General features: G+C 69.9%; 105 protein-coding genes, 3 tRNA genes and 1 pseudogene (1 of these 109 running past the window's edge). 44 read left to right on the top strand and 65 right to left on the bottom strand.

Features of this window, described 5'->3' with window-relative positions:
* The 4 genes from ACFOD4_RS09520 to cuyA form a co-directional block, all read right to left on the bottom strand.
* On the bottom strand, window positions 1–1483 hold the 5' portion of the coding sequence (locus ACFOD4_RS09520) for a chloride channel protein (RefSeq protein ID WP_379595898.1). 359 nt of this gene lie to the left of the window's left edge; the window shows 1483 of its 1842 coding nt (coding positions 1–1483); it begins with the start codon at window positions 1481–1483; its stop codon lies off the left edge, out of view.
* On the bottom strand, window positions 1483–2241 hold the full coding sequence (locus ACFOD4_RS09525; RefSeq protein ID WP_379595900.1) for an RluA family pseudouridine synthase: 759 nt from the start codon (window positions 2239–2241) through the stop codon (window positions 1483–1485). The genes ACFOD4_RS09520 and ACFOD4_RS09525 overlap by 1 nt, the downstream gene beginning before the upstream one ends.
* 31 nt (window positions 2242–2272) lie before the next feature.
* The gene (locus ACFOD4_RS09530; RefSeq protein WP_379595902.1) at window positions 2273–3145 is read right to left on the bottom strand and encodes a branched-chain amino acid aminotransferase; all 873 of its coding nucleotides are present in this window, start codon (window positions 3143–3145) and stop codon (window positions 2273–2275) included.
* Window positions 3146–3230: 85 nt separating this feature from the next.
* Window positions 3231–4235: a D-cysteate sulfo-lyase gene (gene cuyA / locus ACFOD4_RS09535; RefSeq protein ID WP_379595904.1), complete on the bottom strand. Its 1005-nt coding sequence runs from the start codon at window positions 4233–4235 to the stop codon at window positions 3231–3233.
* A 165-nt stretch (window positions 4236–4400) separates the two neighbouring features.
* Between cuyA and ACFOD4_RS09540 the strand changes: the two genes are divergently transcribed.
* From ACFOD4_RS09540 to ACFOD4_RS09570, 7 genes are all read left to right on the top strand, one after another.
* A complete protein-coding gene (locus tag ACFOD4_RS09540; RefSeq protein WP_379595906.1) occupies window positions 4401–5222 on the top strand; it encodes a TrmH family RNA methyltransferase in 822 nt (273 codons plus the stop codon).
* 80 nt (window positions 5223–5302) lie between these two features.
* Window positions 5303–6307, top strand: a complete 1005-nt coding sequence (locus ACFOD4_RS09545) for a Bug family tripartite tricarboxylate transporter substrate binding protein (protein WP_379595908.1) — start codon at window positions 5303–5305, stop codon at window positions 6305–6307.
* Window positions 6308–6424: 117 nt separating this feature from the next.
* Window positions 6425–7357 carry a 2-keto-4-pentenoate hydratase gene (locus ACFOD4_RS09550; protein ID WP_379595910.1) on the top strand — a complete coding sequence of 311 codons (933 nt, stop codon included), beginning with the start codon at window positions 6425–6427 and terminating at the stop codon, window positions 7355–7357.
* Between the two features lie 94 nt (window positions 7358–7451).
* The gene (gene hisF / locus ACFOD4_RS09555) at window positions 7452–8228 is read left to right on the top strand and encodes an imidazole glycerol phosphate synthase subunit HisF (RefSeq protein WP_379595912.1); all 777 of its coding nucleotides are present in this window, start codon (window positions 7452–7454) and stop codon (window positions 8226–8228) included.
* A gap of 4 nt (window positions 8229–8232) precedes the next feature.
* Window positions 8233–8772: a phosphoribosyl-ATP diphosphatase gene (locus tag ACFOD4_RS09560; protein ID WP_379595914.1), complete on the top strand. Its 540-nt coding sequence runs from the start codon at window positions 8233–8235 to the stop codon at window positions 8770–8772.
* Window positions 8773–8799: 27 nt separating this feature from the next.
* Window positions 8800–9180 carry a histidine triad nucleotide-binding protein gene (locus tag ACFOD4_RS09565; protein WP_379595916.1) on the top strand — a complete coding sequence of 127 codons (381 nt, stop codon included), beginning with the start codon at window positions 8800–8802 and terminating at the stop codon, window positions 9178–9180.
* A 67-nt stretch (window positions 9181–9247) separates the two neighbouring features.
* Complete coding sequence (locus ACFOD4_RS09570) at window positions 9248–10105, top strand: SirB1 family protein (RefSeq protein ID WP_379595918.1); 858 nt, start codon at window positions 9248–9250, stop codon at window positions 10103–10105.
* 31 nt (window positions 10106–10136) lie between these two features.
* On the opposite strand, the gene ACFOD4_RS09575 is transcribed toward ACFOD4_RS09570, so the two are convergent.
* The 5 genes from ACFOD4_RS09575 to coaBC form a co-directional block, all read right to left on the bottom strand.
* A complete protein-coding gene (locus ACFOD4_RS09575) occupies window positions 10137–11174 on the bottom strand; it encodes an SH3 domain-containing protein (protein WP_379595920.1) in 1038 nt (345 codons plus the stop codon).
* 69 nt (window positions 11175–11243) lie between these two features.
* The gene (locus ACFOD4_RS09580) at window positions 11244–11627 is read right to left on the bottom strand and encodes a DsrE family protein (RefSeq protein ID WP_379595922.1); all 384 of its coding nucleotides are present in this window, start codon (window positions 11625–11627) and stop codon (window positions 11244–11246) included.
* Window positions 11624–12451 (bottom strand): HesA/MoeB/ThiF family protein, encoded by an 828-nt coding sequence (locus ACFOD4_RS09585; RefSeq protein ID WP_379595924.1) that lies wholly within the window; start codon window positions 12449–12451, stop codon window positions 11624–11626. Before ACFOD4_RS09585 ends, ACFOD4_RS09580 begins: the two co-directional genes overlap by 4 nt.
* A 213-nt stretch (window positions 12452–12664) precedes the next feature.
* Complete coding sequence (dut, locus tag ACFOD4_RS09590) at window positions 12665–13114, bottom strand: dUTP diphosphatase (protein ID WP_379595925.1); 450 nt, start codon at window positions 13112–13114, stop codon at window positions 12665–12667.
* Window positions 13111–14331: a bifunctional phosphopantothenoylcysteine decarboxylase/phosphopantothenate--cysteine ligase CoaBC gene (coaBC, locus tag ACFOD4_RS09595; RefSeq protein ID WP_379595927.1), complete on the bottom strand. Its 1221-nt coding sequence runs from the start codon at window positions 14329–14331 to the stop codon at window positions 13111–13113. Before coaBC ends, dut begins: the two co-directional genes overlap by 4 nt.
* Window positions 14332–14632: 301 nt before the next feature.
* Here coaBC and ACFOD4_RS09600 point away from each other — a divergent pair, with 301 nt between their 5' ends.
* Window positions 14633–16096 carry an HAD family hydrolase gene (locus ACFOD4_RS09600; RefSeq protein ID WP_379595929.1) on the top strand — a complete coding sequence of 488 codons (1464 nt, stop codon included), beginning with the start codon at window positions 14633–14635 and terminating at the stop codon, window positions 16094–16096.
* Between the two features lie 205 nt (window positions 16097–16301).
* Window positions 16302–16598, top strand: a complete 297-nt coding sequence (locus tag ACFOD4_RS09605; RefSeq protein WP_379595931.1) for a hypothetical protein — start codon at window positions 16302–16304, stop codon at window positions 16596–16598.
* A gap of 22 nt (window positions 16599–16620) precedes the next feature.
* Here the strand turns inward: ACFOD4_RS09605 and ACFOD4_RS09610 are convergent, their stop codons facing one another.
* From ACFOD4_RS09610 to secB, 3 genes are read right to left on the bottom strand one after another with little or no spacing between them, the layout of a single operon-like run.
* On the bottom strand, window positions 16621–17358 hold the full coding sequence (locus ACFOD4_RS09610; protein WP_379595933.1) for a class I SAM-dependent methyltransferase: 738 nt from the start codon (window positions 17356–17358) through the stop codon (window positions 16621–16623).
* Between the two features lie 59 nt (window positions 17359–17417).
* Window positions 17418–18941 carry a murein biosynthesis integral membrane protein MurJ gene (murJ, locus tag ACFOD4_RS09615; protein ID WP_379595935.1) on the bottom strand — a complete coding sequence of 508 codons (1524 nt, stop codon included), beginning with the start codon at window positions 18939–18941 and terminating at the stop codon, window positions 17418–17420.
* Between the two features lie 30 nt (window positions 18942–18971).
* Window positions 18972–19493: a protein-export chaperone SecB gene (gene secB, locus ACFOD4_RS09620; RefSeq protein WP_379595937.1), complete on the bottom strand. Its 522-nt coding sequence runs from the start codon at window positions 19491–19493 to the stop codon at window positions 18972–18974.
* A gap of 330 nt (window positions 19494–19823) precedes the next feature.
* On the opposite strand from secB, the gene ACFOD4_RS09625 reads away from it, so the two are divergent.
* Window positions 19824–19964 carry a hypothetical protein gene (locus ACFOD4_RS09625; RefSeq protein WP_379595938.1) on the top strand — a complete coding sequence of 47 codons (141 nt, stop codon included), beginning with the start codon at window positions 19824–19826 and terminating at the stop codon, window positions 19962–19964.
* A gap of 145 nt (window positions 19965–20109) precedes the next feature.
* On the opposite strand, the gene ACFOD4_RS09630 is transcribed toward ACFOD4_RS09625, so the two are convergent.
* The gene (locus tag ACFOD4_RS09630; protein ID WP_379595940.1) at window positions 20110–20667 is read right to left on the bottom strand and encodes a histidine phosphatase family protein; all 558 of its coding nucleotides are present in this window, start codon (window positions 20665–20667) and stop codon (window positions 20110–20112) included.
* A 176-nt stretch (window positions 20668–20843) separates the two neighbouring features.
* Between ACFOD4_RS09630 and ACFOD4_RS09635 the strand changes: the two genes are divergently transcribed.
* The gene (locus ACFOD4_RS09635) at window positions 20844–21512 is read left to right on the top strand and encodes a Tim44/TimA family putative adaptor protein (RefSeq protein ID WP_379595941.1); all 669 of its coding nucleotides are present in this window, start codon (window positions 20844–20846) and stop codon (window positions 21510–21512) included.
* A gap of 11 nt (window positions 21513–21523) precedes the next feature.
* Window positions 21524–22582 carry a murein transglycosylase A gene (mltA, locus tag ACFOD4_RS09640; protein ID WP_379595942.1) on the top strand — a complete coding sequence of 353 codons (1059 nt, stop codon included), beginning with the start codon at window positions 21524–21526 and terminating at the stop codon, window positions 22580–22582.
* Here the strand turns inward: mltA and ACFOD4_RS09645 are convergent.
* From ACFOD4_RS09645 to mutS, 6 genes are all read right to left on the bottom strand, one after another.
* Window positions 22552–22926, bottom strand: coding sequence for a helix-turn-helix domain-containing protein (locus ACFOD4_RS09645; RefSeq protein WP_379595944.1), 375 nt, complete (start codon window positions 22924–22926; stop codon window positions 22552–22554). The two genes, mltA and ACFOD4_RS09645, sit on opposite strands and share 31 nt — an antisense overlap.
* Window positions 22923–23453 carry a Smr/MutS family protein gene (locus ACFOD4_RS09650; protein WP_379595945.1) on the bottom strand — a complete coding sequence of 177 codons (531 nt, stop codon included), beginning with the start codon at window positions 23451–23453 and terminating at the stop codon, window positions 22923–22925. The genes ACFOD4_RS09645 and ACFOD4_RS09650 overlap by 4 nt, the downstream gene beginning before the upstream one ends.
* 100 nt (window positions 23454–23553) lie before the next feature.
* Window positions 23554–23868, bottom strand: a complete 315-nt coding sequence (locus ACFOD4_RS09655; RefSeq protein ID WP_379595946.1) for a hypothetical protein — start codon at window positions 23866–23868, stop codon at window positions 23554–23556.
* A gap of 107 nt (window positions 23869–23975) precedes the next feature.
* Window positions 23976–24326 (bottom strand): hypothetical protein, encoded by a 351-nt coding sequence (locus ACFOD4_RS09660; protein WP_379595947.1) that lies wholly within the window; start codon window positions 24324–24326, stop codon window positions 23976–23978.
* Between the two features lie 115 nt (window positions 24327–24441).
* Window positions 24442–27258: a [protein-PII] uridylyltransferase gene (locus ACFOD4_RS09665; RefSeq protein ID WP_379595948.1), complete on the bottom strand. Its 2817-nt coding sequence runs from the start codon at window positions 27256–27258 to the stop codon at window positions 24442–24444.
* Complete coding sequence (gene mutS, locus ACFOD4_RS09670) at window positions 27255–29999, bottom strand: DNA mismatch repair protein MutS (RefSeq protein ID WP_379596074.1); 2745 nt, start codon at window positions 29997–29999, stop codon at window positions 27255–27257. The genes ACFOD4_RS09665 and mutS overlap by 4 nt, the downstream gene beginning before the upstream one ends.
* A 118-nt stretch (window positions 30000–30117) precedes the next feature.
* On the opposite strand from mutS, the gene panC reads away from it, so the two are divergent.
* The 4 genes from panC (at window position 30118) to ACFOD4_RS09690 (ending at window position 36934) form a co-directional block, all read left to right on the top strand.
* Window positions 30118–30966: a pantoate--beta-alanine ligase gene (gene panC, locus ACFOD4_RS09675; protein ID WP_379595949.1), complete on the top strand. Its 849-nt coding sequence runs from the start codon at window positions 30118–30120 to the stop codon at window positions 30964–30966.
* 121 nt (window positions 30967–31087) lie between these two features.
* A complete protein-coding gene (locus ACFOD4_RS09680; RefSeq protein WP_379595950.1) occupies window positions 31088–32695 on the top strand; it encodes an ABC transporter substrate-binding protein in 1608 nt (535 codons plus the stop codon).
* A 138-nt stretch (window positions 32696–32833) separates the two neighbouring features.
* The gene (locus ACFOD4_RS09685) at window positions 32834–34435 is read left to right on the top strand and encodes an ABC transporter substrate-binding protein (protein ID WP_379595951.1); all 1602 of its coding nucleotides are present in this window, start codon (window positions 32834–32836) and stop codon (window positions 34433–34435) included.
* A 201-nt stretch (window positions 34436–34636) separates the two neighbouring features.
* A complete protein-coding gene (locus ACFOD4_RS09690; protein WP_379595952.1) occupies window positions 34637–36934 on the top strand; it encodes an NADP-dependent malic enzyme in 2298 nt (765 codons plus the stop codon).
* Between the two features lie 46 nt (window positions 36935–36980).
* Here the strand turns inward: ACFOD4_RS09690 and ACFOD4_RS09695 are convergent, their stop codons facing one another.
* From ACFOD4_RS09695 to ACFOD4_RS09720, 6 genes are all read right to left on the bottom strand, one after another.
* Window positions 36981–38222, bottom strand: a complete 1242-nt coding sequence (locus ACFOD4_RS09695; protein WP_379595953.1) for an HlyD family secretion protein — start codon at window positions 38220–38222, stop codon at window positions 36981–36983.
* Window positions 38223–38225: 3 nt separating this feature from the next.
* Window positions 38226–38705: a hypothetical protein gene (locus tag ACFOD4_RS09700; RefSeq protein WP_379595954.1), complete on the bottom strand. Its 480-nt coding sequence runs from the start codon at window positions 38703–38705 to the stop codon at window positions 38226–38228.
* A 366-nt stretch (window positions 38706–39071) separates the two neighbouring features.
* On the bottom strand, window positions 39072–39896 hold the full coding sequence (locus ACFOD4_RS09705) for a sugar phosphate isomerase/epimerase family protein (protein WP_379595955.1): 825 nt from the start codon (window positions 39894–39896) through the stop codon (window positions 39072–39074).
* Window positions 39897–40005: 109 nt separating this feature from the next.
* Window positions 40006–40863, bottom strand: coding sequence for a bifunctional methylenetetrahydrofolate dehydrogenase/methenyltetrahydrofolate cyclohydrolase FolD (folD, locus tag ACFOD4_RS09710; protein WP_379595956.1), 858 nt, complete (start codon window positions 40861–40863; stop codon window positions 40006–40008).
* Window positions 40860–41195 carry a DUF167 domain-containing protein gene (locus ACFOD4_RS09715; protein WP_379595957.1) on the bottom strand — a complete coding sequence of 112 codons (336 nt, stop codon included), beginning with the start codon at window positions 41193–41195 and terminating at the stop codon, window positions 40860–40862. The genes folD and ACFOD4_RS09715 overlap by 4 nt, the downstream gene beginning before the upstream one ends.
* Window positions 41174–41467: a YggT family protein gene (locus ACFOD4_RS09720; RefSeq protein ID WP_379595958.1), complete on the bottom strand. Its 294-nt coding sequence runs from the start codon at window positions 41465–41467 to the stop codon at window positions 41174–41176. The genes ACFOD4_RS09715 and ACFOD4_RS09720 overlap by 22 nt, the downstream gene beginning before the upstream one ends.
* A 107-nt stretch (window positions 41468–41574) precedes the next feature.
* Here ACFOD4_RS09720 and ACFOD4_RS09725 point away from each other — a divergent pair.
* A tRNA-Ala gene (locus ACFOD4_RS09725) sits at window positions 41575–41650 on the top strand.
* Here ACFOD4_RS09725 and ACFOD4_RS09730 read toward each other — a convergent pair.
* Window positions 41639–41785: a hypothetical protein gene (locus ACFOD4_RS09730; protein WP_379595959.1), complete on the bottom strand. Its 147-nt coding sequence runs from the start codon at window positions 41783–41785 to the stop codon at window positions 41639–41641. The genes ACFOD4_RS09725 and ACFOD4_RS09730 overlap by 12 nt on opposite strands.
* A 368-nt stretch (window positions 41786–42153) precedes the next feature.
* Here ACFOD4_RS09730 and ACFOD4_RS09735 point away from each other — a divergent pair, with 368 nt between their 5' ends.
* The 3 genes from ACFOD4_RS09735 to ACFOD4_RS09745 all read left to right on the top strand — a co-directional run bounded on the left by ACFOD4_RS09735 (window position 42154) and on the right by ACFOD4_RS09745 (window position 45155).
* Window positions 42154–43833, top strand: coding sequence for a methyl-accepting chemotaxis protein (locus ACFOD4_RS09735; protein WP_379595961.1), 1680 nt, complete (start codon window positions 42154–42156; stop codon window positions 43831–43833).
* 88 nt (window positions 43834–43921) lie between these two features.
* Window positions 43922–44329 carry a hypothetical protein gene (locus ACFOD4_RS09740; RefSeq protein WP_379595962.1) on the top strand — a complete coding sequence of 136 codons (408 nt, stop codon included), beginning with the start codon at window positions 43922–43924 and terminating at the stop codon, window positions 44327–44329.
* A gap of 286 nt (window positions 44330–44615) precedes the next feature.
* On the top strand, window positions 44616–45155 hold the full coding sequence (locus tag ACFOD4_RS09745) for a glyoxalase superfamily protein (RefSeq protein WP_379596075.1): 540 nt from the start codon (window positions 44616–44618) through the stop codon (window positions 45153–45155).
* Between the two features lie 94 nt (window positions 45156–45249).
* Here the strand turns inward: ACFOD4_RS09745 and ACFOD4_RS09750 are convergent, their stop codons facing one another.
* The 7 genes from ACFOD4_RS09750 to rpsT form a co-directional block, all read right to left on the bottom strand.
* Window positions 45250–46290 (bottom strand): hypothetical protein, encoded by a 1041-nt coding sequence (locus ACFOD4_RS09750; RefSeq protein ID WP_379595964.1) that lies wholly within the window; start codon window positions 46288–46290, stop codon window positions 45250–45252.
* Window positions 46283–46540 (bottom strand): acyl carrier protein, encoded by a 258-nt coding sequence (locus tag ACFOD4_RS09755; RefSeq protein WP_379595965.1) that lies wholly within the window; start codon window positions 46538–46540, stop codon window positions 46283–46285. Before ACFOD4_RS09755 ends, ACFOD4_RS09750 begins: the two co-directional genes overlap by 8 nt.
* Window positions 46537–48447 carry an HAD-IIIC family phosphatase gene (locus ACFOD4_RS09760; RefSeq protein ID WP_379595967.1) on the bottom strand — a complete coding sequence of 637 codons (1911 nt, stop codon included), beginning with the start codon at window positions 48445–48447 and terminating at the stop codon, window positions 46537–46539. The genes ACFOD4_RS09755 and ACFOD4_RS09760 overlap by 4 nt, the downstream gene beginning before the upstream one ends.
* 10 nt (window positions 48448–48457) lie before the next feature.
* Window positions 48458–50071, bottom strand: coding sequence for an MBOAT family O-acyltransferase (locus tag ACFOD4_RS09765; protein WP_379595968.1), 1614 nt, complete (start codon window positions 50069–50071; stop codon window positions 48458–48460).
* Between the two features lie 244 nt (window positions 50072–50315).
* Window positions 50316–51263, bottom strand: coding sequence for a type I pantothenate kinase (gene coaA, locus ACFOD4_RS09770; RefSeq protein ID WP_379595969.1), 948 nt, complete (start codon window positions 51261–51263; stop codon window positions 50316–50318).
* Window positions 51264–51757: 494 nt separating this feature from the next.
* The gene (dnaA, locus tag ACFOD4_RS09775; RefSeq protein ID WP_379595971.1) at window positions 51758–53257 is read right to left on the bottom strand and encodes a chromosomal replication initiator protein DnaA; all 1500 of its coding nucleotides are present in this window, start codon (window positions 53255–53257) and stop codon (window positions 51758–51760) included.
* Window positions 53258–53611: 354 nt separating this feature from the next.
* Complete coding sequence (gene rpsT / locus ACFOD4_RS09780) at window positions 53612–53887, bottom strand: 30S ribosomal protein S20 (protein WP_379595972.1); 276 nt, start codon at window positions 53885–53887, stop codon at window positions 53612–53614.
* 269 nt (window positions 53888–54156) lie between these two features.
* Between rpsT and ACFOD4_RS09785 the strand changes: the two genes are divergently transcribed.
* Window positions 54157–54510 (top strand): RidA family protein, encoded by a 354-nt coding sequence (locus tag ACFOD4_RS09785; protein WP_379595974.1) that lies wholly within the window; start codon window positions 54157–54159, stop codon window positions 54508–54510.
* Between the two features lie 113 nt (window positions 54511–54623).
* Here the strand turns inward: ACFOD4_RS09785 and ACFOD4_RS09790 are convergent, their stop codons facing one another.
* The 4 genes from ACFOD4_RS09790 to ACFOD4_RS09805 all read right to left on the bottom strand — a co-directional run bounded on the left by ACFOD4_RS09790 (window position 54624) and on the right by ACFOD4_RS09805 (window position 58117).
* On the bottom strand, window positions 54624–55400 hold the full coding sequence (locus ACFOD4_RS09790) for an enoyl-CoA hydratase (RefSeq protein WP_379595975.1): 777 nt from the start codon (window positions 55398–55400) through the stop codon (window positions 54624–54626).
* Window positions 55401–55410: 10 nt separating this feature from the next.
* On the bottom strand, window positions 55411–56253 hold the full coding sequence (gene mutM, locus ACFOD4_RS09795; RefSeq protein ID WP_379595976.1) for a bifunctional DNA-formamidopyrimidine glycosylase/DNA-(apurinic or apyrimidinic site) lyase: 843 nt from the start codon (window positions 56251–56253) through the stop codon (window positions 55411–55413).
* 149 nt (window positions 56254–56402) lie between these two features.
* Window positions 56403–56897, bottom strand: a complete 495-nt coding sequence (locus ACFOD4_RS09800) for a L,D-transpeptidase family protein (protein ID WP_379595977.1) — start codon at window positions 56895–56897, stop codon at window positions 56403–56405.
* Entirely contained in the window at window positions 56897–58117 is a 1221-nt protein-coding gene (locus tag ACFOD4_RS09805; protein WP_379595978.1) for a GTP cyclohydrolase II, read from the bottom strand. Before ACFOD4_RS09805 ends, ACFOD4_RS09800 begins: the two co-directional genes overlap by 1 nt.
* Before the next feature lie 340 nt (window positions 58118–58457).
* Here ACFOD4_RS09805 and ACFOD4_RS09810 point away from each other — a divergent pair, with 340 nt between their 5' ends.
* The 3 genes from ACFOD4_RS09810 to ACFOD4_RS09820 all read left to right on the top strand — a co-directional run bounded on the left by ACFOD4_RS09810 (window position 58458) and on the right by ACFOD4_RS09820 (window position 60769).
* Window positions 58458–59177 (top strand): response regulator transcription factor, encoded by a 720-nt coding sequence (locus ACFOD4_RS09810; RefSeq protein ID WP_379595979.1) that lies wholly within the window; start codon window positions 58458–58460, stop codon window positions 59175–59177.
* Window positions 59178–59387: 210 nt separating this feature from the next.
* A complete protein-coding gene (locus ACFOD4_RS09815; RefSeq protein ID WP_379595980.1) occupies window positions 59388–60353 on the top strand; it encodes an SPFH domain-containing protein in 966 nt (321 codons plus the stop codon).
* Window positions 60353–60769, top strand: coding sequence for an NfeD family protein (locus tag ACFOD4_RS09820; protein ID WP_379595981.1), 417 nt, complete (start codon window positions 60353–60355; stop codon window positions 60767–60769). Before ACFOD4_RS09815 ends, ACFOD4_RS09820 begins: the two co-directional genes overlap by 1 nt.
* A gap of 9 nt (window positions 60770–60778) precedes the next feature.
* Here the strand turns inward: ACFOD4_RS09820 and ACFOD4_RS09825 are convergent, their stop codons facing one another.
* Window positions 60779–61687: a heme-dependent oxidative N-demethylase family protein gene (locus ACFOD4_RS09825; RefSeq protein WP_379595982.1), complete on the bottom strand. Its 909-nt coding sequence runs from the start codon at window positions 61685–61687 to the stop codon at window positions 60779–60781.
* Between the two features lie 215 nt (window positions 61688–61902).
* Here ACFOD4_RS09825 and ACFOD4_RS09830 point away from each other — a divergent pair, with 215 nt between their 5' ends.
* The 4 genes from ACFOD4_RS09830 (at window position 61903) to ACFOD4_RS09845 (ending at window position 65111) form a co-directional block, all read left to right on the top strand.
* On the top strand, window positions 61903–62715 hold the full coding sequence (locus ACFOD4_RS09830) for a hypothetical protein (protein ID WP_379595984.1): 813 nt from the start codon (window positions 61903–61905) through the stop codon (window positions 62713–62715).
* 91 nt (window positions 62716–62806) lie between these two features.
* Window positions 62807–63373 (top strand): transposase, encoded by a 567-nt coding sequence (locus ACFOD4_RS09835; protein ID WP_379595985.1) that lies wholly within the window; start codon window positions 62807–62809, stop codon window positions 63371–63373.
* A gap of 71 nt (window positions 63374–63444) precedes the next feature.
* On the top strand, window positions 63445–64680 hold the full coding sequence (locus ACFOD4_RS09840) for an argininosuccinate synthase (RefSeq protein WP_379595987.1): 1236 nt from the start codon (window positions 63445–63447) through the stop codon (window positions 64678–64680).
* A 101-nt stretch (window positions 64681–64781) separates the two neighbouring features.
* Entirely contained in the window at window positions 64782–65111 is a 330-nt protein-coding gene (locus ACFOD4_RS09845) for a hypothetical protein (protein WP_379595988.1), read from the top strand.
* A 62-nt stretch (window positions 65112–65173) separates the two neighbouring features.
* On the opposite strand, the gene ACFOD4_RS09850 is transcribed toward ACFOD4_RS09845, so the two are convergent.
* Window positions 65174–65605: a DoxX family protein gene (locus ACFOD4_RS09850; RefSeq protein WP_456316882.1), complete on the bottom strand. Its 432-nt coding sequence runs from the start codon at window positions 65603–65605 to the stop codon at window positions 65174–65176.
* A gap of 114 nt (window positions 65606–65719) precedes the next feature.
* Between ACFOD4_RS09850 and ACFOD4_RS09855 the strand changes: the two genes are divergently transcribed.
* Window positions 65720–66694 carry a LysR family transcriptional regulator gene (locus ACFOD4_RS09855; protein WP_379595989.1) on the top strand — a complete coding sequence of 325 codons (975 nt, stop codon included), beginning with the start codon at window positions 65720–65722 and terminating at the stop codon, window positions 66692–66694.
* Window positions 66695–66708: 14 nt separating this feature from the next.
* On the opposite strand, the gene htpX is transcribed toward ACFOD4_RS09855, so the two are convergent.
* Window positions 66709–67668 (bottom strand): zinc metalloprotease HtpX, encoded by a 960-nt coding sequence (gene htpX / locus ACFOD4_RS09860; protein ID WP_379595991.1) that lies wholly within the window; start codon window positions 67666–67668, stop codon window positions 66709–66711.
* A gap of 49 nt (window positions 67669–67717) precedes the next feature.
* Here htpX and ACFOD4_RS09865 point away from each other — a divergent pair, with 49 nt between their 5' ends.
* On the top strand, window positions 67718–67918 hold the full coding sequence (locus tag ACFOD4_RS09865) for a succinate dehydrogenase assembly factor 4 (RefSeq protein WP_379595993.1): 201 nt from the start codon (window positions 67718–67720) through the stop codon (window positions 67916–67918).
* A gap of 254 nt (window positions 67919–68172) precedes the next feature.
* On the opposite strand, the gene ACFOD4_RS09870 is transcribed toward ACFOD4_RS09865, so the two are convergent.
* From ACFOD4_RS09870 to pdxR, 3 genes are read right to left on the bottom strand one after another with little or no spacing between them, the layout of a single operon-like run.
* On the bottom strand, window positions 68173–69363 hold the full coding sequence (locus ACFOD4_RS09870) for an MFS transporter (RefSeq protein ID WP_379595995.1): 1191 nt from the start codon (window positions 69361–69363) through the stop codon (window positions 68173–68175).
* Window positions 69364–69401: 38 nt separating this feature from the next.
* The gene (locus tag ACFOD4_RS09875; RefSeq protein WP_379595997.1) at window positions 69402–69851 is read right to left on the bottom strand and encodes a nucleoside deaminase; all 450 of its coding nucleotides are present in this window, start codon (window positions 69849–69851) and stop codon (window positions 69402–69404) included.
* Between the two features lie 58 nt (window positions 69852–69909).
* Window positions 69910–71358 (bottom strand): MocR-like pyridoxine biosynthesis transcription factor PdxR, encoded by a 1449-nt coding sequence (pdxR, locus tag ACFOD4_RS09880; protein ID WP_379595998.1) that lies wholly within the window; start codon window positions 71356–71358, stop codon window positions 69910–69912.
* A 109-nt stretch (window positions 71359–71467) separates the two neighbouring features.
* On the opposite strand from pdxR, the gene ACFOD4_RS09885 reads away from it, so the two are divergent.
* Together ACFOD4_RS09885 and ACFOD4_RS09890 are read left to right on the top strand one after the other, a co-directional pair.
* On the top strand, window positions 71468–72091 hold the full coding sequence (locus ACFOD4_RS09885; protein WP_379596000.1) for an FMN-binding negative transcriptional regulator: 624 nt from the start codon (window positions 71468–71470) through the stop codon (window positions 72089–72091).
* A 71-nt stretch (window positions 72092–72162) separates the two neighbouring features.
* Window positions 72163–72813, top strand: a complete 651-nt coding sequence (locus ACFOD4_RS09890) for a LysE family translocator (protein WP_379596002.1) — start codon at window positions 72163–72165, stop codon at window positions 72811–72813.
* A gap of 153 nt (window positions 72814–72966) precedes the next feature.
* Here ACFOD4_RS09890 and ACFOD4_RS09895 read toward each other — a convergent pair whose 3' ends face one another.
* The gene (locus ACFOD4_RS09895) at window positions 72967–73749 is read right to left on the bottom strand and encodes an SDR family NAD(P)-dependent oxidoreductase (RefSeq protein WP_379596004.1); all 783 of its coding nucleotides are present in this window, start codon (window positions 73747–73749) and stop codon (window positions 72967–72969) included.
* A gap of 52 nt (window positions 73750–73801) precedes the next feature.
* Here ACFOD4_RS09895 and ACFOD4_RS09900 point away from each other — a divergent pair, with 52 nt between their 5' ends.
* From ACFOD4_RS09900 to rsmD, 3 genes and pseudogenes are all read left to right on the top strand, one after another.
* Window positions 73802–74518 (top strand): gamma-glutamyl-gamma-aminobutyrate hydrolase family protein, encoded by a 717-nt coding sequence (locus ACFOD4_RS09900; protein ID WP_379596005.1) that lies wholly within the window; start codon window positions 73802–73804, stop codon window positions 74516–74518.
* A pseudogene (locus ACFOD4_RS09905) lies at window positions 74511–75239 on the top strand (pseudouridine synthase); the annotation flags it as partial. The gene ACFOD4_RS09900 and the pseudogene ACFOD4_RS09905, both read left to right, overlap by 8 nt.
* 310 nt (window positions 75240–75549) lie before the next feature.
* Window positions 75550–76113, top strand: coding sequence for a 16S rRNA (guanine(966)-N(2))-methyltransferase RsmD (gene rsmD, locus ACFOD4_RS09910; RefSeq protein ID WP_379596077.1), 564 nt, complete (start codon window positions 75550–75552; stop codon window positions 76111–76113).
* 54 nt (window positions 76114–76167) lie between these two features.
* Here the strand turns inward: rsmD and ACFOD4_RS09915 are convergent, their stop codons facing one another.
* From ACFOD4_RS09915 to ACFOD4_RS09925, 3 genes are all read right to left on the bottom strand, one after another.
* Window positions 76168–77628, bottom strand: a complete 1461-nt coding sequence (locus tag ACFOD4_RS09915; protein WP_379596007.1) for a phospholipase D-like domain-containing protein — start codon at window positions 77626–77628, stop codon at window positions 76168–76170.
* Window positions 77629–77692: 64 nt separating this feature from the next.
* Window positions 77693–77833 (bottom strand): hypothetical protein, encoded by a 141-nt coding sequence (locus ACFOD4_RS09920; protein ID WP_379596008.1) that lies wholly within the window; start codon window positions 77831–77833, stop codon window positions 77693–77695.
* Between the two features lie 14 nt (window positions 77834–77847).
* A complete protein-coding gene (locus tag ACFOD4_RS09925) occupies window positions 77848–79218 on the bottom strand; it encodes a glycosyltransferase family 4 protein (RefSeq protein ID WP_379596009.1) in 1371 nt (456 codons plus the stop codon).
* A 109-nt stretch (window positions 79219–79327) separates the two neighbouring features.
* Here ACFOD4_RS09925 and ACFOD4_RS09930 point away from each other — a divergent pair, with 109 nt between their 5' ends.
* Window positions 79328–81475, top strand: a complete 2148-nt coding sequence (locus tag ACFOD4_RS09930; protein ID WP_379596011.1) for a glycosyltransferase — start codon at window positions 79328–79330, stop codon at window positions 81473–81475.
* 334 nt (window positions 81476–81809) lie between these two features.
* On the top strand, window positions 81810–82058 hold the full coding sequence (locus ACFOD4_RS09935) for a hypothetical protein (protein WP_379596012.1): 249 nt from the start codon (window positions 81810–81812) through the stop codon (window positions 82056–82058).
* A 41-nt stretch (window positions 82059–82099) separates the two neighbouring features.
* Here ACFOD4_RS09935 and ACFOD4_RS09940 read toward each other — a convergent pair whose 3' ends face one another.
* The 6 genes from ACFOD4_RS09940 to ACFOD4_RS09965 form a co-directional block, all read right to left on the bottom strand.
* Window positions 82100–83452 (bottom strand): amidohydrolase family protein, encoded by a 1353-nt coding sequence (locus tag ACFOD4_RS09940; protein WP_379596014.1) that lies wholly within the window; start codon window positions 83450–83452, stop codon window positions 82100–82102.
* A 96-nt stretch (window positions 83453–83548) separates the two neighbouring features.
* Window positions 83549–85354, bottom strand: a complete 1806-nt coding sequence (locus tag ACFOD4_RS09945; RefSeq protein WP_379596016.1) for a polysaccharide biosynthesis/export family protein — start codon at window positions 85352–85354, stop codon at window positions 83549–83551.
* Complete coding sequence (locus ACFOD4_RS09950) at window positions 85344–86531, bottom strand: capsule biosynthesis protein (protein ID WP_379596018.1); 1188 nt, start codon at window positions 86529–86531, stop codon at window positions 85344–85346. Before ACFOD4_RS09950 ends, ACFOD4_RS09945 begins: the two co-directional genes overlap by 11 nt.
* Complete coding sequence (locus ACFOD4_RS09955) at window positions 86500–87156, bottom strand: ABC transporter ATP-binding protein (protein ID WP_379596020.1); 657 nt, start codon at window positions 87154–87156, stop codon at window positions 86500–86502. The genes ACFOD4_RS09950 and ACFOD4_RS09955 overlap by 32 nt, the downstream gene beginning before the upstream one ends.
* 17 nt (window positions 87157–87173) lie before the next feature.
* Window positions 87174–87974: an ABC transporter permease gene (locus ACFOD4_RS09960; RefSeq protein WP_379596022.1), complete on the bottom strand. Its 801-nt coding sequence runs from the start codon at window positions 87972–87974 to the stop codon at window positions 87174–87176.
* Window positions 87971–88261: a DVU3141 family protein gene (locus ACFOD4_RS09965; RefSeq protein ID WP_379596024.1), complete on the bottom strand. Its 291-nt coding sequence runs from the start codon at window positions 88259–88261 to the stop codon at window positions 87971–87973. The genes ACFOD4_RS09960 and ACFOD4_RS09965 overlap by 4 nt, the downstream gene beginning before the upstream one ends.
* Window positions 88262–88712: 451 nt before the next feature.
* Here ACFOD4_RS09965 and ACFOD4_RS09970 point away from each other — a divergent pair, with 451 nt between their 5' ends.
* Together ACFOD4_RS09970 and ACFOD4_RS09975 are read left to right on the top strand one after the other, a co-directional pair.
* Entirely contained in the window at window positions 88713–90389 is a 1677-nt protein-coding gene (locus ACFOD4_RS09970) for a capsular polysaccharide export protein, LipB/KpsS family (protein ID WP_379596026.1), read from the top strand.
* Window positions 90386–91162, top strand: coding sequence for an SDR family NAD(P)-dependent oxidoreductase (locus ACFOD4_RS09975; protein ID WP_379596027.1), 777 nt, complete (start codon window positions 90386–90388; stop codon window positions 91160–91162). Before ACFOD4_RS09970 ends, ACFOD4_RS09975 begins: the two co-directional genes overlap by 4 nt.
* A 45-nt stretch (window positions 91163–91207) precedes the next feature.
* On the opposite strand, the gene ACFOD4_RS09980 is transcribed toward ACFOD4_RS09975, so the two are convergent.
* The 10 genes from ACFOD4_RS09980 to ACFOD4_RS10025 form a co-directional block, all read right to left on the bottom strand.
* Window positions 91208–92224 carry a hypothetical protein gene (locus tag ACFOD4_RS09980; protein WP_379596029.1) on the bottom strand — a complete coding sequence of 339 codons (1017 nt, stop codon included), beginning with the start codon at window positions 92222–92224 and terminating at the stop codon, window positions 91208–91210.
* Between the two features lie 290 nt (window positions 92225–92514).
* A complete protein-coding gene (locus ACFOD4_RS09985) occupies window positions 92515–94110 on the bottom strand; it encodes an ABC transporter substrate-binding protein (protein ID WP_379596031.1) in 1596 nt (531 codons plus the stop codon).
* Complete coding sequence (locus tag ACFOD4_RS09990; protein ID WP_379596033.1) at window positions 94107–95675, bottom strand: serine hydrolase domain-containing protein; 1569 nt, start codon at window positions 95673–95675, stop codon at window positions 94107–94109. Before ACFOD4_RS09990 ends, ACFOD4_RS09985 begins: the two co-directional genes overlap by 4 nt.
* Entirely contained in the window at window positions 95638–96177 is a 540-nt protein-coding gene (locus tag ACFOD4_RS09995) for a methylated-DNA--[protein]-cysteine S-methyltransferase (protein ID WP_379596034.1), read from the bottom strand. The genes ACFOD4_RS09990 and ACFOD4_RS09995 overlap by 38 nt, the downstream gene beginning before the upstream one ends.
* Before the next feature lie 185 nt (window positions 96178–96362).
* Entirely contained in the window at window positions 96363–97547 is a 1185-nt protein-coding gene (locus ACFOD4_RS10000; RefSeq protein ID WP_379596036.1) for an enolase C-terminal domain-like protein, read from the bottom strand.
* Window positions 97548–97551: 4 nt separating this feature from the next.
* Complete coding sequence (locus ACFOD4_RS10005) at window positions 97552–98724, bottom strand: CaiB/BaiF CoA transferase family protein (protein ID WP_379596038.1); 1173 nt, start codon at window positions 98722–98724, stop codon at window positions 97552–97554.
* Window positions 98725–98822: 98 nt separating this feature from the next.
* Window positions 98823–99353 (bottom strand): hypothetical protein, encoded by a 531-nt coding sequence (locus tag ACFOD4_RS10010; protein ID WP_379596040.1) that lies wholly within the window; start codon window positions 99351–99353, stop codon window positions 98823–98825.
* Between the two features lie 83 nt (window positions 99354–99436).
* Window positions 99437–99643, bottom strand: a complete 207-nt coding sequence (locus ACFOD4_RS10015; RefSeq protein ID WP_379596041.1) for a heavy-metal-associated domain-containing protein — start codon at window positions 99641–99643, stop codon at window positions 99437–99439.
* Window positions 99640–100029 carry a Cu(I)-responsive transcriptional regulator gene (gene cueR / locus ACFOD4_RS10020; protein WP_379596042.1) on the bottom strand — a complete coding sequence of 130 codons (390 nt, stop codon included), beginning with the start codon at window positions 100027–100029 and terminating at the stop codon, window positions 99640–99642. Before cueR ends, ACFOD4_RS10015 begins: the two co-directional genes overlap by 4 nt.
* Window positions 100026–102392, bottom strand: coding sequence for a heavy metal translocating P-type ATPase (locus ACFOD4_RS10025; RefSeq protein ID WP_379596043.1), 2367 nt, complete (start codon window positions 102390–102392; stop codon window positions 100026–100028). Before ACFOD4_RS10025 ends, cueR begins: the two co-directional genes overlap by 4 nt.
* 87 nt (window positions 102393–102479) lie before the next feature.
* Between ACFOD4_RS10025 and ACFOD4_RS10030 the strand changes: the two genes are divergently transcribed.
* Together ACFOD4_RS10030 and ACFOD4_RS10035 are read left to right on the top strand one after the other, a co-directional pair.
* A complete protein-coding gene (locus tag ACFOD4_RS10030) occupies window positions 102480–103538 on the top strand; it encodes a S1C family serine protease (RefSeq protein ID WP_379596045.1) in 1059 nt (352 codons plus the stop codon).
* 10 nt (window positions 103539–103548) lie between these two features.
* Window positions 103549–103800, top strand: coding sequence for a hypothetical protein (locus ACFOD4_RS10035; RefSeq protein WP_379596046.1), 252 nt, complete (start codon window positions 103549–103551; stop codon window positions 103798–103800).
* A 132-nt stretch (window positions 103801–103932) separates the two neighbouring features.
* On the opposite strand, the gene mobA is transcribed toward ACFOD4_RS10035, so the two are convergent.
* Together mobA and rlmB are read right to left on the bottom strand one after the other, a co-directional pair.
* Complete coding sequence (gene mobA, locus ACFOD4_RS10040) at window positions 103933–104541, bottom strand: molybdenum cofactor guanylyltransferase MobA (protein WP_379596047.1); 609 nt, start codon at window positions 104539–104541, stop codon at window positions 103933–103935.
* Between the two features lie 144 nt (window positions 104542–104685).
* Window positions 104686–105705, bottom strand: a complete 1020-nt coding sequence (gene rlmB / locus ACFOD4_RS10045; RefSeq protein ID WP_379596048.1) for a 23S rRNA (guanosine(2251)-2'-O)-methyltransferase RlmB — start codon at window positions 105703–105705, stop codon at window positions 104686–104688.
* Between the two features lie 229 nt (window positions 105706–105934).
* Between rlmB and ACFOD4_RS10050 the strand changes: the two genes are divergently transcribed.
* The 3 genes from ACFOD4_RS10050 to ACFOD4_RS10060 all read left to right on the top strand — a co-directional run.
* Window positions 105935–106017: transfer RNA gene (locus ACFOD4_RS10050), tRNA-Tyr, on the top strand.
* Window positions 106018–106120: 103 nt separating this feature from the next.
* A tRNA-Gly gene (locus tag ACFOD4_RS10055) sits at window positions 106121–106194 on the top strand.
* 76 nt (window positions 106195–106270) lie between these two features.
* Window positions 106271–106374: GTP-binding protein (locus ACFOD4_RS10060; protein WP_146208931.1), on the top strand; the 104-nt coding region annotated here is incomplete at its 3' end.

Consider the following 106374-nt stretch of genomic DNA (forward strand, 5'->3'; position numbering starts at 1 on the left):
TGTCGCTCCGCACCGTGCGCACCTCGCGCCGCATCAGCTTGCCCACGGTCAGGTCGTGCAGCCAGCCGACATCGTGGGCGGAACGGATCGCCTCGCCGCGCAGGTGAAAGCGCCAGGTGGCGAAGGAATAGCCGAACAGCCGCCGCGTAATGGTGGTGGAAACGAGCACCGCTGCCACGGCCACCCCGGCCACGGCGAAGTCGCCGGTTGTTTCCAGCGCGATAAAGGTCATGGCCAGTGGCGCGCCGATCACCGCCGCGCCAAAGGCGCTCATGCCCACGATCGCGGTCAGCAGCGGATCCACCTGGATCCCCAGCATCGCCGCCGGCACCGCCATCACCTTGCCCAGCAGCGCCCCCAGCAGCAGCGAGGCGAAGAACAGCCCGCCCCTGAACCCGGAGCCGATCGAGATGGCCGAGGCCAGCGCCTTCAGCACCAGCAGGATGAACAGCGGAAGGGCGGGCCCCTCGACCATGAAGGTCACGTGCAGCGCGGCATGGCCTGCCGACAGAACAGCCGGCGTCGCTTGCGCCAGCGCACCCACCATCAGCCCGCCCACCGCCGGCCGCAGCCAGCTCCAGGGGATCACCCGGCGCAGCCCGGCCTCGGTGAAGGTGACGCCGCGCATCAGCGCGATGGCGGCCAGCCCGCAGCACAGCCCGACCGCCAGTGCCATCAGCCCGTCATCCCAGTCGGGCGGCGCCACCCCGCCCGAGATCACCGGCGTGGTGCCGCCCAGCACGCGGGACACGATGGTGCCCGTCACCGCCGCCGCCACCACCGGCGCCAGATGCGCGATGGCATAGGCGCCGATCACCAGCTCGAAGGCGTAGAACGCGCCGGTCAGCGGCGCCTGAAACGAGGCCGCGATGGCCCCCGCCGCGCCGCAGCCCACCAGCACCCGCAGGTCGCCGCGCCGCAGCCCGAAGGCGCGCCCCAGCCGCGAGGCGATGCCGCCCCCCGCCTGGGTGTAGGCCGCCTCCAGCCCCACCGAGGCGCCGAAGCCGTTGGACACCAGGTTCTGCGCGCCCACCACCGCCGCATCGCTCAGCGACATGCGCCCGCCATGAAGCGCATTGGCCTCGATCGGATCGATGGGCGAGCGCGGCCAGTAGCGCTGGACGACGAGGCCCAACCCGGCGAGCAGCAACCCGCCCGCCGCAGGCGCCAGCAGCAGCACCAGCGGTTCGACATCGCGAATGGCGCTCAACCCGTGCGCGCTTTCCGGCCCGAACAACAGCCAGTGCACGCCCTTCGCCGCCAGGCCGAGGAGCGAGGCCACCAGCCCCGCCAGCCCACCCGCGGCGATGCCGAGCGCGATGATGCCCAGCTCGCTCTGCCGCACCGCGTCGCGCAGGGTGGAGGAGGTGAAGCGCTCCTGCACCCGGCGGCGCATCAGGGCGGCCTCCCGGCGGAAGCGGCGCCGTGCCCAGCGCACACGGATGGCGGGCCGCGAAGCGGATCGGGTGCCGGCGGCGGACATCAATCGGACTCTTTCCAGCCGCAGGCGGCAAAGGCGGGGCATAGGGCACGGGGCACCGGCGCCACCGCCTCCAGCACCGGATCGAGCGGCAGCCGGATGGCACGGGCCAGCAGGTGCAGCCCTGCATGGAAGCCAGGCGGCACTGCCGTGCCATAGAAGGGATCGCCCAGGATCGCCCAGCCTTCCGTGGCGCAATGCACGCGAAGCTGGTGGGTGCGCCCGGTTTCTGGGCGCAGCTCCAGCCAGGCGAGGCCCTCACCGCGTCCCTTCACCCGCCACCGGGTGAGGGCAGGCTGGCCATCGGGATGCGCCTCCATCCGCCAGCCGGCGGCGGCGCTGCTCACCTTGCGCAGCGGGTGGTCGATGCGGCCCGACTGCGCCGATGGCCCCCCATGCACCACGGCCCAGTAGGTCTTGCGCGCCTGTCCGCCCGCGAACAACGCGCCCAGCTCAGCCAGCGCCGGCTTGGTGCGGCCCAGCACGAGGCAGCCTGCCGTATCGGTGTCCAGCCGGTGCGCCGGTTGCGGCACGCGCCGCCTGCCCACCCCCAGGGAGGGCAGCAGCGCCTCCAGGCTGGGGCCGCCGCGCGGCCCGGCATGCACCGGCAGCCCAGCCGGCTTGTTGATCACCAGCACGGTGTCCGTTTCCGCCAGGATGGCGGGCAGCGGGAAGGTCGGTGGCGTTTCCCGCTTCAGCCCGGTTCCGGCCCCGCCCCCGGCATCGCCGCGCCGCACGCGGTTCGGCGTGGGGCGGGGCATCCGGCCCACAGGCGGAGCGGCCCGCGCCACATCAGGCTGCGGCGGCGGGCAGCATGCGGGACGTGCGCTCAGCCCACTCGAAGTACAGTGCGCGCGCCTTCTGCGCGACCGGCCCGATCGGCAGAGTGCGGCCCTCGAAATTGGTGCAGAACTGCACCTTGCCGAAATTGCCGGTGGCGAAGATCTCGTCCGCCTCGTGCAGCATCTGCTCGGTGACGACGCACTCCCGCGCCTCGATCCCGGCGGCGTTCAGCAGCCCTAGCACGCGGGAGCGGGTGATGCCGGCCAGATAGGTGCCGTTGGAGACCGGCGTCATCACCACCTCGTCCTTCACCAGCATCAGGTTGGAGGTGGCGAACTCGGCGATGTTGCCCTCGTGGTCGCGCATCACGGCATTGTCGAAGCCGCGCTCCCGCGCCGCGCCGGCGGCGCGGGAAGAGTTCGGGTACAGGCAGGACGCCTTGGCGTCGGTCGGCGCCATGTCGGCCGCCGGGCGGCGGAACGGCACCATGCAGGCCGAGAAGCCCTTGGACACGTCCGGCATCGGCGAATCGTAGATCGACAGGATGAACTCGGTGGTGGAGCCATCCGGCTGCGCCGCGCCGATCCCCTTGCGAACAAAGAACATCGGCCGGATGTACAGCTCGGCATCGGCCGGCATCATCGCCACGCCCTCGCGGCACAGCGCCTCGATCTGTTCGGCGCTGTGGGTCGGCTGCATCGCCATGGCATGGGCCGAGCGGATCACCCGCTGGCAATGCAGGTCGAGGTCCGGCACCAGTCCGCGAATGGCGCGCGCCCCGTCGAACAGGATGGAGCCGAGCCAGAAGGCGTGGTCCATGGGTCCGAGCACCTTCGGCTCCTCGGTCAGCCACTTTCCGTCATGCCAGAAGACGCCTGCCATGTTTTCCTCCCTCAGGCTCCGCGATCGGGCGGAACAGTGACATGCCCCGCCCGCGGTTTGAAGGGCGGGCCACCCCGCCCCGGCATCAGTTCGCGCCGAAGATGTCCGGATAGGCGAACAAACCCACCGCGCCGCCGGTGTGGATGAAGACGATGTTCTCGTCCGGGCCGAACTGCCCCTTGCGGATCAGGTCGATCAGCCCGGCCATGCCCTTCCCGGAATACACGGGGTCGAGCAGGATGCCCTCCTTTTCGGCCAGCAGCTTGATCGCCTCCACCATGCCCTCGGTCGGGATGCCGTAGCCCTGCCCGACATAGTCGCAATTGGCCACCACATGCTCAGCCCTCACCGTGCCCTCCGGCAGGCCGAGATGCGCTGCGGTGCGCTGCGCCAGCCCCAGCACGTTGGCTTCCTGCTGCGGGCGCGGGGCGCGCACGCCGATGCCGAGCACCGGGATGCCGGAATTCAGCCCGACCAGCCCGGCCACCAGCCCCGCCTGGGTGCCGGCCGACCCGGTCGCGTGCACCACGCGGTCGATGCGAAGCCCCATCTCGGATGCCTGGTTCACCAGCTCCAGCGCGGCGTTGACGTAGCCCAGCGCACCCACGGGGTTCGAGCCGCCGCCGGGAATGATGTAGGGCTTGCGGCCGGCGTTCTTCAGCTCGGCCGCGCGTGCCTCCATGGCGGCGGCCATGTCGGTGCCGCCGGCAAAGCGGCTGATCTCGGCACCGTGCAGCAGGTCCAGCAGAACGTTACCCCCCTGCGTATAGGCGGTCTCGGTGTTCCCGGTGCGGTCTTCCAGCAGGATATGGCAACCGAGGCCGAGCTTGGCCGCCGCCGCCGCGGTTTGCCGCGCATGGTTCGACTGGGTGGCGCCCTGGGTGATCACGATGTCGGCGCCTTGCTGCAACGCCTCGGCCATCAGGTATTCGAGCTTGCGGGTCTTGTTGCCCCCGGTGGCAAGCCCCGTCGCGTCGTCGCGCTTGATCCAGAGCCGCGGCCCGCCGAGATGCTTGGAAAGGTTGTCCATCGGCTCCAGCGGCGTCGGCATGTGGCCGAGCCGGATGCGCGGAAAGCGGGCGAGGTTCATGGCGGGTCCTCCGAACAGTCTTGTGGTCAAAGCTTTGCCTGGCACGCCGGGTGGCCGCCGGGGGCGCGAAGCCTAGGCCCGCCGCGCCCCGCCGCAAACCCCGGCCCGGACGGGTGGATGAAAGGGGAGGGGCCGCGTCCGCCCGCCCGTGCTAAGCCGCGCCGCATGTCGCAGCCTCCCGTCCTCCGCCGTTCCGCCCCGAAGCCACCGCCGCCTGGCCCGGTGCGGCCGCCCCTGCCGGAACCCGACCGGCTTTGCGGCCTTGCTGCCGTCGCCGGCGCCTTTGCGCACCGGCCCGATTCCATTCTGCGCCTCTTCTACCTGGAGGCCCGCCGCGCCGAGGCCGGCGGCTTCTGTGCCCGGCTGGCGCGGGAAAAGAAGCCCTACCGCGAAGTGCCCGCCGACGAGTTGGCGAAGATCGCCGGCACCGCGCACCACGGGGGCATCGTCGCCATCGCCACGCCGCGCCGCGTGTCCCTGCTGCCCGACCCGCTGCCCGAAATCCTGCCGGAGCCGATGTTCCGCGCCGGGCTGCTGCCGGTGCTGGACGGCATCGGCAACCCGCACAATCTTGGCGCCATCGCCCGCTCGGCGGCGTTTTTCGGCTGCGGCGGGCTGATGCTCTCGGGCGATCCCCGCCAGGCCGGCCTGTCCGACGCCGCCTACCGCACTTCGGAAGGCGGGCTCGAGGCGCTGGGCCTGGTCCGCACGCCGGACCTGCCGGCCGCATTGGCCCGGCTGGCGCCGCACTGCCTCACCGTCGCGGCGGTGGCGCGTGGCGGGCTGGCGCCGGCCGGGATCCGGGCCGCGCTGCCCGCCGGCCGCCCGGTGGCCCTGGTGCTGGGCAATGAGGAGCAGGGTTTGCCGGGTGCCACGGTCGCCGCCTGCGCCGCGCGGGTGACGCTGCCCGGCTCGGGCGCGGTGGAAAGCCTGAACGTGTCCGTGGCCGCGGCGGTTCTGATCCACGCCCTGACCGGGCGGGGGTGACCGGCACGTCATGATTGCTTGAAGCGGAGAACCGGCTGCGTCAGAACCGACCCCCGGATCCCACCGGAGTTCCCAAGACCATGACGATTCGCCGCCGTGCCGTTCTGGGCGCCGCCGCCACCTTGCCCGCGCTTCTCGCGGCTCCCGCCATTTCGCGGGCGCAGGCCAGCTTTCCGTCCCGCCCTCTGCGGCTGATCGTGCCCTTCGCCGCCGGCGGGTCGGTGGACATGACGGGCCGGTTGATGGCCCAGGCGCTGCAGCCGGTGCTGGGCCAGACCGTGGTGGTGGACAACCGCGGCGGCGCCGGCGGCAATCTGGGCGCGGCGGAGGCCGCACGCTCCGAGCCTGACGGCCACACCATGCTGCTGGCTTCCGCCTCCATCCTGGCGGCCAACAAGTTCCTCTACACCAAGTCGATGCCGATCGACCCGATCACCGACCTGGCGCCCGTCACCCGCGTCACCACCGGCACGGTCTACCTCACGGTGAACGGCAACAGCCCCTACAAGAGCTTTGCCGAGGTGATCGCGGCCGCCAAGAAGGATCCGGGCAAGCTCACCATGGGCTCCTCCGGCACGGGCACCGTCAGCCACCTGACCCTGTCGCGGGTCTGCAAGGCGACAGGCGCCGACATCACCCATGTTCCCTACCGCGGCGGCGCCCCGGCGCTGCAGGACTTGCTGGCCGGCAACGTGGACATGATGTTCGACGTCATTCCGCTGTCCATGGTGCATGTGCGCGAAGGCCGCATCCGCGTGCTGGCCGCCGCCTCCGCCGACCGCACCACCTTCGCCCCCGAGCTGAAGGACGTGCCGGGCATGAAGGAACTGCTGCCGGGCACCGGCATCGACATGCAATCCTGGTACGGCATCAACGTTCCCGCCGCCACGCCGGCGGACCGCATCGCCCGCCTGCACCAGGCCATCCTCCAGGTGGTCGACACGGACGAGTTCCGCTCCAAGATGGAGCCCAACGGCTTCACCACGGTGGTGGACCGCAGCCCGGCCGAGTACGGCGCCTACCAGAAGGGCCAGGAGCAGGTCTGGAAGGCGTTGGTCGAGGAATCCGGCGCCAGCCTCGAATAGGTCCGAAAGGGCGGGGCGCCTGGCTTATCGCCGGTATGTCCCGGCAAGGCGTCCTTTCCCCCCGCCCCCAATGGCCCGATGATGCTTCGCCACGACCGAGAAAAGGGCGATTCTCCCATGCGCCGCGATCCGAAGACCCGCCCCTCCTCCACCTCCAGGCCCGCGGCGCTGGCCGCGCCGGCCCTCGCGCTCGGCGCGATGCTGCTGCCCGCCGCGCCAGCCGCCGCTGCGGCTCCGCCGCCGGAGCTGACCTGCCCCGACGATGCGGCAATGCAGGCCATGGCGGCCTCGCTCCTGGCGGGCGCCCCGGTCACGCCCTTCGGCCGCGCGCTGTCGATGCAGGACGCGCTCTGCGCCCAGGGCAAGCTGGTCGCGGCGCTGAAGCCGAAACTGGGCGAGACGGTGGGATGGAAGGTCGGGCTGACCAACGCGGCCGCTCAGAAGCGCTTCGGCACCGAGCATCCGGTGGCGGCGCCGATCTATGCCGAAACGGTGCGGGCGAAGTCCGGCGCCACGCTGCCGGCCAAGTTCGGCGCCAGCCCGGCGATCGAGGCCGACCTGATCGTGCGGATCAAGGACGCCGATATCGCCCAGGCGGGCAAGGACCCGGTGGAGATCCTGAAGCACATCGACCAGGTGATCCCCTTTATCGAGATGCCCGATCTGGCCTTCGACGACCTGTCGAAGATGAACGGGCCGAACCTCGTCGCAATCGGTGTCGGTGCCCGGCTCGGCGTGGTGGGTGAGCCCGTCGCGCCCGAGGCCACGGCCGAGTTTGCCCGGCGCCTTGGCGAGATGACGGTGCGGATGGAGGCGGATGGCAAGGAACTGGCTTCCGCGCCCGGCTCCGCGCTGCTCGGCCATCCGCTGAACGTCATTCCCTGGCTGGTGGGGGAGCTGGCCTCGCGCGGCACGGCCTTGCAGGCGGGCGATCTGGTTTCGCTCGGCGGCTTCTCCCCCGCCTTGCCGGCCGAGGGCGGGCGCCGCTACACCGTTACCTACACCGGGCTCCTGGCCGAGCCGCTGCATGTTTCCGTCGCTTTGCAGTAGGCGGCCGGACGTGACAGGAGTCCATGCTTGACCGGCGCGGCACGACGTTGCATCCGGCAGGCTCTGTTGACCTTGTGGCTGTGAAAGGGTCGCGATGCTGGCCTTGCGCGTGATCCCCTGCCTGGACGTCAAGGATGGCCGCGTGGTGAAGGGCGTCAATTTCGTTGCCCTCCGCGATGCCGGCGACCCGGTGGAGCAGGCCCGCGCCTACGATGCCGAAGGCGCGGACGAGATCACCTTCCTCGACATCGGCGCGACGCATGAGAATCGCGACACCATCTACGACGTGGTGTCGCGCACGGCGGCCGAGGTGTTCATTCCCCTCACCGTCGGCGGCGGCGTCCGCTCGGTGGAGGATGTGCGACGCCTGCTGCTGGCCGGTGCCGACAAAGCCAGCATCAACTCCGCGGCCGTGTCCGACCCCGACCTGGTGCGCCGCGCCGCCGAGGCCTTCGGCAGCCAGGCCATCGTGGTCGCCATCGACGCGCGAACGGTTGCGCCCGGTCGATGGGAGATCTTCACCCATGGCGGCCGGCGCGAAACCGGCATCGACGCCGTGGAATGGGCCGGGCGCATGGAAAGCCTGGGTGCGGGGGAATTGCTGGTGACGTCGATGGACCGCGACGGCACCAAGTCCGGCTTCGACCTGGAGTTGCTGCGGGCGCTGCGAGGGCGGGTGCGCCTGCCGCTGGTCGCCTCCGGCGGCGTGGGTGAGGCGCGGCACTTCGTGGAAGGCGCGGAGGCCGGGGCCACCGGCCTGCTCGCCGCGAGTGTGTTTCATTACGGGGAAATGCGGATCGGCGAGGCCAAGGCGGCCCTTGCCGCCGCCGGGCTGCCGGTGCGGCCCCTTCCGCTTGCGAGGGCTGGCTGATCAAATGGCGAAGGACACCAAGAAGAAGACGGTGAAGAGCAAGGCCGCCGCCGCGCCGCGCACCAAGAAGCGCACGGCCACGGTGCTGCCCATGCCGGACCAGATCCTGGCCGGCGGTGCGCCGCGCAAGGCGGTGCTGCGCGCCGCCGGCAAGCACCTGGCTCCGCTCGACGTGCCGGCGCCGGGCGACATCGAGGTGCTGCAACGGTTGTGGGACACCATCGAATCGCGCCGCACGGCGGGCGAGTCCGCCAACTCCCACTCCGCCCGCCTGATGGCGCGCGGCACCGCCAAGGTGGCGCAGAAGCTGGGCGAGGAAGCGGTGGAATGCGTCATCGAGGCGACGCAGGGCAACCGGCCGGAGCTGATCCTGGAAAGCGCCGACCTGCTCTACCACCTGATGGTGGTCTGGGTGGATGCCGGCATCCGCCCAGAGGAGGTGTGGTCCGAGCTGACGCGGCGGGAAGGGATCTCGGGCATTGCCGAGAAGGCCGCCCGTCCCAAGGGCATCCTGCGCGCCGCCGACACCACCAAGCTGCCCTGAAGCCAGCCGCCAAGAAGGAAGCCGCCCATGCCCGTCTCCGGATTGCCGCCCTATGACGAGGGCAACATCTTCGCCCGCATCCTGCGCGGCGAGATCCCGTCGCGGAAAGTGCATGAGGACGAGTACGCGCTGGCCTTCCACGATATCGCCCCGCAGGCGCCGGTGCATGTGCTGGTGATTCCCAAGGGCCGCTACGTCTCGGCCGCCGATTTCACTGCGCAGGCGGGGCCGGAGGAGATGGCCGGCTTCTGGCGCGCTGTGGGCCAGGTGGCGCGGCAACTCGGGCTGGAAGGGCAGGGCTACCGCATCCTGACCAACATGGGCGCCGATGCCGGGCAGGAAGTGCCGCATTTCCACGTGCACATCTTCGGCGGCAAGCCGCTGGGTCCGATGCTGGTGCGCGGCTGAGCCCGCCGCCGCCCTGACGCTTCCGCCCCTTGATCCAGGGCGCCGGCACAGCAACATGACGATGGTCATGGCCGACATCACCGCCGAAGCAGAGGCGCGCCACGCGCTCGACGCCGCAGGCCAGCTCCCGGATGAGGAGCTGGACCTCGCCAACATTGCCCTGCAGCTGGCGCGGATCGATGCGCCGGACGCGGATGCCGCCGCCGCCGCCGCGCACCTGTCCGAGGTGGCCCGCGCCGCGGTGGACGCCGCCACCGCCAACAAGGCGGCCGATGAAGGCGATGCCGAGCGGCGAGCCGCCGTGCTGCGCGCAGTGCTGGAGCAGCGCTTCTCCTACCGTGGCGACACCGAAACCTATGACGCGCCGGAAAACGCCAACCTGATCCGCGTCACCGAGCGCCGGCGCGGCCTGCCCGTGGCGCTGGGGCTGATCTGGCTGCACGCGGCCGAAGCCGCTGGGTGGAACGCGTGGGGCCTCGATTTCCCCGGCCACTTCCTGATCGCGCTGGAAGGGCATGACGGGCCCTGCATCGTTGATCCCTACCAGCCCGCGCAGCCGCTCGCCGCCCCTGCCCTGCGCGCCATCCTGAAGCGCATGCAGGGCCCGCAGGCCGAGCTGCGGCCGGAACAAACCGCCCCGGTGCCGCGCCGCGCCGTGCTGCTGCGGTTGCAGAACAATCTCAAGCTGCGGCGCCTGCAGGCGGGCGATGTGCGGGGAGCGCTCACGGCAACGGAGGACATGCTGCGCTTCGCCCCCGCCGCCGCTGCGTTGTGGCGCGAAGCCACGTTGATGAACCAGCGGCTCGACCGCATCGGCGCGGCGTTGACCTGCATCGACCGCTACCTGGCGCTGATCCCGGCCGAGGGCGAGGCCGCCCGGCGCGCCCGTGCCATGGCCGCCGAGTTGCGCCAAAGGCTGAACTGAAGCACCGTCGGAACGAAGGGGTGGCGCGCTGCTACTCCACCGCCTCGTCCGGCAGCAGCCCCCACAGATCGGCGCGGCGCAGGAAACCCTCGTGCCCGCTGACCTGAACCTGGCACCAAGTGCTGCCGGTCCGGCAAGCGCGTAGCCGCCCGACCACCCCCGGCTCCAGCTTGGCCACCACGGCACCGCTCTCCGCTTCCGCGCCGCGCAGGATCAGCTCGTGCTTGGCCGTCACCAGAAAGGTGCGGCGGCCGGCCAGGGTCGATTGATGCACCCAGCCCTCCGTTCCGTCCATGTCGCGGATGCGGCGCCACTGGTTGTATTCGCGGATGATGAGCACCGGCAGGTCGCGGCGCTGGTAGCTCCACTCGATCGGGAAGCGCGTGTCGGGACCGATGCGCAGATTCACGTCGCTGCTACGCAAGGACACGAAACGCGGCACGGGTAACCCGGTGGCGGTGCCGACGCCCGGCTGGTCCAGCTCCTGCCGGCTTGGCGCGGGTGAGGCTGGAACCTCGGCCGCTGCGCCCGCCGCCGCACCTGCGGCCGCTCCGGCCGCCGCCCCCGCCGCTGCCCCTGGCCGCTTCACCGGTGTGCGGGGCGATGCCTCGGTCGGCGTCGGCCGGGATTGGGATGCCGGCCGCTGCGTGGCATTGCGCGCAGGCGCATCGCCGCGGGGCGTCGCCGGCGCGGACCTCTGGCTTCCCTGCGCCGGCTGGGCCTGATTGCCTTGGGCCTGGCTGGCCGGGGCCTGGGGGCGGTTGCCCGGGCTGGGCGCCGTTTGGCTTCGGGCCTGCCCCTCCTGTGTCCGCGTGGCGGAAGGCTGCGCTGGCGCCGACGGGCGCTGCGGCACCGCGCCCGGCGGTGGCCGCAGCACCTGCGAGGGCTGCGGCGCCGGCGGCGCCGTGCCGCGCGGAACGGGCTGCGGCACGCCCGGCTGCGGGGCACCCAAGCTGGAGCCCCCCAGATTGGAGCCTCCAAGGCTGGATTGCGCCACCGCCGGCCAGGCCAGCAGCAGCGCCAGAACGGGGGAGATCAGAACAGGGGAGGTGAAACGAAGCCAAGCCATGGCGGGGATCATGGCGCGCAAGGCAAGGTTGCGGTCAAGCGGACAAACGCAACGAATCGACGACTTTCCTCACAGCGACAGCATTTGTCCCGCACCTGTCGCCGAAAGGAAGCTCACCACTCCCGCCAGCTCCACCCCGGGCACCAGAGCGGCAGGATCGATCCCCTCGGCGCGCAGCCCCGCCTCGCAGGCCATCATGCGGATGCCCAGTTCCTCAGCGGCTTCCCACAGCGTGCCGATGCCAGCCACGCCCCGCCCGGCCAGCAGCGCCTCGCGCGGGTCGGCGGCCAATGGCAGGCCCCGCAGCATCAGCCGGCACCCCCCATTGGTGCTGAACAGCACAACCGGTCGCCCCACCGCCGCCGCGCCCGTGGCCAGAACCAGTGCGTAGTGCGCCGCCTCATGCCCGCCCGAGCGCAACAGGATGCCCAGCGGAAGCGATTGGGCGCTCACCGCGCGGCGCAGGCCGGGCGGGAGGCTCCGCCATGCGCTTCCATCCCGTGGATGGTCGGCGCATCTCCGCACAGCGCGCAGGCCGGGTCGCGCGGCAGCCGGATGGTGCGGAACCGCGCCTCCAGCGCGTTCCAGATCAGCAGCCGCCCCGCCAGGCTTTCCCCGATGCCAAGGATCTCCTTCAGCACCTCGGTGACCTGCAGCGTGCCCATTACCCCCGTCACGGCGCCGAACACGCCTGCCTCAGAACAGCTCGGCACCAGCCCCGCGGGCGGTGGCTCCGGGTGGAGGCACCGCTGGCACGGATAGTTCCGCCCCAGATGGGATTTGTAGACCGAAAGCTGCCCCTCGAAGCGCAGCACCGCCGCCGAAACCAGGGTGCGCCCCAGCAGGTGGCAGGCATCGCCGAGCAGGAAGCGCGTGGCGAAATTATCCGTGCCGTCACACACCAGATCGTAGCGCGGGATCAGCTCTTCCGCGGCGGACGCGTCCAGCCGGCGTGGATGCACCTCCACCGCAACCTCGGGATTCAGGCGGAGGATCGTCTCGGCCGCGCTGTCGGCCTTGTTGCGGCCGATGCGCGGCGTGTCGTGCACCACCTGCCGCTGCAGGTTGGACAATTCCAGCCGGTCATCATCCACCAGCCCGATCGTGCCGATTCCCGCCCCTGCCAGGTACAGCGCCAGCGGCGATCCCAGCCCGCCCGCGCCCACCACCAGCACCCGCGCGGCCCGCAGCCGCGCCTGCCCTACGGCCCCCACCTCCTGCAGCAGGATGTGCCGGGAATACCGGTGCAGCTCGGCTTCGGTGAAATCGAGATCCATGCAGGCGACGATAAGGGCGGCGGCACGCCCAGCGCCAGGGGGCGCTCCCCTTCCGCACGTCTTCCATTGCCCGTGGGAGCGGGAATTCGCCTGAGCGGCCGGGAACCGGGCCAGCCGGGGACGGCGCCTTCCTTGGCCAAGGCCATGGCGTGGCGGTGCGCACCGTCGGTGTTCAGCAGGGCCGGGATGGTGGAACCGCCGCCCGGCCGTTCCTCAATGCCCCGTGCTGCCGAAGCCTCCGGCGCCGCGCGCTGTATCCGGCAGGAACTCCACCTCCGCCCAGTCGGCACGGGTCACGGGCGCCAGCACCCCCTGGGCGATGCGCATGCCGCGCTCGATGGTGAAGGCCGTGTCGCCGGCATTCATCACGATCACCTGCACCTCGCCGCGATAATCCTCGTCGATGGTGCCGGGGCTGTTGGGCAGCACGATGCCGTGCTTCAGCGCCAGGCCGGAGCGCGGGCGCAACTGCAGCTCATGCCCGGTCGGCAGGGCGACGCAGAGCCCGGTGGGCACCAGCGCGCGCGCCCCGGGGTTCAGGGTCAACGGCTCGGCCACCGCCGCCAGCAAATCGAAGCCGGCGGCGCCGGCGGTGGCGTAGGAGGGCAGCGGCAGCCCTTCGGCATGCGGCAGACGGCGAACGGCCACCGTGGCGCGGCTCATGCCTCGGCTCCGCCGGCCAGGGTTTCGGCCACGCGCGCCGCAAGCTTCGCCGCCACTTCCTCCTTGGGCAGGTCCGGCCAATCCTCCACCCCGCCCGCCGTCACCAGATGCACCGCGTTGCGGCTGCCCCCGAACACATCGCCCGACACGTCGTTCGCCACGATCCAGTCACATCCCTTGCGCTGCCGCTTCGCCACGGCATTGGCCACCACATTCTCGGTTTCCGCGGCAAAGCCGACCACAAGGCGTGGCCGCCGCGGATGGGCCGAGAGCGTCGCCAGGATATCCGGGTTCAGTGCCAGCTCCAGGGGCGGAAGCGGCTGCCCCGGCACCTTCTTCAGCTTCTGCGGGGCCATCCCGGCGCTGCGCCAGTCGGCCACGGCGGCCGCGCAAACGGCCGCGTCGGCGGGCAGCGCGGCCTCGCAGGCCGCCAGCATTTCCCTTGCCGTCCCGATCCGCGCCATGCCCACGCCCGGCGGGTCGGGCAGCGCAACGGGGCCGGAAACCAGGGTGACGCGCGCGCCCAGCGCGGCCAGGGCGGCGGCGATGGCATGTCCCTGCCGGCCGCTGCTGCGGTTGGTGATGTAGCGCACGGGGTCGATCGGCTCCTGTGTCGGGCCGGAGGTCACCAGCACATGCCGTCCCGCCAACGGAGCGGGAAGGGCAGGCGGCGCGGCACCCAGCAGGCGGGCAACGGCCTCCAGCATCTCCGCCGGCTCGGCCAGGCGCCCGGGGCCGCTTTCCGCCTCGGCCATGGCACCAGTGTTCGGGCCGATCACCCGAACCCCCCGGGCTTCCAGTGCCGCCATGTTGGCCCGCGTGGCCGGATGCGCCCACATCGCCCAGTTCATCGCAGGCGCCACCAGCACCGGCCGGTCGGTCGCCAGCAGCAGGGTGGTGGCCAGGTCGTCGGCCAGTCCATGCGCCATCCGCGCCAGCAGATCGGCCGAGGCCGGCGCCACCACCACCAGGTCCGGCAGCCGGGCCAGCCGGATATGGCCGATCTCGGCCTCGGCGGCGAGCGACCACAGATCCTGGTGCACCGCTTCCCCGGCAATGGCCTGGAGCGCGTGCGGAGTGACGAAGTGGGCCCCGCCCTGCGTCAGCACCGGCGTGACGGAGGCTCCTGCCTTGCGCAGCAGCCGCGTCAGTTCCAACGCCTTGTAGGCGGAAATACTGCCCGAAACGATGAGGAGGATGCGTTTTCCATCGAGCATTGCAGAAAGCTAAACCGGAGGGAGCCATGCGGGAAGCGGTTAGCTCGTGCTGAAACTTGGCTGCAGAGCCGCTAAATCCGCTTCCGCAAAGAGCTGATGTCGTCCAGGGCGAGAGGCTGCGAAGTAGCATCTCACCGAGAGGTTGAAGCAGCACAGAAATAGCGGAGTATTATTGGGACGCAGATCGAAAATGAGATTTCTTTTTAATACGGAATGACCTGGACGGCAGATGTTTGTCTTGCGCAGTGCACACGACTTCCTCATCCTGTAGGCCGATCTGCAGAATGTAAGGATAGCCGGGATGTCGGAGACCCGTGATCGCCTGGCAAGGCGTGACCTGGAAAGCGCTCTGTGCGAACGGGCCAGCACGGACCAGGGCAGGGTCTTCGTTGACTTCGACCACACGGTCTTTTCCTGCAACAGCACCGAGCTCTTCATCGCCTCCTGCAAGCCTGCCTTCATGGCGGCGGCGATCGACTTCATCGTGCGCGACTGCGTTCCCTGGCGGCTGACGGGCCTCCCGCGCTGGTTCCGCCTGCGCGATTATGTTTGCGTCGCCCTGATCGTGCTGCTGATGCCCTGGACGCTGCTGGCCTGGCGCCGCAATGCCCCGGCCCTGTTCGCCCGGCATGAGAGCCGCGTGGTGCTGGACGGGCTGTCCCGCCTTCCGGCGGACCGCATCGTGCTGGTGACCTTCGGCATGGAGTTCATCGTTCGAGACTTGTTGCGAGGAAGCCGGTGGGAAGCCGTGCCAAGGGTGGCCACGCCATGGCTGCCCGGCCTCGGCCATTTCCGCCAGGGCAAGCTCGGCCTGCTGACAACCCTGTTCGGACGCGAGGAGGTCGCCGCCTCCACGGCCATCTCCGACTCCCTGGATGACCGGGACCTGCTCTCGGCAGCGCGCCACGGCATCCTGATCGAGCCTCAGGGCGAAGAGTTCCGCGCCTCGGAGCGTCTGTACTTCCCCCTGCGCTACACGATCCGCGCCAAGTACAACCTGTCCTACGCGATCGACCAGATCCTGCTGGTGGATGTCCTGCTGCTGGTGCTGGCCGTGTCCACCTCGCTGCACGAAGTCGCCTGGGCATTGCTGATCATGCCCTTCTTCGTGATCTCGCTGATGGCCGTCTACGAGATGGGCTATTTCGAGAACGACATGGTGGCCTCCCGGTCCGAGGCCAAGCCGACGCTGAGCCCGGAGATGGAGCGGTTCCGCGACTACCCGATCTTTCCCTCCGCCTGGTTCTGGGCAGCCGGGCTCGGGGCGGCGGGCTGCGCCCTCGCCTCCTTCGCCGACCTCCTGCCCAGCCTGGACATGTTCGCCGCCATGGCCTCCTGGGCCATCTCGCTGCTGCTGCTCCGGGTCTTGTTCTTCATCTACAACAGGCAGGACGTGCAGAGCCGGGTCTTCATCTACCCGGTGCTTCAGCTGATGAAGTATCTGCCGGTCTTCTTTCTGCTGCGCCCGACCGAGGTGGGCGTGGTGCTGGCCCTGGCACAGGTCACCACCATGTGGGCCATCTACACGACCTACCGCCTGGGCGGCAGGCACAAGACCCTGAAGAAGGAGGCTTTCCGCACGACGCTCTGGGGTGTCGGCCTCTGCCTGCTGGCGACGACCGGTGTGTTCTCCTTCTCCGAGAACCTGCTGCCCGTGGGCCTCATGCTGGTCTGGTGCCTGGCACGTCTCAGTAAGTCGCGGGTGCTGGACATGGCGCGCCGCTATCGGCAGCGGGACCTGGGCTCGGCCGCCAGCTCGGCCTGAGGCCCCGTCCCGTTCTGTCGATCAAGACCCCGGCTCCCAGCGGAACCGGGGTTTTTTCGTGCTGAGGCGCCTGCCGTCATGGCCCTGTCATCAGGGGCGGCAATGCCCGCTATCACGGGGAAGGATTGGCGGCAGCCGCCTGGCGGGGGCATTTCCTGCGAACTCACCGGCCGCTGAGGCCGTGATCGCAAGGAAAAAAAGAACCATGAAGCTTCGTAATGCCATGCTCCCCGCCCTGCTCCTCATCGGCCTGGCAGGCGGCGCCGCCGCGGCGGAATCCGGCATCGAGGTGGTGCGGATGGGCGAGAACTTCGCTGTCGACTATTCCAATGACGGCGGCAATATCCTGGGCGGCGGCCCGGTCCAGGTGATCGGCCGGGGTGAGAACGCCCGCTATCTCTACGCCCCCGGCACCCCGGCGCAGCATGACGCGGTGGCCAGCTTCGCCGGCCAGGGCGAGAATGGCGACATCGTCTACACCCCGGTCCAGCCGCGCGGCTGAACCGGCGGAGGGTGAAGGCGGTCTACAGCTTCCAGCCCGTGTGGATGGCGCAGATCCCGCCCGACAGGTTGCTCCAGGATACGCGCTCGAACCCCGCCTTCTCCATCATCCCGGCCAGCGTCGGCTGGTCGGGAAACATGCGGATGCTTTCCGCCAGGTACTGGTAGCTCTCGGCGTCATTGGCGATGCGCCCGCCGATCGCGGGCAGCGCCTTGAACGACCAAGCATCGTAGAGCGGCCGAAGGGCCGCCACCTCCAGCCTGGAAAATTCCAGCACGCACATCCGCCCGCCGGGCCGCAACATGCGGAAGCCCTCCCGCAGCACCGCATCCTTGTCGGTGCAGTTGCGCAGGCCGAAGGCCATGGACACACGCTCCACGCTGGCCGACGGCAGGGCGATCCTCTCCGCATCGCAGCAAACGAAGCTGAGGCCGGTGGCCAGCCCCTTGTCCAGCGCGCGGCCCTGCGCCACGCCCAGCATGGCGGCGTTGATGTCGGCCAGGATCACCTTGCCCGCGCCACGGCGCTTGGCCAGGAAGGCCACGTCCCCGGTTCCGGAAGCGAGGTCCAGCAGCGTGTCGCGCGGCCCGGCGCCAATGGCGGCGACAAAGGCCTGCTTCCAGGCCCGGTGCAGGCCCAGCGACATCAGGTCGTTCATGATGTCGTATTTCGGCGCGACGCTGTCGAACACCTCGCGCACCATGGAGGCCTTGGCCTCACGGGGTACCTCGCGGAATCCGAAATCGGTGGTCTGGGTCATGCCGCGCAGGATAGCGCCTGCGGACGCGGCGGGAAGCCCCCGCTATTCCGTCCGCCTGTTCACCGCCGTCGGCGCAGGTCCTGCAGCCGCAGCGCGCCCAGCAGCTGAGTCATGCCGAAGTACACGGTCATGCCCAGCCCGACCAGCAGCGCCAGCCCCACCAGCTCCATCAGCCCATTCGCCGGGAACAGCCAGGGCATCACGGCCCACAAGGCCGCCGCCATGGCCCCGGTCGCCAGCATCAGCCGCCACAGGTTCCGCCGCAGCCGGCGGTCGGCATGGAAATGCCGCCGCCGCAGCAGCAGCCCGACCAGCAGCCCGGCATTGGCCCAGGCCGCCAGGGAGGTGGCGAGGGCAATGCCCACATGGCCCAGATACTGCGACAGGGTCAGGCTCAGCCCCAGGTTGACCGCAACCACGACAATGCCGATCTTGACCGGCGTCGCCGTGTCGCCGCGGGCAAAGAAGCCGGGCGCATAGGCCTTGATCAGCACGAAGGCCGGCAGGCCCAGCGCATAGGCCCGCAGCGCGGTGGCCACCAGGTCGGCCTGCTCGGGCCCCAGCGCGCCGCGCTGGAACAGCACGTGCACGATAGGCTGCGCCAGCACGATCAGCCCCGCCGCCGCCGGCAGGGTCAGCGCCAGCGACAGCTCCACCGCGCGGTTCATGGAGCGGTGCGCCGCCAGCGGCTTGCCGCCGCGAAGCTGGCGCGACAGCACCGGCAGCAGCGCGGTGCCCACCGCCGCGCCGACCACGCCGAGCGGCAGCTGCGCCACCCGGTCGGCATAGGTCAGGTAGCTGATGGCCCCCACCGGCAGCAGCGAGGCGATGAAGATGTCGATGGCCAGCGAGAGCTGGGTCACGCTGGCGCCCAGGATGCCGGGCAGCATGCGCCGCACCACCTGCCGCGATTCCGGCGTGATTCGCGGCCAGGAGACGATGGGAAAGCCCATCCCCACCTTGCGCGCCGCCAGCACCACCAGGATCAGCTGCGCCACGCCCGAAGCCATGGTGCCCCAGGCCAGGGCGTGCGCCGGTGTCGCGACGTACGGCGTCAGCGCGAACAGGGAAACAATGGCGAACAGGTTGAACATCAGCGGCGCGCCGGCCGCGAGGGCGAATTTGTCGATGGCGTTCAGCACGCCCGACACCAGCGCGACGAGGCAGATGAACAGCAGGTAGGGAAAGGTGATGCGCGACAGCTCCACCACCAGGCCGAAGCGCAACGCGTCATCCACCAGCCCGGGCGTCAGTACGCTCATGATCTGCGGCATGAAGATCATGCCCAGCACGGTGATGATGCCGAGCCACAGCGTCATCAGCGTGGACATGTGCCCGGCCAGTTCCCGCGCGCGCTTCGGCCCCTCCAGCGTCAGCATGCCGGTGAAGGCCGGCACGAAGGCGGCGTTGAAGGCGCCCTCGCCGAACAGGCGGCGGAACAGGTTGGGCAGGCGCAGCGCGATGAAGAAGGCATCCGCCAGCGGCCCGGCGCCCAGCGTCGCCGCGATCAGCATGTCGCGCGCGAAGCCCAGGATGCGGCTGGCAAACGTCCAGCCGCCGATGGTCAGGATGTTCTTCAGCATCCCGCTGGCGCCGTGCGGCGAGCCGGGGCGTCAGGCGTTGGCGACCGGCGTTCCGTTCTCGGCGGACTGCCCGCGGCGGGACTGCCACAGCGCCACGAAGTCGATGGGCGAGAGCAGCACCGGCGGGAAGCCGCCATCGCGCGTCACATCGGCCAGGATGTTGCGGGCGAAGGGAAACAGCAGGCGCGGGCACTCGACCAGCAGCAGCGGCTCCAGGTGCTCCTGCGGCACGTTCACCGTGAAGATGCCGCAATACACCAGCTCGGCGATGAAGGCGGTCTGGGTCTTGCCCTCGGCCAGCGTCGCCTGGGCGTCGGCGCGGATCTGCAGCGCCACCTCGAACACGTTGCCGCCCTGTTGCAGCGGCCGCGCCTGCACGTCCAGCGCCAGGTCGATGCGCGGCTGCTCGCGCAGCTGGGTGAAGATGTCGGGCGCCCCGGGAACCTCGAAGGACAGGTCCTTGGTGTACTGCAGGTTCAGCAGCAGCGGGCCCTGGGGCGCGGCGCCCTCGGGGATCTGGCCATTGGCGGGCGGGGTCTGCGTGTCGGACATGCTCTGGACCTGGTGCTGTTCCGGTTCAGCGGCGCGGGGTAGCACGCGCCGCGCCCGCTGTCACAGGGCGCCGCCCCGTGCATCGCAAGAATCCCGGTGGCGGTGTTCAGGGGGGAGAAGCTTGCCGCCTCGGATGAGCCATCCCGGAGCCTGCCGCTGCCAGGCAGCGTTGGCTTCCCGGGGATCCGGGCTTTCAAGACTGGCGAGCGGCGGCCCCGGAACTTCGCCAGGCCGGCCGCTCGCGACCCGTGACAGCGATGCGGGGAGGCCACGCAGCCACAAAGCCCGGTTGACGGTGATCGAGCCACGCCATCAGCGTCCGCCGCATGGGTGATCTACACCGCCCTGCCGGCGAGGCTGGCCGGGCCGGTGATCGGGGAATGGGGCCTGGTGGCGCTGCCGAAGCTTGACGTGCTGCCCGCCTCGCTGCCCATGGGTGCCTCAGCCGGGGCGCTGGCGCGCGTCCCGTGAGGCGTGAAGAGCGTCGCCGCCTGCCCGGAAACCACCGGACTGGACGGCGTTCCCGCCCACCCTGAGGCCCTTGGCGGCCCGCGTCGCTCGTCCGGGGCCGGACCGGCCGCAAAACCCGGGCAGGCCCGGCTTTCCCGTGCCAGCCTCAGCGATGGCGCCAATCCACAGAATCCGGCGCCAGCCCCGTCGGATCGCACCGCAGCCACTGCCCGTTCGCCACCGATTCGCCTGTCATGGACAGGATGAATCCCCAGTGCGACACCACCACCGTGCTGTTCCAATCCTCCAGCACCGCCATTTCGTCGCGAAACAGACGGGCGCGCGCCTCCACCTGGTCGGCCGGCTCTTCCACCGCCGGCCACCAGACTTCCTCCAGATGTGCCCAGTCCAACTCTGGCCATTGCAGCGACAACTCGGTGCGCGGCGAGCCGATGTCGCAGGTAAAGGCGTAGCGCTCGCGCACTTGCGGCTGCACCAGCACCGGAAGGTTGAGCAACCGTGCCAGCGGTGCCGCCGTTTGCAGGGCACGGGTATAGGGGCTGGCGATGATGCGCGTGATCCCCTCGGCGGCCAGCGCTTCGGCGGCGCGTTCCGCCTGGTACTGTCCCAGGGGCGTGAGCTTCGGGTCCTTGATGCCCGGATCGCGCCGCGTCGCGGTGAAGTGCAGGTTGAACTCGCTCTGGCCGTGGCGCAGCAGGATCATGGTGGAACTCCGGAATGACGGGGTGAAGGGGAGGCCACGGTGTCAGGGCCACGGTCCGGCGGCAGTATAGGCGTCGCCACGCTCCGGCAAATGGTCGCAACATCCACAATTGCGCCCCCGCCGACCGTTGCGGCCCGCCGCCACGCCCCTTACATGTCGTACATGAGGAGAATGCAATGTCCGGCGGCTTCCCGCTCGATCTGATCCTGTTCGGCATGATCGCCGCCTTTCTGGTGCTGCGGCTGCGCAGCGTGCTGGGCCGGCGTCAGGGCTACGAACGTCCGCCGCAGGAGCAACGTCCCGCCGCGCCCGGCCAGGTTCCGCCGCGCGACGCCGATCCCGCGCCGCCCCCGGCCGCGCTGGGCGGCAGTCGGCAGATCCTGCCTATGGGCAGCTCTCCCGCCGGTCGCGCGCTGGAGGAAATCCGTCGCGCCGACCCGTCCTTTGATCCACGCGGCTTCCTGGGCGGGGCCGAGGGCGCCTTCGGCATGGTGGTGTCCGCCTTCGCCGCCGGCGATCGGGATACCCTGCGCAATCTGCTCTCCGAAGATACCTATGCCGGGTTCGAGCAGGCGATCACCGCGCGCGAAAATGCCGGGGAGCGCCAGCGGACCGAGCTGCGCAGCATCCAGGAAATGGCCATCGAGAACGCGGCGCTGCGCGGCAACATCGCCGAGATCACGGTGCGCATCGTGTCCGACCAGGTGAACGTCACCACCAACGCGCAGGGCGAGGTCACCACCGGCACCGAAGCGGTGACCGAGCTGACCGACCTATGGACCTTCCAGCGCGAGATCGGCAGCGACGACCCGACCTGGAAGCTTGTCGGAACGCAGTCGGCCTGATCCGCCGCCCCGTGCCTGCCCGCTTTCCGGCGCTGCTGCTGGCCGCTCTGCTCGCCGCCTGCTCCGCCGTTCCGCAACGGGTGGCCGAGTTGCCCGGCTGGGGAGAGGACCGCCTTGCCGAGGCGGTGCCGGCTTTCGTGGCCGGCTGCCGCCCGGCTCGGTTCCCCGAGCCACTCTGCGCCGAGGCCGCTGCCCTGCCATCCGGCGACCACGCCGCCGCCCGCGCCTTCTTTGAACGCCGCTTTACCCTTCGCCTCGCGGGCGAAGGGCTGATGACCGGATATTACGAGCCCGAGCTGCGCGGCTCCGCCACTGTCTCCCCCGCCTTTCCCGCCGCCCTGCATGGCCGCCCGACCGATTTGGTGGAGGTGGATCTCGGACGCTTCGCCGACGACCTGAAGGGTCGCCGCATTGCCGGCAGGGTGGAGCAGGGCCGTCTGGCGCCCTACCCCGACCGCGCCGCCATCGAAGCCGGCGCCAGCCCCGCTCCCGTGCTGCTCTGGGTGGACGACCCGGCGGCCAAGTTCTTTCTGCAGATCCAGGGTTCGGGCCGGGTGGTACTGCCCGATGGCTCGATCCGGCGCATGGGCTACGCCGCGCAGAACGGCCACGCCTACGTGCCGATTGGCCGCCTGCTTGCAGACCGCGGCGAAATCCCGCGCGAGCAGGTCTCGATGCAGACCATCCTGGCCTGGCTGGAACGCGCCGGCCCGGACCGTGCCAGGGCGCTGATGGCTGAAAACCCCTCCTACGTCTTTTTCCGCGAGGCCCAGGCCGCACCGGAGCAGGGACCACGCGGCAGCCAGGGCGTGCCGCTGACGCCGCTGCGTTCCATCGCGGTGGATCGCACCCAGATCCCGCTCGGCCATCCGGTCTGGATCGAAACGCAACATCCCCTCACGGGCGCCGCCATCCGGCGGCTGGTGCTGGCGCAGGACACCGGCGGCGCCATCCGTGGCCCTGCGCGCGCCGATCTGTTCTGGGGATGGGGAGCGGACGCCGCCGAGGCCGCCGGCCGGATGAAGGCCCGCGCGACGCTCTACGTGCTGGAACCCGCCGCCGCCGAATAGGTATCGAGCACCCGCCGCAGCTCCGCCACCGCCTCGGGCGGCAGGGTGCGCAGCCGCAGCGCCAGCAGGTTCGCCAGCGCCGTCGCTTCCGGCAACAGCCCCGCGGTGTCCAGCGTCACGCGCGGATGCGACAGCCGCGCCAGCTCAGCCATGTTGTCCGCCTCGTCCCAGATCTCGAACAGATCGTTCACCTGGTGGATCAGCCCGGCGGAAGGCAGTCCACGCCGGCCATGCTCCAGCGCCGAGAGATAGGCCGCCGAGATCTGCAGTTCGGCCGCCATCTCCTTCAGCGTCATGCCGCGCGACGCGCGCAGCGCGCGAAGGCGGGCGCCGAAGGGCGTCATCCGCGCCGCCGCCGCAGCAGCAGGTGCACCACCCCGGAATTGGGCGCCGGATGCGCCGCCCCCAGCACCAGCGGCCGCAGTTCCGGCCCGTTCAGCCAATGCGGCAATTCGCGTCGCAGCACGCCTCCCTCCGGCGCCGGCCCCTTGCCGGTGACAATGGCGACGCAGCGCAACCCGTCCGACTGCGCGGCGATCAGGAAGCCGCGTACCGCCTGCCACGCTTCCTGAGCCCGCCTTCCATGCAGGTCCAGCGTGCGTTCGGGCCGGGTGCGGCCGCGCCGCAGGTCTTTCCAGCGATGGTGGTCCAGCCCGCCAGGCTGATGCCCGATCTGCACTGGCTGCGCTCGGCCGGGCTTGCGGGGCGTGGCAAGAAGCGGAGGTGGCGGCGCGGGGGATGGAACGGGAAGCGGCGCGGGCGCTTCCGGCAGGGGCGGCAATGCGTGCCCCGGCAGAGGCACCACGCCGGTGACCACATGCCGCCAAAGCGCCCGCTCCTGCTCCGTCAGATTTCGGCCACGGCGGGGCATGGGATCGGGCGAGCCTTTACAGGGAAGCAGGTGCGGGGAGGTGCCATCGTCGCACCTCCCTGTCCACTCCCCTCGGCGTCAGCCTTGAGGATGGCGCAACTCAGCGCCGCGGCGGCTGGCTGTCGATACCATCGATCGGATTGATGACGCCGGTGCCCGCCGTCGAAGAACCGCGACCAGGGCGCGGCGGCTGCGAGGACAGGCCTTCATTCGGAACGATCGTGCCGGTGCCGGCCGTCGGCGCACCTTGCCCCGGACGGGGTGGCTGCGAGGACAAGCCCTCATTGGGCACGAGCGTGCCCGTGCCCGCGCCGGGCGCGCCGCTCAGCGGCGGGGTCGGTGTCGGGGTGAATTCCGGGTTATTGCAGGCTGCGAGCAGCAACGCCGCACCGCCCAGAGCAAGAAATGGACGCATCGTTTCTTCTCCCTGTTTCAACGCAAAGCGCGCCAAACACGAAGACGCTAGCCCAGGCCGAGAAAGGTTGCACCACCGTTACGAAGGTGATGCAACCGGTTCAGCTCTCAGCGCGCGCCGGGGCCTTTATCGTCCTGGCCCTGGATCGGCGAGATGGTGCTGCTCTGGGCCGTGGGCGAACCCATGCCCGGGCGCGGCGGCTGCGAATCGTTGCCCTGCAGCGGGTTGATCCGGCCGGTACCGGCCGTGGGAACGCCGCCGGCGGCGCGGCCTGGCAGGTTGTCAGGCGTTGTGGCCCGGTCCTGGTTGCCTTGCAGGTTGCCCGTGCCGGCCGTGTTGCCCTGCGCTGCGCCCGAAGGCGAGACGGAGCCGGGCGGCAACGCCGCTCCGCGAGGGGTGGTGTCGCAGGCGGCGAGCATCAGAGCGAAGCCGCCGAGCAGCATCAAGGAAGGACGCATTGCGGGCATTCTCCATCAGGTTGGCGGAAGGTAAGACCCGGTTGCCCCCGAAGGTTGCGGAAGTTCTTCAGCTCCCGCTCGACCTTGCGTCCGGACGCCGCATCTGCGTTCCGCCCTATGCGCCACCGCCCAGCTCATCCTCCGCCGGCGGCGGCGTCAGCGCCGTCAGCAGCGCCGCGCGAAGCGTCGCGAGCTTGCGCTCATTCTCGATCTTCAGCCCGAACACGTCCTTCACATAGAAGACGTCCACCGCCCGCACGCCATAGGTGGTGATGTGCGCCGAGGCGATCTGCAGCCCCTGCGCCGAGATGGCGCCGGTCACGTCGTGCAGCAGGCCGGGGCGGTCGCGCCCGTTCAACTCGATCACGGTGTGGGTGTTGGAGGCGAAATTGTCGATCACCACGCGGCCCGGCACCTGCACGGCGCGCAACCGGGCGGGCTCGCGCCGAACCTTGGCGATCTCGCCCACCAGGTTCAGCCGCCCGCTCAGCGCCTGCTCGATGAGCACCGACAGCTTGGCCAGCTTGTGCGAGGCATCGAAGACGCCTCCCGCATTCGCCGCCTGGGCGTCCTGCACCCAGAAGGTGTCGAGCGCCATGCCGTTGGTCATGGTGTGGATGCGCGCATCGACGATGGTGGCACCGGCCACCGCGAGCGCCCCGGCGATGCGGGAGAACAGCCCGGGGTGGTCGGAGCAGTACACCGTCACCTCGGTCACCGCCCGCGCCTCCAGCACCCGCGTTGAGACGGAAAGGGGCGCGCCGCGCTCCTCCGCCTCACGGATCATGCCGGCATGGCGGGCATGGCTCTCAGGGTCGAAGGACAGCCAGTAGCCGGGGTAGCCGAGGCCCAGGAAGTGCTCCACCGCCTCCTTGGGCCAGGTGGCCAGCATGTCGGCCGCCGCCTGCTTGGCCCGCGCCACGCGCACGTCGCGCTCCGGCACCGACAGCCCGCCGGCCAGCACCTCTGCCACCCGCCAGTAGAGCTCGCGCAGCAGGGTCGCCTTCCAGCCGTTCCAGACCTTGGGGCCCACCGCGCGCATGTCGGCGACGGTCAGCACCAGCAGCAGGCGCAGCCGCTCGGGCGATTGCACGACCTCGGCGATGTCGAGGATGGTCTTGGGGTCGTCGATGTCGCGCTTGAAGGCGGTCTGGCTGACCAGCAGGTGGTTCAGCACCAGCCAGGACACGGTTTCCGTTTCCTCCGGCGTCAGCCCCAGCCGCGGGCAGATCTCCTGCGCCAGCCCGGCGCCGATCTCGGAATGGTCGCCGCCGCGGCCCTTGGCGATGTCGTGCAGCAGCATCGCGACATAGAGCGCGCGGTGTGAATGGATCTGCCCGATCAGCTCGGACGCCACCGGCACCGCCTCGGCCAGTTCGCCGCGCTGCAGCTGGTTCAGCACCGCGATCGCCTCGATCGTGTGCTCCTCGACCGTGAAGACGTGGTAGGTGTCGAACTGCATCAGCCCGACAATGCGCGCCCAGTCGGGAATAAAGCGGCTCAGAAAGCCGACCTCGTTCAGCACGCGGATCCAGCGGGCTGAATCCTTGCCCTGCAGCAGGTCCAGGAACAGGTCGCTGGCCGCCTTGTCGCCGCGCATGCCCACCGCCAGCGGCGCGTTGCGGATCAGCGCCCGGTGCGCCAGAGGATGCAGCTCCATGTTGCGGTCGCGCGCCGCGCGCACCAGCCGCAGCATCACCGCCGGCTCCTTCTCCACCGCCAGTCCGGGCACGATCAGGAGCTTGCCGTCGGCGATGGCGATGCCGGCCTCGGCCAGCGCCGCGTCGGCGGCGCGCTGCACGGCGGGCGGGCCCAGCGTCGCGCGCTCGATCGCCGGCTCCAGCAGGCGCGACAGCCGCACCACGTCGCGCGCCGTCAGGAACAGGTGCTTCATGAAGCGCTCCACCCCGTCCTGCTTGCCGTGCCGGGTATAGCCCATGCGGGCACCCACCACCGGCTGCAGGTCGAAGGTCAGGCGCTCCTCGGCGCGACCGGTGACGTAGTGGAGGTGGAAGCGCACCGTCCACAGGAAGTCCCAGGCGCGGCGGAAGGCGCGCGCTTCCCGCGCCGTCAGCAGCCCGCCGCCGGGGCTGTCCGGCCCCACCAGCTCCGGCATCTTGCGCACCCCGAAGGCGTAGCGCGCCAGCCAGTACATGGTCTGCACGTCGCGCAGTCCCCCGCGCCCTTCCTTCAGGTGCGGCTCCACCAGATAGGGGCTGTCGCCGTAGCGGCGGTGGCGTGCGGTGCGCTCCGCGCGCTTAGCGAGGAGGAACTGCCCCACGCCCCATTGCTCGCGCGCTTCGGCGAAGGCGTTCTGGAACCGTTCGAACACGGCGACGTCGCCGGCCAGGAACCGGGCATCCAGCAGCGCCGTCTGGATGGTGGCGTCCGCCCGCGCATCCTCCAGGCATTCGTGGATGGAGCGCGTGGCGTGCCCCACCTTCAGTCCCAGATCCCAGAGCAGGTAGAGCATGAACTCCACCGCCCGCCGCCCGCGCGGGCCGAGCGGACGATCGGAGAGGAACAGCAGGTCGATGTCGGAATACGGCCCCAGCACGCCGCGCCCATAGCCGCCGGTCGCCGCCAGCACGAAGGACGGCTCGTCGCCCGCCGCAGACCCCTTGGCCGCCTCGCCCGGCGGCTGCGCCAGGGTGTAGGCGTGGATGGCGAAGATCAGCCCGTCCGTCAGCTCGCCCAGCATCCGCGCGGCAGTCAGGCCGGACAGCGCATGCGCCTCGAAGGCTTCCTGCACGCGGCTCTGGATGCGGCCGAGCTGGCGACGCAGCAGGCCCAGCGCCGCGTCGCGCGCCACCGGCGAATCGGGGGAGGGGATCAGGTCGAGCACGACATCCGGCAGCGGCCGGAGCGGGGCGGGCCGGGCCGTTTCGGCGGCGGGGGCAAGGGCGTCGGGGAGATCGCCGGAGCTACTCATTCCACCGATGTTATCGTGCCGCGCGTCCGGGCAACAGCTTCGTGAGCGCCTTTTTCAAAATCCTTTTCGCGCCGCAGCATTTTGAGATGATACAGTGCCTCCAGCGCCTCGCGCGGGGAGAGTGCATCGGGGTCCAACGCATCCAGCGCCTCCAGGGCGGCGCTTTCTTCCACCGGGGGTTGCGTCATGGCGGATCGCTGCGGAACCGTGCCGCCGAAGAGCGGCATCTCCTCCGCCAGCGGCTCCAGCCCGGCGGCGCGCTCCTCCAACGCCGCCAGCACCGCGCCGGCCCGCGCCACCACGGCGCGCGGCACGCCGCCCAGCCTCGCCACATGCAGCCCCCAGGATTTCTCCGCCGCCCCCGGCGCCACCTGGTGCTGAAACACCACCTCGCCCCGGTGCTCCCGCACCTTCATGTGCGCCAGCTGCAATTCCGGCAGCTTGCCCGATAAGGCCGTCAGCTCGTGGAAATGCGTGGCGAAGACGGCGCGGGCCCGGATGCGGTCATGCAGCGCCTCCAGCACTGCCCAGGCGATGGCCAGCCCGTCCCAGGTGGCGGTGCCGCGCCCGACCTCGTCCAGCACCACGAGGCTGCGCGCCGTCGCCTGGTTCAGGATGGCCGCCGTTTCCGTCATCTCCACCATGAAGGTGGAGCGGCCCCCGGCGATGTCGTCCGCCGCGCCGACGCGGGAAAACAGCCGGTCCACCAGCCCGATCCGCGCCGAGGCCGCGGGCACGAACAGCCCGGCCTGGGCCAGCACCACCACCATGGCGTTCTGCCGCAGAAAGGTGGACTTGCCGGCCATGTTGGGCCCCGTCAGCAGGCACAACCGCTGCCCGGCCGAAAGGTCCGCGTCGTTGGGCACGAAGGCCGGGCCGCGGTTGCGCGCGAGCGCTGCCTCCACCACCGGATGACGCCCCTGGCGTATGGCGAAATCGGTACGGTCAGTGATCTCCGGGCGGCACCAGCCGCCGCCCGCGGCCAGTTCGGCGGCGGCCGCGTGCACGTCGATCTCGGCCATGGCGGCGGCGGCGGCATCGATGGCGCGGCCGGCCTCCAGGCACAGGCCGCGCAGGTGCTGCACGATGGCGGCTTCCCGCTTCTGCGCCTGCTCCCCCGCCGCCGCGAGCCGGCGATCCAGCTCGGCCAGGGCCGGGCAGGTGAAGCGGTGCGCATTGGCCATGGTCTGCCGGTGCATCGGCGCGCGGGGCGTGCCCGCCAGTGCGACGGGCGGCGCGCGCAGCAGCTTTTCCCCGGCGGCGGCGGGCAGCTCGACGAGGTAGCCGAATTGCTGGTGGTGGCGGATCTTGAGGCTGGCCACGCCCCAGTCGCGCGCCAGCTCCATCTGCATGGCCGCGATGGCGCCACGCGCGTCGTCGCGCAGCCGCTTCAGCGCGTCCAGCTCCCCGTCATAGCCGGCGGCGACCAGCCCGCCATCCTCCAGCCGCGCCGGCAATTCGGCGGACAGCGCCCGCAACAGCTCGCCGCGCGGCGAATCGCCGGGGCGCAGCGCCCGGCGCACCGCTTCCAGCCGGGCAGGCAGGGGGCCGGCCTCGGCCAGCGCCGCCTCCATCGCCTCGGCCCGGCCCAGGCTGTCGCGCAGCGCGGCGAAGTCGCGCGGGGCGAAGCGGTCCACCGCCAGCCGCGCCAGCGCCCGTGCCATGTCCGGCGCCGCCTTCAGGCAGCCGCGCAGCGTCGCGCGCAACGACGACGCATCGCGCAGCATCTCCACCGCATCGTGCCGCGCGGCGATCGCCGCCGCATCGGTCAGCGGGGCGCCCAGCCGCGCGGCCAGCTCCCGCGCCCCCGCGGCGGTGAGCGTCCGGTCCACCGCCGCGGCCAGGCAGTTGCGCGTGTCGCCGCGCTCGGAGCGCAGGATCTCCAGGCTGCGCCGCGTCGCCGCATCCATGCGCAGCGTCTCGCGCCCGCCCTGCGGCTCCGGCGGGCGCAGGCGCGGCGCGGCGCCGCTGCCGGCCTCCCAGCCCTGCGTGCGGCGCAGATAATCGGCCACCGCCGCACAGGCCGCCACCTCCGCATCGGCGAAGCTGCCGAAACCGTCCAGCGAGGCCACGCCAAAGAAATCCGCGATCCGCGCTGCCGGCTGGCGGGACGGCTCGGCGGGCGTCAAGCGCTCCGCCACGGGACTCAGCGCTTGATGGCCCAGAAGCTCTTCGGGCACCAGGATCTCGGCCGGGTCCAGCCGCGCGATCAGCGCCGGCAGATCGGCGATCCGCAGCGTCTCGCAGGCAAAGGCGCCGGTGGACAGATCCGCCCAGGCGGCCCCCAGCTCCCCCTCCGCGAAAGCCAGCGCCAGCAGCCAGGGTTGCCGGCCATTCTCCAGCAGCGCCTCTTCCGTCACCGTGCCGGGCGTGACAAGGCGCACGATCTCGCGCCGGATGGTCGGCGCCTTGCGTGCCTTGGCCTGTTCCGGCGTTTCGCGCTGCTCGCAGATGGCGACGCGGTGGCCCTGGCGGATCAGCCGCGCGAGGTAGCCTTCCAGCGCGTGCACCGGCACGCCGGCCATGGGGATGGGCTCGCCCCGGTGTTCGCCGCGATGCGCGACGGCCAGCCCCAGGATCGCGGCCGCTTCCTGCGCGTCCTCGAAGAACAGCTCGTAGAAATCGCCCATGCGGAAGAACACGAAGCCGTCCGGATGCTGCGCCTTGGCGGCGAACCATTGCGCCATGGCGGGGGTCGCGCCCTCGGCGGAGCGCATCGGGCGGGGAACATCGGTCTGCATCACGCCGCCCTTCCTAGAGCAGATCGCCCCGCCGCGCGACGGCATCGGCAGCCTCCGCCTTGCGATCCGCGCCCGGCTCCGCCAAGGCTGGCCCGCTTCGACGAAGGGAGGAACGGCCATGAGGATCATTCGCGACCTGACGGAACTGCGGGACGCGCGCATCGCCCGTCGCGCGGCGGGACGCAGCCTCGGCCTGGTGCCCACCATGGGCGCGCTGCATCGCGGCCACCTGGCGCTGGTGGCGGAAGCGCGCCGCCAGGCCGACGAGGTTGCGGTGTCCATCTTCGTCAACCCGCTGCAATTTGGTCCGAACGAGGACCTGTCCCGCTACCCGCGCGACGAGGCCGGAGATCTGGAGAAGCTGCGCGGTGCCGGATGTGACCTGGTCTGGCTGCCGCCGGTGGAGGCCATGTATCCGCCCGGTGCCGCCACGACGATCGAGGTGGGCGGCCCGTCCGAGGGCTTCGAGGGCGCCGCTCGTCCGGGCCATTTCAGGGGCGTCGCCACCGTCTGCACCAAGCTGTTCCATCAGACCGGCGCCGATCTGGCGGTGTTCGGCGAAAAGGACTGGCAGCAGCTTCAGGTGGTGCGCCGCGCCGTGGCGGATCTGGACATGCCGGTCCGCATTGTCGGCCACCCCACGGTCCGGGAAGAGGATGGGCTCGCCTTTTCGTCGCGCAACGCCCGCCTGTCCCCGCCCGAACGCGCCCTGGCGCCCGTTCTGGCGCAGGAAATGGGCGGCGTGATCGGCCGCATGGCCGAGGGTGCGGCACCCGGCGCCATCCTGGCGGCAACCGGCGCGCGGCTGGCCGCCGCCGGCCTCGTGCCGGACTACCTGGCGCTGGTGGAACCTGACACCATGCGGCCCTGGCCCGAGGGGCGGCGCGGCGAGGCCCGGCTGCTCGCCGCCGCCCGATTGGGCGATGTGCGCCTGCTGGACAACATGGCGGCCCGCCTGCCGGGCTGATGAACCTCCCCGCGGAGGGGGCTGGCCTGCGGGCGCCGGACGTGTCTCCATGGCATCGCCCGGATGCCGTGGTTCCGCCCTGCTCCGTGGTCCCTGTTCCGCCACGGAGGAAGCGCCGCCGATGTTCCGTCAACCCCGTCTCGCCCTGGCCGGCCTTGCCCTGGCCACCGGCATCGCCGCCGCGCCGTGCGCCTGGGCTGCGACCCCGCGCGACCAGCTCGTCGTCGCCTGGAACATCGACGCCATCTCCACCTTCGATCCCGCGCAGATCGCCGAGGTCGTCACCAGCGAAATCTTCGGCAACACCTGCGACAGCCTCGCCGCCTTCGACCCCGCCGACGAGTCCAAGGTCATCCCCGCCCTGGCCGAAAGCTGGGACGTGTCGGAAGACGGGCTACGCATCACCTTTCGCCTGCGCGACAAGCTGCGCTTCGCCGATGGCCGCGCGGCCAGCGCGGCCGACCTTGCCTGGTCCATGCAGCGCGTGGTGAAGCTGAACTTCGGCAACGCCGCGCAGCTCACCGATTACGGGTTCACGCGCGACACGGTGGACAGCCGCATCACCGCACCCGACGACCGCACCCTGGTGCTGGCGCTCGACAAGCCCTACCCGCCGGGCCTGATCCTGCAGGCCGTCGCCGCCAACCGCGTCTCGGCGCTGCTGGACCGCAAGACCCTGTCCGCCAACGAGAACAATGGCGACATGGGCAACCGCTACCTCACCAGCCGCACCGAATGCGTCGGCCCCTACCGGCTGCGCCAGTGGAACTCCGGCGAGGTGGTGGTGCTGGAAGCCAACAAGGACCATTGGGGCGAGGTGCCCAAGCTGCGCCGCATCATCATCCGCCACGTGGCCGAGGCCGGCACCCAGCGCCTGCTGCTCGAGAAGGGCGACATCGACGTGGCGCGCAACCTGACGCCCGAGGATCTGCGGGCGCTGGAAGGCGCGAAGGGCGTGCGGCTGGAGCGCACGCGCAAGCCGACGCTGTTCTACTGGGGCTTCAACAGCGCCGACCCGGTCTTCGCCGAGGAGAAGGTGCGCCTCGCGATGCGCTACCTCGTCGATTACGACGGGCTGGCGAAATCGGTCATGGCCTATGACGGCGTGCCGCGCGCCAGCTTCGTCCCCCTCGGCTCCTTCGGCGCACTGGACGAGAAGGAAGGCCAGCCCTTCAGCCTCGACATTGCCCGCGCCCGCGCGCTGCTGGCCGAGGCCGGGCGGCCGGAAGGGTTCGAGACGGTGATGATCCTGGGCAGCCACCCCTATGCCTCGGCCATCGCGCAGCACATCCAGGCCAACGCGGCGCAGGCCGGCGTGCGCATCCGGCTGGAGCAGATGGCCAACGCCCAGCTTTTCGCCCGCCATCGCGGCCGCGAGTTCCAGAGCGCCATGCTGGGCTGGGGCGCCGGCATGCCGGACGCACACGCCAATGCGTCCCGTCTGATCTTCAACCCCGACAACCGCGTCGAGGCCAAGCTGACCCAGTTCCCGTCCTGGCGCGCCGCTTTCCAGGATGCCGAGGCCAACAAGCAGGTCGAGGCCGCGCTGATGGAGCGTGACGAGGCGAAGCGCGCAGCGATCTACGCCGGGCTGCAGCGCGACATGATGCAGCGTGGCCCGGCGGCCTTTCTGTTCCAGACCGTCTATGTGGCCGGCGTGCGCGACAATGTGCGGAACTGGACCTGGAACGGCTTCGCCACCTATTTCGACCGCATGTCCAAGGAGTAAGGCCCGCGCGGCCTGTTTCGGCGGAGCCGGAGCGGGTCGTTCCGCCCCCGGTTCACGCCTTGCGAGGCGGCGGCAAAACCCTATCGTGCTGGGCTCCGGCCCTCCGGTACAGGCCGGCACGAACAGGGAGACTTCCGCATGACCCGCATCGACCGACGTTCCTTCTTCAAGGCGGCCGCCGGCGCCTCCCTGCTGCCCGCCCTGTCACCCCTGGCCCGTCCGGCCATCGCGCAGGGCGCCGCCGCGAACACGCTGCGCTTCGTTCCGCAGGCCAACCTCACCGCGCTGGACCCGATCTGGACCACCGCCACCGTCACCGGCAATCACGGCTACTACGTCTTCGACACGCTCTACTCGCTCGATGCCCGGGGCCGGCCACAGCCGCAGATGGCCGAGGGGCACGAGGTGTCGGACGATGGCAAGACCTGGCGCATCCGCCTGCGCGACGGCCTGCGCTTCCACGACAACGAGCCGGTGCGTGCCGCCGACTGCATCGCCAGCGTGCGGCGCTGGGCCTCCCGTGATCCCTTCGGCCAGCTTGTCGCGGCCATTGTCGATGAATGGCGCGCAGTCGACGACCGCACTTTCGAGATCCGCCTCAGCCGCCCCTTTCCACTGCTGCTGATGGCGCTCGGAAAGTCCGATTCCTCCATCCCCTTCATCATGCCCGAGCGGCTGGCGCAGACGGATTCCACCAAAGCCATCACCGAGATGGTCGGCTCCGGCCCCTACCGCTTTCTGGCCAGTGAGTTCAACTCCGGCAGCCGCGTGGCGTATGAGAAGTTCGACGGCTACGTGCCGCGGCAGGAACCGCCCGACCACGCCACCGGCGCCAAGGTCGCGCATTTCCGGCGCATCGAATGGAACATCATCACCGACGCGGCCACCGCCGCCGGCGCGCTGATGAATGGTGAGATCGACTGGTGGGAAAGGCCGCAGGTCGATCTTCAGGCCATGCTGGCGCGCAACAAGAACATCCGCCGCGAGGTGATGGACAAGGCCGGCCGCATGGCGCTCGCGCGCCTCAACTGCCTCCAGCCGCCCTTCAACGACGTGAAGATGCGCCGCGCCGTCCTGACCTCCGTGGTCCAGGAAAACTACATGCGCGCGGCGCAGGGCGACGATACCTCCTCCTGGACCGACACGCACTCCATCTGGCCAAAGCACACGCCCTACTACGCCGACAACAAGGACCTGATGCCGGGCGATCTCGACCGTGCCCGCGCCATGCTGAAGGAAGCCGGCTATGCCGGGCAGAAGGTTGCCATCATCAACCCCACCGACTTCCCCGATATTGGCCCGCTCGGGCAGGTGACGGCCGATGCGCTGATGCAGATCGGCGTGAATGTCGACCTGATGGAAAGCGACTGGGGCACGGTGATCCAGCGGCGCAACTCGCGCGAGCCGGTGGAGCGCGGCGGCTGGAGCATTTTCCACACCACCGGCAGCGCCACCAACTACGGCAGCCCGGCGACGTCCCCGCTTTGCCGCGGCCTGGGCGAGAAGGGCTGGTTCGGCTGGTACGGCAGCGAGCGGGCCGAAGCGCTGACGCAGGAATGGCTGTTCGCCCCGGATGAGGCAGGGCAGAAGAAGGCGGCGGCCGAGCTGGGCCGGCTGGCGCTGGAAGAGGTGGCCACCATTCCCCTCGGCCAGTTCACCATCCGGACGGCTTACCGCACCAACCTCACCGGCATGATCGAGGGCAGCGCGCCCTATCCCTGGGGTGTGCGGCGCGCCTAGGCCTTTGCCGCTCCGGCACCGCCGGCTCCCCGGAGCGGCGATGCCCGCCAGGGTGCGGAAGCCCTTTTCCCTCGGCTTCCGGCCGGGCGCCGCCGGCCAACTCCGCGGCGCCTATCTCGCACCCGCGAAGCTGCCGGGTTTCGCCTGCCTCCCGATGCCGACATAAAGGGCATGACGAACGCTCGGGAGCTCCACAGCATCATGGACGACACGAAGAACATGCCGGTGGCTGATACGCGCACCGCGCGCATCACCGCCGAGGAGGCGCTGGCGCTCCATTCCGAGGGCAAGCCGGGCAAGCTCGAGATCCGTCTCACCAAGCCGCTGACCACGGCGCGCGACCTGTCGCTCGCCTACTCCCCCGGCGTGGCCGAGCCCTGCCTGCACATCCACCGCGACAAGTCGCTGGCCTACGACTACACGGCCAAGGGCAACATGGTCGCCGTCATCTCCAACGGCACGGCGGTGCTCGGGCTCGGCAATCTCGGCGCGCTGGCCGGCAAGCCGGTGATGGAAGGCAAGGCCGCGCTGTTCAAGCGCTTCGCCGACGTCGATTCCATCGACCTCTGCATCGACACCGAGGATGTGGACGCCTTCGTCAATTCCGTGCGCTATCTCGGCCCCTCCTTCGGCGGCATCAACCTCGAGGACATCAAGGCCCCGGAATGCTTCGTCATCGAGCAGCGCCTGCGCGAGCTGATGGACATTCCCGTCTTCCATGACGACCAGCACGGCACGGCGATCGTCGCCGCCGCCGGCCTGATCAATGCCTGCCACCTGACGGGGCGCGAGCTGCGCGACACCAAGCTCGTCATCAACGGCGCCGGCTCCGCCGCCATCGCCTGCGCCGAGCTGGTGCGTGCCATGGGCATGCAGCCGCAGAACATCATCATGTGCGACACCAAGGGCGTGCTCTACCAGGGCCGTGCCGAAGGCATGAACCAGTGGAAGTCGGCCTACGCGGTGAAGACCGACCTGCGCACCCTGTCGCAGGCGCTGGAGGGTGCCGACGCCTTCTTCGGCCTTTCGGTGAAGGGCGCGGTCACCGCCGACATGGTCCGCTCCATGGCCGCGAACCCCATCATCTTCGCCATGGCCAACCCCGACCCCGAGATCACGCCGGACGATGCGCGCGCGGTGCGCCCCGACGTCATCATCGCGACGGGCCGCTCGGACTATCCGAACCAGGTCAACAACGTTCTGGGCTTCCCCTTCATCTTCCGCGGCGCGCTCGATGTGCGCGCCTCCACCATCAACGACCCGATGAAGGTGGCGGCGGCCGAGGCGCTGGCCATGCTGGCGCGGGAGGACGTGCCGGAGGAAGTGGCCGGCGCCGGCGGCGGCCTCGGCCTGCGCTTCGGTCCCGAATACATCATCCCGCACGCCTTCGACCCGCGCCTGATCGCCCGCGTTTCCCCCGCCGTGGCCAAGGCCGCGATGGAGAGCGGCGTGGCGCGCAAGCCGATCCCGGACCTCCACCGCTACGCGCGCGAGCTGGCCGGGCGCCTCGACATCGGCATTTCGGCGCTGGAAGCCATCACCGAGCGCCTGAAGGCCAGCCCGCAAAAGGTCGCCTTCGCCGAGGGCGAGGAAGAGAAGGTGATCCGCGCCGCCATCGCCTATGCCCAGGCGGGCTACGGCACGCCGGTGCTGGTGGGACGGGAGGACCGCATCAACGCCACCGTCGCGTCGCTCGGCATCCCGCTGCCCGACGGGATCGAGATCCACAACGCCCGGCTCTCGGACAGCAACCGCCGCTACGCGGACTACCTCTACAGCCGCAAGCAGCGCCAGGGCTTCCTGTTCCGCGACTGCCAGCGGCTGGTGAACCAGGACCGCAACGCCTTCGCCGCCTGCATGGTGGCCGCCGGCGACGCGGATGCCATGGTGTCCGGCGTCACCCGCTCCTCCAACGACACGCTGGAGAATGTGCGCCTCGCCATCGACACCGAGCCGGGCACGGTGATGTTCGGCCTCTCGCTGATGCTGTCGCGCCGCGCCGGCACGGTGCTGGTCGCCGACACCATGATCCATGAGCGCCCCTCGGCCGAGACGCTGGCCGGCATCGCCCGGCAGTCGGCGGCCGAGGCACGCAAGCTGGGCCTGACGCCGCGGGTCGCCTTCCTGTCCTTCTCCACCTTTGGCGATCCGGGCGGCACCATCACCGGTCCTGTGCGCGAAGCGGTGCGCCTGCTCGACGCGCAGGAAACGGATTTCGAGTATGACGGCGAAATGGCCGCGGACGTCGCGCTCAGCCCGCAGCTGCGCGCCCTTTACCCGTTCTGCCGCCTGACGGGGCCGGCGAACATCCTGGTCATGCCGGGCCTGCATGCGGCCCACATCCTGTCGAAGGCGGTGCCCTTCCTGACCGGCGGCACCACGATCGGACCGCTGTTGGTCGGCATGGAGAAGCCGGTGCAGATCGTGAACATGGGCAGCACGGTGAACCAGATCCTGGACATGGCCTGCTTCGCCGCCCACGCCGCCATCCAGCGCTGAACACGGCAGGGGGTTTTTTCCCCCCCCCGATGCTTCGCGACGGGCCTCAGTGCCCGCCGCTGAGCACCAGCGTCTTGAAGGGCAGCAGCAGCGCCTGGATGCGGAGCAGGATGGCGTGCACCAGCCCGACCGCGTCGATCGCGTGCAGCGCGAGCCATTCGCCGGTGCCGATCCCGGGCTCTGCCAGCCGGTCATGGTTGCTGGTGTAGGCGTTGGCGATGCAGCTGCTGCCCGGCATTATCCCGTCCATGCCGCCGGGATAAAGCGGCTCCAGCACCACCAGCACGGTGCCGGGCCGGCTGAATTGCTGCAGGTCCTGCAGCTGGTCCATGCTGCGCAACTGGCCGGAGGCGATGAAACCCTGCACGGTTGTCACCACCATGGGAATGATCGTCCAGGGTTGTGACACGCAACTCGCCTCCGCCAGCATGCCCGGCCGCAGAACCTGCGCCTCGATCTGGCCGAAGCCTGCCGCCAGCCCCGTGCGCCGCGTGCCGCCATGCTCGGGCACCAGCACGCCGGCGGGGCGGAGAAGCGGGTTCACCACATCGCCGACCTGCAGCAGGAACTGCTCCACCCGCCCGGTGACGCCGGCGCGCACCACCGTCTTGCCGAGCTCCACCTCCGCCTGCTCCAGCGCGGCGCGGGCGCTGTCGCGCTGCGCCGGAAGCTGCTGGTTCAGCCTGGCTTCCACCGCCTGACGCGCGGCGCGCGCAGCGTCGACCCCGGCCTCGCGCGTGCGCACATGCACCGCCAGCCGCTCGATCTCGCGCCGCGCGACAACGTCGGGGGCGCGGCGATTGAGCTCTGCGCGGGTGGCGTATTCGTCCCGCGCCTGTTGCAGCGCGCCCTCCGCCTCCAGGATGCGCGCCTCGGACGCCGCGAGGTCGGCCCGTGCCAGGGCGAAGGCGGCATCGACCTCGGCCACCGCCCGGCGCGCCGTTTCGGCCGCGGCGCGCTGCGTGCTGTCATCCAGGCGAAAGAGCGGCTGCCCGGCCTCGACCCGGTCGCTGCCCCGCACATGGATCTCGGCGATGCGGCCGCCGGTTTCCGGCAGGATCGGCACGCTGCGGAACACGGCGGTGACATAGGTGGTGGAAGGATGGAAGTAGAACACCGCCGTGATCAGGGCGACCGTCAGCAGCACGCAGGAAACGATGCCCCAGCGCAGCTCGAACCAGACGGAAAACAGGGTGATATCCCGCCCGATCCGCTTGTTTTGCGCGTAGCGCCGGAACAGGTAGTCGGGGAAGATGGTCAGCAGCGAACAGACGATCAGCTCCAGCATGGCTCAGGCCTCGCGCCCCTTGCGCATCGGTGCCGGCGCGGGGGGCATGTTTTGCGGCGCGGCGGGGGCGTGGCTCCGTGCTTCGGGCGCGGCGTGGGGTGCGGGCCGGATGGCGGGTGCCGTGTCGCCGCCGCCCGGCGGCAGGCCGGCCACCTTTTCGGCCGAGCCGGCGATGCGCCGCATCGGGCCGGTAAGGTCCGGCAGATCCACCAGTGCCAGCAGCAGCCCGGCCACCCAGAAAACATGCATGTGGGTGAACAGCGCCAGCAGCCCCAGCACGGCAACAATCTCGAACTGCAGCTTCTGCCCGCCATGGGCCAGGCGCTCGGGCAGGGTATGCAGCCGCAGAAACAGCAGGCCAAACGCCATCACCGCGACGATCAGGAAAATCCCTGTGCCCACCAGCACCGGGTCGGAGCCGTCAGCGTCCGGCAGGTAGAAGGGCAGGTGGTGCGAGGCGGCGGAATGCGGCGAGACATCCATCGGGAATCCCCTCCTCCAGGCGGCCGCGGCCGCGATGTCAGCTTCTCAAAGCGTGTCCATCAGTTCTGCAGGCAGTATCCTCACGGGGCTCCGCAATGTGTGGCGGGGCGCCGTGCAGCCGCTCGGCGCCAAGCCAAGGCCCGCGCCATTCCGTGAAGGGTCGTGGCGATCTGCCGCCGCGCCGCGCGCAAGGGGCGCCGATCGGATTTCGAAAGACCCTCGGGGCGGAGCCTATCTCCGTGCCGCCGAGGGGGTCAACGAAAAGCCCCTTGGGGACAGACAAGGCCGCAGGCCGGCCGGATCGGCGGGAGAGGGGGCGCGCACGCCGTGCCCCCGGCCCATCCCGGCCCAGTCCCCCGCCCGGCCCTACTCCGCGACGCCGAGCCGCTCCAGATACGCCGCCCCCTCGCGCAGCGTTCCCTTGTCGCGCAGCTCCAGGATCAGCCGGGGATTGGAATGGATCTTCGCCAGCGCGTCGAACAGCGAGGGCCACAGGATGGTGCCGCGCCCCGGCGCCCAGTGCCGGTCGGCATAGCCGTCCACATCCTGCAGGTGGATGTGGTGCAGCGCCTCGCCGGCGGCGCGGACGTGGTAGTCCACTGGCGGCGCGCCGGTGGAGACATGGGCATAGTGGGCATGGCCCGTATCCAGCGAAACGCGCACCGCCGCGCTGTTGAGGGAGGCCGCCAGCGCCACCCGGTCGCGCGGGTCGCGGTCCTCGATGTTCTCGATCACCAGGGTGCAGCCCTGGCTTTCCGCCCGCGCCACCACATCCTTCAGCGTCAGGTGAACGCGCTCGACGAGTTGCTCCCGCGCATTGTCCCAGGCGTCGAGGTTGTTGCCGTCCCAGGTGGAGAAGGGCGAATGGATCACCATCTGGTCGGCGCCCAGAAAGGCGCAGCATTCCAGCCCCTGCAACAGGCGGCGCCGCACCACGGCACGGATCTCCGGATCGTGGCTGTCGATCTTGAAGCCCCAGAACGGGCCGTGCAGCCCGCGCCGGCCGGTATGGCCGTCCAGCATGCGGCGGGTTTCCTCGGCCAGCGGCCGCCAGTCATCGTCCAGCGCCTGGGCGGTGTGGAAATCCTGCAACTCGACGTCGCGCTGCTTTTCCAGCACCCAGTCGCGATGCGCCATCAGGCCGTTCAGCCCCAGAGCGGCGCCAAGAATTGGCTTCGGGCGGTCGGTCATGTGTCATCCCCGTGTCAGGTTGATCCGCGGGGGGCCGATTACGCCTTCCGTGCTGCGGCGCTGTGACGCTTCGGGGTCGGGTGCGTGACGATCGGAAAGGGAGGCGCGTTCAGCCCGCCTCCCGCACGCCGCGCCGCGCAACCGCGGCCTCGACCGTGTTCTCGAGCAGGCAGGCGATGGTCATGGGCCCGACGCCACCCGGCACCGGCGTGATCGCCGCGGCGTGCTGCGAGGCGGCGGCGAAATCCACATCGCCGACCAGCCGCCCATCCGGCAGACGATTGATGCCCACATCGATCACCGTGGCGCCCTCGGCGATCCAGTCGCCCTTGACCATCTCCGCCCGTCCCACGGCCGCCACCAGGATCTCGGCCCGGCGGCATTCATGCGCCAGGTCGCGGGTGCGGGAATGCACCACCGTCACCGTCGCGTCGGCGGCCAGCAGCAGCGCGGCCATCGGCTTGCCGACGATGTTGGAGCGCCCCAGCACCACCGCCCGCGCCCCGGCGACCGGGATGCGCGCGGCCGCTAGAAGATGCATCACCCCCTTGGGCGTGCAGGGCACCAGGCCGCGTTGCCCGGTGGCCAGCATGCCCGCATTCATCGCGTGGAACCCGTCCACATCCTTGGCCGGGTCGATGGCGGCCAGCACCTTCACCGCCTCGATCTGGCGCGGCAGGGGAAGCTGCACCAGGATGCCGTCCACCGCCGGGTCGGCGTTGAGCTTCGCCACCAGATCCAGCAGCTCCGCCTCCCCTGTTGCCTCCGGCAGCTGGATGGTGGCGCTGTCCAATCCCGCCTTCAGCGCCGCGCGGTCCTTGTTGCGGACGTAGACGCCGCTGGCCGGGTCTTCTCCCACGCGCACCACGCGGAGCCCGGGCCGGAAGCCCAGGGCTGAGACGCGCTCCGCCAGCCGCCCGCGCAGCGCCTCGGCCACCGCCTTGCCGTCAATGATGCGTGCGCTCATGGCAAATTCTCCAGCCTGTCCCCAAGAAGTTCAGGGTCGCCCCCGATGCGGAGGGTCTTTTCGCGCGAGGCGGCGCCGCGCACCACGGCGATTGCGGAAGGGGCGACATGCAGCAGCCCGGCCAGCAGAGTGCAGATGGCCTTGTTGGCCCGTCCATCCTCCGGAGCCTCAGCCACGGCGAGCTTCAGCCGTGGTCCATCCACAGCCGCCACCCAGCCTTGCACGCCGGGGCGGCGGGATTTCGGCTGCGCTCGGACCCTCAGCTCCACCCCACCGGAAATGGCGCGCCAACCGGCAGCTTCTTCCCCGCTCAGCCCGCCACCAGCGGCCACAACGTGGTCCAGAGGAAGATGCGGAAGGCGTAGAGCAGCAGGATCAGGATCATCGGCGAGATGTCGATGCCGCCGAGATTGGGCAGGAAGTTGCGGATCGGCCGCAGTGCCGGCTCGGTGATCTTGTACAGGAAATCGCCAATCGCCCAGACGAAGCGGTTGCGCGTGTCGACAATGTTGAACGACACCAGGATGCTGAAGACGGCCGCGATGATCAGCGCCCAGACATAGAGTCCGATCGCCTGATCGATGAACCAGAACACAGCGTACATAGCCATCCCCACTTGGTGAGGCATCCATCTACGAAGCCGGGGGCGCTGCGGCAAGCACCGCTTGACTTGTTGTGTGCCGTCGGGGATAAGCCCGCCACCGCGCGTGTGGGGCTGTAGCTCAGATGGGAGAGCGCCTCGTTCGCAATGAGGAGGTCAGGGGTTCGATTCCCCTCAGCTCCACCACCCGCCGGTTTTTTCCCTGACAATCTGGAAGCCGCTGGGCCGCATGGCTTGCGTGTAGAAGCGATCCGCCGCGTCTCGCGATCTGTGTTGTTCGATCTGGCGGCATGAAGCCGCGGCTTCACCAAACCAGATCATGCCCGACATCCTGTTGTGCCAGGCTGCCGCAGGCCTGCAGGATGCGCGCCGCCTCCCTTGCCAGGTCCGCCGCGCGGAATGGTCCCGGACCGTGCCCTTCTGCGGCCTGATTTCGCGAAGGCGGGCTGCCGTCACCGGTCCACATGGGGCCACGCCCCGCACCCGGCAGCACCCACCGGGCTCCGGTTCCCCCCGCCTCGCAGCCAGTACCTGCCGTTGCCGTCGCAACCCTCAGCGCGGCAATAATTGTGACGGCTAAGCGGAGATTCAGATTCTCCACCTACCGTTCCCTGGCTGACGTCGCCCGCCATCGGGGCGGAATGACGGGCAGAGGATGGAACAAAAGGTGAACATCTAGCATGGGAAACATGGCCAGCATGAGGATCGGCGGCAAACTTGCGGCCTCCTCCGCCATCATGATCGCCACGGCGGTCGGACTGCTTTACTTCGCCCTGGCCGGCTTGTCCGAGGTCTCGGGCATGGCGCAGAACTTCGTTTCCAGCCGCACGCCCCGCATCGCCTATTCCCTGGAAGCCAGCCTGGCTCTGGCCCAGGCCGCTACGGAAGAGAAGAACGCGATGCTGGCAAATGACGTCGGCAAGATCCGTGAGCGGGCACGGCAGTTCCGGGAGAATATCCAGGACGCATCCGCCAAGATCGCCACCCTGCAGCCCATGGTGGCGCCGACGCGCCAGCCCTTGCTGACCGAGGCCGCCCGCCATATCCGCAGCTACGAAGAAGCCATCGCGCGAGCCATGGCCGCGGCCGAGGCGCACAACACCGCCGCCGCCATCACCATCTCCAACACTGAAGCCCGCGATGCACGACGCCAGGCACAGGACAACCTGTCCAAGCTGGTGGAGATCAACCGGCAGGAAATGGCAGCGCTGGCCGTGTCCTCCGTGGAAGACACCGCCAGCCTTCGCTTCAACCTGATCCTCGCCGGCATCCTCGGCCTGTCCCTCGCCAGCCTGCTGGTGTTCTGGATCGCCCGCTTCCAGATCAGCCGCCCCATCAGCGCTGTCACCGCCAGCATGGCCCGCGTCGCCGGCGGCGATCTCGACACGGCGGTGGAAGGCCGCGACCGCGCCGACGAGGTAGGCGACCTGGCGCGTGCGCTCGACGTGTTCAAGCAGAACGCCATGGAGGCTCGCCGACTGGCCGGCGAACAGGAAAGGGAGCGCGTCGCCAAGGAGCAGCGCGCCATCCGCCTTGCCGGGCTGGTGCAGAGCTTCGAGGGCACGGTGAACGGCCTGACCGGCCACCTGGCCGCCGCCGCGACCGAGCTGGAGGCCACGGCCGGCTCCATGTCCCAGATCGCGCAGGCGACCAACGGGCAGGCCGGCACCGTGTCCGACGCAGCGCAATCCACCAGCAGCGGCGTGCAGACCGTCGCCGCCGCGACCGAGGAGCTGACCGCCTCGATCGGCGAGATCAGCCGCCAGGTGTCGCAGGCCACCTCCGTCGCCAGCCGCGCCGTGCAGAACGCCCGCGATACCGACGCCACCGTCCGCGCCCTGGCCCAGTCGGCCAACAAGATCGGCGAAGTGGTGAGCCTGATCACCAACATCGCCGGCCAGACCAACCTGCTGGCGCTGAACGCGACCATCGAGGCAGCGCGCGCCGGCGAGGCGGGCAAGGGTTTCGCGGTGGTGGCGTCCGAGGTGAAGAACCTCGCCCAGGCCACCAGCAAGGCGACGGACGAGATCGGCGCGCAGATCACCGAGATCCAGCAGGCCACCGCGGCGGCGGTGGAGGCCATCCAGCAGATCGCCAGCACCATCGACGAGGTCAGCTCCATCACCGTGAACATCGCGGCGGCGGTGGAGGAGCAGAGCACCGCCACCGCCGAGATCGCCCGCACGGTGCAATCCACCGCCCGCGCGACCGAGGACGTGACCCGCAACATCGCCGATGTCAGCCGCAATGCGGGCGAAACCGGCGATGCGGCGGGGCAGGTGCTCACCGCCGCCGCCGAACTGTCGAAAAGCTCCGAGAAGCTCTCGGCCGAGGTCGGCAGCTTCCTTTCGGGCGTCCGCGCCGCGTGAGGATGATGCAGTGCGGGGTGGATTTTCCGCCCTGCACAGCAATACGCATGCTATGTGCGCGAAATTCTACCTGAGGTGGATGGCGAAGATGCGGGCCTGTGCGGTGATCCTGATGGCGGTGGCGCTGGCTGGCTGCGAAACCTCGCCCGAGATCAACATGGTGAACGGTGCGCCCTTCCTGATGGGAGACGCCGCCTGTGCACGATACAGGTCCGTCGCTCCCGGTCTGGTGCAATGCTTCACGGCCGATGATGCCCCCACCGAGCTGCGGCGCGCCATGAACCCGCAGGAGGTGCAGGTGTTCTTCATGCAGCGGCAGATGCAGGCGCAGCAGATGCAGGGGCTGAACCAGTCGATCCAGCAGCTGGGCCAGTCCTTCCAGCCGGTGCAGTCGCAGGGCCAGTTCGTCGCGCCGCAGGTCATGCCCGTCGCGCCGCCCGGCGGCAACCAGATCCGCTGCATTCGGGCGGGCATCTACACCAACTGCCGGTACTGAACCGGTGCGGCGCCTGCCGGCCTCACCCCGCCAGTGTCGGGATCGCTGAGGCCGGTTCCGGCCGTGTACTGAACACGCTTCCAGCGGTGCCCGCCGTCCCTCGCGGCCCGGCTTGCGCTGGGCCGACGACGCCATCTATGGTCACGTCAAGGCTGATGCTGCCTGCCGCTCGCCCCTGCGCAGGGATGGTGAAAGCGTCGCTTCCTCTCCGCTTCGCATCCTTCCCTGGTGGCGAAGACGTCAGCAATGCGAGCCCTGGCGATCATTGGCCCATCCGAGGAAAGCCATGCGTTCCCCTCCTGAACCCAAAGCCATGGCGAAAGCCCTGCGGGCGGCCTTGCAGGCGCGGCAGATCGCCATCACCCACGCGGCGGCACTCGAGATCGTGGCGGCCCAGCACGGTTGCGCGGATTGGAATGTTCTCGTCGCGGCAGGCGGCGCTTCTCCCGCGGGGGGCATCCACTTCAACCAGACCTGCCCGGTCATGCGCATCTTCGACGAAGCCCTGGCCAGGGAGTTCTACCTCGGCTTCCTGGGCTTCCGCCTGGATTGGGAGCATCGCTTCGGCGAGAACTTCCCGCTCTATGCGCAGGTCTCGCGCGCCGGGCTGACCCTGCATCTCAGCGGCCACCACGGGGACGCGACCCCGGGATCGACGGTGTTCGTGCGGATGCAGGGCGTTGGCGCCTTCCAGCAGGAGCTTGCACGCAAGGACTACAAGCACGGGAAGCCGGGCGTGGAAGACGAACCCTGGGGCCTTGTGATGAGCGTGACCGACCCGTTCGGGAATCGCATCCGCTTTTGTCAGGAAAAGCCGAACGCCTGAACCGGCTGCGGAACGGCCGGCCCGTGCATGACCGGCCGATAATGACCGGGGGGCAGCGCCCCCCCCGGTTGTCATCAGGCTGTGGCCGGCCGCGTCAACGGATCGTGGCCTGCAGCCGCGGCTCCGCCGCCACCGGATGCAGCGCCTGTCCCAGCGCGGCGGTGTAGGTTCCCGCCGCCGACCAGCGCAGGTGGATCGCGTCGAAGAAGGCGCCGCGCTCGACCACCCGCGCCGCATCGCCATCCCAGAACCGTGCCTGCGGGTCCTCGGCCAGCGCCTCCCGCATGCGGCCGTTGAACTCCGCCAGCAGCGGTGCCGCGCTGCCATCGGCCTTCCAGTCCGGATGCAGCGGCGTGGTGGCCACCAGCAGCCGCCGATCCTCCGCCTTCAGCCGCCGCGCCAGGGCGGCCACCGCGTCGAAGCACTTGCGATCCAGCGACTTCACCATTCCATAGAGCAGCGTGTCGCGGTTGCGCGTGGTGTCCAGCGGCCCGCTGCCATACGGGTCGAATACCAGCGGATCGACAAAATCCTGCCCGCTGCGCTGCGCCGCGATGCTGCCGGCGTTGCGCGCCAGCGAGATGGGATCGAAGTAGCGCATGTAGTAACGCCAGGGCGACGCCTCGCCCGACACATACTTCGCCGCGTCATCGCCATCGAAGATGGCGGCGCGGTTGGTGCTGCAATTCTCGAAATCCTGCGGCGAGGTGATCATCAGCACGTCGCGGATGCCCGGCGTCTGATCCAGGAACCAGTTCGCCGCATAGACGCTCTGATTGGCCGCCAGCCCGCAGAAGGCGCCGTTCAGCGGCTTCACCTGCGGCAGGTCATGCACCAGCCGCGCCCCGTCGAAATGCCGCCAGGCGACGGAGGAGCCGATCACCAGCAGGTTCGGCCGCGCCTCCGGATGCTCACGGTGGAAGGCCAGCTTCTCATCAACGCAGAGCGAGTTCGAAAAGGCCGGCGGCGGCAGATGGCCCGTGGCGCTCAAAGCCCCGAGCCCCACGTAGAACATCCCGAGTGCCGCGACGGCACTGCCCAGCAGCGCGGCGATATAGCGCGGCCGCACCGGCGGGGGTGGCGGAACCTCCGCCTTGTTGCGCTTCGGTCCCTCGGCCCCGGGGTTTCTAACCATGACCCACCGCCTCGCGCTTCGACGCGATCAGCGCGACGAAGTCGCCCACATTGTGCAGCGTTTCCAACTCGGCGGTGCGGAAGCGCACGCCGAAGCGGCTCTCGGCAGCGACGACGAGGTTCACATGCGCCTGGCTGTCCCACCCTTCGATGTCGTCGGCGGTGGTGTCCGGCGTCAGGGCAATGTCGTCGTCGTCGAACACCTCCTGAAAGACTTCGGTGAGGGCGGCGTAGATGTCGGCGTGGCTCATGCGGCTTCAACCTCGATGAAATGATCCGGCGCCTGCACGGCGCTGATGTCGTAGCGCCAGAAAGTCGCGCCCGTCTCGGCGCCTTCCGGCGGGTTCATGCGCTGGAAACCCAGCTTCTCGTAATGGCCGGCGACCATGCCGTTCTTGGCGGAGGGCCGGTATTCGCCCACCAGCGCGGTGGCGCCGCGCCGCGCCGCCTGTTCGGCCAGCACGCCCAGCGTCGCTTCCTCCACCTGCCGTCCCAGCACGCGGCAGCTCATCAGCCAGGTGTCGATCAGCATCTCGCCCGGCGCCAGCGCGGGATCCGGCCGCGCGATGATCACGCTGATCAGTCCATTGTCGCCGAAGCGATCGCGCAGCCGCAGCGACAGCATCACCGAATCCGGATCGCTGGCGAAGCGCTGCGTGTCCGCCTCGGTGTAGCGGCGCGTGGTCAGGTTGAACTGGTTGGTCTTGTTGATCAGCTGCGTCGCGCGCGGCAGATCGCCGGAATCCACCGGCTTGGCCACCATGGTCATCGCCAGGCTGCGCAGATAGCCGGCGAGGTCCGTCGCCTGCTCCAGCGCCGCCGCCCGCTCGGCATTCAGCGCGTAGGAACGACCGCGCGCCGCATCGTCGGCGGTAAAGGTCGCCGTCTCGAAATAGGCCGCCGCCGCGATGATCTCCGGGTAGTTGGCGACATCCTCCGGCAACTCCGGAACCGCGACTTCCGGCAGCTCGCGCCGGATGATCTCGCGCTCGGCCGGGTTGTCATCGACGAACACCAGGCTGTCGAGCCCGATGTTCAGAGTCTTCGCGATGTGCCGCAGATTGCCCGCCTTGTCGTTCCAGTTGGCGACGAAGCAGGCGATGTCGCCGCGCTTCAGCGCCATCTCGGGGTGGTTGGCGAAGGCGTCCTCGGCAACCGCCTCGGTGTTCTTGCTGCAAACGGCGAGGATGATGCCGCGTCGCCCCAGCGCCGCCGCGTAGCGCTGCATGGCGAGAAACGCCTCGCCCGTCGCATTCCCCTGGCCGAGCTTGATGCCGTCCAGCCCGTCATCGCCGATGACGCCGCCCCACAGCGTGTTGTCGAGGTCCAGCACCAGGCACTTCCGCGCCGTGCCGGCCACCGCGCCGCAGATCGCCGCCAGCGCCTCGCCATAGAAGGGCGCCAGCACCGGGCTCACCACCTGCTTGGCTTGGTGCCAGCGCACCGGGTCGGCGAAGCCCGCCGCCAATCCCGCCCGCGCCGCCTGCCAGGCGATGTCGAGCAGCAGCACGCCTTCCTCCCGCGCCGCGGCGCGGATGGCGGTGTTCAGCCGCTCCGTCACCGCATAGGGGGAGGCCGGCACCAGCGCCTCGAAGCTGCCGAAAAGCTGCGGCTCGGCCGCCACCAGCGTCTGCTGCACCACCTGCGCCCCGTAGCGCGCCTTGGCCCGCCGCCACAGAGCACGCAGCTCCTCGATCCTCGCGGCCACGGCGCCGGCCACATCGGCATCGCCCGCATCCAGCGGCAGCTCGATGCGCGAATCCATCGCGTCCAGCGCCAGCAGGATCAGCTGCGGGGCGAACTCGGCCAGCATCGGGTCCTCGCCCAGCAATGCTTGCCGGTACTGGCCGTAAGGCGCCACATGGACGTCCAGCGCCACGCGTCGGCCGAGTCCGCCCACACGCACCGCCGGCACCAGGTGGTCCACCGTGTGCGAGGCCAGGATGGCCAGCCGCAGCGGGGTCAGCCCACCTGCCGCTCCCTCCTGCCGCGCGGCCTGGGCCAGCTTGTCGATCCGCCCCGTGGCGGTGAAGTCGCGGCGGAATCCGGCGAGGCGCACCGCTTCCGCCAGCCGCGCCGGCGCTTCGGGCAGTTTGCGCGCCGCGGTGATGGCGGCGCCGAGTTCGGGATGCGTGGGCAACCAGGCAAGCTGTTCCATGATCGCGGCCTCAGAACTGGAAGTAGAGGAATTCGGTTGGCGCGGCGGACATCGCCTTCGCCATGGCGAAGAAACCGAGCAGCCCGACCACCACGGCGAAGCCGGCACTCGGCCGCCAAGTGGCGAAGGGCAGGGCGCGTTGCACCCAGGCGGTGGTGGGCCGCCACCCCAGGGCCGTGCGGTAGCGTCCCATGAATTGCTGCGTGTTCGGCAGGCTCCAGCAGAACACCAGCAGCAACACGATCTGCAGTCCCAGCACCGGCCGGAAGAACGGCCCGGGCTCGAAGGCAATGCCCAGCAGCCCGGCCACCGGCTCCAGGCCCGGGATGCGCGCGAAGGAGGTCGGCAGCAGCACGCCGTTCAGACCGGCCATGCCCGCCAGCATGTTCAGCGCGCCTTCCAGGCTCGGCGCGCGGAAGAACACGGCACCGATCACCACGCAGAAGAAGGTCAGCGCTACGGCCGGCACCTTGTGGATCAGCTTGTCGCTGTCGAGCTTCCAGCCCCACTGCGTCTTCAGTGCCCGCCACCCATGCGCGACCACGAGGTAGAAGCCGTGCAGCAGGCCGAAGGCGACGAACTGCCAGCCCGCGCCATGCCACACGCCGGAGATGAACATGGTCAGCAGCGTTGGATAGGCCACCAGTGCGAAGAACGTCCCCGCGCTCATCTTGCCACGCTTGGGCAGCGGCTTGCCCGCCGCCACGCGCCGCCGGGTCACCCCCAGCACGATCGGGTTGTACACATAGGCCGTCAGGAACCGCGTCAGCGTCATGTGCCAACGCGACCAGTAGTCGATGACGTTGTGCGCCTTGTACGGGCTGTTGAAGTTGGGCGGCAGGCTGATACCAAACAGCAGACCCAGCCCGATCGCCATGTCGGTGTAGCCCGAGAAGTCGAAATACAGCTGCAGCGCATAGGCCAGCGCGCCGCCCCAGGCATCCAGGAAGGGCAGCGCCGCCCCCGCCTGCGCCGCGGCGAAGACCGGTCCTGCCTCCGCGCCCATCGGATCGGCGAACACCACCTTCTTGAACAGCCCCAGCACGAACAGCGTGGTGCCGACCGAGATGTTGTCGAAGCGAGGCCGGAAATTCTCCGTGTTGCCGAACTGCGAGAGCATCTCGCGGTGATGCGTGATCGGCCCGGCGATCAGGTGCGGGAAGAAGGTGATGAACAGGCAGTAGTTGAGGAAGTCGTGCTCCACCACCGCCCCGTCATGCGCGTCCGACAGGTAGGCGATCTGCTGGAAGGTGAAGAACGAGATGGCCAGCGGCAGGATGATGCTCGGCGCTTCCCAGCCCAGCCCGAACGCGTCATCCGCCGCGCCAAGCAGGAAGCCGGTGTATTTGTAGAAGCCGAGCAGCGCCAGGTTGGCCGCGATGCCGAGACCCAGCACCAGGCGGGAAGGCCGCTTCAGCAGGTACCCGCCCAGCAGGTAGTTGAAGCCGATGCTGCCCACCAACAGCGGCAGGTATTGCGGGTCCCACCAGCCATAGAACACCAGCGAGGCGAGGGTGAGCCACAGACCCGCCAGCCTTTGCCGGCCGGTCCCGGCGAAGAGAAAGAAGCCGAGCAACACCACGGGCAGGAAGCCAGCAATGAAGATGGCCGAGTTGAAGAGCATGATGGGGCCTTCCGGGCAGCGCTCTCGCGAACCGGTTGAACGAGCCCAGGCGGAATCGCCTGAACCTCTTGGCCCAGACGATAATCAAAAATGAGGAGGGCTGAAGGGGCTGATGAATTGTCTCACGGCCATGTCAATTCCCCATGACGTGAGCAGATGGAGCTAATATTAACTTTCGGACACTTCCTGATCTTGTGTTGCCGCAAGTTGTGACAACTCAGCCGCAACTACAGTGCGGATCGCTCTACATGCGGCGCAGGCGAACTTCCTGCACCCGGTGATCAGCGCCCTTCCGCAGCACCAGCCTGGCCCTTTCGCGGGTCGGCAGAATATTTTCCCGCAGATTGGGCAGGTTGATGGCGTCCCAGATCTTGCTGGCCATGGCCCGCGCCTCGCCTTCCGGCAGGTCGCGGAAATGGTGGAAGTAGGATTCCGGCCGCTGGAATGCCGTGCGCTGCAACAACAGGAAGCGCTGCCGGTACCATTCGGCAATATCGTCTTCCTCGGCATCCACATACACCGAGAAGTCGAAGAAATCCGAGGCCAGCAGCGGGGCCCCGGCCGAAGGCTGCAGCACGTTCAGCCCTTCGAAGATCAGAATGTCCGGCCGCCGCACCACCTGCGCCCGGTCCGGCACGATGTCATAGGTCAGGTGCGAATAGACCGGCGCCGACACCTCCGCCTCGCCCGCCTTCACCGCCGAAAGAAAGGCGATCATCCGCCGCAGGTCATAGCTCTCGGGAAAGCCCTTGCGCTGCATCAGCCCGCGGCTTTCCAGCACGGTGGTCGGGTGCAGGAAGCCGTCGGTGGTGATCAGTTCCACGCGGGGATGATCCGGCCAGCGCGACAGGGCAGCGCGCAGCACGCGGGCGAAGGTGCTCTTGCCCACCGCCACGCTGCCGGCGATGCCGATGATGTAGGGCGGCGCCACCACCGGGCGCCCCAGAAAGGTGTCCTGCACCACGCCCAGGCCCCGGGCCGCGGCCACCTGCAGGTTCAGCAGGCGCGACAGCGGCAGCATGATGTCCGCCACCTCGGTCAGGGAGAATTGCTCGGCGACGCCCCGCAGGCCTTCGATGTCGTCGGCGGACAGCGACAGCGGCGTGCTGGCCCGCAGTGCCGCCCATTCAGAGCGGCTGAAGCGCCGATAGGCCGTCAGTTCCCCCGGATCAAGGGCTGCGGAAGTGTTCATGGGCAGCCTTTCCGGAGCAGCCTGGCGTTTCGCCGCATCCTGCCATGCTGCGGCGCGAAGGCAAAGACAGTGCGCGGCGAAGGAGCGCCTTCCCAGCCATCCAGGGCAGGACTGGCCGGCCGAAGGGGGCCGAGGATGGCAGGGATTCAGGAACCCGCCCTGCCGTGGTGGTCATCGACAACAGCTTCGGTTCGCCTTGCCCCTCGGCACGACGGAGGCATTCACCCGCCGGACCCTGGACACCGTTCCGGGCCTGTGCATCAACAAGGCGAGCCCGATGAAAACCGGATTTCCGTCCGGTGGCGCGCCGGCGTGCCATCGGTCAGGCGGAGGACGAGGCCATGCCGTCGCGGCGCTCCGGCAACATGGCGCAGAGATCCTCCCGTCATGCATCCCGCTCGGAGTCGCGCTTCATGGCTCCCGGCACAGCGGGGCACGGGGCGCCAGCATGGCCGTTGCGGAACAACAAATGGGCCGAGGGGCGGAGCGCTCCCTCAATTCTCCAGCATGCGCCGCAGCAATTCCACATCCTCGGCGAAGCTGCTGTCCCCCTGCATCAGCTCGGCGACCCGGGACACGGCGTGCATCACCGTGGTGTGGTCGCGATTGCCGAAGCGCCGGCCGATCTCCGGCAGCGAGCGCGAGGTGAGCTGCTTGGCCAGGTACATCGCCACCTGCCGGGGCCGCGCCACGTTGCGGGCGCGGCGGGCGGAGGACATGTCGGTCAGCCGGATGTTGTAGTGCTCGGCGACCTTGCGCTGGATTTCCTCGATCGTGACCCGGCGGTCATGTGCCCGCAGGATGTCGTGCAGCACCTCCTGCGCCGATTCCAGCGTCACCGGGCGCCCGAACAGATTCGCATGGGCGATCAGCCGGTTCAGCGCGCCTTCCAGCTCGCGGACGTTGGAGGTGATCTTGTGCGCCAGGAACTCCAGCACCCGTGCCGGCACGTCCACCTCCGCCCCTTGCGCCTTGGCCTGCAGGATGGAGATGCGCAGCTCGTAGGTGGTGGCATGGATATCGGCCACCATGCCGCAGCCGAGTCGCGTGCGCAGCCGGTCCTCCAGCCCCGACAGGTCGGAGGGCGACTTGTCGGCCGAGACGACGATCTGCTTTCCCGCATCCACCAGCGCGTTGAAGGTGTGGAAGAACTCTTCCTGCGTGTTGTCCTTGCCGATCAGGAATTGCAGGTCGTCGATCATCAGCACGTCGACCGAGCGGAGCGACTCCTTGAACTCCATCGTGCTCTGCGACCGCAGGGCCGCGATGAAGCGGTACATGAACTTCTCGGCCGACATGTAGGCGACGTTGCGCTGGCCGTTGAAGGAGATCGCCCACGCGATCGAGTGCATCAGGTGGGTCTTGCCCAGCCCGACTCCGCCATAGAGGAACAGCGGGTTGAACCCGGCGCTGGCCGGCTTCTCGGCCACCCGGCGGGCGCAGGCATGGGCGAACTCGTTCGGCTTGCCGACCACGAAGCTGTCAAAGGTGTAGCGGGGATCGAGCGGCGCGGCCCAATCATTGCGCGGCTCGGCGCCGCGCGGCCCGGAGGAAAGCGGCTCGGCCAGGGCCAGCGCCGCCTGCTGCGGCCGGGCACCCGGCGCGGTGGCGGGGGAGGCCCCCGATTCGCTCCGCGGGCCAGGCGCGGCCGCCGGACCGCGCGGCTGGGCCACGGCGCCGTCGGCAAGCGGCGCCTGGTCGGCGCGCAGTTCCGGCGCGACCCGGATCTCCACCCGCCGCACGCCCAGATTCTCGGCGGTCCACAGGGCGCGCAGCCGGTCGCCGTAATGTCCCCGCACCCAGTCGCGCAGAAAGCGGGTGGGCAGCAGGATCACCGCCTCCTCGCCCTCAATGGCGCCCAGCGTCATCTGGCGCAGCCAGCTCCGATATTCGACCTCGCCGACCTCGTCTCGCAAGCGGCCGCGAATCCGCGTCCAGGCTTCGGAGGCCTGATCGCTCGCGCCAGCGGAAGACGTGCCTAGCTCGTTCTCCATTCGAAGCACCTGCCACCCTTTCGGCCCAACGGCCAGACTGATGCGTCCCCTTGCGGGGGCGGGAGAGTTTTATTCCGGACGCGCGTATCCAACCCCGCCCGGCACCCCGGATCGAACTGGACAAGCGTAAGGCTTTTCGCGTCAGGCGCGAAGAACCGATCCTTCCGCGAATGGCCGGGTCAAAGTACAGACCCCGGTCACGAAAGACGACCGGCATTGCCGTGATGTATTGGGTTACTCTAGTCCAGCGGCTGTTCTTTGGAGGCTACCGCCCGTCGCGCCCGGGGCGCAACGGGATCATGGCGAGAACATGAAAGCCGCCGGTCACGCCGTTTGGCGTGGGCCGATCGGCGATCAGCCCTGCGCGGCAGCCAGAGCCTTGATGCGCGCGGACAAGCGGGACAGCTTCCGCGACACGGTGTTGAGGTGCATGACACCCTTGGTCACGGCACGCTGCAGCTCGGGCTGCGCGTCCTTGAAGGCAGCCTGGGCGGCGCTCTTGTCGCCGGCCGAGACGGCCTTCTCGACCTTGGTGAGGAAGGTGCTGACGCGCGAGCGACGGGCGCGATTGCGCTCGTTGCGAGTGGCCGTCTGCCGGATGCGCTTACGCGCTGAAGCCGTGTTCGCCATGGCGGTGTTTCGAACCAGTCGTCTGTGTTTACGGACGCGCGGACACCTCTGCCACCCAGGGGGGCAAGGGGGTCCACAGCGAGAGGCGGGGTTTAGCCGTCCCCCGCCGCGAGAGTCAATCGGGATGAGCCCTTCCCGGCGGCGGCCATGCGCCTCCGCCGGGTCAGCCTCCCATCCCGCGCCCTGCCATTGCCGCGCCGGGCACCCCCCCCTTCACCCGCGCGGCGGCGGCGTCCATGATCGTGCCTTCCAGCATCCGGACGGTTTTCATGAGCATCGAACGCATCACCCGCACCCCCATCATGCACCGCGTCGTCGTGTCCGGCGACGTGCTCTATCTGGGCGGCATCACCGCCGGGGACGGCAAGGGACTCGACATGCGGGCACAGACCGAGCAGGTGCTTGCGAAGGCGGCCGACATCCTGGCCAGTGCCGGCAGCAGCAAATCCAAGGTGCTGACCGCCACGGTGTATGTCACCGACATGGCGGCGAAGGCGGCGATGAACGAAGCCTGGGTGGCCTTCTTCGGCGAGGAGAACCTGCCTTCCCGCGCCACGGTCGGCGTCGCCAACCTGGGCTCGCCGGACACGCTGATCGAGGTGGTGATCACCGCGACTCGCTGATCCACCGGCGCTGATGGCTCCCAGGCGACACTTCCCGTTTGCCGGGAGCAAGGTCCAGGAGGCCGCAGGCCCTGAACGGAGGCGCGAAGCATCGCTTCGCGCCAGCAGGATCCTCAGCGCCGGAAGACCGGCTTCCGCTTTTCCAGGAACGCCGCCATGCCTTCCTGCTGTCCTTCCGTGCCGAACAAGGACAGAAACATCCGCCGCTCCAGCCGCACCCCTTCGCGGAGCGGCAACTCGAAGGCGGCGTTCACCGCTTCCTTGGCCATGGCCACGGCGGGAGCGGACAGTCCGCCGATGGTGTCCGCCATCTTCACGGCCTCCGCCAGCAGCGCGTCGGCGGGCACCACGCGGGCCACCAGCCCCGCCCGCTCGGCCTCCTCGGCGCCCATCATGCGGCCTGTCAGCACCATTTCCATGGCCTTGGCCTTGCCGATGGCCCGCGTCAGGCGCTGGCTGCCCCCCGCACCGGGGGTCATGCCGAGATTGATCTCCGGTTGCCCGAACTTCGCCGATTCGGCCGCCAGGATGATGTCGCACATCATCGCCATCTCGCAGCCGCCGCCGAGCGCGAAGCCCGCCACCGCCGCGATCACCGGCTTGCGGACGCCCAGCACTGCTTCCCAGGGGGCGACGAAATCATCCATATAAGTGGCGGGATACCGTCGTGCCTGCATCTCGCGGATGTCGGCCCCGGCGGCGAAGGCCTTCTCGCTTCCGGTGACGATGATGGCCGCCACGGCGGGGTCGGCATCCATCCTGGCCAGCGCATCCGCCAGCTCCGCCATCATGGCGTCGCACAGCGCGTTCAGCGCCTTGGGCCGGTTGAGGCGGATGATCCCCGCCGCGCCCTGCCGCTCGAACAGGATCATCTCATACGCTTCGGCCATGCCGGCTCCCCTATCGTTGTGTGCGGGCGCAGAAAAAGGTGCTGCGCCCGGATTGCACGATGCGCGACACGCCGAGGCAAGAGGGCGGCCCCGGGCAGAGCGGGCAGGGTGCCGCTTCCCGGTCGTAAACCTGGAAGCGGTCCTGGAAATGGCCCAGCTCCCCATCCGCCTGCACATAATCGCGCAGGGAAGACCCCCCGGCCTCGATCGCCTCTTCCAGCACCTGCCTGATTGCCGGCACCAGCCGCGCCGCGCGCGTGCCCGGAATGGTGTGCGCCAGCCGCCGGGGCGAGATGCCGGCCCGGAACAGCGCTTCCGCCACATAAATATTGCCGAGCCCCGCCACCACGCGCTGGTCCAGCAGCGCCGCCTTCACCGGCGTGCGCTTTCCCGCCAGCGACTCGGACAACACTCCCGGGGTGAAGGCATCCTCCAGCGGCTCCGGCCCCATCCCGGCCAGCAGCTTGTGGCTGTCTTCCGCACCGGTCGGCACCAGGTCCACGCTGCCGAATCGGCGCGGATCCACAAAGCCGACCCGTTGTCCGTCATCCGTCTGCAGCACCAGATGCTCATGTGCCGGCGGCGGCTGGTTGCTGCCCTGGGGGCGCGACACCATCCGCCCCGACATGCCGAGGTGGATCAGCACCGAATCCCCGTCCGAGATCCGCATCAGCATGTATTTGCCACGCCGCCGGAACCCTTCCACCCGCGCCCCCGTCAGCCGCTGCGCCAGGCCGGGCGGAAACGGCCAGCGCATGCCCTCACGGTGGGTGGCGGCAAAGGTGAGGGTGCGACCGGTGAGCAGGCCGGACAGGCCGCGCATCACCGTTTCGACTTCGGGAAGCTCAGGCATGGAACTCCAGGGGCAAAGGGCGAAGGATACGAGTTCCTCCCGAACCGCCCTGACTTCCTGTCAGTTTCAGCGCGCGCCCGCAGGAACCAATTCGCGCCATTGACCAGAAAGAGCGGCAGGGAAGAATGTCCTGCCCCCGTTCGGTGCTTTCAAGCCGCGACCACCTCGAACCCCGTGACCCCCATCGCCAGCACGTCGCGCAGCTCCCGCCCGTCCAGCGCGATGCATCCCTCGGTCGGCGGGTAATCCGGCCGCGCCAGGTGCAGAAAGATCGCGCTGCCGCGCCCGCGCACCACCGGCCGGTCGTTCCAGCCGAGCACGCCGATCACGTCATATACGTGGTCGCCGCGCCACAGCTCCTCGTGCCGCGCCTCATGCGGAAGGCGGATCATGGTGTTGTAGGCGGGGGAGGCGGGGTCGTCGCACCAGCCATCGTTTGGCGCGATCGGCTCCACCGGCACCGCACAGGCGGGCGCCGCGCCACGATCGGCCCGGTACAGCACCCGACGCAGCGGCAGCAGCCCCAGCGGCGTGGCGCCATCGCCTTCTTCCTTGTGCGGCGACACGCCGCCGCGCCCCAGGGCGCAGCGCCAGGTGCGGCCCTGCAGCCGCAGCCGGCCATCGGAAAGAACCGTTGCGATCATCAGTCCAACAGGTGCCCGAAGCGTTCGGCCTTGGTTTCCAGGTATTTGTCGTTCACGCCATTGGCCGCGAAGTGGTGTGCCGCACGCTCCGTCACCTCGATGCCGCAGGCGGACAGCCCGGCCATCTTGTCCGGGTTGTTGGTCAGCAGCCGCACCCGCGGAATGCCGAGCTGCCCCAGCATGGTCGCCGCCACCAGGAAGCCGCGCTCATCCGCGCCATAGCCCAGCGCCCGGTTGGCATCGAGCGTATCCAGTCCACCATCCTGCAGCGTATAAGCGCGCAGCTTGTTCACCAACCCGATGCCTCGCCCTTCCTGCGCCAGGTAGAGCAGCACGCCCGAACCCTCTTCCGCCATGCGGCGAATGGCGCCGCGCAGCTGCGGCCCGCAATCGCAGCGCAGGCTCCCTAGCAGATCTCCGGTGAAACATTCGGAATGCGCCCGCGCCAGGGGCGCGCCGCCGCGGGCGGCCAGGGCCTCCGGCTCGCCCACCAGGATCGCCAGATGCTCGATTCCGCCATCCGCAGCGCGGAAGGCGACAATGCGCGCATCCTGGGCATCCTCCAGCGGCACCCGTGCCTCGGCCACCCGCACCAGCGTGGTCGCCGCCGTCGCCGGATAGGACAGCACATCCGCCGCCGGCACCCGCAGAAGGCCAAGCCGTTCCGCCACGTCTTCCCGCACGGGCGCCGCCACCAGCGCCGGCAACAGCCGACCCAGCTTGGCCAGGGCAATGGCGGCCGGCCCCAGCGCCGGCGGTGCCACCAGTTCGGGCGCATCCGGCAGCAGCCGCTCGGCGACCGGGTCGGCCAGGCTGCGCAAGGCCGCCGGCTGCAGCAGCGCCGGCGGGAGCCGCAGGGCCGCGACGCCATCTTCCGCCCCCGGCTGCCCGGCCCCGGCCAGGCCGGCCTTCACCGGGCGCTGCAACACGGCTGCCGCCCGCACCGGCGCCAGCAACAGACAGGGAGGGCTCAGCGCGCCCTCGGCCAGTTCGGCCAGTCCCCGCGCCCCGACCGTCTCGGCCGCCGCCACCAGCAGCGTTCCGTGGGAGCTGCCTTGCGCCCCCCCTGGCACACCGGTGATCAGCACCGGCGTCCCCCGCTTCAACTCGCTGACGGCGCGGTGAACGCCGCGCATCGCGATCGCCAGCGCGTCCGGCAGGGCCGGCCCGATCTCGGGGTCATGCCGCAACTCGGGCGCGACATTGGCTGGGTTGGTCATACCATCGCTTTCCGTGAGTCTCATCCATCATGGGCCACCGCCAGCGGCCTGCCAAGGACAGGCTACCCCACGCCCGGCCAGGGCGAACGACGCACCCGACCTGATGTGGTCCGCCCGAAAGCGTTGCCATCCCCTCACACAGGGATAGAAAAATGAATTCGCCGCGCGCGCGGAGACAGGTTGGGCTTGCCCCACCGACGCGCTGCCGTCACCATGGCCGTGGTTGGCTGCCCGCGTCGCTGATGCAACCCTGACTCCAGGCAGCCTTTGTCTTTCCACTTGCCTCCACCACCCCACCCCGGGGCCGGCGGGCGGCACACTGGCATTGTCTGGAGAGCGCATGACCGGCCCGCGGCCGATCCTGATCGTGGACGATGATGACGCGCTTCGCGTCACCCTGTCCGAACAACTGGCGCTGGATGGAGAATTCGCGCCGGTCGAGGCCGCGACCGCCTCCGAGGCCGCCGACCAGCTCTTGGCGGCGGATAGCCGCTGCGACGCGGTGCTGCTCGACATCGGCCTGCCCGATGGCGACGGCCGCGAGCTCTGCGCCAAGCTGCGGCACGAAGGCGTCAAGATCCCCATCATCATGCTGACCGGCGCCGACGCCGAGCAGGATGTGGTGCGCGGCCTCGACGCCGGGGCGAACGACTACATCGCCAAGCCCTTCCGCATCGGCGAGCTCCTGGCCCGCCTGCGCGCCCAGCTCCGCGTCTTCGACAATTCGGAAGACGCCGTCTTTGTCATCGGGCCCTACACCTTCCGCCCCTCGGCCAAGATGCTCCTGGAGCCGGTGAAGAACCGCAAGATCCGCCTCACCGAGAAAGAGGCCGCGATCCTGAAGTTCCTTTACCGCGCCGGCGGCCGCCCCGTGGCCCGCCAGATCCTGCTGAACGAGGTATGGGGCTACAACGCCGCCGTCACCACGCACACGCTGGAAACCCACATCTACCGCCTGCGGCAGAAGATCGAGCCCGATCCGGCCAACGCCGCCCTGCTCCTGACTGAGGGCGGCGGCTACCGCCTCGACCCCCAGGCCGGCCGCGCCGCCGCCGCCTGATCCGGGGCCGTGAGAACAAAGGCCGGGTGCCCGAACAGGCACCCGGCCTTTTTCATGCCCGCAGCCCGCCTGGCAGATTTCCCGCGCCCCGGTGCGCCGCGCGCGGCACACTCCACCCGCGCCCGCCAGACCGGCGGCCCGATTCGCCACCGGCCGCTCCCAACCAGCCCGCCCCTGGGCACCCTGACGGAGAAGGAACGCCAACCCCCCATGGACGAAATCCCCGCCGGCCTCATCGTCGTGCTGATCCTCCTGGGCCTCGCCGTCCTCACCGCCTTCAAGGGCATCCGCACCGTCCCCCAGGGCGAGAACTGGACGGTTGAGCGCTTCGGCGCCTTCACCCGCGTCCTGCAACCGGGCCTGAACCTGCTCATCCCCTTCATCGACGCCGTCGGCCACAAGGTGAACGTCCAGGAAATCGTCCTCGACATCCCCGAACAGGCCGTCATCACCCGCGACAACGCCAATGTCTCGGTGGACGGCGTCGTCTACTACCGCGTCATGGACCCTGAGAAATCCGCCTACCAGGTGCAGAACCTCACCCAGGCCCTCTCGGCGCTGGCCATGACCAACATCCGCGCCATCATCGGCGAGATGGACCTCGACCAGGCCCTCTCCTCCCGCGACAAGATCAACTCCCACCTGCTCTCGGTGCTGGACGGGGCCACCGACCCCTGGGGCGTCAAGGTCACCCGCGTCGAGATCCGCAAGATCGAGCCCCCCGCCAACCTTGTCGCCGCCATGAACACCCAGATGATGGCCGAGCGCGAACGCCGCGCCGTCGTCATGCGCGCGCAAGGCGACCGCGAGGCCGCCGTGATGCGCGCCGAGGGCGCCAAGGCCGCCCAGATCCTCGAAGCCGAAGGCCGCCTCGAAGCCGCGCAACGCGACGCCGAGGCCCGCGAACGCCTGGCCGAGGCCGAGGCCCGCGCCACCCATGTGGTGGCCGAGGCTGCCCGCAACGGCGGCGAGGCCGCGCTCAACTACTTCATCGCCGAACGCTATATCGGCGCCTTCGGCCAGCTCGCCGGCAACCCCTCCTCCAAACTGGTGGTCGTGCCGGTCGAGGCCGCCTCCATCGCCGGCGGCATCACCGGGGCCATGGAACTCTTCCGCGCCAACGCCGCCACAACACCCGCCGCCCCCCGGCGCGGCGGCAGCGTCCCCGAAACCTGATGCTGTCCGGCATCCCCGCCTGGGCGATCTGGACCGGCCTCGGCCTGCTGCTGATGGCGGCGGAAACCCTGCTGCCCGGCGCCTTCCTGATCTGGGTCGGGGCCGCCGCCCTCGGCACCGGCCTGACGCTGGCCGTCCTCCCCCTGGGCTTCACCGCCACGGCGCTGCTCTTCATCGCCCTCCTGGCGGCGGGCGTGGCGCTGTCGCTGCGCGTCTTCCGCCCCCGCGCGAAAGCCGGCACCCTGAACACCCCGGGCTCCGGCCTGATCGGCCGCCACGGCACCCTGCTGGAGAACGGCCGGGTGCGCGTGGGCGATTCCGACTGGCCCGCGCGCGGGGCAGGGGAGGCCGCCCCCGGAACAACGGTGGAAGTGGTGGCGGTGGAGGGAACGACCCTGGTGGTGCGCGCGACCTGACGCGCCCGCTCAACCCGCCGCCCGCGCCTCCAGATACTCCAGCAACGCCGCCCGGAACGGCAACAGGCTCTTATACGCCGCCATCGCCTCCGGCATCGCCAGCACCGCCGCCCGCAACCGCGCGGCCTCCCCCTCCGCCGCGACCACCACTCCCAGCGGCCAGACATAACTCCGGATCCCGAACACCACCGCGCCCGAGCGCGGCAGCCGCACAAAGCTCTGCCGCTCCACCCGCAAAAACAGCCGCGCCCCCGCCTCCTCGGCCCGCAACGAACTGGCCTTGCGCCGCCCATGCCCCACCGGCTGATGCAGCGCCGGATCGTCCAACACCGACCAATTGGCCCGCACCGCGATCTTCCCGGGGGCCAGCAGCGCCAGGAACCGGTCCACCGGCCGCTGCAACCGCTCGGCATAGAGCGGCACCGGCCCATGCACGCCGCCCAGCGGCAACCCGATCTTCTCCGCCAGCCGCCACCGGTTGGGAAAGCACAACACCCCCGCCACCAGGCGCGGCACGCCCCCCTCCACCCGCATCAGGCAGAAATCCTCCTGCACCAGCCGGCCCAGCGTGGCGAGCGGCGCCTCGGCCCCCGCGATCTCGACGTCCTCCCCCAGCAGCCGGTTCGCCAGCCGTCCGCCCTCCCAGCCGAACCAGGCCGGATGATGCTCGGCCAGATTGGCCGCCACCGCCCCCAGCAACTCCGCCCCAGCCTCAGCCGCCTCCGGCAACCCGATCACGACCTCCCGCGCCCGCTCGGCGATCAACGCCCGCCGCTCCGCGACCTCTGGCCCATACAGCCGGTCGACCCGCAGCCACTCCCGCGTTGGCACCGTGCCCAGCCCCAACGCCATGCGAAACGCGCCATCCTCGTACGGGCGCAGGATCGGCGGCTCAGGCAGTTCAGGGGGCGGGATCATCCAGGGCGTCCTGCGGGGCGGGACGCCAACGCTACCGGAGGCACGCGGGGCGGGGGAAGGCGCTGCCTTCCCCCGGAACCCCCATCCGCCAGGAGGCTGAGCCTCCTGGACCTTCACTGAGAACTGCTTTGAATATGCAGCACCAACAAAAATTGACTTTTCGATAAATTTAGAGACTCATCTTCCACGTCTTGCGAACTGCGGAAGCTGGATAAATGGCTGCAGCACCCCGGAAGTTTTTGACAACCGCCAAGTTCGCGATGGAGGTCGATGGTGATCTCCGGGCTTTGCTGTCGGCGCGAGAGTGGAGTGATGGCACAATTTTCGTTGACTTAAAGCCGGGTGAGTTTATGCGCCCCACCTTGTATCACGATTGGGAAATCGAAAAACCGATTAAAGCGCAAAAATACTCGATCCATCCGACTAATAAAAGTAAAATCAAAATCAACGTGATCAAACTGACAACGACTCTGCAAGATGGTACTGAATTGACGCAGGCGAATTATACAAAAGGTATAAAATCTAATAGTTCATTTTCTGTTTTATACACCAAAAGAAGCCCAGACATTCGCGACAAACCGTACGATATCGATGATGCGCGTGATTATATAAGAATTGGAAAATACAACCCTCATAATTCGACTCTAATATACTCTGTCGTGGCCTCTAGAAAGGGAACAGAATTGAGGGCTAACCCGGCCCGAGATATATTTAATGTCTACAATCATACGATCGGTCATTTTAATATAGCCATCTGTTGGACCGTGGCATCCTTAAAATCAGACGTAACAGGTACGATTTTTCATACTATTACGTTCAAGGAGGGGCCTCACCCGATTACTGGAGAGATTGAGGCGCCTTTATTTTCCCCGGCCTTAGAAGCGAGGCCAACTATAAAATATTTGAAACAAATCCGACTACAAATTTTGGCTAAGCATTTTCATGATATGGTTATGAAGAAATTTCTCAATGAGAATGAGGCTAGTCAGATATTTCGAGAAGTGACATTCGATTTGGTTGGACTATGAAAAGCCTAAGGAACAGCTAGGCTAGCGCGAGCACTTGACAAAAGGACTAAATTCCTACATTCTCCGCTCCCCCCCCCGGAGCCGGCCCCCCATGTCCCGCCTCACCACCCCCACCCCCTGGACCCCGCTCTCCGACACCGCCTGGGCCGCCCTCCGCCCCCACCTCCCGCCGCTGGCCCCTCAGGGCCGCCGCACCCCTGATCCGCGCGCCCGGCTCGATGCCATCTTCCACCTCGCCCACGCCCCCGGCGCCGCCTGGAAAGACCTCGCCCCCCAACACGGCCGCCCCGACACCGTCGCGCGCTTCTTCCGCCGCCTCTTCCATGCCGGCTTCTGGCACCGCCTGCTCAAACTCCTGGCCAAAGCCCCGCCCGGCCACCCGCTCCGCGCCATCGAATACAGCATCTGCCGCGCCGCCCGCCGCGCCGCGCGCCTCGGCGGCCTACCGCTTCTCATGCTCATCCGCCGCCTCGGCCTGCGTTCGGCGCTCGATGCACCCCCCTGGCTGCTCCCCGATCCGCTTTTGTCCGAAACCTTGCGCCGCCACCCGCTCAACCACCGCACCCCCGCCGAAACGCTGCGCACCCTGGCCCGCCTCGCCCGCGACGCCGCCGGCCGTGCCCGAATCCCCCGTTCCGTCCGCCTCGGCTGGGCATGACTGCCTTGCCGGCGCCGCCCCTCTGCGGCAAACCCCTGGCCTTCGCTCGTTCGGAAAAAGGGACCCACGCAATGGCGGTCAAGGACGTGAAAAAGGTGGTGCTCGCCTATTCCGGCGGGCTGGACACTTCCGTCATCCTGAAATGGCTCCAGACCACCTACCAATGTGAGGTGGTGACCTTCACCGCCGATCTTGGCCAGGGTGAGGAGCTCGGCCCGGCCCGCGACAAGGCCCTGATGCTCGGCATCAAGGAACAGAACATCTTCATCGACGACCTGCGCGAGGAATTCACCCGCGACTTCGTCTTCCCCATGTTCCGCGCCAACGCCTTGTATGAGGGCTGCTACCTCCTCGGCACCTCCATCGCCCGCCCGCTCATCGCCAAGCGCCAGATCGAGATCGCCGAGCAGGTCGGCGCCGACGCCGTCAGCCACGGCGCGACGGGCAAGGGCAACGACCAGGTCCGGTTCGAGATCGGCTACTATTCCCTGAAGCCCGACGTGAAGGTCATCGCCCCCTGGCGCGAATGGGACCTGACCTCCCGCACCAAGCTGCTGGAATTCGCCGAGGCCAACCAGATCCCCATCGCCAAGGACAAGCGCGGCGAGGCCCCCTTCTCGGTGGACGCCAACCTCCTGCACAGCTCTTCCGAGGGCAAGATCCTCGAGGAGCCCTGGGACGCCCCGGACGAGATCGTCTGGCAGCGCACCGTCTCGCCCGAGGCCGCCCCCGACAAGGTCACCGAGATCACCATTGAGTTCGAGCGCGGCGACGCCGTCGGCATCAATGGCGAGCGCCTGTCCCCCGCCACGCTGCTGACGAAGCTGAACGCCCTGGGCCGCGAAAACGGCATCGGCCGCCTCGACCTGGTGGAAAACCGCTTCGTCGGCATGAAGTCCCGCGGCTGCTACGAGACCCCGGGCGGCACCATCCTCCACACCGCCCACCGCGCGATCGAGAGCATCACCCTCGACCGCGAGGCTGCCCACCTGAAGGACAGCCTGATGCCCCGCTACGCCGAGATCATCTACAACGGCTTCTGGTTCTCCCCCGAGCGCCGCATGATCCAGTCCCTGGTGGATGAGAGCCAGAACAGCGTCACCGGCACCGTCCGCCTGAAGCTGTACAAGGGCAACACCATCGTCACCGGCCGCCAGTCGCCCAACAGCCTGTATTCCATGAAGCACGTCACCTTTGAGGAAGACCAGGGCGCCTACGACCAGTTCGACGCCCAGGGCTTCATCAAGCTGAACGCCCTCCGGCTGCGCCTCGGCGCCATGGCCGGCCGCAAGGGCGGTGCCCTCTGACCTGATCCCTCCGGGGCGGCGCAACCCGCCCCGGACCCCCACGGGCAACCCCGATCCCGACCGGCTGTTTTTGTCCGAAACCCGCCGAAAGGATCAGGCCCATGCGTTTCGTCCGCCGTATCGCCCTGCTGTCCCTGGCCAGCCTCGCCGCCGCACCCGCGGTCCTGGCCCAAGGCGGGATGTCGCCCAGCGGCATGGCACCAGCATCCTCCGCTGGCACCTTGCCACCGCCCGTGCCGCGCGGTGCCCCATCGACGAACTTGTCGCCCATGGCCATGCCCGCCCCGGGCACCGAGCGGGCGGCACCCACCCCGGCGCAGCCCTTCTCCAATCTCAACCTGCCGAAGCAGGATGTGGGCAACGGCGCCTACAATGGCGGCGGCATCGTGCTGGAATACTCGCCCGACGGCACGTCGCGCCTGGCGCGCTGAGCTCCGCCGCAGACGAGGCGCGGAAACAGCGCCCGCACCTCGCTGTTCGCGCCCCGCAGTTCTCAGGCCGCGCGCACGGCCCGGCAGGCGCCCGGCAGGCGCAGCCTCACCGCGTGCGCCCCGGCACCCAGCCCGGCCTGCACCAGCATGGCCGCGATCCAGAACACCGGGAATTCCCAGCCGCCGCCGGCACGGCTGAAGACCCATCCATTGCCGCCGTGCTGCAGCGCGGCGCCGATCAGGATCGGCAATGTCAGCAGCGACACGGCGCGGGTCCAGATCCCCAGGATCAGCGCCACCCCCGCCGCGGTCTCCGCCAGCGCCACGATGGCGCCGAACACCGGCGGGTAGCCCAGGCTGCCGAAATATCCCATCGTTCCCGCCAGCCCGAAGGTCAGGACCTTCATCCACAGCCCGTGGGCCAGGAACAGGATGCCCAGGCTGACGCGCAGCAACAGGGCGGCATAGGGCGCGGTGCGTTCGGTGCTCATCATGGATCCGGTGTCCTTGCGGGATGCGGCCCCTCCGGCCGCCACGGCTCCGCTCCTACTCCGCCCCCCGGGCGCGCTTCCAAACGCCAACCGGAACGGTCATCATTGGCGCCATCAATGGCGGACCTCTCGACCCTCGACCTGAACCTGCTGCGGGTGTTCGACGCCGTGGCGCGCGAGCGGCACGTGACCCGCGCCGCCGCCCGCCTCAACCTGTCGCAGCCCGCCGTTTCCAACGCGCTGACACGGCTGCGCGGCGCCCTGGGTGACGAACTGTTCCTGCGCCGCCCCGGTGGCGTGGAGCCAACTGCCCTGGCGCTCTCCCTGATGCAGCCCGTGGCCGAGATGCTGGACCGCCTGCGGGATGCCCTGGCCGCGCACGCGCCCTTTGACCCCGCCACCGCCGAGCGCGTCTTCCCCCTCGGCTTGTCGGAATACGCCGAGGCGGTTCTGGCGCCACCGCTGCTGGAGCACCTGGCCGCCGAGGCACCGCGCTGTCTGCTGGCGATCCACCATGCCGACCGCACCAATGCGCAGGAGATGCTGGAGCGGGACGTGGTGCAGATGGCCGTCGGCATGCTGCCTGAGCCGCCGGCCCTCTACACCCGCCTGCGCCTGCTGCCGGAGGAATTTCTGACCCTGATGCGCCCAGGGCATCCCCTGGCCGAGGGGGAGGTGACGGTGGCGCGGCTGGCGGAATGGCCGCACCTGCTGCACTCACCCAACGGCTCGCGGGACGGCGCGCTGGACCAGCCGATGCGCGAGGCCGGGCATCCCCGTCGCCTCGGCGCCGTGGTGGCGCATCTGGCGGGCGTGCCCGGCATCCTGAAGCGCACCGACATGGTCATGGCACTGTCCGCACGCCTCGCCGTGCAAATGGCGGAGGCGCACGGGTTGGCGCTGCGGCCCTGTCCGGTGGTGCTGCACCACACTCGCCTGTCCCTGATCTTTCCTCGCCGCCTGGAGGCCGATGCTGGCCATGCCTGGCTGCGCCGCCTGATCCTGACCGTGGCAAGGGACGCGGCGCGGGACCCGGACTGCCAAGCCGTCAGGTCCATGACCGGATCGGCCGGCGCGCCGGCTCAGGGATGAGCCCGGCCCGGCTGTCAGCCCCAGGGGCCGCGGGGCCGACGCGACGGTGCCTGTCCGCCCCAGGGACTGGAACGCGGAGCGGATTGCGCCGGGCTCCAGCCGGGGGTCTGTCGGGCAGCGGGCATTCCCATGTGCTGCGCCAGTTCCATCAGCGCCGCGATCCGATTCTGGGTGCTGGGATGGGTGGAGAAGAGGTTGTCCATCCGCGCGCCCGAAAGCGGATTGATGATGAACATGTGGGCGGTGGCGGGATTGGCCTCGGCGCGCTGGTTGACAAAGGCGAGGCGACCCTGCTCCAGCCGCATCAAGGCATTGGCCAGGCCGGACGGATTGCCGCTGATCTCCGCCGCCGCCCGGTCCGCCTCGTACTCACGCGACCGGCTGATGGCCATCTGCACCACCATGGCGCCGAGGGGGGCCAGCACCATCATCAGCAATGTGGCGATCGGGCCCGGGCCCCGGTCATTGCCGCGCATGCCGCCGAACAGGAAGCCGAACTGCGCCAGCATGCCGATTGCGCCGGCCAGGCAAGCCGTCATGGTCATGATCAGCGTATCGCGGTTGCGAATATGCGCCAGTTCATGGGCGATAACGCCCTCCACCTCCTCGGGCGGCATGTGGGCGAGCAGTCCGGTGTTCACCGCCACGGCGGCGTTCTGCGGATTGCGCCCGGTCGCGAAGGCGTTGGGCTGATCCTCGTGAATGACATAGAGGGCGGGCATGGGCAGCCCGGCATGATGCGCCAGCCGTTCCGTCATGGCGTAGAGGTCGGGTGCCTCCTGTGGTCCCACCCGTTGCGCATTGTGCATCCGGAGCACCATGCGGTCGCTGTTCCACCAAGCAAACAGGTTGGTCAGGCAGGCAATCCCGAAGGCCACCACCATGCCCCCACGTCCGCCAATGGCGCCGCCGACCACAACAAACAGGGCGGTCATCGCCGCCAGCAGCAATGTCGTCCGGAAATACCCGTTCATTGCTTTCACCCCCTTCCGCTAAGCCTCCGTGCCACCCCACATGGGGAGCATGACAAGCTCCAAGCAAGAGGCCGCGAAGCCGGCCGATCCGCAGCCGACTCCGGCGAAGCCGCCGTCCTCGGTGACCGGCTCCGCACCGCCGGTGAAAACCGATCCCAAGGTGATGCCCAAGGAAGTGGATGGACCCACGGGACCCGAGCCGACCCGATACGGCGATTGGGAAAAGAAGGGCCGCGTCAGCGACTTCTGACGCTGTTACCGCATGTTCCGCGACTCGGGGAGCGACTCGGGCGCGGGTGGTGAACGGTTGCGAACGGCCTTGTGGCGCCGGCAGACCTTGTTCCACCACATCTAGGTGGTATCAGGGTCCGCTTCATCACCCTCCCTCTGCGCCGACTGCGCCAAGCACCTGATTCATCCCACCGGTTCATTGGCGAATCCGGCTTTGTTCTTGTTGGCTTCAGGCCGCCTTTGCACCTACGGACCAAAACGTAACGGCCACGCTCAGCTCGAACGTGGCGTACCCGGTGAATGGCTGAGCCAGAGGCTGATCAACAGGACGCCAAGTCCCCCGGCTGCCAGCGCGAACGCGGCGCCGAGAGGCGGCAACAGGGCGCCATACAGGGCCGGTCCGACCGCCTGGCCGAGGAAGTAGCAAAAGGCGTGCAGCGCGACGGCCGAGCCGCGCGCACCCGGCGCCACCTCGGTGACGCGGACCTGAATGGAATTGTGCAGCATGAAGAAGCCCAGCCCCACCAGCAGCCCGCCGGCGGCTGCGGGGTTCGGCGGCAAGGTGCCCACCGCCGCCATGCCCAGCAGCACCATCAGCCCGGCCAGCCGCATCATCCGGGCCTGCCCGATCCGCCGCAGCAGAAAGGGGGCCAGCAGCGTGTAGCCGAAGCCCCCCACGCCGAAACAGGCCACGGCAATGCCGGCGCGCAGAGTGCCGTGTCCGTCCGGCCCCAGGATCGCGGCCAGGAAGGGGAAGCACCCGAAAACGAACATGCCTTCCAGAAACACGCCTCCGTAAAGCGGGCGCGCCAGAGGACTGCGCAGGATGGTGCGATAGCGGCGCAGCACCTCGGCCAGCGAGGGCGGGCCGGCGAGGCGGGCGGTGGACGGGCGGCCACGCACGTCCCACAGCAGCACCAGGAAGGAGAAGCCGGCGGCCAGCGCGCAGAGCCACATCACGCCGCGCCAGCCGATCAGCGGCGCGACCGCCCCCGAAACGGCGCCGCCGGCGAGCTGGCCCATGATGGCGAAGGCCAGAAAGCGGCTCATCGCCACCTGGCGCTGGTCCATGGGCACCGTGTCGCCGAACAGCGCCAGGATCAGCGGAAAGATGCCGCCTGCCGCCAACCCGGCGGCGACCCGGGCGAAGAACAATTCGTCCAGCCCCGGCGCCAGGGCGCAGGCCACCAGCATCACCGCCAGCAGGCCAATGCACAGCGCCACCACGCGGCGCTTGCCGAACGCGTCGCCGACCGGTCCCAGGATGGGCTGCACCAAGGCGTAGGGCAGGGTGAAGGCGCTGGCCAGCAGCGCCACCTGCTCGACCGGAACGACGAACTCGGCGGAAAGCTCGCCCATCAGGGGATCAAGGGCCCGGCCGGCCAAGGCGCCGGCGAAACCCGAGAAGCCGAACACCGCCACCATCCGGCGGATGGCGGCAGGATCGGCCATCATGTTGCTCATGCCGCCACCCTGCGCCGGGCCAGGGCGGCCGCCAACCCTCAGCCGGGGCGTTTTGCCCTGAAGAAATCGCGCAGCAGGGTCGCGCATTCGCCTTCGCGCAGCCCGCCGATCACTTCCGGGGCATGATGGCAGGATGGCGCGGCAAAGATGCGGGCGCCATGCTCCACCCCGCCGCCCTTGGGATCGTAGGCGCCAAAGGCCACCCGCCTGACCCGGAAGAAGGAGGCCGCCTGAGCGCACATCGGGCAAGGCTCCAGCGTCACGGTCAGGGTGCAGTCCGGCAGGCGTGGCGAGCGGAGCTGCCCGGCCGCCTGGCGCAGGGCCAGGATCTCGGCATGGGCGGAAGGGTCGTGCAGCTCTTCCACCCGATTGCCGGCGCGACCCAGCACCGCGCCATCGGGGCCGGTGACAACGGCGCCCACCGGCACTTCGCCCCGCGCGGCGGCGAGCGCCGCTTCCTCCAGTGCGATCTCGATGGGCGTGGGCATGGGCGGAGCCTTAAGGCGGCGCGTGTGGAATGGGAAGGCTGCCGGGGGCAGGGAGGCATCAGGCGCCGCCGAGGCGTTCCAGGACCTGCCGCAGCAGGCGTACGCCCTGGCGGATGGCAGCTTCGCTCAGCCCGGCATAGCCCACCACCAGCCCCGCCGGTGCCTGGCCGGTGGCATAAAGCGGCGCCACGGGATGGAGGCCGAGGCCGGCCTCGCGGGCAAGGACAAGCAGGGCGGCTTGCCGATCCGGCGGCAGGCGGTTCAGCCAGAGCAGGATGTGCAGCCCCGCTTCGGCGCCGCTGGCCGTGACCGCGTCGCCCAGCATCGTAGTCAGCGCGTCCAGCAAAGCGGCCCGCCGCTCGCCGTTGCGGCGGCGCATCCGGCGGACATGGCGCTCATAAGCGCCGCTCTCGATCAGCCCGGCGAGCGCCTCCTGTTCCAGTGCCGGGGTGTGGCGGTCGGTCAGGCGCTTGGCCGCGGCGAAAGCGGGGGCGAGGGCTGCGGGCAGCACGAGGTAGCCCAGGCGCAGCGTCGGGGAAAGCGTCTTGGACAGCGTACCGAGATAGATGACGCGGCCGGCGGCGTCGCCCCGGACCTCCGCCATGGCCAGCAAAGGGGGCACGGGTGCGATGTCGTAGCGGTACTCGCCGTCGTAATCATCCTCGATGACGAAGGCGCCGGCCTGCCGCGCCCAGGCCAGCAACTCCCCGCGACGTCGCGCGGGCAGCACCCCGCCCAGCGGGAACTGGTGGGACGGGGTGACATAGGCCAGCCGGGCGGGGGGCAGTGCCTCCGTGCGCAGGCCTTCCGCATCGGCGGGCACCGGCAGCAGCGACGCTCCGGCGGCGGCGAAGATCTGGCGGGCGAGGTTGTAGCCCGGGTCTTCCATCACAGCGGCGTCGCCGGGGTCCAGCAGCAGTCGCGCGCACAGGTCGAGCCCCTGCTGCGAGCCGTTGACGACCACGATCTGCTCGGCGGCGCAGCGCAGGCCCCGCGCGCGCCACAGGTAGCCCTGCAGCGCCACCCGGAGGGAAATGGCGCCGCGCGGATCATCGTAGCGCAGGCGTGGCGGGCGGCGCAGCAGGGCGGCGGTAATGGCCTTCCGCCAGGCGGGCAGGGGGAAGTCGGCGCTGGCGAGGTCGCCGTAGCGGAAATCCACCGACAGGTCCGGCAGGTCGGCCGGCTGGAGGGGCGCGGCCTCCAGCCGGCGCGCGAAGGCGGAAAGCGGGATTGGAAACGGGGCAGGCGCACGCTGCTCCGTTGAAAGGGCGGGATGGCCGAAGCCCCGTGCCACCCTTGCCCGGCTGCCCCGGCGCGTTTCCACATACCCTTCGGCGATCAACTGCTCATAGGCTGCGGTGACGGTGGTGCGCGAAACCCCCCATTCCGCCGCCAGGGCACGGGTGGAGGGAAGCGGCGCACCGGCGCAGAGCTGGCCGGAGGCGATGCGGGCCTTGATCGACTCGCCGATGCTGCGGCTGATACGCGGCGGTGGCTGCGGCGTCATGGCGGGGATTGACCGTTGTTCGAACTGGCCCAGTGTTTTCGCGGGAAACTGGACGTTTCTTCTGGGCCAATCCGGCGGCAAGGTCCACCTCAGCCGTGGAGCCGAGCCGATGTATGTGCCGCCTGCCTTTCGCGAGGAAGACCTGCCGACCCTGCATGCGCTGATGCGGGAAGCGCGCCTCGCCAACCTGGTCACCGCCACGGCGGACGGGCTGATGGCGACGCCGCTGCCGTTGCTGCTGGCACCGGAGGAGGGGCCCTACGGAACGCTGTATGGGCATCTGGCACGGGCCAACCCGCAATGGAGCTTGCCCGCGGCGGGAGAGGCCATGGTGCTGTTCAGTGGGCCCGAGGCCTATGTCAGCCCATCCTGGTACCCGTCCAAGAAGGAGCACCGAAAGGTGGTGCCAACCTGGAACTACATGGCCGTGCACGCCTATGGCCCGGCGGAATTCTTTGAGGATGCCGGGCGCCTGCGGGATGTGGTGGTGCGGTTGACCGACCGGCACGAGGGGGTGCGCGCCCAGCCCTGGGCCGTGGCCGATGCGCCGGAGCCCTTTGTCCGCGGGCAGCTCAAGGGGATCGTCGGGCTGCGCCTGCCGATCACCCGGTTGGAGGGCAAGCGCAAGATGAGCCAGAACCGAACCGAGGCGGACCGGGCCGGGGTGGCCGCCGGGCTAGGCGCCAGCGATTCGGCTGCCGAGCGGGCTGTGGCGGCCCTGATCCCGAAATAGGCGTCCCCCCGCGCCGCCTCTTACCCTTTCTGTTCGAGATGGGGGCAATACCCTGAGGAGAGCATGCCGCGATGCCGGATTTCACCCAACTCGTCCTGTTTTCCGCCGCGGCCCTGCTGCTGGCGGTGACGCCGGGGCCAGGCCTCTTCTATGTCGCCGCGCGCAGCCTGGCTGGGGGACGAAGCGATGGCGTGGCCTCCAGCTTCGGTACCGCGCTGGGCGGCACGGTGCATGTGCTGGCCGGGGCATTGGGCGTGTCGGCCCTGGTGCTGGCCAGTGCCGAACTGTTCACCGCGCTGAAACTGGCGGGCTCCGCCTACTTGGTGTGGCTGGGATGGCGCATGATCCGGTCCGCCCGGCGGGATGCGGCCGCCGCTCTCCGCGGCGCGGCGGCCGCGCCGCCGGTGGGGGCGGCCCGTGCCTTCCGCGAGGGAGTGCTGGTGGAAGCACTCAACCCCAAGACGGCCGCCTTCTTCCTGGCCTTTATTCCCCAGTTCCTGGACCCGGCCCAAGGCGGGGTGGCGGGGCAGTTCGTGCTCCTGGGGCTGGTTTCGGTGGCGCTGAACACGCTGGCCGACCTTGTCGTGGCCTTTGCGGCCGGCGGCATCCGGCAAGGGGCGGTGGCCCGCCCGGCGCTGATCCGGCGGCTGCGGGAGGCCTCGGGCGCGGCCACGGTGGCGCTGGGCGTTGCGCTGGCCGCTGCGCGGCGTCCGGTCGGCTAGATCCGGATCACGCCCGGGCCGAACCGGCCGGCCGGGCAACGACGCTCGTGAAGACAAGGCCCCGGCGGGAGAACCGCCCGAGCCGGAGCGGATGGACGCTGCGCCTCCCGGTTCGGGCGAGGGGAAAGTCGCGCGCTGCCGGACCCGCCCTTCTCAGCTTCCGGGGCCGATGAGCTGCCCGCCATCGACCACGATGCTCTGCCCCGTAACCCAGCGGGCACGGCGGGAGGCGAGGAACAGCACCACATCGGCCACTTCCTCCGGCTCGCCCAGACGGCCTGCCGGGATCTGCTGCCGGATCTGCTCATAAAGCGGGGCACCTTCCAGCCGACGCTTTTCCCACGAGCCGCCGGGGAACTCGATGGAGCCGGGTGCCACGGCGTTCACCCGGATGCCCTGAGCCGCGTACATCTTGGCCTGGCTGGCGGTGTAGTGGTCGATCGCCGCCTTCATCGCGCCATAGGGGGCCGAGCGCGTGCTCGCCCGCAGCGCCGAAATGGAAGACACGTTGACGATGGCGGCGCCACGCCCCTCCGCACCCGATTTCTGCAGAAAGGGCAGGGCGGCGTGGGAGGCGCGCACCGTTGCCATGATGTCCACGCCGAAGGCGGCGGACCAGCCCGCCTCGTCATCGGTGGCGCCGAAGCCGGAAGCGTTGTTCACCAGCACGTCGATGCCGCCCAGCGCCTCGGCCGCGCGGGCGATAAAGGCCTGGATCTGCTCTGCTTCGGCGAGGTCGCAGGGGGCGGCGAAAACCGGGTGGCCGAGGGCAGCGATCTCCCCTCGCGTTTTTTCCAGCGATTCCGTGCCGCGCGCGCACAGGGCGACCGCCGCGCCTTCCTGCGCGAAGCCCAGCGCGATGCTGCGGCCGATGCCGCGGCTGCCACCCATCACCACCACGCGCTTGCCACCGAGCTGCATCGTCGCCTCCTGCATGAAATCCGAAATGCATTGTTCTCACCGCGAGGGGGGGCTAGCAACCGCACCCATGCGCAAGCTTCCTCTGGTCGGCCTGACCCTCGATGCGGAACAGCCCGGCGGCTATTCCAAGCTGCCCTGGTACGCCCTGCGGCAGAACTACTTTTCCAGCGTGGCGCGGGCCGGCGGGCTGCCCGTCGCCCTGCCGCACGAACCGGAACTGGCCGAGGCCTATCTCGATAAGATTGACGGGCTGCTGGTGACCGGCGGCGCCTTTGACGTGGACCCTTCGCTGTACGGCGGCGGGCCGGCGCACCCGACCGTGGCGCTGAAGCAGGGCCGCACGGCCTTTGAGCTGGCCATGGTGCGCGGTGCCCTGGCGCGGAACATGCCCGTGCTGGGGATCTGCGGCGGCGAGCAGCTGCTGGCGGTGGCGCTGGGCGGCACGCTGATCCAGCACATCCCGGATCGTGTGCCGGATGCGCTGGCTCATGAGCAGCCCAACCCGCGCAACGAGCCGGGGCACGAGGTGGAGATCACGCAAGGCACGCTGCTGGCCCGGGTGGTGGGTGGCACGCGCATGGCGGTGAATTCGGCGCATCACCAGGCGGTGGAGCGGCCGGGTGCGGGCGCGGTGGTCAACGCCGTTGCGCCGGATGGCGTGATCGAGGGGATCGAGAGCACGGCGCACCGCTTCGCCCTCGGCGTGCAGTGGCACCCTGAATACGCGGTCGACAAGGCCGATCAGCGTATCCTGGACGGGTTCGTGGAGGCCTGCCGTGGCTGAGGAAGCGGAGGACGCCGCACGCGGCGAGCGCATCGCGAAGTTCCTGGCGCGCGCCGGCATTGCCAGCCGCCGCGATGCCGAGAAGCTGGTGGCCGAGGGCCGGGTGACGCTGAACGGGCAGGTGGTGGACACGCCAGCCACCTTTGTCGGGCCGGAGGACCGCGTGGCGGTGGGCGGGCAGGTGGTGGGGACCCCGGAGCGGACACGGCTGTTCCGCTACCACAAGCCGGCCGGGCTGGTGACCACGCACAAGGACCCGGAAGGGCGCCGCACCGTGTTCGAGGAGTTGCCGGCCGGGCTGCCGCGCCTGGTCTCGGTGGGCCGGCTCGACTTGAACTCCGAAGGGCTGCTGCTGCTGACCAATGATGGCGCGCTGAGCCGCAAGCTGGAGCTGCCTTCCAATGGCTGGACACGGCGCTACCGCGCGCGGGTGCATGGCCGGGTGGATGAGCGGGCGTTGGCGTATCTGGCGAACGGCGTCACGGTGGAGGGCGTCGCCTACGGCCCCATCGAGGCAGGGCTGGATTCACGACAGGGCACCAATGCCTGGCTGACAGTTTCCTTGGCGGAAGGCAAGAACCGGGAGGTGCGGCGCGTGCTGCAGCATCTGGGCCTCACCGTGACCCGGCTGATCCGCGTGGCTTACGGCCCCTTCACCCTCGGGCCGCTGCCGCGCGGCGCGGTGGAGGAGGTGAACGCCAAGTTCATGCGTGAGGAGCTGGGCCTCGATGCGCCGCCGCGCATCCAGCGCGGAGTGGAGCGCACCGCCGAGGCCGGCCGCCGCGCTGCCGCCGAGGCTGCGGCGCAAGGGCTGCAGGAAGAGGCGCAAAAGCCGGAAGGGCTGCGGCGCTCACGTCCCGCCAAGCCGCCCGCGCCAGCCAGAACCCCCCGAGCGCGCAACGCCACGGAGAAGCTGCGCGACTCGCGCGGCGGCGTGGCGCAGGGCAGGGATGCCGACCAGCCCGAGGGACCGCCGCGACGCCGCGGTCCGCACCGTTGAGCGGCTTTGCCGGGCCGCTGCGTCCGCCCCGGTGAGGATCGTGGCGGGCCGGCATCGCGGCCGGAAGCTGGAAGCGCCGCCGGGCGGCACCACTCGCCCCACGGCGGACCGGGTGCGCCAGGCGCTGTTCGACATGCTGTGGCATGCGCCCTGGGCCGGCCGAGCCTGCATCGAGGATGCGGCCGTGCTGGACGCCTTCGCCGGAACCGGGGCGCTGGGGCTGGAAGCCTTGTCGCGAGGGGCAGCCTCTGCCGATTTCCTCGAGCGGGACCGGGTGGCGCTGGCGGTGCTGCGCGCCAACATCGCCGCCTGCCGTGAGGAAGCGCGGAGCCGGATCTGGCCCGGCGACGCCGTGCGGCCGGCACGGGCGCCCCGAGCCTGCGGGATGCTGTTCCTCGATCCTCCCTACGGGCAGGAGCTGGTGCCGAAGGCTCTGGCGGCGCTGGGCAAGGCGGGGTGGATCGCTCCGGCCGCGCTGGTTTGTGCTGAAATCGGCGTGGAGGAAGGGCTGGACCTGCCCGGCTACGCGGTGTTGGCGGAGCGGGCGCACGGCGCCGCGCGGCTGGTCTGTCTCCGCCTGGCGGACACGGCCTAGCGCGGCGGATCGCCGCCTTGGGTGGCGGGATGCCGGCGGCCGCGCTCCCGCTGCCTAGACCCGCGCCACGGAGCGAAGCTGGCGCCAAAGACTGGTGGGCCGTTCGGGGTCAACCAGATCCGTTTCCGCCAGTGCTTCCTCTTCCGGCCCGAGGGGGCGCGACTCCAGCGGAACGAGGCGGCGCGAACCGGTGTTCAGCGCCTCGATGGCGCGGATCAGCGATCCGTCCGCCCCATCCAGGGCGGTGGCCACATCCGCCGCCTCGCAGCCCAGATGTTCGGCCAGCAGGTCGTCGCGACGGGCGACGATGGCGCGGCGGATGGCCTCGGTGGTGCCCTCCACCGCCAGGTCGCATTCAGTGTCATAGCCGAGCGAGCGGTTGTTCATGTTGGCCGACCCGATCTTCAGCAGCCGGTCATCCACCACCATGATCTTGGCGTGCACGTAGATCGGCGTGCCGGCCGTGTTGACGGGATGGAAGATGCGGAAGCGCCCGTACCGGTCGGCCCGCCGGACCAGGTGCAGCAGGCGGACGCGGGCGGCATCCATGGTCTTCTGCTCCAGCCAGCCATCGGCGCTTTCGGGGTTGATCACCACGATCTCGGGCCCATCCGGCTCCGCAAGGCGGCGCACCATGGCCTCGGCCACGCGGCGGGAAGCGAAGTACTGGCTTTCGATGTAGAGGTGGCGGCGCGCGGCGGCGATGGCGCGAAAGGTGAGCGTCTCGATCTCGGCGACCTGCCGGTGGCCGTCATACTCGGCAATGGTGCGGGCGATGCCGATCTCCACATCCCGCAGATCCACCGGGAGGTCGTCGGGCCAGGGATCGCCGGCAGGCGTGACGGGCTCCAGGGTTTCGCTGGTGGCGCGGCGCCAGCGTTCGCGGGCCAGTTCGGCCAGCTTGGCGGCGGCGGCGCCATCCACGCAGGTGGTGGCATCGTGCCAGGGGTCGCAGGGGCTGCCGCCGGGGGTGCGGCGATGCTTGGCATCCGGCTCGTGGCCGCGCGTGTCCCAGCGGCCGACCGTCATGTCGATGCCGCCGCAGAAGGCCAGCGCGTCGTCGATCACCATCAGCTTCATATGGTGTGCCGCGGCGGCCGGGTGGGCGCCGTCCAGCTTCAGGCGGACGCGGCGGCCGGTCATCCAGTCCAGCAGAAAGAAGGGCGTTTCCCCGCGGGCCAGGGAGCCCAGCAGGCCCAGATCCCATTTCAGGATGCGGATGCGCAGCTCCGGCCGCTCCCGCGCCAGCCAGTTCAGGAAGCGGCCGAGCTTGGGCGGGCCGGGATGATCGGTGCCGCCGGGTTCCAGCTTGATGCGTGTGTCGAAATCCCAGCCGATCATCAGGATGCTGTGGCGGGCCTTGAGCATCGCCGATCGGGCCGCAGCGAAGTAATCCGCCGCATCCACCATCACCCTGAAACGTCCGGCACGGGCCGTGGCCCAGCAGGTTTCGCCTGGCGTGAGCAATGGCGCGGTGGGGGCTGCGACCTCTGCGGCCGGGGCAAGGTTAGGCATCGCATCCTCCTGTCGCCGGTCGCAACGCCGCGGCCAAGCGCGCGTTCCTGGAGCATGGCCGTTGTCACTCGAAGGTGAGGCCAAGTTCCACCAGGATGAGAATGTCCAGTTCCCGCCCAGCGATCCGCGCGGGTGGGTATGTCACGGGCTTCGCGCGGATGCCATGCCTTGCCAGGTTCCACACGCGGGCCGGGCGGTCCCGCATGTGGCGGTCATGGGCTATTCGGCGGCGAGCGCCGGGGCCGCTTCAGCAACCGGCGGGCGGGACAGGTCGACCCCGACCCGGGCATAAACTTCGGACAGCTTGCGCTCATACGCCTCGTTGTTGAACAGGGCGGCGCGCTTCGGTCCGGCGCCTTCCAGCCAGCCGCGCAGATCGGCGTCGCGGTCCAGCGCACGGATCGCCTCCACCATGGCCCTCACGTCGTAAGGATCGACGGTGATGGCGGCCTCGCCCACCACTTCCGGCAGTGAGGAGGTGTTGGAGGTCATCACCGGTGTGCCGAGCTTCATCGCTTCCAGCGCCGGCAGGCCAAAGCCTTCATAGAGGGAAGGGAACAGCGCCGCCTTGGCGCCGCGGATCAGCGAGATCAGCAGCCGGAAGGGCGCGTAGTCGAGCAGGATGATCTTGCGCTTCGTGCGCAGCACCGAACCTTCCTGCACCTGGTATCGGATGTGGTCGTCGAACAGGAGCTTCAGCTCCTCCTCGCTTTTCCAGGCCTGCTTGCCGACGATCACCAGCGGCAGGTCGGAGCCGGAGGCCAGGAACGCCTCGATCATGCGGCCGACATTCTTCTTCGGCTCGATGGCGCCGAAGAACAGGAAGTACTTCTTCCATTCGAGGCCGAAGGAGCCGGTGATCTCGTCCCGCGCCTCGTCCAGCGGCTTGTCGGTGAATTTCCGCGGCAGGTCGACCGCCTGATAGGTGTTGGTGACCTTGTCCGGGTCGGCACCGAGCAGGTTGATGATGTCGCGCCGCGAGGCTTCGGACACCGTGATGATGTGGTCCGCCTTCTGCGCGATCAGCTTGTTCAGCCGCAGGTAGCGCCGCTTGTGGTCCAGCGTGGTGTAGGGAAGGCGCAGCGGCACCAGGTCGTGCAGGGTGTAGATGTTCTTGATGCCCGGCATCAGCATGGGCAGCGGGTAGGTCCAGTGCATGACCTCCGGCGCGCGCGGCAGCCGCACCTTCAGCCGGTTTTTGAACCACTTGAAGTGGTTAGCGGCCTGGGTGAAGCCGTTCTCCAGGTTCCACAAATGGTCGAAATGCGGCATCCGGCTGTCAAAGGTCGTGGAGATGACATTGCCGGTGATCGGCACCTCCGTCGCGTATTCGCCGAAGCTGCCCAGGGTGGTGCGGCGCGTGTTGCGCAGCCAGCGCAGCAGGGTGGAGGGCTCGCCCACGCGGTTGTCGAAGAAGGCAATCTCACGGATCAGCTTGTTGCGGCTGGGACTGGCACGGGTGCCGTACAGCACGCCAACCTCCGCCCCCATGGCGCCCAGGCGGAAGCTCAGGTTGCGGGCATAGGTTGCCACCCCGGTTCCCTGGTCCAGGGCGAGGTTGTGTCCATCTATGGTGATTCTGGGGCGCATGGGCGCAACCTAACCGAGTGCAACCGCAGAACGAAGCGCAATCGATCACGGACCCTTGACCGCGTCAGGATCAGGTCCGAAGGGTGAAACGGAGAAGCTGGAGACGGCGATGGCGAGCGAGCCGGAGGGTGGCCCCGAACAGGAGGCCGAGGCGCTGCGGCGGGAAGCGGATGCCCTACGCGACCGCGGCCAGTGGCAGGCCGCCGCCGCCGCCTATGCCGCCTTTCTGCGGTTGCGCCCGGATGATGCCGGAATGCTGGTGCAGCAGGCGCACTGCCTGAAGGAAGCAGGGGATGCGCGCCAGGCGTTGACCCTGTACCGGGCAGCGGCACGGATGCAGCCGCGAGAGGCCGATATCCCGTTGCAGATCGGTCATGCCGAGAAGCTGCTCGGCCACCGGGACGAAGCCCGGGCGGCTTATGCCGCGGCCGTGGCGCTGGATCCGGGCGGCACGGTGCCCTGGGCCGAGTGGATCGCCCTGGTGGCCGACCGGCCCGACCGCGCAGCGCCGCGTGCCGCCGGCTCCGTTCTTGACCTCACGGACCTCACGCAGTGGATCCGCCACGGATACCGGGCGCCCAGCGGCATCCAGCGCGTGCAGATCGGCATTGCCGGCGGAGCACTGGCCGGGCCACGTCCGCCGCGGCTCTGCGCCATGCGGCAAGGGGGGCTGCGGGACTTTCCGGCGGCGCTGTTCCACCGCATCGCACATCTGATGCTGAGCGGCACCGATGCCGACGCCCCGGCCTGGCGCGAGGCCACGGGGCTGCTCGAAGCCTTGCTGGAGAAGCCGCCGCCGCTGCGCTTTGCCCCCGGCGCCGTGCTGGTGCCGCTGGGCGGCACATGGGGGGTGCCAGGGCATCTGGGCACGTTGCGGGCGGCGCGGGCCCGGGACGGGCTGCGCCACGTGCCGCTGCTGCACGACACGGTGCCGCTGCTGATGCCGGAATACTGCCAGGATTCAACCGTCAGCGGCTATTCGCGCTGGTTCGCCAACCTGGCTCTGCATGCGGATGGGGTGCTGACCGTATCCCGCTCCACCCGGGACGACCTGCGGCGCATGCATGAGGCATTGCTGCCCGAACTGCCCGTGCCGCGCAGCGCCGTGGTGCGGATGGATGCGGCGCCAGAGGCTCTGCCGGACCTGCCCGCCGAGCACCCGCTGCTGCGCGCGGGGCAGCCCTTCGTGCTGTTTGTCGCCACCATGGAGGGGCGCAAGGACCACCGGATGGTGTTCAGCGCCTGGCTGACCCTGTTGCGGCGGCTGGGTGCCCGCCGGGTGCCGCTGCTGGCCTGCGTGGGCAAGCCGGGATGGCGGGCCGAGCCGGCGCTGTCGCTGCTGGAGCATTCGCCGGAGCTGCGTGCCCGGGTACGGCTGCTGCAGGATGTTTCGGATCCGGTGCTGGCGGCGCTGTACCGGGGGAGCCAGTTCACCGTCTATAACAGCCTGCATGAGGGCTGGGGGCTGCCGGTCACCGAAAGCCTGGCCGCGGGGCGCGCGGTGGTCACGCCGGCGCATTCGGCGCTGGTGGAGTCCGGGCAGGGCGGTGCCACCTTCTTCAGCCCCGGCAACGAGCCGGAGCTGGTGGAAACCTTGGCGCGCATGATCACCGACGATGCCTTCCGCGAAGCGGAGCAGGCACGGGCCGCGGCGGTGAAGCTGCGCTCCTGGCCGGCGGTGGCGGCACAGCTTCTGGCCGAGGCCGAGCGGTTGGCGAAGCAGGCGGGCGACTTGCCGCACCTGCCCTTGGCTGCGGCACGGTGGCATGGGATGCGGCGCATGGCGGCGGGGCGGCCCAGCCTGGCCATGGCGGTGGCGGAGGCGGTTCGCGAAGGCGATGGGTGGCATCCGCTGGAGGATTGGGGCGTGTGGACGCGGCCGGGTGCCGCCACCCTGTCCCTGCCCCTGGACAGCGATCATGAGGGGCCGCTGCGGCTTGAGCTGGAGCTTTGCGGGGCGAAGCAGGACCAAGTGGTGGAGCTGCATGCTCAGCGGGCACCGGAGCCTGAGGCGCCTCCGGTGATTGTTGAGGTCGCGGCGGGGGAGAAGCGCCTTGTTGCGGTGGAGATCCCGGCAGGCGGGCCGCTGCTGCGGCTGGAAATCCTGTGCCGGGACCCACGCCCCGATTCGTCCGGCAGACCCGTCGGCATCGGCCTGGTCAGCTTCGCCTTTGCGGCCATGGCCCGCGAGGATGAGCGCCTGTCGCTGCTGGAAGCACGCCGTTTCGTTCATGTGCTGCCGCAGGGAGAAGGCTGAGGAGCCTCTGGCCATGCCGGCGTGCCTGGATGGCCACCGGCCCTATGACACGTGAGCGGAAGCAATGCTTCTGCATGACGCAAAAAGAAGGCCCGGCCAGGCGGCCGGGCCTTGAGTTGCAGATCAATCGTAAGAAGATTGCCGCGGGGAGGAGTTGTGCGGCGCAATGTATGAATTCCGCAGAACCGTTTCGGTTGCATTGTTGTTGCGGCATGCTTCTCCAACCCCTGCTCACGGCGGTTGAAGAGTTGCCTTTGGGCACACGCCTGGGGCGCTAGACGCCATCGGAGCGGGATCATAGACAACCCTCGGATTTGTTGATCGAGGCGTGATCATGGCTTACCGGGAACTGCGCTATTACCGATCGCATCCGTTGGAGGTGCGGGAATGCGGTGATAGCGGCTGGGCAGTGCATGTTTACTCCGCCAAGGGCCAGGACCGGCCGCACAAGATGGCCGTGGTGTCCAGCCCCAGCCCGGGCGGCCTGACCGACCTGATGCGCCGGGCACGCGCCGTGGTGGATGCGGAAGGCGAGGGGGGCGGTGCCATCAGCCACCCGGTGGAGCCGCGGGCACGGGCCTGACAAGGGCCACCCCCCCCCCCCCCCGCGCGGGCCAAGGCCGCTCAGCTCAGGCGGCCAGCCACTTCCCGCCCATCCTGCCAGACAGCGGCGATGCGTCCGATGTTGGCGATGTTCTCCAGCGGATCGGCTGCCAGCACGGCGAAATCGGCCCGCGCTCCGGGCCGCAGCACACCGCGATCCGTGTCGCCGAGCAGGGCGGCGGAGCCTTCCGTGGCGATGCGCAGAACATCCGCCGGCGAAAGCCCGGCCTCCACCATCAGTGCCAGCTCGCGGTGCTCGGCAAAGCCTTGCACCCGCAGCGGCGTCGCGCCGGAATCCGTGCCGAGGGCGACGGGTACACCGGCCCGGTGCAGGGTGAGCAGGTTGCGCTGGTTCATGCGCACCGCGTCACGGTGCTGCTCGCCCTTTCGGGACTGGGTTTCGCGCCAGCCGGAATCGGCCATGCGGGAGCGGAAGGCCGGGGTCGTCGCCGCCTGGAAGACGGCGTCGTCCGCGAGCTCGGGCCGATCGGTGTAGAGGTACTCGGCCTCGTCGATTTGGATGGTCGGGATGTAGCGCGTGCCGGCCTGCCGCATGGCGGCAACCAGCGCCTCGTCCACCGGTTCGTCGCGAATGCCGTGGCCCAGGATGTCGACGCCCGAGGACACGGCGAGGCGGGCATGCGACAGGTCGTGCACATGGGCGACCACGGGCAGGTTGTGGCGATGCGCCGCCTGCACCGCGGCGCGAACGATCTCGGGCGACATCATGGGCAGCTGGCCGTTCGCGTCCTCGATCCAGATCTTCACCTGGTCGATGCCGGCTGCGGCGAGGCGGTCCACCGCCGAGCGGACCTCGGCCTCGTCGCGAGGACGGAGCACCTGGTTGTCGGCGAGCCGCATGGGCCCGGCGGGGGGTGCGCCATCGGTGACGCCGAGGCCGGGGCCGGCACCGCGCAGCGTGGCGCCCCGCAGCCGCCCCGCCCGACTTTCCTCACGCAGGGCGTGGAACAGCGGTGGCCCCATGCCGAGTGCGGCGACCTGGGTGACGCCGAAGGCGGCATAGCGCTGCAGCTGCGCCTCCACCGTGTCCCGAGTGTAGAATTGCGGGCCGGATTCCAGTCCAACGGCATGGCCTACATGCACATGCGCGCTGGTCATCCCCGGCACGATGTAGTGCCCCGCCATGTCGATGCCGCGCACGCCCTCCGGCAGCCCGGACAAGCCGGCGGCAACCGCGCGCACGCGGCCATCGGAGATCAGCAGGGTCGAGGGCTCGGTGAAGCGGCCATCGGCGAAGATGCGGGCGTTGCGCAGGGCCACCCCGCCTTCGCGGGGCTGGGCCAGGCCGGTGCCGGGAACGACCGACAGGCTGGCCAGGGCGGCTGACAGGGCGGCGCGCCGGGTCAAGGGCATCGTCTTCTCCGTCGATGGATGGGTGTCCATCGTTAAAGCGACGTGCGGGGGGCTCGGTTGCGGAGGCACGCCGGGAAGCCGGCGCGCCGCGGCGTCTCAGAGGTCGAAGTAACGGACGGCCAATGCCGCCTGGTACACCATCTGCAAGAGGTCGGAGGCGATCTGCAGGCCCTTGAAGCCCAGCACCGGCAGCACGATCAGCTCGTCGCCCGGACGCGGTCCTTCGCGTGGGTCGAGGATGATGTGGCCGCTGGCGCGCCGGATCATGACGTTGCCGCTGTCGCCGCGCTGGGTATAGCCGCCGGCGACCTTGACGTAGTCGTCGATGGTCATGTTCGGGCGCCACAGGATGGCCTGAGGCGTGATCACCTCGCCGGCCACCAGCACCGTGTCGGAGCGCTCGGGGACCACGATGGTGTCGCCATCCTCCAGCCGCACCTGCGAGCAGCGCCCAGCATCGTCCACGGCCACGAGGCGCCCTTCCGGCTCGATCCGGCGGCCGCGCTGGATGTAGTTGGACACGAGCTGCGCCTCGGCCGAGCGGATCTGCGCGATGCCGGTGGTTGCGGAGGTGGCGGTGAAGAGCTGCCGTTCCAGCCGGTCCAGCGCCTCGTTGATGGCGCGGCGCTGCTGCGCGGCGATGCGCTTGCGAAGGATGTAGACGGAGCCGGTGTCGGCCAATGCCGGATCCACCGCGACGTGGTCCAGCAGCTGGCACAGCGCCATGTCGCGGTCAGCCACCAGCACGGAGGGACCGATGCGGCTGCCCTCGATGAAGACGCGCACGGTGGGGGCCGGGGCGTCGGTGATAAAGGTGACGGTGTCCTGATCGACCAAGGATTGCTGGCGAAGCTGGGCGACGTCGATGTAGCGCGACCAGGGCTGCCCGGCGCGGGTGCCGCGGATCACCACGTTGGTCGCCGAGGGCAACGCGCCGGCGAGGTTCAGCAGCTCCGGCCCGGCCATGGCGTTGCCCGCCACCTCGAACAGGTAGTTGTTGCGCACAGCGCCGTCGGCCGAGACCACTGCGCCCTGCTTGCCGACAACGATGGTGTCGCCTTCCTGCAGGGTCAGCTGCGGCAGCTTGCCCTGCAGCAGGAAGGGGTAGAGGTCGATGCGCACCAGCGCGCGGCCGCCGCGGTTGACGACGATGTCGCGGTAGGAGCCGCGCACCGGATCGACGCCGCCGGCACGCAGCATGTAGTCCAGCACCGTCTCGGAGCCGGAGCCCAGGTGGCGGCCCGGCGTGCGCACGAAGCCGGTGACGTAGACGCCGATCTGGCTGGCCGAGAGCAGCACGGCATAGACCTGCACCTGCTGGGTGTAGATCCGCCGCACTTCCGACTCGACCACCCGCTGCAGGTCGCCCGAGCGGACGCCGGCCAGGCGCAGCGGGCCGATGGAGGGCAGGAACAGGTTGCCGTCGGGGTCGATGGCACCCATCACCTCGGACTCCACCGGGCCCCAGACCCGGACGCTGACGCGGTCGCCGGCGGACAGGCGGTAGTTCGGGTTGGCGCTTTCGGAGCCCGTGGGGGCGCCGCGCATGAAGAGCTGGGCGCCGAACACGGTGCGGCTCGGACCCGGCGGGCGCCAGGGCTCTGCCAGCGGTCCCTGCGCGGAGGCGCCGGCCTCGGCTTCCGTGGTGCTGCCGGCGCGATTGACCAGATTGTCCTGCGGCAGGAGCTGCGGCACCTGCGTCGGATTGCCCTGGGCCTGCTGCGGCGGCATCTGGGGCATCTGCCCCTGGGCCTGCGCCTGTTGCTGGGCCTGCATCATGGCCTGGGCCTGCGCCTGCTGCTGCATCAGCGCGGGAACAGGGTTGTTCAGGTTCTGCGCCGCCGCCTGACCTCCCAGCAGGAAGGCCATGGCGGTGGCGAGAAGGGCATGGCTAGAGCGCATGTTCACGGATCCCAGCAACCAGCATCCAGCCGATGCCGTAGAGGATGGAAAGAACCGCGAACAGGCTGAGGATGATCAGCGCGGCGCGGGGATAGAGCGGGTAGTCGGCCAGGTTCGGCTCCACAACGCGAGCGAGGAAGAGCTGCTGGCGCTGGGCGTCCAGCCGCGCCGTTTCCAGCGACACGGTGGCCGAGGCCAGCTGCTTGTCGGCAAATTCGCGTTCCAGCAGCAGCCGCTCGTAACGGGCCACCTGGGTGGGCAGGCTTTCGCCACCCAGCGTCAGGCGGCGCCGCTGCTCGCCGATCTCGGATTGCAGCGAGGCGATGCGGTTGCGCAGCAGCACGATCTGCGGGTTGTCCGGCCGCATGAAGGCCGACTTCTCCTGCAGCTCGGCGCGGGCCGCGATCAGCGAGCCCTCCAGCGAGCCGATGCCCTCAATGCCGATGGCGGCGCTGCGGGTGGGGTCGAGGGCCTGTTCGCGCTGGCGCCATTCGGTGACGGCGACCTGGCTGTCGATCACGCGCTGCTCGGCGCGGCCCAGCTCCTCGTTCGCGACGCGCAGCGTCTCGGCGCGGGCGCTGGCGGAAAGGTGGTTCACGAACTCCTCGGACAGTCGCATCTGCTCGGCGGCGATGCGCTGGGCGTCCTCGGGGCGGAAGGCGCGGGAGCGGATGGTGGTGATGCCTGAGGTGGCGTCATTGACCACCGCGTTCATGCCGCCGTGGTAGAACTTCAGCAACTCCGCCGGCGGATCGGCCAGCCAGAGGCGGGCAAGGAGGTCGGCCTCGGGGCGGCGGTAGAGCTCGATCAGGCCGGTGTCGCGGACCAGCGCCTGCAGCGCGTCATGCGACTGCAGGTAATCGCGGACGGCCAGCGATTCCTCATTCGACTGCTTGAAGCCGGCGGCACCGATCATGGCGCCCAGCGCGTTGGCGCCGGAATTGTCCTGCTTGCTGCGCACGATGAAGCGTGCCTCGGACACGTACTGGCCGGCGGCGAAGCCGTAGAAGTAGAGCCCGGCGAGCAGCGTCGGCAGCACCACCAGCAGCAGGTAGAAGCGCCGCTTCCACAGGGCACGGGCCAGCGGCGAGGAGCGTGTGGCCGGCCGCGCGGGAACAGGGCGCGCGCTGCCGCTGAGGGCCGCGTCAGAGGCCCTGGTAGGAGGCGATAGCTTCATCGACGTCCTCGTAGAATTCCAGGATGCCGTTGCGCAGCACCGCGGCGGTCTGGCAGTAGCGCCGGACGTGGTTGAGGTTGTGGGAGATCATGATGACGGCCGCGTTTTGCCGCCGTTCCTCGAACACCTCGAGGCACTTGCTGGCAAAGCGGGCATCACCGGTGGAGAGCGCCTCATCCACCAGGTAGCACTCGAAATCGACCGCGAAGGACAGCGCCATCATCAGCCGCGAGCGCATGCCGGAAGAGTAGTTCTTCACCGGCTCGTTGAAGTATGCGCCCAGCTCGGAGAAATCCTCGACAAAGGCTTCCGTCTGGTCGAGCGGCATGCCGTAAAGGCGGGCGATGAAGCGGGCATTGTTGCGGCCGGTCAGCGTCGATTGGATGCCGTAGCCGCCACCCAGTGGCCAGGACATCAGCAGGTTGCGGCGGATCTGGCCGCGGGTCGGCGCCTCGACCCCGGCCAGCATGCGTACCAGGGTGGATTTGCCGGCGCCGTTGCGGCCCAGGATCCCCAGGTGGTCGCCCGGCTGCACCCGCGCATTGACGCCGCGCAGCACGGTTTTCTGCCCCTGGCGTCCCTCAAAGGTCTTCCAGACGTTCTTCAGCTCGATGGAGCCCGACATGGCCGCGTGCTCCTCCCTCAGTCGGAAAGGGAAAGGCGGGGGCGGGCGACGCGCAGCCCGGCCAAGCCGAGCAGGTTCAGCCCCAGGATCCAGGCGAGCAGGTAGGAGATGTCATAGTAGGCGACCAGACGGTCGCCGAAGATGGCCCAGCGGTTCAACTCGTGCACATGCACCAGCGGGTTCCACAGCAGCAACTCGCGCGTGCCGGGCGGCATGGAGTCGAGCATGTAGAAGGTCGCAGAAAAGGGCATCATCAGGTAGGTGAAGGGATGCACCAGGTGCTCGACCCACTCCAGGACGACCTGGAGAGAGGCGATCACCATGGACAGGCCATGCGCCAGCAGCGCGCTCATCAGCAGGCCCGCCACCAGCAGGCCGGGTTGTTCCGGCACTTCCCCGAAGAAGACGCTGGAAATGGTCAGGAAGACGGTCACCACCGCGCAGCAGATCACCACCTCCATCAGATTGCGCGCGAGCATGACGTCGAGCAGGGAAATGCGGCTGTGGAACAGCAGCGACATGTTGCCCTTGATGGCGTTGGAGCCGCGGGTGACCACGGAGCGGAACATCAGAAAGGGCGTGTAGCCCATGGCGTAGAACAGAAAGATGGGCAGGCCGTTCGGCAGCTCGTGGCCGCTGGCGTAGTGCATGGTGGAGATGGCGGTGGCCAGGATCATCGGCTCGGCCAGCAACCAGACATAGCCGGTGCGGCTGGTGCCGAAGCGGGTCAGCATCTCGCGCATGAACAGCGCGGCCATGACATTGATCTGCGACTGGAAGCCGCCCGCCGCAGCCCGGCGGGGGACCTCGACGGTCACGGCCGGCCCACGGCGCCGCCGCGCAGCAAGGCGCGGGCGGCTCCCCAGCCGGTAGCGGGATCATCGCAGTAGAGCGCGGGGCGGGCGGCGCGGTAGCCCACCGAAAGCTCGCGGCATTCACGGCCACTGGCAGCGTTGTAGGCGCGGACCAGCCGCACGGTGACGGGCGCAGCCCCGGGGCTGGGCGAAACGTCCTCCACTTGGCCAGGTTGGGCGCGGGCAGCGAAGGCCGCCAGCGGGTCGGCGGGGATCGGTCTGGGCATGGCCAGCACGGGACCGGGGGCCACGCCGGAAGCCGGAGGTGTCGCACAACCGGAAAGCATAGCGATGAAAATCATCGCCACCTTGGATTGTGATCGCCGCGTGATACCCCGGAGGTGGGGGTCGGGTTTTCCGAACACGCAAATTTGCATGCGCTCTTGCATGATCGGAACCTAACGCACGAAAACCGGACTTGTAAAACATCCGTTGCGGAGAAGTTGAATTATCACCGAACGCAATTCTCGCGTAAAAGGCGATATTGATCAGGGAATTATCTTCTTTCCCGGCGAAGCCTCAGTAAAGTCTGCGAGGTTGGCAGCTTTCTGGCCTGAATTTGGCATAAAGGAGGGCTGCAACCCCGGGGTGTGGGCTGCGCCAAAGGGCCGCATTCTTCCTGTCTTGCCACCGCGTGTAAGGCTTATCCGCTATGCAACCGGGCCCCTGCGCAGTCCTGGCTTCGCCGGGCGACTCGGGCCGGTGGCCTTACTGCCACTCGAGGATCTGCCCGAATGCCTGGCCACGGCGCCTCTCGCCATGGCGCCGGGTGCTGCCGCCACCGCGCTGGAGCGGGCTGCCGATCTGGCTGCGCGCTTGGCCGCCGAAAGGCTGGGCGGTGAACCCGGCCTGCCCGATCCCGGCCCCGCCGCGCTGAAGCTGCCGTACCGCGAGGCCGTTTTGCTGCTCGATCCCTGTCGGCCGGAAGCCGCGATGGCCGCGGCCACTGCCTTGTCGGCCGCGCGCGCCGCTGCCGCCGGGGGTCGGCTCCTGTTGCTGGCGCGCGATCCGGCCGCACCAGCCGGCAACCGGCCCCTGCTGCGCGTGGAGCCAGGAATGCAGCTGGTGCCGGGGCGGCTTTCCCCCTGGACCCTGTTGGACCTGGCCACGGATCTGCACGGCGCCTCGGCCGAGATGGCGCTGCTCGCCGCCGCCGCCGGGGTGCGGGTGGCAGGTTGCGTGCTGGACCCGGCGCCGCGCTGGGCCGCGCTGATCGCCGCCCTGCGCTGCGCCGATCCCTTTCTCGCCCGGCCGTGGCCGGTGGAGCGTGCGGTGGACCAGCTGGCGGAATGGCATGGGGCGCAGAAGGAGAACCGGCGTGTGGCGGTGTGCCTCGGGATGGCCTTCTGGAAGCGGCGGCGCATTGCCGCGCTGTTCGCCCATCGGGACGGCACGCCGGCCTTTGCGCGGCGGCCGGATCGGGCTGTGGCGCTGGCGAAGCGGCGGGGCGGCGCCGTCGCCGCCTGGGCCAGCCGCGCAACGCCGGAACTCCGCTCAGCCTGCGCCGCCGCCGGGGTCGCGCTGCTGACGGTGGAGGACGGCTTTGTACGATCGCGTGGGCTGGGTGCGCGGTTCCTGCCGGGGGCGGCCTATGCGGTGGATGATCGTGGCATCTACTACGACCCCACAGGGGAAAGCGCGCTGGAGCATTTGCTGGCCCATGCGGGCTTCCCCCCGCCGCTGCTGGAGCGCGCAGCCCTGCTGCGGCAGGCGATCGTCGCGCGCGGCGTGACCAAGTACAACCTGGTGGGGGAGGCGCCCATCATCGCCGCGCCGCCAGGCCGTGCGCGGCTGTTGGTGCCGGGGCAGGTGGAGGGGGATGCCTCGGTCCGGCTGGGCGGCGGGGCGATCCAGGACAATCTGGCGCTGCTCCGTGCCGTGCGGGCGGCGCATCCCGAAGCCTTCCTGATCTACAAGCCCCACCCGGACCTGGAGGCTGGATTCCGCCAGGGGCGGCTGGAGGCGGGCGAGCTCGCCGCGTTGGCCGACCAAGTCGTGACAGGGGCTCCGCTGACGGCACTGTTTCCGCAGGTGGACGCGCTGCACACCCTGACCTCCTTGTCGGGATTCGAGGCGCTGCTGCGGGAAATGCCGGTGGTTTGCTGGGGACAGCCCTTCTATGCCGGGTGGGGGCTGACGGAGGACCGGCATCCGCCGCCGCGACGGAAGCGGCGGCTGACCCTGGACGAGCTGGTGGCCGCTGCGCTGATCCTGTTTCCGCGCCAGGTGGACCCGGTGACCGAGCTGCCCTGCCCACCGGAGGTGATCCTGGAGCGGTTGAACGATCCGACGGCCTGGAAGCTTTCGCCCTTCACCCTGCACCGTGGCGCCGAGGGCTGGCTGCGCGGTGCCCTGGCCCGGCTGCGGGGGCTCCGATGAGGTTCCGCAGCATCGTTATCACGGGGGCGTCGCGGGGGTTGGGCGCGGCGCTGGCGCGGCGCTACGCGGCGCCGGGGGTGGTGTTGGGGCTGATCGGGCGGGATGCGGCGGCACTGGAAGCGGTGGCGCTGGATTGCGCGGCGCGGGGTGCCCTGCCCAGGCTGGCGGTGCAGGATGTGCGGGACGCGGCGGGCATGGACGCGCTGCTGCGGGAATGGGATGCCGCCGAGCCGGTGGATCTGGCCATCGCCAATGCGGGGATCGCCGCCGGCACGCGGCCCGACGGGGCGGCGGAGGGGCTGCGGGCTTTGACGGCGCAGGTCGAGGTGAACCTGCTGGGTGCTGCGCATCTGGTGGAGCCACTGTTGCCAGGCATGCGCGCACGGGGCCGTGGGGCGATCGGGCTGGTCACGTCGCTTGCGGCTCTGCGGGGCCTGCCGGACAGCCCGGGCTATTGCGCCAGCAAGGCCGGGCTCTGGGCCTGGGGCGAGGCGCTGCGGGGCAGGCTGCGGGCGGAAGGCGTGCAGGTGACGCTGCTGGCGCCCGGCTATTTCAACAGCGCCATGGGTGACCGATATGTTGGCGCGCGACCGTTTTCCATGAGCGCCGAGGTTGCCGCCGCGCGGGTGGCGCGGGCGCTGGATCGGGAAGCGGCGCAGGCGGTGTTTCCATGGCCGCTGGCATTGGCGCTGCGACTGGCGCCGTTCTTGCCGGCGCGCGTTGTGGATCGGGTGGTCGGGAAGATGGCATTCCGGGTGCGGGAGCAGGAGTGACCCGAGGAGGTGCTGGCGCGGCCGGCGGAGGCCGCGCCGCCGCCGTCAGGCGATGATCGCGTCGTCGCCAAGGCTGCGAATGGTGATTTCGCCCGCATAGTCCTGCAGCACGAGCGAGCCCCGCGCCGGATCGACGGGATTGTCCGCCGCGTTGTAGACGATGATCAGGTCATCGCCCCCCTCATCCACTACGAAGAGGCCGGGTTCCGTCATGTCGCCCTTCAGGATGGCGTGGGTGTGGGCGGCGAGGCGAATGGGGTCCTCCTCCGGGTTCGAGCCACCGACCGTGATATAGCTGGTGTGCCGGTTGTTGCCGGCCTGACCGATGTCGATGGTCTCGCCGGCTTCGTAATCGGTGATCACGGTGAACAGACCGCTGATGCTGCTGCCTTCAGCGATGGTCCGCTCGAAATGGTTCTCGACCAGCAGAGAGGAGTCGGTGTGGATGGTGAAGCTGTCCACGCCGCGGCCGCCTGACAGGGTCTGCGCCGTCCCGACCGGGTCGAGGGTGCCGCTCTGGCTCAGGATGTGGTCGGCACCGGCGCCGCCAAGCACATGGACTCCGACGCCGGAAGCGCTGATCCAGTCATCGCCGGAGCCGCCATCGATCGTGGTGTCGATCTTGTCGAGGTGGCCGCCCCAGCCCTGGGCAACGATCCGGTCATTGCCGCCCCCGCCGGCGATGACGTTGTCGCGGCCGAAGACGGTGATCTCGTCATGGCCGGCGCCGCCGAGAACGATGTTGTGGTTGCTTTCCTCGCGCATCAGGCTGCCCAGGTGGATGGTGTCGTGACCCGCATCGCCGGAAACGAGGTTGCGGTGGCCGAGCACGGTGACGGAGTCGGCGCCGCTGCCGCCGAAGACCGCGTTGCCGAGGCCCTGGTAAACCCCCTGAACAGTGATGATGTCGTCGCCACCCAGCCCAAGGATCAGGTGGTGACCCCCTGAATGGGACAAGGTGTCGGCCCGGCCGGTACCGAGCGTGACCCTGGCGTCCCACCAATCCGTGGCGGTGGACCAAGCCTGCCGGAGAGCGAGGATGTCGCGAAGGGAATAAGCCATTCTGGATTCCTTGGCGGAGCTGGGACGCGGGATGGAGGCCTCGCCGGGACGGATGGGATCGGGTGTTGATAGCGGTTGCCCGACCGTCGTCGCGCGGCAAGTTCGCGATAGTTCCTCAACCAGGGAAGGTGTTCATCTCTTAAATGCGTGATTTAGGTTGTGTGATGGCCTGTTTATGCAATTAGAAAATGCCGTTGCGATGAGGTGGATCGCCCGGTGGAACAAGGATGCGCCATCGGGCGGCAGGCGGGGATGAAAGGTCGGCTACAGCCGCCACTTTGCGCCAGGGCCTAGTTCTTCTCCAGGTTCCAGAACAGCATCACCGGCGCCTGGAGCATGCCCGTCACGTTGGAGCGGCGCGCATAGGGCTGGTCGTACTGGCCCAGCACCCGGTAGGGCTGCACCTCCGCCAGTCGCCGGTGCAGCGCATCGGTGGCCTGGGCACGGGCCGTGTCATCCGCCGCGTCCACCACGGCACCGCGCAGGCGCTCGGCCTCCTCGTCGCACGGCCAGCCGGCCCAGGATTTGCCACCGCAGGTCATGTTGGTGCCGATATTGGTCACCGGCGATTGCATGGTGGCGCCGGAGGCAGTGGTGACGAACAGGTTCCAGCCGCCCTCGGCCACCGTGCCGCGGTTCTGTTGCCGCGTGGTCACCGTGCCCCAATCGGCGAATTGCAGGTCGACGTTGAAGCCAACCTGCTTCAACTGGCCGGCCGCGACCTCGGCCATGCGGCCAATGGGAGCGATGTCGTAGGTGGAGTTCAGCACCAGCCGCTCGCCCTTGTAGCCGCTGGCGGCCAGGAGCTGCCGGGCCTTGTCCAGGTCGGGCTTGGCGTAGGGGGCGGAGCCGGCTTCGGTGCCGTTGGGGCTGCCGCAGACGAAATAGGATTCGCAGGTCCGCCACCACTGCTCATCACCGTAGCCGGCGGCCAGAAAATCCGATTGCTGCGTGGCATAGGCCAGGGCCAGCCGGGCGCGCGGGTCGTTGAAGGGCGGGTGGAGGTGGTTGGGCCGCAGCATGGCCTGGTTCGACAGGTTGGAGTAGCGCTCCACCTTCACGTCGCGCGAGCGGCCGATCACCGGAACCAGGTCCTGGCTGGGCTGTTCCCAGATGTCGATCTCGCCAGTCTGCAGGGCCGCCGCCGCCGTTGCGGCGTCTGGCATGATGATCCACTCGACCCGGTCCACCTTGACCACGCGGCCTCCGGCCAGTCCGTCCGCAGGTTCGGCGCGCGGCACATAGTCGGGATTGCGGTCGTAGACGACGCGGGCGCCACTGCGCCATTCGGCACGGTTGAAGCGGAAGGGACCGCTGCCAATGACCTCGGTCACCGGCTTCATCGGGTCGGAGGCGGCCTCGCTCTCGCGCATGATGACGGGGATCTGGCCGACCGCCGAGCCGAGGGCGAAGGGCAGCATGGCCATGGGCCGCTTCAGGCGGATGGTGAAGTTGTCTTCGTCCACCGCTTCCAGCGCATCGACGTACTCGGCGGTCTTGCCGCCCACCGTATCGCGCGCCATCCAGCGCTTCAGCGAGGCGATCACGTCCTGGCTGCGCACCTTCTGCCCGTCATGGAATTTCTGGCCGGGGCGCAGGCGGAAAGACCAGGACAGGCCGTCCGGCGCGGTGGAGAAGCTGTCCACCATCTGCGGCTGCGGCTGCAGCTTGGAATCCCAGGCGAACAACGTCTCGTAGATCATCAGCCCATGCATGCGCGTGATGACGATGGAGGCGAAGACGGGGTCCAGCGTCTTGAGATCGGCGTGGGGTGCGACGCGCAGCACCTTCTGGGGTGCGGGGGCCTGCGCGCGGCTTCCCGCCGGCATGGCGAGCAGGGCTGCGCCGAGCATGAGCCCGGCGACTCGAGCGGTTCTTTTGGTCATGGAACGTCCTCCTGGCGGCAGAATTGCAGTACGCGGGCCCGGTGGCTGGCAAGATGCAGCGTATCGCCTTCCCGCCTCAGGCAGGGGCGGTGGCGCCAGGGGCCATGCAAGAGCGAAGCCAGCGCCCGGCCGCCGGGCAGCGGCGTGAGCGGCGTTTCCACGCCCAGCCCCCCCAGGCCCGGAAAGCGTGCGGTGCCGTCGGACCGGACCAGGATGGTGGCGCCGGAGCGCGGCTCCCGCCACAGTCCGGGCAGGCCGGGATCGAGCGGCGTGTCCGGCGGCACCGGACGCAGGCACCGCAGGGCGCCGCCGACAAGCCCCTGCAGCGCCCCGTCCGGCGCGGGCTTCAGGCGGATATCGAGATAGGCGGGCAGAGAGCGGAAGCCCTCCGGCCCATCCTCCACCAGCGCCTCGTGCCCGCCCATGAAGGACATCGCACCGGGGGTGAACTCGGCCCAGAACGGACCTTCGGCGGCAGCGTAGAGGCCGGTGGGATTGGCGGCGGGGCGCGGCATTGGCTTGCCCAGCAGCGCGGCCATGACGCGCAGGGCGGGCCACAGCGCCTCCTCTTCCCGGTTGGTGAGCAGCACCACGCCCATGCCCTGCTCGGGCGCCATCAGCAGGTGGTTGCGGTAGCCAGGCAGGGAGCCGCCATGCGCCAGCAGCCGGGTGCCGGCCAGCGCGGTCTCGACCAGGCCGAGGCGGTAGGCACCGGGCGAGCCGTCGGCGAAGGCACGGGGTGCGGCCAGGCGGTCCAGCATCCCGGCCAGCGGGCCGTGCCCGGACAGCAGGGCGGAGGCCCATCCTGCCAGCGCCTCGGCGCTGCCGGCCAGCCCGCCCGAGGCGGAGAAGTGCATGCCGTAGCGCCCGCGACGCCAGTGCCTGCCATCGCGCCAGTAGCCGGTGGCGAGGCCAGCCACGGGCTCGGCCTCGTCGCGCGGAAAGGCGATGGGCAGGCCGAGGGGATCGAGCAGCCTTTGACGCAGCGTGGCGGCGTAGTCCGGCAGGGCGCGCTGGGCCAGCCGCCAGCCCGAGTTGGAATAGGCCATCTCGGTGCCAGGGGGCGCGTTGGTGGCGTCGCAGCCGGCGAGCAGGGCGAAGGCATCTTCCGGCGCCAGGCTGGCGGTGAAGGGCTGGCCACGCTGCCAGAACAGTTCCATGGCGTCCGGAAGGGCGCCGGTCATGTCCAGGGCGCGGCCGAGCGGCACAGCGCCGATCGCCGGCGACAGGCCGGGCACGAGGGCGCCGAGCGGCGCGCCGAGATCGAAGCCTTCCAGCAGCAAGGTGGCGGCCAGGAAGTGCTTGCTGATGGAGGCGTAGCGGCTGGGTGTCGCCGCGGTGAAGGGGATGCGGTGCTCGAGGCTGGCAAGGCCGCCCGCCGCGCCGCCGCGGATGCCGTCGCGGTCGAACAGCAGGAAGGCCCCCCCGGGTCCATCCTCCCAGGCCCCGGCAATGGCGTCGGCGGTGGCGGCGGCGGCGTTCCAGTCGGGCATGCGGCGGGTCCGGGCGGAGTTGCGAAGCGTGAGCTTACGCGCCTGGCCCGCCGGGTCGAGAGCGCCGTTCATGGTCGAGCAGCCAGCGCTTGCGTGCCAGACCGCCGCCATAGCCGGTGAGAGCGCCGTTGCCGCCCACCAGCCGGTGGCAGGGGATGGCGATGCTGATCGGGTTCAGCGCATTGGCCAGGCCCACCGCCCGCGCCGCGCCGGGGCGGCCGATGGCAGCGGCGACGGCGCCATAGGAGCGCGTCTCGCCAGGCCGAATGGCGCGCAGGGCGTTCCAGCAGCGGCGCTGGAAGGAGGTGCCGCCAGGGTCGAGGGGAAGAGCATCGAGGGCGGCGATGTTGCCTTTGAAGTAGGCGGCCAGGGGGGCGGCGAAGCCCGTCCGGCCTTCCATCGGCGCGGTGCCGGAGCCGAAGCGGGCGGCGAGCAGGCGGGCCAGCCGATTGGCCGGGCGCGGCGAGGCGTCGCCCCAGTCATCGCCGAATTCCAGAGCAGCCAGCCGCGCGTCGCGCGCCACCAGCAGGACTTCGCCGATCGGGGAGGCGAAGCGTTCGAGGATGAGGGTCATGGGGTTCGCCAGGAAGGGCTCTGCCCCTGCCGGGCCGTCCCGGCCAAGGGCCTGATGCCTGCGACAATCCAGTGGCCGAGCTGCCGGCTGGGGCGCCCGCCAGCATCGGGCATTGTCATGGAAGATTGCTGCGGCCGCAGGGGAGGATGCTCCCCTGCCGAAGGGGCGTGGAGGCCGGCTGCCCCTCACGCCTCCAGTTGCTTGAGCACGGCGTACAGCGCCGATTTCCGTTCAAAGCCGATGCCTGGGCTGTCGGGCAGGCGGATGCGGCTGTTCTGCACCGGCGTGTCGTCGGCGAAGCCGCCAAAGGGCGCGAACACCTCCGGATAGCTTTCATTGCCGCCGAGGCCGAGGCCCACCGCGATGTTCAGCGCGAACTGATGGCCGCCATGCGGCACGCAGCGGCGGGGCGACCAGCCATGCTGCGTCAGCATCTCCAGCGTGCGGAGGTATTCGACCAGGCCGTAGGACAAAGCGGGATCGAACTGCAGGACGTCGCGGTCGGGACGCAGCCCGCCATGGCGGATCAGGTTGCGGGCATCCTGCATGGAGAACAGGTTCTCGCCGGTGGCGATCGGGCCGTCGTAATGCTCGGCCAGCGCGGCATGGGTGCTGTAGTCCAGCGGGTCCAGCGGCTCCTCGTACCAGCGAAGCTTGTAGGGAGAGAGTGCCGCGGCGTAGCTCAGCGCCGCGTGCAGGCCGAAGCGGCCGTTCACGTCGACGCAAAGGCGGGAGCCGTCGCCGCCGAGCAGCGCCAGCACCGCCTCGATCCGCGCCACATCCTCCTTCAGCGCGTCGCGCAGCGCCGTGCCGGGTGCGCCGCCGATCTTCATCTTCACCACGGAATAGCCCATGCCGAGGTAGCGCTTCATCTCCTCGACCAGCGCGGACACGTCCTTGCCGGGATAGTAGTAACCGCCGGCGGCGTAGATCCAGGCGCTTTCATCGGCTTCCCCGCCACGGTAGCGGTCAGCGAGCAGGCGCCAGAGCGGCACCCCTTCCAGCTTGGCCGCCGCGTCCCACAGCGCCATGTCCAGCACGCCCACCGCCACGCTGCGCTCGCCATGTCCGCCGGGCTTTTCGTTGCGCATCATCGCCGCCCAGGCTCCGGCCGGGTTCAGCGTGCCCTCGGGGGTGGTGATCAGCGCCTCGGGCGCCTCGGCCAGGCGGGGGATGAAGCGTTCCTTCAGCAGCCCGGGCTGGGCGTAGCGGCCGTTGGAGTTGAAGCCGAAGCCGGTGGCGGAGCGGCCGTTTCCGTCTTCCACCGTGACGGCGACGATGCTCGCCGTCATCTTGGAGAAGTCGATATAGGCGTTGGCGATGTCGCTGCTGATGGGCGCGACGCCCTCGCGGATCTGCGTGATGCGCATGGTGTCAGATCGCCTTCTTGTCGCGCAGCCCGGCGATCTCCAGGGGGTCGAAGCCGAATTCCCGCAGCACCTCCTCGGTGTGCTGGCCACGGGCCGGGGTCGGGCGGGTAGACGGCTTCGCGCCGGCGAGCTGCATGGGCGGGCGCACGAGATCGATGCTGCCCAGCTCGGGGTGCTGGATCGGCCAGGCGAGGCCGAGGTGCTTCACCTGCTCATCGGCGAAGACCTGGTCCATGGAATAGACGGGGCCGCACGGCACGCCGGCCGCGTTGAACTTCGCGACCCACTTGGCGCCGTCATCGGTTTCCAGCTTCGCCTGGATCACCGCGTTCGTCTTGGCGCGGTTCTGCGAGCGCAGGGCGTCGGTGGCGAGGTCGGGGTCGGCGGCTTCCGCCTCGATGCCCAGCACCTCGACGATACGGCGCCACATCTCGCCACCGCCGCCGGCGATGTTGATGACGCCGTCGCGGGTCCGGAACAGGCCGGTGGGGATGGTGGTGGGGTGGTCGTTGCCGGCCTGCTTCGGCACCTCGCCCTTCATGGTCCAGCGGGTGGCCTGGAAATCCATCATCGCCACCATGGATTCCAGGAGCGAGGTGTGCACCCAGCGGCCACGCCCGCTCTGCTCGCGCTCCAGCAGTGCCACCAGGATGCCGATGGCGCAGTACAGCCCGGCGGTGAGGTCGGCGACCGGGATGCCGGCGCGCACCGGGCCCTGGCCCGGCAGTCCGGTGACGCTCATCAGCCCGCCCATGCCCTGGGCAATCTGGTCGAAGCCCGGGCGCTTCGCGTAGGGGCCGTCCTGGCCGAAGCCGGAGATGGAGCCGAGCACGATGCCGGGGTTGATGGCGGCCAGGCTGTCATAGTCGATGCCGAGGCGGGACTTCACGTCGGGGCGGTAATTTTCCACCACCACATCGGCCTGGGCCACCATGCGCTTGAAGGCGGCGAGCCCCTCGGGCGATTTCAGGTTCAGCGTCAGGCCGCGCTTGTTGCGGTGGACGTTCTGGTAGTCGGGGCCGAGCGTGTCGCCGCCCAGGCCCTTGCCGGTGTCGATCTCCTCCGGCGCCTCGATCTTGATGACGTTGGCGCCCCAGTCGGCCAGCTGCCGCACGCAGGTTGGGCCGGAGCGGACGCGCGTGAGGTCGAGCACGGTGAAGCGGGCGAGCGGCTGCATGGGGCGGGTTCCTCCTGGCGAATTGCGCAGGAGGTTAGCCGCCGCGCACCCAAAGGAACACCCGCGAGGCGCCGGGCGGAGGCCGGCCGGGTCGGCCTTCAGCCCAGCGGATCGTCGGAGAGCCGAGCGAAGGGGCCGTAAAGGTCACAAAGGTCGGTGGTCACGGTCAGCCGCGCATAGCGCAGCGGGGAGGCCGGCGCCTGGGTCTGCACGGCCAGGAGTTGCAGGCCATTGCGGTCGGTGAAGAGGCGATGGGGGAAGCTGTCGCCGTGGTGGATCACGAAGGTGTCACGCACCGCGTGGCCGCGGTCGCCGAGGTCGTGAATGGCCCAGCGACGCCACGCAATGGCCCAGCCTTCCTGGGTACGGGTCAGTACGCGCGGATCGGTCTTCTCATGCCGGGCGAAGAAGTCGCGATGGGTCTCCTGCAGCCGCTCCATCTCCTCGCGCAGACGGGCGATGAGCGGGTTGACCCTGGGCGGCGCGGCTGGCGGCGCCAGGTGGATGTCGCTGCCGCCGTAGCCGGTGAAGCGGTTGCGGCCGAAATCGGCGAGCGGCGAGGGTGCACGCCGCAATCCCGGCAACGGGCCCGGGCGGGGCGTGGCGGAATTCTTCCAAAGCTGGCTCATGGGCCTCTTGCCTCCTGATCGGACAGGCAGGGTGGCAGGGCCTGGTAAAGAATTCGTGGAAGGGTGCCTCGCCGCGGGCGAGTTCAGCCCTGGGCGACGCGGTAGCCCTCGGCCTCCACCAGGTCCGCGATGCGCTGGCGGGCCAGACTGGTGGTGGCCGTGACGGCGCCCGCCTTCAGGTCCACCGCCACGGTGGCCGAGGGGTCCTCCGCCCGGATCGCCTCGGTCACGGCGCGCACGCAGTGGTCGCAGCTCATGCCGTCTACCTTGAGGGTCACGGAGTCGTTCATGCCTGTCTCTCCAGTTCTTCGAGGATGGGGCAGTCGGGGCGGCCATCGCCATGGCAATGCGCCGCCAAGTGCCGCAGGGAATGGGCCATGCGCTGCATCGCCTCCGCTTTGGCTTCCAACGCCGCCACGTGGTCGAGCGCGATGCGTCGCACATCGGCGCTGGCCCGGTTGCGGTCCCGCCAAAGTGCCAGAAGGCGCCGCACATCCTCCAGCGGGAAGGCCAGGTCGCGCGCGTGGCGGATAAAGCGCAGCACGGCGATGTCGGGCGCCGCGTAGTCGCGATAGCCGTTCTCCAGCCGGCGAGACGCGACCAGCCCCTGGGTTTCGTAGTGCCGGATCATTTTGGCGCTGAGCCCCGAGAGCCGCGCCGCCTCGCCGATGTTCACGATCCCGCCCTCCAGCGTGTCAGAAGCAATGCATTGGCCAGCACCGCCACGGAGGAGAACGCCATGGCGGCGCCCGCGACGGCGGGGGACAACAGGCCAAGCGCCGCCAGCGGGATGCCCAGCGTGTTGAAGCCGAAGGCCCAGACCAGGTTCTGCCGGATGGCGCGCAGGGTGACGCGGGTGATCCCCAGCGTCGCCGGCACCAGCGCCGGGTCAGGCCGCAGCAGCGTAACATGCGCAGCGGCGATGGCGGCATCGGTGCCCGAGCCCATGGCGATGCCGAGATCGGCGGAGGCCAGCGCCGCCGCGTCGTTCACCCCATCGCCCACCATGGCGACACGCTCGCCGGATTGGCGCCATCGCCCGACCTGCTCCGCCTTGCCTTCGGGCAGAACGGCGGCGGCGATGCGGGCGATGCCAAGGGTGCGACCCACCGCCTCCGCGGCGGCCTCGCTGTCGCCGGTCAGCATGGCGGTGCGCACGCCCTGTTTTGCGAGGGCACGAATGGCGGCAGCGGCGGTGGGGCGTGGCGTGTCGGCGAATTCCAGCAGGGCGAGCGGGCGCTGCGCCGCCGGGTCGATCAGCCAGGAGAGGGTATGGCCGCGGCCCTCCGCGGCCTGGGCGGCGCCGCCCAGGACCCCCGGCTCGGCGCCGCTTTCGACCAGCAGGCGGGTGCTGCCGAGCAGCAGGCGGCGGCCATCCACCACGCCCTCGACGCCACGGCCGGGCAGTGCGCGAAAGGCGTCGGCGGGGCGGGCCTTGCCGGCTTCGTCCAGCACGGCGCGGGCGAGCGGGTGCTCGCTGCCGGCCTGCAGCCGGGCGGCGGCGGCCAGGGCATCCTCGCGCAGGGTTTCCGGCGCCGGGTGCAGGGCGGCGAGGTGCGGTCGCCCTTCCGTCAGGGTGCCGGTTTTGTCGAAGGCGACCAGGGTGATGCGGCCGGCCTGCTCCATCGCCGCCGCGTCACGGATCAGGATGCCGGCGCGGGCGGCGGCTCCGGTGCCGGCCATGATGGCGGCGGGCGTGGCGAGGCCGAGCGCGCAGGGACAGGCGATCACCAGCACGGCCACGGCGTGCAGGGTGGCGGCGGCGAGCCCGGCGCCGATCAGCAGCCAGCCACCGAAGGTGAGCAGAGCCGTGACGACGACGATGGGCACGAACACGGCGCTGACGCGGTCCACCAGCTTCTGCACCGGAGCACGGCTGGCCTGGGCCGCCTGCACCAGTGCCGCCACCTGGGCGAGCCGGGTTTCGCCACCGACGGCGGTGGCGCGCAGCACGATGCGGCCATCCAGTGCCACGGTGCCGGTGGCGACGGTGTCGCCCGGGTGCTTCTCGACGGCGCGGCTCTCACCGGTCAGGGCGCTTTCGTCCACGCCTGAGGCGCCTTCCTCAACCTCCCCATCGGCCGGGATGCGCTCGCCTGGACGGACAACGATGCGGTCGCCGATGCGCAGGGCGGCAGCGGGCACTTCGCTTTCGTTGCCCTCGGCATTCAGGCGGCGGGCGGTGCGGGGGCGCAGCGCCAGAAGGGCGGCGATGGCGGCGCCCGTGGCGCGCCGGGCGCGTGCCTCCAGGAAGCGACCCAGCAGCACGAAGGCGATGATGATGGCGCTGGCCTCGAAATACAGATGCGGCTCGCCAAGCCAGAGGTGCGCCAGAGACAGCAGGAAGGCGGCACTGGTGCCGGTGGCGACCAGCAGGTCCATGTTGCCGGTGCCGGCCCGCAGCGCGGCCCAGCCAGCACGGTAGAAGCGGGCGCCGAGCCAGAATTGCAGAGGCGCGGCCAACAATGCCTGAGCCCACCCCGGCGGCATCCAGTGCCGGCCAAAGGCCATGCCGGCCATGCCGATGATGAAGGGCGCTGCGAGGGCGAAGGCCAGCACCAGATCCATGGTGCGGCGGCGGTGGCCGTGGTCGGCTTGTGGTTCGCCGGCCTGGTCCGTCTTGGTGAGGCTGTAGCCGGCCCGGCTCAGCGCGGCGGCCAGCGCGGCGTCGTCCAGACCGGCCAGCACGCGCAGGTGCGCGCCTTCGGTCGCAAGGTTGACAGAAGCATCCAGCACGCCGGGCACGGCCTTGAGCGCGCGCTCCACACGTCCCTGGCAGGACGCGCAGCTCATGCCGCCGATCCCGATGTCCCGAACCTCCTCCACCAGCCCATAGCCGCTGCGGCGAACGGCCTCGGCCAGGGCAGGGAGGGGGGCGCTGCCTTCCACCGCGGCGGCGCCGCTGGCCAAGTTGATATGGGCGGCGGTGACGCCGTGGACCGCGCGCAGCCCGCGTTCCACCCGTCCGGCGCAGGCGGCGCAGCTCATGCCGGAGATCGGCAGGGAGAGCGATGCGGCGGGTGCGGTGACGTCGGGCATGGCGAGGAGATGGAGCTTCCCATAATGGGAAGGTCAAGGCCGCTCTCCCCGATTGACGGCGCCGCTCCGCGAGAACACATCCCTGCCATGACATTTCGCCGACCCTTGCTGCTCTCCCTTGCCATGCTGGGGGTGCTGGCCGCCCTGCCGGAATCGCGCCGTCCGGCGCTGGCTCAAGCCGCCGCGCCCGCGGAGGCGCCTGCCGAAGCGCGCGTGCAATTCGCCAACCGCACCGGGCAGGAAGGACGCAGCCTGTTCGTTGTGCGGTCCGGACGGGCCGACTGGGGCCGCAACCTGCTGCCGGGGCCGATGCCCAGCGGCAAGGTGTTCAACTTCCGGACCGAGGCCGAGGCAGGCTGCCGCTTCGACCTGCGCTTCGTGGCGGCCGATGGGCGTGAGGCGGTGCTGCGCGGCCGCGACATCTGCCAGGGGCCGCGCATTGCGCTGGAAGCGGAGGATCTGCGCGCCGTTTCCACCAGCCGGCCGGCGCCGGGCGAGCCCAATCCGCGCGCCCGTGTGTCCTCCGGCACTGGCTTCGTGGTGGCTCCGGACCGGGTGCTGACCAATCAGCACGTGGTGGGCGGGTGCGGCTCCATCTTCATCCGCACCGCCGACGGGCGAACCCTGCCGGCGGTGCCGCCGGCGCGTGTCGATGCCGGGCTGGACTTGGCGCTGCTGTCGGTGCCGGGCAATCCGGGCGAGGTGCTGTCGTTCCGCAACGCCCCTGAGGTGCGCCGGGGCGAGGGGGTCATCGCCTACGGGTTTCCCCTGCCGGGACTGCTTTCGTCCGATCCGAAGCTGACGCGGGGCGAGGTGAACGGGCTGAACGGGCTGGGCAACAATCCGGGCCACTACCAGATCAGCGCCGAGGTGCAGCCGGGCAATTCGGGCGGTCCGCTGCTGGACCTGCGCGGGCATGTGGTGGGAGTGGTGGTGAGCAAGCTGCATGCCCAGAACATCGCCAAGCGCACCGGCGACATTCCGCAGAACGTGAACTTCGCCGTGAAGGGCGGAGCGGCGCAGGACTTCATGCGACGGGCCGGGCTGACGCCGCGCGGCGCCGCCAGCACCGGTCCGGAGCTGGGTGGGGCCGACGTGGGCGACATCGCCAACCGGGGCACGGTGTTTATCCGCTGTGAACGCTAAGGAGGCTGCCATGGAGGAACCGACCCCCGCGCTGGAAGCGCTGCGCCACGCCGAGGCGGGTCGCTTCGATCCGGCGCACGCCATTGTGCAGGCGCATGAGGGGCAGGCGGACTGTGACTGGATCCATGCGCACCTGCATCGCTGGGAAGGTGACGCGGGCAATGCGGCATACTGGTACCGCCGGGCAGGCCGGCCGGTGGCCGGCGGTGACCTGGTGGCGGAGCGCGCGGCGATCCGGCAGGCGCTTGAGCGCGATCGCTGAAGGCGAAGCGGGAAGCGCGCGAGCGGGGCGGCAAGCCCGGGTCTTAAGCCATGTCCGCGATCAATGGACGGCGTGGCCGGATCGGCACGTGCCGCTGGCCGGCTCGGGTCCGATGGCTGGGGAAGAAGCGGGCTATGGCAGGCGGGCCAGCAACGCCTCGGCCTGAGCCAGCTCTCCCGGAGTGTTGGCGTTGAAGAACGGATCGGGGTCGGCTGTGAAGTCGGCGATGGCGCAGCCCAGGCTTTCGGCCCAACGCCCGACGCGCTCCTCCCCCCCGGCCAAGGCGTCGGCCAGTGCCGCCCGGCATGAGACCGGCCACAGTCCGGCCGGAGGATGCCGGCGACCCTTCGAGGCCGCCATTGCGGCGGTGGTTCCTGCGGCTTCCCGCTCGGAGTGGAGCGAGGCGACGAGGCCGGGAGGAAGGAACGGTGTGTCGCCCGGCACGGTGACGAGCCAGGCGCAGCCCGGGCAATGCGCCGCCGCCCAGTTCAGCCCGGCGAGGATGCCGCTGAGGGGGCCGCGCGAAGGCGGCTCATCCGCCACAACGGGCAGCCCGAAGGCGGCGAAGCGCGTGGGGTCGCCATTGGCGTTGAGTGCCAGCGCGTCCACCTGCGGTTCCAGCCTCGCCATGACGTGCCGCAGCAGCGGCTGGCCGCCCAGGAGGCGAAGCGGCTTGTCGCCGCCGCCCATGCGGCGGGCGGTTCCGCCGGCCAGGATGATGCCGGCTGTCCGATCCCGCATGGCATCGCCCCTTCAGGTTGCCGCAGAAGATGATGATGACGCTGGACCGGACCGTGGAGGGCTCCCGGTCTGCCTTGTCCGGCGGCGAGACGCCCAACGTCGCCGTCCGCGACGGCCGGGCCGCGACGGCCGGGCCGCGGCGGCCTAGGCCTCGCCCCGCGCCACCTCGTAGAGAGCGACCGCCGCGGCCACTGACACGTTGAGGCTCTCCATGACGGGGGAGATCGGGAGCCGTACCAGTTCGTCGCAGGTTTCGCGCTGCAAGCGGCGCAGCCCGGTATCCTCGGCGCCGAGCACCAGCGCCACGGGGCGGTCGCGCGGCCTGGCGCGGGCCAGCTCGGCCTCGGCCTCGGCCGCCAGCCCCATCACCCAGTAGCCACGCTTCTGCAGCAACTGGATGGTGCGGGCCAGGTTCACTTCCCGTGCCAGGGGAACGATGTCCAGCGCGCCGGCCGCGGCACGGGCCATGGCACCGGTTTCCGGCGGGGCGTTGCGGTCCTGCATCACCACCGCCGCCGCCCCGAAGGCCGCCGCCGAGCGCAGCACGGCGCCGACATTGCGCGGGTCGGTCACCTGGTCCAGCAGCAGCACCGTGCCGCGGGACGCGTCCAGCGCATCTTCCAGATCGGCTGGCGGCAAGAACTCGGCCAACAGGGCGACCCCCTGGTGCACGGCGTCCTCGGTGAGAAAGGTTTGGAAGCGGGCACGCTCCACACGCTCGGGCTGGAGACGCCCCTGGTTGGCGCCAAGTGCGGCCCAGGGCCTCGGGCACAATGCCTGCAGCGCCTGCTCGGCTTCGGCGGTCAGCAGCAAGCGGCGCGGGCGGCGTCGCGGGTTCCGCAGCGCGGCGGCCACGGCGTGCAGGCCGTAAAGCCAGAGGGTGTTGGCCTCCAGCTTCTCGCGCGGCTGCCGGGGATCGGCCGGAGCGGCGCGGAACGGCGCCTCGGCCCCGCCCTCACGGGCGGGACGCGAGCCGGGGCGGGCGCGATGCGGCGCCTCGGCAACGTCGTGGCGCCCGGATTGCGGACGGGAGCCGGCCGGCTTCGGTGCCGGGGCGTTGCCATGCGGGGCAGCCGGGGCGCCGCCATGGGGTGCGCCATGCGGCTTGCTGTCGGGGCGGGTGTTGCGGCGCGGGCCTTCCGGCCGGCGGGGAGGGCGAGACATGGGCGCATCCTGCGGATCGGCGCCGCCAGCGCAAGCGGTCTGTGGCGCGGAGGTGCCCGGCGTCTGGCGCGCGAAGGGTGTCCGGCCAGGGGAACGGGCTGCTTCGGGCGGCCGGGAGGCAAAATTCCTGGTCGGATCGCGGAATCTTGCGGGACGGCGGGGAGGGCGCGTTGACAGGAACGGCGAAAACCGGATAGAGCGCGGCGCTCCCGCCGGCCGGGGACAGTGCGGAGGGGTGCCCGAGTGGCTAAAGGGGACGGACTGTAAATCCGTTGGCTCACGCCTACGTTGGTTCGAATCCAACCCCCTCCATACCGGCCTGCTCACGATTTAGCGTCGTGGGGTGGCCGGACCACTTCATTCCCGGTTGGAGGCGCCACGGTGGGCGGCCTATGATGCGTGGGCCGGGCACGGTGCGGGTGTAGCTCAATGGTAGAGCCCCAGCCTTCCAAGCTGGTTGTGCGGGTTCGATTCCCGTCACCCGCTCCACGAACCGGCGGGCGGCGATGCCACGGAGCAGATGGTGCGCCGGCTATCGGCGCTTGACCGACAGGGTGACCGATACATGGCGAAAGCTAAGTTTGAGCGGAACAAGCCGCACTGCAACATTGGCACGATCGGGCATGTGGACCATGGCAAGACGTCGCTGACGGCGGCGATCACCAAGGT

This window comes from Teichococcus globiformis (genome assembly GCF_042646265.1).
Classification (GTDB): Bacteria; Pseudomonadota; Alphaproteobacteria; order Acetobacterales; family Acetobacteraceae; genus Pseudoroseomonas; species Pseudoroseomonas globiformis.

Bases quoted from the DNA above. Each gene is read 5' to 3' on its own strand.
- ACFOD4_RS09790 (WP_379595975.1), bottom strand. From the start codon at position 55,400: ATGGCCGAAGCGTATGAGATGATCCTGTTCGAGCGGCAGGGCGCGGCG.
- ACFOD4_RS09940 (WP_379596014.1), bottom strand. From the start codon at position 83,452: ATGCCCTTGACCCGGCGCGCCGCCCTGTCAGCCGCCCTGGCCAGCCTG.
- dut (WP_379595925.1), bottom strand. From the start codon at position 13,114: ATGAGCCGCGCCACGGTGGCCGTTCGCCGTCTGCCGCATGCCGAAGGG.
- ACFOD4_RS09980 (WP_379596029.1), bottom strand. From the start codon at position 92,224: ATGGCTTATTCCCTTCGCGACATCCTCGCTCTCCGGCAGGCTTGGTCC.
- ACFOD4_RS09810 (WP_379595979.1), top strand. From the start codon at position 58,458: ATGACCGGCCCGCGGCCGATCCTGATCGTGGACGATGATGACGCGCTT.
- folD (WP_379595956.1), bottom strand. From the start codon at position 40,863: ATGAGCGCACGCATCATTGACGGCAAGGCGGTGGCCGAGGCGCTGCGC.
- murJ (WP_379595935.1), bottom strand. From the start codon at position 18,941: ATGCTGAAGAACATCCTGACCATCGGCGGCTGGACGTTTGCCAGCCGC.
- ACFOD4_RS09820 (WP_379595981.1), top strand. From the start codon at position 60,353: ATGCTGTCCGGCATCCCCGCCTGGGCGATCTGGACCGGCCTCGGCCTG.
- rpsT (WP_379595972.1), bottom strand. From the start codon at position 53,887: ATGGCGAACACGGCTTCAGCGCGTAAGCGCATCCGGCAGACGGCCACT.
- ACFOD4_RS09705 (WP_379595955.1), bottom strand. From the start codon at position 39,896: ATGACCGACCGCCCGAAGCCAATTCTTGGCGCCGCTCTGGGGCTGAAC.
- ACFOD4_RS09805 (WP_379595978.1), bottom strand. From the start codon at position 58,117: ATGACCAACCCAGCCAATGTCGCGCCCGAGTTGCGGCATGACCCCGAG.
- ACFOD4_RS09545 (WP_379595908.1), top strand. From the start codon at position 5,303: ATGACGATTCGCCGCCGTGCCGTTCTGGGCGCCGCCGCCACCTTGCCC.
- ACFOD4_RS10035 (WP_379596046.1), top strand. From the start codon at position 103,549: ATGGAGGAACCGACCCCCGCGCTGGAAGCGCTGCGCCACGCCGAGGCG.
- ACFOD4_RS09815 (WP_379595980.1), top strand. From the start codon at position 59,388: ATGGACGAAATCCCCGCCGGCCTCATCGTCGTGCTGATCCTCCTGGGC.
- ACFOD4_RS09825 (WP_379595982.1), bottom strand. From the start codon at position 61,687: ATGATCCCGCCCCCTGAACTGCCTGAGCCGCCGATCCTGCGCCCGTAC.
- ACFOD4_RS09785 (WP_379595974.1), top strand. From the start codon at position 54,157: ATGAGCATCGAACGCATCACCCGCACCCCCATCATGCACCGCGTCGTC.
- rlmB (WP_379596048.1), bottom strand. From the start codon at position 105,705: ATGTCTCGCCCTCCCCGCCGGCCGGAAGGCCCGCGCCGCAACACCCGC.
- ACFOD4_RS10030 (WP_379596045.1), top strand. From the start codon at position 102,480: ATGACATTTCGCCGACCCTTGCTGCTCTCCCTTGCCATGCTGGGGGTG.
- ACFOD4_RS09990 (WP_379596033.1), bottom strand. From the start codon at position 95,675: ATGAACGGCGCTCTCGACCCGGCGGGCCAGGCGCGTAAGCTCACGCTT.
- ACFOD4_RS09660 (WP_379595947.1), bottom strand. From the start codon at position 24,326: ATGCGTCCTTCCTTGATGCTGCTCGGCGGCTTCGCTCTGATGCTCGCC.
- ACFOD4_RS09540 (WP_379595906.1), top strand. From the start codon at position 4,401: ATGTCGCAGCCTCCCGTCCTCCGCCGTTCCGCCCCGAAGCCACCGCCG.
- ACFOD4_RS09680 (WP_379595950.1), top strand. From the start codon at position 31,088: ATGTTCCGTCAACCCCGTCTCGCCCTGGCCGGCCTTGCCCTGGCCACC.
- ACFOD4_RS09995 (WP_379596034.1), bottom strand. From the start codon at position 96,177: ATGACCCTCATCCTCGAACGCTTCGCCTCCCCGATCGGCGAAGTCCTG.
- ACFOD4_RS09655 (WP_379595946.1), bottom strand. From the start codon at position 23,868: ATGCGTCCATTTCTTGCTCTGGGCGGTGCGGCGTTGCTGCTCGCAGCC.
- ACFOD4_RS09605 (WP_379595931.1), top strand. From the start codon at position 16,302: ATGAAGCTTCGTAATGCCATGCTCCCCGCCCTGCTCCTCATCGGCCTG.
- ACFOD4_RS09600 (WP_379595929.1), top strand. From the start codon at position 14,633: ATGTCGGAGACCCGTGATCGCCTGGCAAGGCGTGACCTGGAAAGCGCT.
- ACFOD4_RS09585 (WP_379595924.1), bottom strand. From the start codon at position 12,451: ATGGATCTCGATTTCACCGAAGCCGAGCTGCACCGGTATTCCCGGCAC.
- ACFOD4_RS09890 (WP_379596002.1), top strand. From the start codon at position 72,163: ATGCCGGATTTCACCCAACTCGTCCTGTTTTCCGCCGCGGCCCTGCTG.
- mobA (WP_379596047.1), bottom strand. From the start codon at position 104,541: ATGCGGGATCGGACAGCCGGCATCATCCTGGCCGGCGGAACCGCCCGC.
- ACFOD4_RS09695 (WP_379595953.1), bottom strand. From the start codon at position 38,222: ATGCTGGAGCTGATCGTCTGTTCGCTGCTGACCATCTTCCCCGACTAC.
- ACFOD4_RS09730 (WP_379595959.1), bottom strand. From the start codon at position 41,785: ATGATCTGGTTTGGTGAAGCCGCGGCTTCATGCCGCCAGATCGAACAA.
- ACFOD4_RS09550 (WP_379595910.1), top strand. From the start codon at position 6,425: ATGCGCCGCGATCCGAAGACCCGCCCCTCCTCCACCTCCAGGCCCGCG.
- ACFOD4_RS09690 (WP_379595952.1), top strand. From the start codon at position 34,637: ATGGACGACACGAAGAACATGCCGGTGGCTGATACGCGCACCGCGCGC.
- htpX (WP_379595991.1), bottom strand. From the start codon at position 67,668: ATGAACGGGTATTTCCGGACGACATTGCTGCTGGCGGCGATGACCGCC.
- mutM (WP_379595976.1), bottom strand. From the start codon at position 56,253: ATGCCTGAGCTTCCCGAAGTCGAAACGGTGATGCGCGGCCTGTCCGGC.
- ACFOD4_RS09560 (WP_379595914.1), top strand. From the start codon at position 8,233: ATGGCGAAGGACACCAAGAAGAAGACGGTGAAGAGCAAGGCCGCCGCC.
- ACFOD4_RS09610 (WP_379595933.1), bottom strand. From the start codon at position 17,358: ATGACCCAGACCACCGATTTCGGATTCCGCGAGGTACCCCGTGAGGCC.
- ACFOD4_RS09885 (WP_379596000.1), top strand. From the start codon at position 71,468: ATGTATGTGCCGCCTGCCTTTCGCGAGGAAGACCTGCCGACCCTGCAT.
- ACFOD4_RS09720 (WP_379595958.1), bottom strand. From the start codon at position 41,467: ATGTACGCTGTGTTCTGGTTCATCGATCAGGCGATCGGACTCTATGTC.
- ACFOD4_RS09685 (WP_379595951.1), top strand. From the start codon at position 32,834: ATGACCCGCATCGACCGACGTTCCTTCTTCAAGGCGGCCGCCGGCGCC.
- ACFOD4_RS09945 (WP_379596016.1), bottom strand. From the start codon at position 85,354: ATGCGCTCTAGCCATGCCCTTCTCGCCACCGCCATGGCCTTCCTGCTG.
- ACFOD4_RS10015 (WP_379596041.1), bottom strand. From the start codon at position 99,643: ATGAACGACTCCGTGACCCTCAAGGTAGACGGCATGAGCTGCGACCAC.
- ACFOD4_RS09530 (WP_379595902.1), bottom strand. From the start codon at position 3,145: ATGGCAGGCGTCTTCTGGCATGACGGAAAGTGGCTGACCGAGGAGCCG.
- ACFOD4_RS09870 (WP_379595995.1), bottom strand. From the start codon at position 69,363: ATGAGCAACATGATGGCCGATCCTGCCGCCATCCGCCGGATGGTGGCG.
- ACFOD4_RS09955 (WP_379596020.1), bottom strand. From the start codon at position 87,156: ATGTCGGGCTCCATCGAGCTGAAGAACGTCTGGAAGACCTTTGAGGGA.
- ACFOD4_RS09645 (WP_379595944.1), bottom strand. From the start codon at position 22,926: ATGACGCCCTTCGGCGCCCGCCTTCGCGCGCTGCGCGCGTCGCGCGGC.
- ACFOD4_RS09575 (WP_379595920.1), bottom strand. From the start codon at position 11,174: ATGGCTTGGCTTCGTTTCACCTCCCCTGTTCTGATCTCCCCCGTTCTG.
- ACFOD4_RS09565 (WP_379595916.1), top strand. From the start codon at position 8,800: ATGCCCGTCTCCGGATTGCCGCCCTATGACGAGGGCAACATCTTCGCC.
- mutS (WP_379596074.1), bottom strand. From the start codon at position 29,999: ATGCAGACCGATGTTCCCCGCCCGATGCGCTCCGCCGAGGGCGCGACC.
- ACFOD4_RS09985 (WP_379596031.1), bottom strand. From the start codon at position 94,110: ATGACCAAAAGAACCGCTCGAGTCGCCGGGCTCATGCTCGGCGCAGCC.
- ACFOD4_RS09935 (WP_379596012.1), top strand. From the start codon at position 81,810: ATGGCTTACCGGGAACTGCGCTATTACCGATCGCATCCGTTGGAGGTG.
- ACFOD4_RS09925 (WP_379596009.1), bottom strand. From the start codon at position 79,218: ATGCGCCCCAGAATCACCATAGATGGACACAACCTCGCCCTGGACCAG.
- ACFOD4_RS09760 (WP_379595967.1), bottom strand. From the start codon at position 48,447: ATGGAACAGCTTGCCTGGTTGCCCACGCATCCCGAACTCGGCGCCGCC.
- ACFOD4_RS09975 (WP_379596027.1), top strand. From the start codon at position 90,386: ATGAGGTTCCGCAGCATCGTTATCACGGGGGCGTCGCGGGGGTTGGGC.
- cuyA (WP_379595904.1), bottom strand. From the start codon at position 4,235: ATGAACCTCGCCCGCTTTCCGCGCATCCGGCTCGGCCACATGCCGACG.
- ACFOD4_RS10010 (WP_379596040.1), bottom strand. From the start codon at position 99,353: ATGAGCCAGCTTTGGAAGAATTCCGCCACGCCCCGCCCGGGCCCGTTG.
- ACFOD4_RS09840 (WP_379595987.1), top strand. From the start codon at position 63,445: ATGGCGGTCAAGGACGTGAAAAAGGTGGTGCTCGCCTATTCCGGCGGG.
- ACFOD4_RS09570 (WP_379595918.1), top strand. From the start codon at position 9,248: ATGGCCGACATCACCGCCGAAGCAGAGGCGCGCCACGCGCTCGACGCC.
- ACFOD4_RS09835 (WP_379595985.1), top strand. From the start codon at position 62,807: ATGTCCCGCCTCACCACCCCCACCCCCTGGACCCCGCTCTCCGACACC.
- ACFOD4_RS09855 (WP_379595989.1), top strand. From the start codon at position 65,720: ATGGCGGACCTCTCGACCCTCGACCTGAACCTGCTGCGGGTGTTCGAC.
- ACFOD4_RS09755 (WP_379595965.1), bottom strand. From the start codon at position 46,540: ATGAGCCACGCCGACATCTACGCCGCCCTCACCGAAGTCTTTCAGGAG.
- ACFOD4_RS09930 (WP_379596011.1), top strand. From the start codon at position 79,328: ATGGCGAGCGAGCCGGAGGGTGGCCCCGAACAGGAGGCCGAGGCGCTG.
- ACFOD4_RS09700 (WP_379595954.1), bottom strand. From the start codon at position 38,705: ATGGATGTCTCGCCGCATTCCGCCGCCTCGCACCACCTGCCCTTCTAC.
- ACFOD4_RS09800 (WP_379595977.1), bottom strand. From the start codon at position 56,897: ATGATCGCAACGGTTCTTTCCGATGGCCGGCTGCGGCTGCAGGGCCGC.
- pdxR (WP_379595998.1), bottom strand. From the start codon at position 71,358: ATGACGCCGCAGCCACCGCCGCGTATCAGCCGCAGCATCGGCGAGTCG.
- coaA (WP_379595969.1), bottom strand. From the start codon at position 51,263: ATGAACACTTCCGCAGCCCTTGATCCGGGGGAACTGACGGCCTATCGG.
- ACFOD4_RS10000 (WP_379596036.1), bottom strand. From the start codon at position 97,547: ATGCGCATCACGCAGATCCGCGAGGGCGTCGCGCCCATCAGCAGCGAC.
- ACFOD4_RS09650 (WP_379595945.1), bottom strand. From the start codon at position 23,453: ATGCCCCGCCGTGGCCGAAATCTGACGGAGCAGGAGCGGGCGCTTTGG.
- ACFOD4_RS09865 (WP_379595993.1), top strand. From the start codon at position 67,718: ATGACAAGCTCCAAGCAAGAGGCCGCGAAGCCGGCCGATCCGCAGCCG.
- ACFOD4_RS09735 (WP_379595961.1), top strand. From the start codon at position 42,154: ATGGCCAGCATGAGGATCGGCGGCAAACTTGCGGCCTCCTCCGCCATC.
- ACFOD4_RS09665 (WP_379595948.1), bottom strand. From the start codon at position 27,258: ATGAGTAGCTCCGGCGATCTCCCCGACGCCCTTGCCCCCGCCGCCGAA.
- ACFOD4_RS09740 (WP_379595962.1), top strand. From the start codon at position 43,922: ATGCGGGCCTGTGCGGTGATCCTGATGGCGGTGGCGCTGGCTGGCTGC.
- ACFOD4_RS09950 (WP_379596018.1), bottom strand. From the start codon at position 86,531: ATGAAGCTATCGCCTCCTACCAGGGCCTCTGACGCGGCCCTCAGCGGC.
- panC (WP_379595949.1), top strand. From the start codon at position 30,118: ATGAGGATCATTCGCGACCTGACGGAACTGCGGGACGCGCGCATCGCC.
- ACFOD4_RS09765 (WP_379595968.1), bottom strand. From the start codon at position 50,071: ATGCTCTTCAACTCGGCCATCTTCATTGCTGGCTTCCTGCCCGTGGTG.
- dnaA (WP_379595971.1), bottom strand. From the start codon at position 53,257: ATGGAGAACGAGCTAGGCACGTCTTCCGCTGGCGCGAGCGATCAGGCC.
- ACFOD4_RS09900 (WP_379596005.1), top strand. From the start codon at position 73,802: ATGCGCAAGCTTCCTCTGGTCGGCCTGACCCTCGATGCGGAACAGCCC.
- ACFOD4_RS09850 (WP_456316882.1), bottom strand. From the start codon at position 65,605: ATGATGAGCACCGAACGCACCGCGCCCTATGCCGCCCTGTTGCTGCGC.
- ACFOD4_RS09895 (WP_379596004.1), bottom strand. From the start codon at position 73,749: ATGCAGGAGGCGACGATGCAGCTCGGTGGCAAGCGCGTGGTGGTGATG.
- coaBC (WP_379595927.1), bottom strand. From the start codon at position 14,331: ATGCTCGATGGAAAACGCATCCTCCTCATCGTTTCGGGCAGTATTTCC.
- hisF (WP_379595912.1), top strand. From the start codon at position 7,452: ATGCTGGCCTTGCGCGTGATCCCCTGCCTGGACGTCAAGGATGGCCGC.
- ACFOD4_RS09845 (WP_379595988.1), top strand. From the start codon at position 64,782: ATGCGTTTCGTCCGCCGTATCGCCCTGCTGTCCCTGGCCAGCCTCGCC.
- ACFOD4_RS09875 (WP_379595997.1), bottom strand. From the start codon at position 69,851: ATGCCCACGCCCATCGAGATCGCACTGGAGGAAGCGGCGCTCGCCGCC.
- ACFOD4_RS09920 (WP_379596008.1), bottom strand. From the start codon at position 77,833: ATGCGGGACCGCCCGGCCCGCGTGTGGAACCTGGCAAGGCATGGCATC.
- ACFOD4_RS10025 (WP_379596043.1), bottom strand. From the start codon at position 102,392: ATGCCCGACGTCACCGCACCCGCCGCATCGCTCTCCCTGCCGATCTCC.
- ACFOD4_RS09830 (WP_379595984.1), top strand. From the start codon at position 61,903: ATGGCTGCAGCACCCCGGAAGTTTTTGACAACCGCCAAGTTCGCGATG.
- ACFOD4_RS09915 (WP_379596007.1), bottom strand. From the start codon at position 77,628: ATGCCTAACCTTGCCCCGGCCGCAGAGGTCGCAGCCCCCACCGCGCCA.
- ACFOD4_RS09630 (WP_379595940.1), bottom strand. From the start codon at position 20,667: ATGATCCTGCTGCGCCACGGCCAGAGCGAGTTCAACCTGCACTTCACC.
- ACFOD4_RS09525 (WP_379595900.1), bottom strand. From the start codon at position 2,241: ATGCCCCGCCCCACGCCGAACCGCGTGCGGCGCGGCGATGCCGGGGGC.
- ACFOD4_RS09750 (WP_379595964.1), bottom strand. From the start codon at position 46,290: ATGGTTAGAAACCCCGGGGCCGAGGGACCGAAGCGCAACAAGGCGGAG.
- ACFOD4_RS09635 (WP_379595941.1), top strand. From the start codon at position 20,844: ATGTCCGGCGGCTTCCCGCTCGATCTGATCCTGTTCGGCATGATCGCC.
- ACFOD4_RS09745 (WP_379596075.1), top strand. From the start codon at position 44,616: ATGCGTTCCCCTCCTGAACCCAAAGCCATGGCGAAAGCCCTGCGGGCG.
- ACFOD4_RS10005 (WP_379596038.1), bottom strand. From the start codon at position 98,724: ATGCAGCCGCTCGCCCGCTTCACCGTGCTCGACCTCACGCGCGTCCGC.
- secB (WP_379595937.1), bottom strand. From the start codon at position 19,493: ATGTCCGACACGCAGACCCCGCCCGCCAATGGCCAGATCCCCGAGGGC.